The sequence below is a fragment of the Streptomyces sp. NPDC048696 genome (assembly GCF_043198895.1).
Lineage (GTDB): Bacteria > Actinomycetota > Actinomycetes > Streptomycetales > Streptomycetaceae > Streptomyces.
The window spans coordinates 1-114,166 of the sequence record NZ_JBICVJ010000010.1 but is presented as its reverse complement, the minus strand read 5'-3'; the positions used below and the strand labels follow the sequence as shown (position 1 = coordinate 114,166).

Sequence of the window (114,166 nt, the reverse complement as noted above, 5' to 3'; positions counted from 1 at the left end):
ACACCTTCGACGACTATCTCGGTGACTGCGCCACTACGGTGCAGTCAGGGTGCAACGGCGTCGTGCAGAGTACGAACCACATGAGCTCGGTGCCGAACCTGCACACGCTCGCCAAGACCTACTCGCTGCTGGACTCCTACAGCACCGGCACGCAACCCCCGAGCGGACCCAACCACTGGTGGATGTTCTCCGCGCAGTCGTCCTCCAGCTCGCAGCAGCAGTCCTACCCCGCCGCCACCGGCACCCAGTTCGACCGCTTCCTCAAGGGTGCCTCGGGCCCGTCGGGTGAGGGAACCAACCCCTGTGTGGCGCAGACGGGCATCGGGAGCGGAACCGCCCAGCTGTCGATGGTGACCGAAGGCGACTTCTACTGGATGCTCAGCACCGGCAGCGGCTACTGGCGCAACCCCGCCACCAACGCCCTTGAGGTGCTGCCGGTCAACCGGCCGGGCACGACGATCCCCGAGGAGCTCGACTACAACAACTACACCTGCAAGGCGCAGAACGATGACGACCAGGTCATCGGGAACAACTACATGAACTTCGTGACGGCCAACGGCCTGCCCGCGTACTCCTACGTCGAGCTGTTCAACGACCACCCCGGCACCTACCAGGACATCCAGAAGAACGACTCGGTCACCCGGCAGATCGTCGACTCCATCATGAACAACGCGTCCTACAAGGACAACACGGTCATCGTGGTGACCGAGGACGACACCCAGAACGGCAGCAACGGCCCGGACCACGTCAGCAACACCTACCGGGTGCCGACCGTCGTCATCGCCTCGCCCAAGTACATGAAGCAGGCCAATGTCAGCCATGTCGCCTACTCCACGAACAACGTGCTGGCGGCGATGGAGCGGGTGATGGAGAACGTCCACCCGGGCGTCATCGACCCGAACAACAACATCGGGCTGAGCACCTTCCCGATGACCACCAACGACCAGGCAGGCCTGGGCGATCCGCTGGAGGACCTGTGGATCCAGGGCGCCACGCCCTTGTCCGCCTCCGCGGGCGCCTCGCCGACCACGGGCAACGCGCCGCTGGCGGTCGACTTCACCGGCTCGGCCTCGGGCGGGACGGCGCCTTACAGCTACAGCTGGGACTTCGGTGACGGCTCCGCGGCCAGCACCGCGCAGAACCCGAGCCACACCTACAGCACGGCCGGCAGTTACACGGCGACGCTGACGGTCACCGACAGCGCCTCCCCGGCCCACACGGCCACCTCGACGGTCGCGCTGAACGTGAGCGCGGTCGGCAACCCGCTGGCGGCCAGCGCCTCGGCCGCGCCGACCTCCGGGCAGGTGCCGCTGAACGTGTCGTTCACCGCTACGGCCACGGGCGGGACACCCGCGTACTCGTACAGCTGGGACTTCGGTGACGGCTCCGCGGCGAGCACCACGCAGAACCCGAACCACACCTACAGCACGGCCGGGAGCTACACGGCGACGCTGACGGTCACCGACAGCTCCTCTCCCGCCAAGACCGCCACGTCGACCGTGACGATCACGGCCTCACCCATCGCCGGCGCGCCGCCGGGCGCCCCGACAGGCCTCACCGCCGCGCCCGCCAACGGGCAGGTCACGCTGAACTGGAAGGCCCCCGCCAGCAACGGCGGCGTCAACATCACCTCCTACAAGGTCTACCGCGGCACTTCCAGCGGCTCGGAGACCCTGCTCACCTCGGGCGGCTGCGGCAACCTGGCCGTGGTGCTCTCCTGCACGGACACCGGGCTCACCGACGGACAGACCTACTACTACAAGGTCACCGCGGTGAACTCGATCGGCGAGAGCCCCCAGAGCAACGAGGCGAACGCCACGCCCAGTGGCTGCACCGCGCGGCAACTCCTGGGCAACCCAGGCTTCGAGACGGGCACGGCCTCGCCCTGGTCCACGACCACCGGCGTGGTGGCCAACTCCTCCACCGAGCCACCGCACTCCGGCAGTTGGGACGCCTGGCTGGACGGCTACGGCACCACCCACACCGACACCCTGTCGCAGACGTTGACCCTGCCGACCGGCTGCTCCTCAGAGCAGTTGAGTTTCTGGCTGCACGTCGACACGACGGAGACCTCCACGACCAACGCCTACGACACCCTCAAGGTGCAGGTCCTCAACAGCTCGGGCACCGTACTGTCGACCCTGCACACCTACTCCAACCTCGACCACGTCACCGGTTACGCCCAGCACACCTTCGACCTGTCGGCCTACGCCGGTCAGACGGTGACGCTGAAGTTCACCGGGCACGAGGACTACACCAAGCAGACCTCGTTCGTGCTCGACGACACCGCGGTCAACATCAACTGACCCCACAGCGGGGACAGCGACGGTCGGCCGGGTGACGATCCCCGGCTGGCCGTCAGCGTGTTGGACGGACATCTCGTGCCGTGGCGGTGTCAGGCGGCGGCGGTGCGGGATGCCGGTTGTTGTCGAAAGTCGAACTGGACAGCCCCCATGGGGCTACCTGTCGCCTGCTGCGCCAGTCGGACGGGCCCGAACAGTAGGTGCCGCAAGGCCGCCGACCGGCTTCCGGGAAACAGCCGCCGGGCCACCGGTACGCTGGCGGCCGATGCCGGAACCCCGTCAACCCTCACCGCGCTTCACAACGCCTGACACACCATCGGCGGAGACGCCTCGTGGTGCGGCCTGGATCCCGCACGGCTGCCACCTCGACGCCCACTCCCACACCCACGGCCAGCTGGTGTACGCCGCCGCCGGAGCGTTCGCCACCACGACCGAACGCGGGACATGGTTCGCCCCGGCGAACCGGGTGACGTGGACGCCGCCCGGATTCGACCACTCCCATCGCTTCTACGGCCGAACCGACGTCCGCCTGCTCGACATCCCCGTCGACCTGTGCGGCGAACTCACCGCGTACCCCGGTGTGTTCGAGGTGAGCCCGCTGCTACGGGAGGCGCTTCTGGCCTTGACCGACCGGCCGGAGTTCCGCCCCGGGGCCGACCGGCGGCTGCTCACGGTGGTGGTCGACGAGCTCGCCGAGGCCCCCGAGCCGTCCGTTCACCTGCCCGAACCGCGCGACGACAGGCTGAGAGCAGTGACCGCCCTGCTGCACGCCGATCCCGGCCGGACCGCGACCCTGGCGGCGTTGGGGCGGACGGTGGGGGCGAGCGAGCGGACCTTGAGCCGTCTGTTCCACACCGACCTCGGTATGAGCTTCCACCGTTGGCGCACCATCCTGCGCATCCATCACGCCCTGGTGCACCTCACCAACGGCCGGTCGGTCACCGACACCGCGATGGAGTGCGGGTGGTCCAACCCCTCCAGTTTCATCGAGGCGTTCACCACCATCGTCGGTGAGACCCCGGGCCGCTTCCATGCCCAACTGCGTGGCGAGAGGTCGTAGCCGTACGCCGTTCCCACCTTGGCGGCTTTGCCGTATTCGCTGACCGTTTCCCAGTTGGGGGAAATCGCGGCGCGTCTCACAGTGGGGGGTGGGCACGCCGCGCCGCACCGGGCGACGACAGGCGTAGCGAAGGGGAGACGGACAGATGATGGATACAGGTGAGAGCACCGCGGTCGTCATCGTGGGAGCCGGGGTCGCCGGACTCACTCTCGGCAATCTCCTGCTGCGCAGCGGCATCGACTGCATTGTTGTGGAGAAGCACAGCCGGGCATACGTCGAGCAGAGGCAACGGGCCGGAACCGTCGACGCCCGAGGGGTGCGTATGTACCGGGAGTGGGGCCTCGAAGAGATGGTGGAGAGCTTCCTCTCCTCGAAGATGATGGGTTTCCGGCTCGACGGCGAGGAGTTGCCGCTCGTCTTCGGCGGGGATGAGGTCGACGAAATCGCCTTCTGCCCGCAGCAGGTCCTCGTACGCAACCTTACGGACGTCTTCCTGCGCGAGGGCGGCGACCTCCGGTTCGAGGCCGCCGACGTCTTGCTTGACGGCATTGACGGCATTGACGGCATCGACGGCGAGCGCCCGCGCGTCCGTTATCGGGACGCCGCCGGTTCGACGAAGACAGTCGACTGCGACTACATCGCCGCTGCGACGGTCACCACGGCGTCAGCAGGGCCTCCATCCCCGCAGGCGTACTCACACGCCACGCCCATGAGTTCGCGTACGCCTGGCTGAGCGTCCTGGCCGATGTACCGGCCGATCCCGCAGCCATGGCGATACACTCCCGAGGTATGGCCGGGCTGATCCCCCGTGGCACGAACGCCAGTCGGCTATACCTCCAGTGCCCGGCCGACGACACCCTTGCGCAGTGGCCGGACGAACGCATCTGGAGCGAGCTGGAGGCCCGCTTCGGCACTCCCGTTTCGACCGGCGCGATCCTGGACAAGCGGCTCGTGCCGCTTCGTAGTGTGGTGTACAGCCCTTTGAGTTACGGCAGGTTGTACCTGCTCGGAGACGCGGCGCACCTCGTCCCGCCGATGAGCGCGAAGGGGATCAACCTCGCTCTGAACGACACGGAGGTGTTCGCCCGCGCCATCATCGGCCGGGTGAGGGAGAACGATGCGGCCCTTCTCGACGCCTACTCGGAGACCTGCCTGCGCCACATCTGGAACTACCAGGCGTTCGCGGTCTGGATCACCGAGCTGATGCACAACGCCGGAGACGCCTCCTACGAAGGGGAGTTCCGCCGCCGGATCGCCCGAGCGGAGCTGAAGCGCATGTTCACCTCGCCGACGGCGAAGCGCCTGTTCGACGAGTTCACGGCGGGCGTGAACTAGGGACGGTGCGGCGGCGCGTGCGCGGGGACCCCCATGCGATCTAGCCCGGGACTGTTGGCCCGAGGGTGGAGATCCCCTGCGGGAGTGGGGGGACTCAACGCACAGTGCCATGGCCATCCGAATGGTCGTCCGAGTCGAAGCGGCGTCGTGCGGTGTCGATTTCGTCGAGGTAGCGGCGGGTCCAGGCGCACATGCCGTTGACCGTGTCGCGTAGCGCCGCGCCTGCCTCGGTGAGGCGGTAGTCCACGCGGGGTGGCACCGTCGCGTACACGGTCCTGTGCACCGCCCCGTCCCGTTCCAGCCCGCGCAGGGTCTGGGTGAGCATTTTGTGGCTGATGCCCTCGACTTCGGCTCTGAGCTCGGTGAACCGCAGTGTCCGCGTCCCCAGGGCGTTGATGACGAGCAGTGCCCACTTGTTGGCCACCTCCGAAAAGATTTCGCGGGCGAGGGATTCGGTGCGCGTCAAGTCCGCGTCGTCGGGTACGGGCTGGGGCTGCTCGGTTTCCATGAGGTTCCTCTCTCACCGAAAAGTGCGTTCTTCCACGCCCGAGGCTACGCACCTACGGTTCCAGAGAACCCGGAAGAGACGTGAGAGGGCACGGCCATGACCATCCTGAAGACCTACGCACGCCTATGGACCGACGACCTCGACCGCGCACTGCCTCTCCTGGAGCAACTTACCGGCGAGCAACCCCACTTGCGGCTGGCGTTCGAGGCGGTGGGCCTCGCCGCCATCGGCGACTTCCTGGTGATCGCGGGCTCGGCTGAGGAACGCGCGAAGTACGACCATGCCTCCGCCACCGTCGTCGTCGACGACCTCGACGACCTCCAGACGACGCTGGCATCGGCGAAGGCGACCATCACGACCCCCGTAACCGACGGCCCGACGGGGCGGTTCCTCTACGCCCGCCACGCGGACGGAGCGGGCGTGGAGTATGTCGAGTGGAACCCGGAGTTGGTCGGCAGGCTCATCCGCGCGTAGGCCCTGATACGACCAGGGCCGATGGACTGTCCGCACGCACCGGAAGATGCCTTCGGCGGGGTCGGGTCAGGTCAGGGGCGGTCGACGCGGGAGGCGCTTGCGGCCCGGGGGATGGTGCCGCTCGTGCGGGCCGGGACAGGGGCCGTGACTGCGACGGCCCTCGCGTCGCGCCGGATGAGCCGGTGATCCAGCTCGCCGATGAGCAGACCGGTGGCGGTGATCGCGGCTGCGGGTAGGCCGAGGTGGTTCACGGATACCACGTCGTCCAGGAGGAAGCCGCCGACGAGTCGGTGCGGGATCGGGACGAGCCGGGCCCAGCCGCACGCGCCCCAGATCACGACACCGATGCACGCTGATACGAGGTGTCGGCTGCCCCATCGGGTGGTGAGGAAGACGAGGACGGCCGTGACGCCTGCGGTGTTGATGACGATGCGGTTGCGGAGTACGCCGACGGCGGCGACGAACATCATGGTGCCGGGCCAGTCGATCCCGCTGATGGCATTGCCGATGGGGGAGCCGCGGGCGGTGGCGGCGCTGAGCCTCCGAAGAGGATCGACAGGGCGGCGGCCCGCTTCTCGGGACCGGCCAGGGCGACGACGCCACCCCCGCACGCGCGGGCACCACGGTTTGTACGCCACCGACGCTCATGACGGCGCTTGCCCCAGGTCAGCGCGTGAGGATCAGCCCACAGCTGTAGGCACGGGCATGGCCGATGCCTGTGCCGAGCGCCGTGACGAAGGCTGTGGGGTCGACGACGGACAGCGAACCGCGGAGCTCGGCGCGGGCGACCTTGAGGCGTGTATGGGGCGCGGGACTGGAAACGGTGGGCAGGAGGCGGACCGACAGGGAGTTGGGGTCCACGGTGGCGCCGACGGGGCCGGGAGTGTGACTGTCCCCGAAGTGGCGTGCGCACCATTTCCTGACGCCATCCGGTTTGGTGTGGGCTACGCGCCTTCCTCGGACGAGCTCCCCGCTGGGACCGAACTGCCTCTTGCCGTAGGTCGGGTTGATGACCGAACGGAACCCGACCGTGTCACCGGTGCGGAAGGTGCGGTCGACGGTGATGAAGTGCGGGTCGTCCCGGAGCGCGCCGCGGGGCACGTGGCTCCAGTCTGCCGCGACTTTGGATTGTACGACCAGGACGAGGGCGGCTGCTTTGAGATCCACGGCCCATGTCGATAGGACGCCCATCTGGGCGCGGGCGTCGGCACTGCCGTTGTCCACCCACCCTTTGAAACCGCTCATCACCGTGCGGTGCATGTCCTGGGCGTCGATCAATGACTTCGCTACGTACGGGTGTCGTGCGTCAAGGGTCAGAACTGAGTGGGTCGCGATGAAACGGGCCTGAGCCGTCGCTGTGCGGGCCTGCGGGGGGTTGTTCACGGGACGATGCCCTTCCAGTCGTCGGCGTTCGGCGCGATCGTGATCCGGCGGCGGACTTCCCAGCGGGTGGTGTGTTCGGGCCTGAGCGAGTCGAAGTGCACTGGCTGGTCCTGTACGGGTGTCGCGCCCCGTTCGGAAGGCGGGGCTTGGAACCATCCCCAGGGCTTGCGTTGTGGGTCGGCGGTGCCGTCGGGGCCGGGCAGGAGCTGGTGGGTGTCGAATACCGAGGCGAGGTCGCCGGGGGCCGATTTGAGCGTCAGGGTTCCGGACGGGGGGCAGGACTTCCGGCCCAGCCACAGCAAGCGCCGTGGGTGTTCCAGCGCCTTCCCGACGGTTGACAAGAAGCCCTCGTCCTCGTGCTGGAGCCCTACCAGGAACGTCGCGTCGGCGAGGTACCACCGCTCGGTGATGAGCGCCGTGCGGGTCAGCTCGCCGGACACCAATACGCCAGAGACCGGATCAGCGGCGATCTTCTTGGGCGCGCCGTACCAGTGGGGCAGGGTGTGGTGGCCGAACTGGTCTCCGGTGGCGGTGTCGAGGTTGGCGGAGGTGGCGGCGGCGCGTCGGTGGTCGGTGATCAGGTCGCGGGGGCGCAGCGGATATTTCCCTGCACCGACGGTGTGGTAGTCGCGGACGGGAGTGCCGGGATGGTCGGCTCGTACACCGAAGGTCACCTGGGCCAACTCGTCCAGGTCGGCGTCGCGTGGCAGCCCCATGGCTGCTGCGCACATCCCGATCACTGCTGATTTGGTGGGGCGGCTGTGTGAGTCGCGGCGGGCGGGGAACCGGGAGGTCATGCCCCAGGACTGCAGTGGGCCGGCGAGTCGGAGGAGGAGTACATGGGTCATGGGGTGAGCCCTCCGATGGTGGTCACCCGATTGGCGTCTGAGGTGTTGAGTTCGTCGAGGAGGGCGTCGACCTGTGGGTCGTAGGTGAGCAGTCGGGTTGAGCGGATGTCGGGGCGGCGCTGGCTGACGAAGTCATGGTGGCGTAGCAGGCGTCGTACTCCGGCGAGTCCGGCCGGTCCTTCTCCGCCGGTCGCCATCTCCTTTTCGTCAGTGTTGACGGGGTTCTCGTCCACGGGCTTCTGGAAGGCACCGGCGTAGTTGTAGGGGCGTTCGCCCTCGAAAGCCAGTACCAGCCCGGGGAGTGAGCCCGTGGAGGCGGTGGAGTTCTTTTTGGCCTCGGGGAAGGCTTCGACGAATGCGTTGACGAACTCCTGCTCGGCGGCGATTGTCGCTTCGCTGGCTTGCTCTTCCGTCATGCCTGCGACCTGGAGGTTGGTCTTGAGCTGGTGGCGGTCGAGGACGGCGTGTCGGTAGAACGTACCGGAGATAAGAGCCTGGTATCCCGTCATTCCCGCGCCGGCGTCGTCGGCCGCGTCGAGGAAGTCCAGGGCGTTCTTCTTCCGCTCCAGTTTCGCGTCGTCTGCCGCCGCATAGAAATCGTCTACCTGCTCGGCCTCATGAATAGTGAACGCGTGTGCACTTTGTACGGCGCCGTCTACATTGGGCGAGTCGGCGATTTCCGCGAGGAACCTCCCATACAGGGCGATGTCGATGGCGTCGCGTGGGGCCAGCGCGGTGAGTACCGCGGCTCGTGATGCCTTCGGTAGCGGCGGCAGGTCTTTCGTCTTGGCCGCCGCCTCGCCTTCTTCGTCGCCGTTCTCCTCGGAGGGCTTGCGCGTGCCGCGCTTGGGTGTGGCGGTGGCGGATTGCGCGGCCAGGTATGAGTCCCGCCAGGCGCGCAACTCCTCAGCCTGGGCTGCGATGTGTGCTGCGATTCGGTCGCCGGTGTCGGCGGGTGCGAACAGCAGTACCTTGGTGAGGTTGGCGACGGTCTTCTTCGACAGTTCGCCGAACTTGAGCCCGGTTGCTTCCAGTACGGCGCGGGCGGTGGTCACGGCTTCGTCCTTGTCCCAGCCGTGGTGACTTTCCAGCGCCCGAGCGGTGATGAGTGCCCACTCCCGGGTACGGAGGCCGGTGGTGCGCCCGGCGAGCGGACCCTGCCCCGCGTTGGCCCGGTTGCGGGCGTGGACTCGCTCGGCTCGGCGCCGCGCCTGGCTGGTGATCATGTGACGTTCGGCGCCGCCGTAGACGAGCGTTTTGGGCGAGCCGTTTTCGTCTCGTACGGGAAGGACCGCGACCAGGGTCTCCAGTAGGTGGAGGGAGAGGAACTGGCCTCGCGAGGTGGCTGTTTCAGTCACGTGCTGCTGCCCTTCTGGGTGGTCTTCCTGGCGTTGGTGTACGGCGCGTGGAAGTCGACGGCCCAGTTGTAGGCGATGCGGGCCTTGCGGTCGTTCCACTGGGAGAGGTCAACAGCGAGCTGTGTCCAGGACGGTGGTTGCTGCTCGCACGAGCGCAGCCGGGCGATGGAGTGCTGGAGGTGTCGCCAGGGGATGCGTCGACTGGCCACGATGCGGTCGACGAGCCGTGCGGCGCCGGGGTCCCCGGGGCCTCGGTGTTTGGGGTCTGTGCGGCTGCCGATCCTGCGGGCAGCCGTGCCGAGGCTTCCGTAGCCGCGTGTTGGGTGTCCCACGCCGCGGTGGTAGAGGGCGAACAGGAAGGCGACCTGTTCGTAGATGTCCCGGTCCTGCTCGTTGGGGGCGGACCAGCCGGCTCGGATGTGGGCGGTGGTCTTCACGCCGCTGCGCCGAAGCTGGGCGAGGTCGCCGTACTGGTGGTTGCGCACGAGCGCGATGAGGTGGGCGGTCAGCTGGTCGGCGGATTCTTCTGTGGTCCGCTGTCCGGATGCGCTGGTCATGCTCCTCCTTCCGTAAGGCTGGTGAGGTCGCCCGGGGCCCGGGTGCTGGTGAGTTCGGATTCGAAGCGTCTGCGTGCGGCGGCGCGGGCTCGCAGTCCCTGCCCGTTCTTCGGCAGCGAGTCGAGACGCTTGTCCAGGAATTCCCTTGCCATCTCCAGGAGCCACTCCACATATCCGGGTATGCAGTCGGCGACCATTGCTCCGTCGGCGACGTCGACGAGCAGGGTGTGGAAGGGTTCCTCGGTTGCCTTCCATTGCTCGCCGCGGGCGTCGAAGCGGGCCAGTTGAGCCTTCTTGTCGGAGGGCTTGGGGTTGGGGTAGGCGATCTCCCAGGCTGCGTAGGCTGCCCGGTCCAGGCTGCGGGCGATGTGTTCGGCCACTTCAGACCCGCGTCGTGATGCGTTGTAGAGGTGTGGGGCCAGGCCTGGGGCGAAGGGGAAGACACTGGTGACCCAGCCCATGGGGGTGGCCTTGCTGGAGAGGAGACCGACGGCCAGCAGGTCGAAGGGGTGACGGTCCGCGGCCTTCTCCTTGGGAAGTTTCGCGAGGCGTGCGTACAGTCCGCCTGTCCCGTCCTTCACGGCGGCGTAGAGGGCATGCGCCTCGCGCCACAGGTCACGGGTGGCGGATGGCCACAGCGGCTTCTTCTCGCCGGTACGGGTCTCGGAAATGACGGCGTCCTGGAGATGCAACTCTGCTTTGAGATCGAGGAGTTCGCCAGCACCGATCAGGACGCGGTCGACGGCGGCTTGGTCGCGGTCGAGTCCTTGTTTGGGACGCATCAGTACGGAGCGGCCGAGGTAGCTGTGGAGGTCGGCGAATCCTCGTACAGGGCGGGCCGGAGGTTTGGTCGTGAAGCCCCGGCGCTCGATCGGTCCAGTGGTCCAGGTCAGGTTGAGTACGCGCGGGTCGTTGGTGGTCGGGGCCAGGTTCAGGCGCAGGGTGTGTCCGAGGCTTTGGCCGAGCGCGAGGACCCGGATGCGGCCGCCGAGCCGCCCGGTGGCCAGGTTGGTGATGGCCGGGCCCAGGGTGGCCTTGCCCGATATGCGGGCGCGGCCGGAGAGGCCGAAGGAGTGCTGGGTAAGCATGGCCCGGAAGGCTTCGGCGGCAGGCAGCGGGTCGCTGTGCTCCAGGTGGTGGTGGTCGGCGAACTGGCTGTAGTCCCCGGCGCGTTCGATGACCAATTGGGCGGGTCCCGTGCCGTGCTGCTCCAGGAAGGGAGCAAGGAGGCTGTTCTGTCCCAGGGGTTTGGTGGGATGGAAGAGGTTCCAGTCCTCGTCGGACTGGTCGGTCAGCCACGACACGACAGCCCCGAACGGCGTCGGACCGGGCTCCTGCACCCGGTGCAACCATTCCTCATCGGATGTTGGGTACGTGTCGGAGGCGTAGCACAGTGCGAGGAGGAACTCTACGACGGCGGCCTTCTCGCCCGGGGTTGCTCCGTCGATGTCCCGCAACTCTTCTGCCCGAGCGAACAGTTGCACAAGATTCAGGTCGACGACGCCGCCGTCCTGCTTCAGTGCCCGCACGCATGTGTGCTCTCGGGGGTCCCAACGGGGGATCCTGGAACTGCCGTTGGGCGGGGGTAAGTCAGACAGGTGCATGGTGGTTGACCTCGTCGTCATGCGGTTCGTTCACCTGAATGGAGCAGGAAGTTAGTAGGAGTGGAAGGGCGGAGAGAAAGGGTTCCGTTATGTCGCGTGTCCGTGGGGGAGGGGGAGCGGAGGGATCCCCGCCAGCGCGGGGAAAACGGTGACGCGCTTGCGTCAACGGACTGATCTAAGGGGGCACCCCTGCTAAGCAGGGACTCTTCAACGTCCAGGTCAAGGTCTTCCGGTATCGTCCGGAGGGTTCGCCCTGGGGCATGTCGACATCGTCTGTGTGTGGGGGCAAGGGCTGGGCGCGGCTGGAGGTGGTCCCTCCCGGCAATGAGACTGCCGGGAGGGACCTCCTTCAGGCGAGCGTCATCAGATGGGACAGCGCAGCCGACGCACAGGCTTCGAATGCCAGCCGAGCCAGGTCACCCCTGTGGGCCCACAACCACCTCCTTAATTCGATCAGACGTGCCTTTGGCCATGGCGTCGGACGATCTTCCAACATGCGCACTCCTCTCCTCCTGCGCTCCGTGCCCTGCCAGTTGGTCAGGGCACGGAGCAAGGGAGGAAACATCGCGAGTCCGCGTGAATTGAGTCTGGCAGTCGGAGGCTTAGCGGCGGCGGTGCTTGAGCGAATGTGACTTCAACTGATCGGTCTAACTCGTCTGTCCGAGTCATCTCGTCATGCGCGCGACCGCCGCCGAACGAGGATCGCCAGCGTCGCGCGGGCGTCGCGGCGACGGGTCGGGTTGCGGGAGGCAACGGAGACGAGGGCGACGCCGAGCAGGGTCGCCGTGTACAGGAGGCCTGTTGCGGCGGTCAGGGTCGTGGCGTTGGTAACTAGGGCGGGTAGTGCGGACATGGCGGGGCTACCTCTCGGACGGGCCGTCCGGCGAGTGACGGGCGGCGAGTGCGGTAGTTCTCTCGCGTCCGGCGGGTTTCCGGCGATATCGGAAACGTCCTGCGGTGGCATCCGCGCTGGTCGTAGCCTACGAAAAAAGTTGTCCGGGGACTGCGGAGGAAGCCGTTTGAGTACCGGAAGTGCCGTCGCTCGGCTGACCGCCATGCTGAGGAATCTGCACAGGGACGCCGAGCGAGCCCACGGCCCGATCACGTACGCGCAGATGGTCCGCGAGTCGGGTGCCAGCCGCTCGACCATCGGCGGATGGCTCTCCGAACGGGAGGAGGCGCGCACGGCTCCGACGACGGGAAATCTTCCCAAGTACCATTCATTGGTACAGTACTTGGCCGGAAGAGCGGGGGTGCGTGTCGAGTGGAGGGATTGGGATCAGGCCATCGAGGACGCGGTGGCGGAGAGCCGTAGGAACCGTGGCGGCCGACCGCGCAACGATCCCCGGAGGGCCCGGCCTGGCCGATTCCAGTACGCCCCCGCCGCTAAAAGCCTCCTGCCCCCGACCCTCCTCGATCGCGAGGCGGACCTCGATCGGCTTGCCGAGTTGGTCCGTACCCGTTCTGGCTACTTGGTCTTGCGTGGTGATCCCTCGTCCGGGAAGACGGCGCTGCTGGCTACCTTCGCGGCGCGTTACGCGGCTGATATCGACATCGATTTTGTGAGCTACTTCGTCCGACGGGGACAGGATACGGACAACGCGCAGGCATTCCTCTCCACGATGGTCTCTGTACTTGGGCGGCACGTCGGCAGACGGCGACCCACAGTGGACCGGGCCACGCTTGTGGAGCTGTGGGAAGAGGCCGCTCGGACGAGTGGCTTGCGGGGCCGCAAACTGCTCGTGGTCGTGGACGGGCTGGATGAGGACGCCGGGGCGCGGCCGGGTGGGCAGAGTATCGCCGGGCTGCTGCCGAAGCAGACGTACCCGGAACTGGTCGTCCTCGTCAGTTTCCGCCGGCACCCGCCGCTGCCCACCGATCTGGATGCGGACCATCCACTGCGCGATGCCGACGGAGTACCAGGCTTTCGTCCTTCGCCGCATGCCCTTGTGCTGCGCGATATCGCCGCAGTCGAACTCGACGCACTGATCGACGAACCCCAGGGGTGGGGGCAGCAAGTAATCGGGTATTTGCTCGTCGCGAGGGGTGGTCTCACCTATGCCGACCTGATTGAGCTGATCGATCTCGATCCGACTGTCCCGGCCCCGATGCCACGCGTGCTGAAGCGCATGCTGCACAACGTGGCAGGACGGGGCCTTAGCGCCGAGGATCTCGAACCGGAGAGTCTCGTTCTGGCTCACGAGCAGTTGTACGCGGCGGCCGAGGAGGCACTGGGGCCCGGGCTGATTGAAGCCCTGACCATCCGCCTGCATACCTGGGCGGACCGCTACCGAGCTGAAGGCTGGCCCGATACCACTCCGGTGTACCTGCTCCACCATTACCAGAAACTCCTCAGCGGCAGCGAAGACTTCGACCGCTATACCGCCTTCGCCCTCGACCACCGCCGACTCCTGCGCCTTGCTGACATGGGGCGTGCCGACCTCGCACTCTCCTCCCTTGACCGCTTTACTGGGGCCACAGCAGCGTCTGCCGTCTTGGCGCCGGCCGCTGCTTCCCGCTCGCTTCTGAGGGGTGAGAACCGTACGCTGCCGCGCGAGGTGTTGCCGGCCCTGGTTGTCGTCGGCGATGCTGATCGGGCCCGGTCGTTGGCGCTGTCGGCCCTGGATCCGGCATCCAAGGCGGTGCGCCTCATCGAGGTGGTTCGAGCCCTCTTGGCGACCGGGATGCCCGAGGCAGCGGAACGAGCGGCGGACCTTGCGCGCGAGGCAGCGGTGTGGGCGGAGCGGTCCAGGTACCAGGACTCGGTGCTGTCTGCATCGACGGAGATGGACACGCAGGCGATTCTGCCGCGGGCTGCCGTGGCGCTTGCCGCCACGGGATCGGCGGACGAGGCCGTGCGCGTGCTCAAACAGATCGATTTCAGCAGGCCGGAGAATGTCGCTCCGGTGGCCGAGGCCGCATCCCTGCTGGCTGGCGCTCGGCCGGAGTTCGCGGCTTTGCTGCTGGACGAGTTGGAGATCGAGGCGGACTATCAGGCCGAGGCGGATGAAGGGCGTCCCGTCTTAGCGGTGGAGATCTGGGCGGCCGTGGCCGCGGCTGACGCCGGGCGGGTTGAGGCGGTCCATCGCACGTTGATGGAGTTCGTCGAGCAGCTGGGCATGGCATCGACGAGTCTGAGCGTCGTCGACTGTCGAGCCCTCGCCGCGTCCGCGCTCGCAGGAGCTTTACCGGACAAGGCTCGTGAACTGGCCGACGCAGCTCGGCGCGGGGTGCGGGATCTGCTGGAGTACGCCCCGCAGGACGTCCTGGGCGAGACGATATTCCGAGTGGTCCGGGCGCTGCTCGACGTTGGGGAGGCGCCCGGCGAGATACGCACGCTGGTCGCCGACGCACCAGAAGAAGCTGCGTCCCGGGCCCTGGAGCTTCTCGACGGTCCTCCGGACGAGGACGACCTGGGCGAGGCGACAGCCGAGACGACTGGTGTGAAGGAGACTGCGGCGCTGCTCAAGGACATGAGTCGTCTGTCGGACCTCGGGGACGGCCCCCGGCTGCGTCAGAGCCTTGACCGGTTCACTGGGCGGGCCGTCGAACGCAGCGCCCCCGAGTGGCTGCCCTTCCTTGCACAGGCCCTGCCCGGCGCATTCGATGATGCGTGGGAAAGGCTCCTGCCCGTGGTGGACGAGTTGTCGGACACGCCCCTACACGTACGCGTACTCACCTCTGCGACGCTGGCATACGCGGACGCTCGTCGTCATGACGAGGCGAGGCGGTATGCGGAAAAGGCAGCTGGGATCGCCGCGCGTATGAAGCGCGTACAACCGCCGACCGTGCGAGGGCTGATTGCCCAGGCCTTCGCCTGCGTGGGCGACGCTGAACGAGCCAGGGTGTGGGCTGTCCCCGCCGTTGGGCGCAGGCCGTCCGGCCGGGCCGGCGTTCCGTACCGACGGGCTGCTCTGGCAGTGGAGATGGGTCTTGAACCGGCGGCCGTCCTCTCACGGATCGTCGAGAGCGGGCCGCCAGGGCTGGGAGGTGGCGCGTCGGGCATGGGTACATCCGGGACCGAATTGGTCAGAGCCCTCTGCGATCACACCGCCGGCGTGCCGATGCAGGCCCACGTCGCCGCGCTGGAGACAGAGGCCCGCGCGCGCCTCCACACGGAGCCTCTGCTCGCCACTGGGCTGGCTCTGCTGCACGCCGTGCTCGGTGACACTGAGCGTGCGTCCGTCGAAGCCGCCGGGCTTCCGGACCCGGCAGCCCGTGGCAGGGCGCTGGCAGCCGTGGCCACGTATGTGGCGCACGTCCCGGTGCATCTGGACATGGCCGCCGACGGGGACAACTGGACGCTTTCGGTGCTCGGGGTCCTGGCTCATCGCATGTGTCCAGCTGTGCCCCTTCGAGCCACGGCTGCGTGGGACATGGCCCGCCATACCCTGGACACGAGCGGCTGGTACCGGGCGCTTCCTGTCCTGAGCCGTACGGATCCCGAAGTGGTGCGGCAGGTCGCTGCCGTTCTTGCTCGGCACTCGGCCGTGCGGCGCCCTGGGCCTTGAAACGCGCCAGGGTATGGCGGCTCACGTCATGAGACCACCTCCCGCGGACTCGGGGACCACTTGGCGGGTGCCCGGGCCGTGATTCATCTCGGGACCACCCTGCATGCGCGGGGAGCACATCGGGGCTGGGGCCTCGGCGCGCGGCAGCAAAGGGACCGTTCCCGCGGCGCGTACCATGCCGCGAGCCACGGCGTGATGCCCATCGGGAGACTAGCCCCGCATGCGCGGGGGCCACTCCGCCAAGTATCTCGGCGACATGATGGACCAGGGACCACCCCCGCGTCGGCGGGAAGGACTGGTTCTCGGGAACCGTGCCCGGCCGTCTCCGCGGATCACGGAACAACCCCACGCTGGTGGGGAGGACTCCGCACGCTGGCGCGCCAGTACTGCCTAGGGTCTGTCCGGCGGATCATTCCCCGTGGCCGGTGAGCCCGGGCAGTGATCCACCGGACGCGGCTGGGAACGCGGCGTCAGGCCATGGAGAACTTGGCGACATACTCGTCGAAGGGCTCGATGCCGACCTCCGCACGGCGTTCGTCCATGCGCTCGGGCTCTTCGCAAGGCCACGGAACCGGCGCCCCGTCCTTCACGCCGGCGATCTGAGTGCCGTAGACCTGCTTACGGCCCTCATTGACCAGCGTGCGGTCGCGCAGAAAGGCCAGCTCGCGCGGGCTGGCCGAGCCTGCCGCCACCGCCTGCTGCATCAACTGGAGGGCACGACGCTGAACGTCGAGCTGCCGGTCGGCGTGCTGGGCGATCAGCCATGCCGCGCGTGCGGCCTCCTCGCCAACCAGTTCCGCCGTCGGCCAGCCGTACTTGTCCATGATCTCGTCGAGCCGGTCACCGTGCCGGGTCGTCAGCCGCCGCCAGGCCAGCTGCTCGGCGGGGTCGTCGCTGTTCGCGCGGACGGCGGACTGGTGATCGGCCGCAGCCATGTCCGTAAGTTCCACCGCCAGCGCGGCAACGTCGTGCGCCACTCTCAACTCCCAGGTCAGATCCGTGTTTTGGGTCCGCCCGCAAGCCTAGAGGTGCAAATCAGGCTTAAAGATCATTCCGGAGAACGGTGACAGACACCTACCCGCACGGGGATAATGGATCTACCTTCGAAGCCAGAGCCGGATCGCTGCGACGGTGACGGTGCCCTGGAAGACATAGACGCGCTAGTCAAACCTCGTGGCCGCCACCCGGAAGTTCTTGAGGGCGTTGATCGTCCGCTCGATTTCGTTTCCGCGCTTGTAGATCGTCTTGTCGAAGCCGGCGGGTCGTCCGCCCTTGCTGCCGCGGCGTTGGCGGATGGCCCGTTGGTTCCTCGGCTCGGGGATGGTGTGTGTGATCTGCCGTCTGCGCAGGTAGCGGCGGTTACGCCGGGAGGAATATGCCTTGTCGCCCCCGAGGTGGTCCGGTCGGGTGCGGGGGCGTCCGCCGCCGAGTTGGCCGACCCGGATGTGTTCCATGACGGGGATGAGCTGCGGGGTGTCGCCCCACTGGCCCGGTGTGATCAGCAGGGCGAGGGGGCGGCGCCCGCCCTCTCCGGCGAGGTGAATCTTGCAGGTGAAGCCGCCCCGGGAGCGTCCGAGTCCCTTCGTCGGGGCGGTGCTGCCGGGGCGTGCGTCATTTCCCGGCACCCGCGGTGGCCTCTTGAGTGCTACGGCGGCGTGTTGGTGGGCCCGGCAAGTGGTGGAGTCCACGCTCACCATGGACCAGTCGATGCGGCCCTGGGCATCTGCGTCGGCTAGGACGGCCGCGTAGCTCTTGTCCCACTTGCCGTCCGCCGACCAGCGCCTGTGCCTCTCGTAAACGGTCTTCCACTTACCGAACCGCGCAGGCAGATCCCGCCACGGCACGCCGGTGCGCTGCCGGAAGAGGATCCCGTTGATGATTCTGCGGTGGCTGGCCCAACGCCCGCCGCGCTTCCCGGACTTGGGCAGATGCAGCTTCAGCCGGGCCCATTCGTCGTTCGTGAGATCTCCCCGCCCCATGAGCATGCCAACGTGCCGGAGCGCGAGAAGTCACATGATCCGCCGGACAGGCCCTAGCCCCGAGGCCCGGTTCGGCCAGCGTGTACAGGTCGTGGACGTAGTCGATCGCGCCCGCCAGATACGGGGTCGCGGCGCTCATCCCCGCAGTCAGCATCCGCGTGAACTTCTCCATCGCGGGGGCCGTCGCCGTGTACAGAACCTGCCCAGTGTTCTTTGCTTGCGTCCGAAGCTGTGTGACCGCGCCCGACAGGCCCTTGGTCTGGGAGGCGGCGATCTCCTCGGCAGCGCCGGTGCGGGCGATCGCGGTGTGCATCTGGTCGTACGCCGCGACACCTTGATGCGCGAGAGCGGCAGCACCGGCGAGTGCCGGCTTGCCCACGACGCTTGCGAGGGCGCCGAGGAAGTCCTTCTGCGACATCCGGTGCTGGGCCTGCTCGAAGCCCTCGATGACCGTACGCAGGCCCTTGAAGGTGCCCTGGGCGTCCCACGCTTCGATACCGAGATCAGCCAGGCCCTGGCGCATCGCCTTGGTCGGCTTCGCCAGGTTGGTCAGCATCCCCCGCAGGGACGTTCCTGCTTTCGAGCCGAGGATGCCGGAGCGGGCCAACAGCGCCACAGCCGACGCCGTGTCCTCCAGAGACACATTGAGCTGGTTGGCGACCGGCCCGGTGTAGGACATCGCGCAGTAGATGTCCTGCAGCCCGCCCGACGCCGCGTTCGCACCGGCTGCGAGGACGTCGGCGGCCCGGCCCGAGTTGTTCGACGACAGGCCGAACTGGTCCATGACATCGCCCAAAAACCGGGCGGCGTCCGCGGCCGAGAGATTGTCGGCGGCGGCAAGCTGCATCGCCGCCCGCGCGTTCGCGATCGACGACGTGGAGGTCTGGCCCGCCTTGGCGAGCTCCAGCATCGCGTCCGCGGCCTTCGCCGCCGACGTGCCATGGATCTCCAGATCGGCGCCGAGCTCGCGGGCCTTCGCGCCGGCCTGCACCATCTCGACGCCGGAGGCACCGGTGACCGCGCCCCACTTACGGGCTGACCCGCGATTGAGGTTGGGACGTGTTGGCCTGGGGCTCGGCAGGTGGGTGGTTTAGCAGGCTGTTGTGCGGACGGGCACGAGCTCGGTGCTGGGCTTGCGGCGGGTGGGCCTGCGGGCGGCCCGGTCCGAGACGAGGGAGGCGACGGCGCGGTGGGTTTCGCCGTAGTCCTCGCGGCGTCCGGTGTATCGCTGGAGCGGGCGCCATTGCCGGTGCTCGGCGTTGGCGTGCTCGACGCAGATCCTGCGCGAGGACTGGCGGCGTTTGTGCTCGCGCCAGCCGTATCGCTCAGTCAGCGGCGTGTCGTCGTCATCCAGGCCTTTCGGCTTCTTCGGCGGTGCCGAGACCTGTTCGGGGAACTCGTTCGCCAGCCCTCGGTAGCCGTCGTCGACCTCGGCCTTCACCGTGGGATGCTGCCGGAGCTGCTCGGCGATGCCCTCGGTGCGCATCGCGGTCTGGTCATGCATGCGTCCGGGCCGGGTGACACCCGACCACAGAGTGCGGCCCTGTGCGTCGCTGATCGTCGTGGTCTTGATCGTGTTCTGCTTCCGCTTGCCCGAGACGAACGCGCGCCGTCCGGGCCGATGTGCCTGTGGGCGCCGTACTTGCGTCTCCATCCCGTCGATCCGCAGCGTGACGCCTTCCGCGTCGGCGTAGGCGAACACGTCCTCCAGAGTGCGCAGCCGCAGCCCGGGACTCTCCGGGACAGCGAAGCCGCGCTCGGCGAGCAGCGGGCGGATCTCCCTGACCGCCCGGCCGATGGTGGACGAGCCGACCTCGTAAATCACGCCCAGGGCCTTGTGAGTGAGTCCGGTCCGCAGGTGGACCAGCGTGACCAGCAGCCGGTCGACGAACTCGTACTTCGGCCCGGCCCCCGCCTCCCGCTTCCGGGCGCCTTGACGCCGCTCGTGGCGGTCGGACTCGCACCGTGCCTCCCAGCGTGGTGCGAGCTCGGCAACCAACTCGCCCAGGAGTTGGTGTGAGACGCCGCAGAAGGAGGGATGGGACATGGCAGCACGGGCCTGATAGAGCATCACAATCGAGACAACCCGCGCGGCCCTCGCCGTGTCCCCGTTCGTGACGCTTCGTGACCAAGATCACCAATCGTCAGGTCGGGCGGTCAGTGCCGTCAGGCGATTCCCTCATATGGGTGATTCTTTGGGCAGGCCGTTGAAAGAGCCGATAGTCAGCGAGGATTTTTGTAGGCGCGCAACGCTCCTGTTTGCGTTCGCTGATCAGCTGTGCAGCCCCCTCAATTACCGGGTCGGTCTGGGTCCTCCTGGCCCCCAGGGGCTTCGCGGCTTAGGTCCGAGAGGATGACGCACCATGAGTCCTTCACTCAATCCCCGGCCGAAACTTGGCGGTCTGCTCTGCGCGGCACTGCTGGCCGTAGCCGGCACCTGCGCCCTCACCCCGCCCGCCCACGCGGCCCCTACCCTCCTGGACATCACACGGTCGTTGACTCTACGCAACATCCTGAACGGTTCAATCCAACTCAACCTACTTGCGAACAGTCAACCCTCCGACGCCGGTGCCACGGTGAATGTCATCGGCGAGACGCTCGCAGCAGGCGTAGAGGTGGGTGAAGGTACAACCCAGTTCACCGACAACGGCGGTACCCAGAACGTCACCATCAACGAGCACAGCATCGGGCAGCTTGTACCAGGTGAGAAGGTCCAGGCGACCGTCACAGGGGTCGAGACCAAGGGCGGCGTGGTTCTCGGCACGTCGACTGTCACCCAGACGCTGACCTGCGGCCAGCGTGACAGCTCCGGAACACTCACCTGCAGTTGACCAGATATGAAGTCCACTCCTGGGCCGCACCGTGTGCAGCAACGACTTCCAGGGGGACTGACAGCCCGAGCCCCGTTCAGCCACAGCGGCAAGACGGGGCTCAATGCCGCGCTGAGATCCGCCAGGCAGGCCCTGACCAGCGAGCACACTGGTTCACCACGATCTCGAGGTATTGCGGGTCAGCCCGTTATTGATCGCGCGCGGGTACTCGTTGCCCTTCCGGGCGATCTCCGCCAGCCCGGCGACGATGCCGCCGCCGACGACCAGGCCGCGCAGATGGTGCAGTTCCTGGCGTGCGCTGAACAGACCGTGTCGCAGCTGCTGCGTCGAGGCGTGCCCGTCGGAACCCAGACGGCGCAGCCCACCCCGGGCACTGTCCGCGTCGCGGCCCAGCGCGCGCAGCCCAGTGGCGACACCGCGCCCTCCGTCACCGACTTGCGAGAGCCGGCGGTGAAGAGAAGCCGTGTCCCGGCCCAGGCCCCGCAGGGCTTGGGACGTCTGCCGGACCTCGGAGAGCAGCTGGGAGAAGTCCGCCCGCGCCTGAACGCTGAGCGTGTACTGCGACACCGGGCGGTGCCCTTACTCCCCGCACCCCCTTCTGGCAGCGCCCCTCACCACCCCCTAACGGGGACGCGGTACAAGGCCGATGCGCACCCCATACCCGCCAGGCTCCTCCGGGACCTGGTCCTGCTCAACCGCGATCAACTCACAACCCACGCACCGCACCGTGGTCGTCACATATGCATAGCGGTCACCGCCCTGCGCCTCGTCCCACTCCGAAGCCCGGGTCCCGCACTGCTCACACACACTGCGCTGGTACACCGCGTACGCCAGAGCCTTGGCCCGGTCACTCTCGCTCCAGGCACCGTCACCCGCACCGAGGAACCGCGAGTGCGGGATACCCCACCGGTCGCACAGCTCCAGCTCAGCCCGCAACCGTGTGTCGGCGATCAGCCTTTTCCCAGCTCCACCGTCGTGGTGCGGACGATCTGCTGCGCCTGCCAGGCAGCCGCGAACAACGCATTCGACTCGGCCACCGGCCACGAGTCCAAAAGGCCCTGCGCCTCCTCCTCGGTCAGCCCCTCCACCACGGCACCAGAGCCATCACGCTCGATGTGCGCGGCCGCCACCAGCGCCGCCGGGAACGTCTCTGGGTTCCACGCATCGCCGTCCTCCGCCTGGGCTTCGGTCGGCGGGAACCGCTTGATCAGCCCATCCAGCACCGGACGCGGCAGCGCCTTGAACGTCAGCTCCAGCGCGATGGCATCGAAGTCGGCCTGTGCGGAGGCCAGCGCCGCTTCCGCCCGCTCGGTCTCGGGGTTGGCGGTGCGCTGGTCCTCCGTATCCGCCATGCGACAGCGGGCGGCCTCCAGCTTCGCCTGTTCCAGCTGCTTCCGAGCGGACAGGTCGTCACAGATCTGAAGCGTCTGCTCCGGCAGCTGACGGGCGCGCAGACGCGCCAGCTTCGCCTCCCAATGCGCGTCACGGACAACGGCGTTCGCCGGGGGAGCGGGTACGGAACGAGCGACGGCGGACATACAGAAGACTCCGGGAGTAGACGGTGAGGAAGGAGGCTGGGGCCCGGCAGGATTTGCACGGAACAGCGCCGTTAAGGGGTGAGGCGGAGGCGCTGTTGCACGTACCAGAACCGGCCGGGCGGTATCAGGAGGCGGGCTGCGGGCTGGCCTTCGGCGCTGCGGCGGGCGGGATCACCGCGTCCTGCGTTGGCTTCTCCGTGATCGAGAACGACACCGTGAACTTCGCCGCCTCGTTGTCCGTCGAGTAATTCGGCGACCGCGAACCGACCCGCACCGGGAAGACATCCATGCTCCGGGACCCCGGCACGTCGCCCTTCCGAAGGAAGACGACCCAGCCGGTAGCGTCCTTCGACAGCAACTGCTCGATCTCGTCGGACACCTGGTCCTCGTAGAAGCCGAGCGAGGAGTCATCGGCCTGATCTGTGCCGGGGATCTTCGACTCGAACGTGCTGCCCAGATCCGGGGTGTCGATCGCCTGGTTCTTCAGCGACCACCCGTCGATCGCCGCGATCGCACTCGTCAGCTCAGTGCCAGCCGTCAGCTCCGGCCGGGTGGGAACGTGGCCAGGATCGACGACCGCCTTCAGCCACAGGACGCGGGTGACACCGCGCCGCGAATACTTCTTTACCTGCAAGGGTCTGCTGTCCGATTCCGGGACGGCAGCCACACCATGCAGTCAGAGGATGGCCCCGTCCCTCGACGTCCTGTCGGGGAACCGGCCCATCCGGAAGCTGGGTGGGCGTCCGCGCGAGACCTCCACGGTGAGGATGCACGTTGGCACGACCTGCTGAGACAACGGCACGTCAGCCACAATACTGCCGCCACGGTGAGTCCAGGCCGGAACCTCTGGGGGCACCGCCACGTTTCTGGAACAAGGCGTCGACCTGGTCGTGAAGAAAGGAGCCGTTGGGCCACGCCCACATCGGCGTCACCGCCACCGTCTACGCCCACGTCCGACTCCGCCTCCAACGCCAAGCCAGCGACCCTGGGTCACGTACTCGATGCGACCGAACGACGGCACTGACGACCCACCCGCCGCGGTGGCTGTCCGCTGACGTTGCCGGTCACCGTTGCCGTCAAACAGCCCAGAAGCCCCGCCGGAATGTTCGGCGGGGCTGCGATTCACCAGCGAGAATCCATCAACGGGGCCAAGGGTCGAGTCCGGGGTCGGAATGCAGGCATACCAGTGGTCTGTCTGCGCATACAGTCAACTCCAATGCTTCTTCGAAGGTGGAGCCCAGTTCCCATATCCAGCCCATCCCAGTGGCAATTACCCTGCCTTGAGACTCCACGAAAACGCTTGAATAGCTGAGCCATTCACCGAGGGGGAAATATGACCCACCCAGGATACCCTCAACCTCCATGGCCATCTCGCGCTGACCCGATCCAGCCGCAAGAGGATCAAAATTGAATGGCTCGTCATTGGTGAAATTGGGGCCGACTCGGTTGATTGGCTCGATCGAAAGGCCACCCATTGTTGCGAGCACTTCCTCGGCCAGCGGATGCACTCGATACCCTTCGCTCTCCAATGGCTCCACCCATTGGCTGGTGTCGACACTCCTCTGTGCACTCCACCCAGACGCACTAAGTGCTTCCAGCAAATCTTGGCGGAGCAATTCGAATCGAATCATAGAAATCAACCGATACCCAGATCTTCGAGCAGTCGGCCACAGCGAGCACAAGGTCTACCTGGTTCGCCATGTCCAGTTTTATTTGATGTCGGCATAGAGTTGTTGCGCGATTGCACCGTGCGCATTGTGCCTCCAAGGATGGCATCGGGCCCTCGGCATCCTGGGTCTGGACCAGGAAATGCACTTCCGCGCAACCCCCGTGGCGATCTGCCCTCTCCAGTGCATCCGCCAACGGTCCGTCCGCCTGCTGCCCGCGCCTGTTGTGACTGTAGTACTTCTCACCTTGAACCCCAGAAGCCCCGCCGAAGGTCATTCTTTGGCGGGGCTTCCAATGGTTCTTCTACGCAGACCATGCGGGCATTATCCAACCGCTGGCGCAGTCTCGCAACGCTTTGGTGATCAACCGGCTACCGGCCTCACGGCCCGCTGCTTCACTGATCGCTGACTGATGCGGATCGCTCTATCCGGATCGCCACCGAAGCCACCGGATTGACGAGATCAGAGGAAGCGACGCAAACGCACGACCAGTGACCATCGGAGAGTGAGAAGATTACAACCTCCGGGAACTTGCTGAGTGTAATCGCTTGATTGAACCGATCGACTTCATCTGCACTCAGCCCAGCTTCCCGAAGACTTATCGTGCGGGAGGCGTAAAGCCCCTCTGCGTCAGACTTCGCCATTGGAGTCGTGGAGTAGGCGTAATCGCTCAAACCATCCAGAATCTCCAATCCAATTCGGGCAGAGTTCCACCCATCGCCAGCAAGCCTAGCCAGGATATGCCGGGCAGCCCGCTCGTCGATTTCAACCGACATTCGACCGCCTGCCTCTCTTGCATGTGTCAGACTGTCAACGCAGATCGAATACAGTGGCTCCATGGACAGGATTCTCTACCAGCACTTCGCTCTCCCCCCACTTGTCTTCGCCATATAGGGACATCTGTCGAAGCGGATTACCTGGTGTTGGAAGTTCGACCCGCATGATGACGCCTGGCGTTTCTCCAGACCTCACCCCCATAGCGTACCTGTGCGCCACTCCAGGGTTGGTGGTCCAAGATGTGAACGGACTGTCTGTGCTTCCGTCATTGTGCTGAACTGGATTCGACTGGCCACCCCGTGGTACAGCTTGGCCTTCCGTGGCATTCTCGAATCCAGGATGCCCCTCCGGAACGCCACGATAGAGATATTTACCATCAGCATGCTCGGCCTGAAGTGTCTCGTAGGGACCGCAGTTGTGGACCAGGACTGGCGTGTTTCCTGCGAGGACATAGTACGTGTGGAGTTCGGCGATGTTGAGGTTGTAGGTGCGGGCGTGCTGGCTGAAGGGGTGGTTGGTCTGGATGCTGGCGGTGCTGCCGTCGCTGGTGAGCAGGGTGGTGCCGGGGGTGAGTTCGCTGGCTTTGATCCAGCGTTGGGCTGTGGGGCTCCAGAAGGGGTGTTCGTTGGTGGCGGTGAGTTTCTTGGTGCCGTCAAACACCCCAGAAGCCCCGCCGGAGCGAAATCCGGCGGGGCTTCTGGCGAACTCGATTAGCGATCGGACTCTGGCAATCCGAGCCCATCACGATGAGCCCTCGCAAGAGCACCCTCTTCGATGCCGATTTTCCCTTCATCGGCAACACCAAGGAGGGCAAATCTCATCGATGCATAATCGACGTACGGTGGCACATCAATTGCCCACAAGTAGCCCGTTGCGTCAATCTCCCAAGAACACTCAAAACTGCGGAGCATGGCGTCAAGAATGGCCCTTGCATCGTCATCTTTAATGATGATACGGACCGTCGAATGCCCGGCCTCCGACACGAACTCCTCGAACACGAACTCTCTGCGCTCGTGATCAGCTCTTACTCGCACGATGTCCCCGAAGGCGATTCCCTTCACGTAGAAGGGAGTGTTCCGAACCTGGACCTCCATCTGTACGGAGGTCTTCCCAGTCCAGAGCCGCTCCGAAGAGGCGTGGGCCCAATCGGCAGTTTCGTCAGGGAGGTCGAAGGCCACCTTGTACAGCCTCTCAGGCTTACCCGCCGACACCGACTCACTGCCGCTAGGGTTCGAGGAAGTCTCTGAGCTCATCGTCCCAATCTTCCATAGTCTTCGTGGACTTATCCCTGTTGCATCGACGGCAGACGCGTTCCGCGGCCCCACGGGCGGCACCGCGAACCCCGGCGACGGAGACAACCCCCGAATCTGGGATCTTGGTCCACTGGCGTTGCCGCCAACTACTGTCGTCAAGGCATCCGGAAGGCCCCGCAAGAAGTTGCTTGCGGGGCCTTCCGGATTCATCTGTCCGACATTTCAAGTCAGGCACTCTAATGCAAATTGTATCGCATTCACTTGGCAGGCTATTGATTAATCAAGATCCGAGAAGAAAGATCGGACATCATGATTTGCAATCATCCTTGCGAGGCCGACAGGAGTTTGCCCGCTGGAATTTTCCGCATGCGGATCTGCGCCACGGGATCGGAGTAGCCCGATCAGCTCACCCCTCCCTTGTGAATTGAACACAGCGACGAATAGTGGTGTATTTTCGAAGCGGTTCCGTCGATCGGCTGCGGCGCCCCCGTCCAGGAGCAGCCTTGCGGCATCCACCTGGTATTCCTGGGCCGCGAGATGGAGGGGTGTAAACCCGTTGCCGTCACCCAGGTTGGGGTCAATCCCAGACGAAAGCAGTCTCTCAACCTCGGACAGATCACCTGTAAGTGCAGCATAGTGGAGGGGGGAGCGGCCTTGCCGGTCAAGCTCCATGTCACGGTTGCTCATATTGATGACTCAAATTGTTGTAGGGGTCTTCGATTTGATAGTGACTCGGATCGTTCTCATATTCGATGAACTGCTCTCGCGTCCAACCATTGGCTTCAGCCGCATCCCGACTACGCCAATACTCGAAACCAGGCTTGTGCCCATAGTGGAAGGGGCCACTCGCCGGGATGCTTTGGCCTGTATTTGGGTTCAATGAAGTTCCCGGCTGCATCCCTCGGTGCAGCATCCTGGATTTCCTGCTTGGTCGATCCACGAAGTGTCACCCTCGCATACCTGGCGTCCGAGACCAGACTCGGATTCGGCATGAAGCGACCGTCTGGCCCTCTGGCACAGTTGGAATTGTGGACGAGCGCCGGCGTGTTTCCGGCGAGCACATAGTACGTGTGGAATTCGGCGATGTTGAGGTTGTAGGTGCGGGCGTGCTGGGTGAAGGGGGGTGCCGTGGATGCTGGCGATGCTGCCGTCGGATCGGCGTTCTTCGAGGTGAGACTGAGCTGGCGGGCTTCATCTCCGAGACTGGATTTTCCTCGACTTCCCCCGACCCGTCACCCTGACCCTTCAGCCTCCGAGCCAAAGGGCCCTGAAGGCCCGCCGGAACGAATCCGGCGGGCCTTCAGGGAATTTTGGAGAACATCCAATCAGATGGAGGTCAGTTGGCCCACCCCTGAACGTTCGACATCGATTCAATTGAGAAATCGCTATCCACGGTCATCCTGGAACCGGTCTGCCTTTCATACTGCTCCGGCGCAAGGTAGAGAAGACCCTCAGCTTCCTGAGCAAATGGCGCAACGAAGTGATCGAATCCAGCACCAGAACTCAGGACGTCGGCGAAGGCTTTTTCGCCGGCCAAGATGCATGCACACCGCGCGTAAAGGAAGTGATCACTTGTCTGTGGGAGTTTCAAACCGCCCGCAAGGACCACCGGCAATTCCGCCAAATCCCTCCTATCGATCCGATACAGGGATTCCTGAAGTCGCTCAGCAAATCGAGTCAGGGCTGCGGGCGTCATGGTGCTGAGCCGCTCAGAGATCCTCTCCAGGGCGGAATCAATCTCCCTGGCGTCCTCTACGGAGCTTGAGCCGATGACCGTCCAGAAATCTGTCACTTCAGGCCCCCTTACCAGAGTGAGAGTTGTTCGAAATTTTCAGCATCCTGTCTTTGCTCCAAAATTTTCTTACCTGGCGATGCGATGTCATTCGACAATTCGACCCCCTGGCCGCGCAGTTCTTCCATTCGTTGATGCTCGGCAACGAATAGATCATCATTCGTTCCGCAAACGTGCGTGCATGTTGCATCTTCGCGGCTGTTCAAGCGCCCACTGTCGATATGATCTTGCAGACGATTATTGAAGTTCTTCGTCTTGCCTACATATGTCTTACCTGGGTTTCGCTGATCGTCGAACTCGTAAATCCCTTGATTCTTGTTGCAGTTATGTACGAGGACCGGCGTGGTCCCGGCGAGGACATAGTACGTGTGCTACGTGAAGCCTTTGACCTGCCTTTTCGCAGGTCAAGTGCGGTCTGCTGGTCCGGTGAGGTGCGTGGGTGTCCGTGGTTGTGCGGGGTTGTTGCCGTCGCTACTGCCGTCAGATGGTTCAGCCCAGGTACGGCCTTTCGCGCTGTTCTCGGAAGTGTTGGAGCCTGAGTCGTTGGGTGTGGTGCATCGGCAGCTGCTCAATCTCTTCCGGCGGCACGAACCGGAGTTCGGTGGACTCGTCGGAGATTGTCAGTTGGCCGCCGGTGATGCGGGCGGTGAAGCAGACGTTGAACTGTCGCCGGACCTCGCCGTCGGTGTAGGCGATGATGTGTTTCGGGTCGGAGTAGGTGCCGACCAGGCCAGTGATCTCGACGTCGAGGCCGGTCTCCTCTTTGACCTCGCGGACGGCTGTGCCTGGCAGGGAGTCGGTGAGGTCCATTCCGCCTCCGGGCAGGGCCCATAGGTCGTTGTCGCGGCGGCGCTGGAGGAGGATGCGCCCGTGGTCGTCGGTGACGACGGCGGAGGCGGCGACGACCATGCTGTTCGGCTTGGGGGCGTTCGGGTCGTCGTAGTACTCGGTGCGGGCCACGGTCAGCCTTCCTCTTGTACGGGGGTTGCGGTCGCCCACACGGCGTCGAAGCTGTCGGCGTAGGTGTCGAACATGCCGCCTGTCTCGTGTCGGCGAAGGTGCCACACGGGGGCTGCGTAGGCGTTGACGCCCCAGACGTGTGCGTTGACGAGTTGCTGGTCGTCGGCGCGGTAGAGGGAGTTGTAGAGCGTGGTTTCGTGGGTGCGGACTTCGATGCCGGGGGTGCCGGCGAGCGGCTTGTAGTGCATGAGCGCGAGGCGGCAGCGGGATTCAATGCCGTGTCCGAACCGCTCTTCATGGCCGCGGGCTTGGACGGTGTCGCTGTCGGGGTCCCCGATCGCGATGCGGACGGTGCAGCCTTCGGCGGCGCGTTCGGTGAGGAGTTCGTTCAGCCGCGGGTAGGCCTCGTGGAGGAAGACTGCCGCGTAGACGAGGATGTCGATCCGTTCCCGGGCCTGGGTCAAGAGGTCAGTGAACGTCGAGACGGGGAGGTCGGCCCGCTGCTGGTAGAGCGCGACCAGTTCGGGGCTGATGGCGCGGGCGGGGCGGGCCTGGCGGAGCGCCGGCCAGAGTGCGTGCACATCTTCTCCCAGGGCCTTGGCCGCCTGGAGGGCGGTGGCACGACGTGGGATACGCCCGAGGTTCACCCAGCGCTCGACCGACTTGGGGTCGACCTCGACCTGCTGAGCGAGTGCGGCGTACGTCCAGCCTCCCGCCGCCATGACGGCTCGTAGTCTCTCGTTCGGCACGAGTCTCCCCCTTCGTCCCAGGACGGCACTAGGGACGTTCTACACGGTGCGGGACGTCCCGAAGTGGGGTTTGGTGGAGGTTCCTTCGTCCCGGTGACCCGCGTGAGGATCGGTGCCGACCCTGCGGCACCAAGAAGCCCAGGGCACGCATCAACGCCGCCGAGGAGCGTCACCGTGCGAATGAGCGCCACCCCACGTGTTCCCGCCCTGCGACTGGACGCCCGGTCGCGCGCCGCGTCGCCGGGGCGGTCACGATGACGGCCCCCACCCCTGATGCCGACGGGCACACCGTCTCGCCCGGTACCGGCGCCCTGGTGGTCGACCGGCGGAGCGGCAAGGTGGGCGTGGTGATGGGGCATGTGGGGACGTACGTGCAGCTTCGGCCACCGCGCGGTGGCCAGGAGTGGGACGTGCCGCCCGAGGACGTACGTTCGCCGACTCCGACGGAGGAGTTGAGCGCGAAGGTGGCCGTAGCCAACAGGAGGTGGGGACGGTGACCCCACGCTCGATCCTGCGCTACGAGACCTGGACGCTCCAGCCCGACCGCGAGCCGGACGCGGAGCCGGTCCTTTACGTGATGCAGTGCGCCGTGGACGGAGAGACCTCGCCGACAAGCGAGGACTTCGCCGAACCGCAGGACTGGGTCCTGCGGCATTGCGGCCAGAACCCGTCCCACCACACCTACCGGGAGATCATCACCCGCCCCTGGCGGACCTGGCGCCAGACGTGACCCGCGTCGCTCGCCCAGGCGCCGCACCGCGCTCACCCACCCGACTCCCGTCCCTGCCGGGCGCGGCCAATCGAGGCTCCCCGCCCTTGTGAGCCCCGGCAGGGACGGGCCCATATGTGCGTGCTGTGCTTATGACTACGGGGTCGGAGCCTCAGCCACAGAAAGTCAGCCACGACGGCGGGTGCGCCGAACGATCACCCGCCACGTGTGTTTCGCTCAACCCCGCACCGGCATCAGCCCCGTTATCTCCATCGTCACGACCCCCAGCCAGGCAGCAAGCATGGGCGGCCGGGACGGCGCGAGCCCGCCGGGCGGCCTCTCAGGTGCCCGGCCAGTCTGCTGCTGAGCCGTCGGACCGGGGCTTCCGATTGATGGTCCGGCTTACGCTCCCGGGCTCTGCGCGCTGAGTGGTCGGCGACCGTCGCCAGCGGGGCGGCAGACAGGAGCGGGCGGCGGTCACCGACCGCCGGCGCGCGGCGGCCCGCGTCAGCGGGACGCCCTTGACCTCGCCAGCGGAACCGCCAGCATCCGACGCACGCTCCAGCGCACCAACTCCGGCGGCCTGACCGCCCTACCGACCAAGACCAAGAGCTCCGAACGGCGCATCGCCCTGCCGACACCATGCCTGCGCTCCCTCGAACAGCACCGTGACCGACAACTCAAGGAACGCGAGGCAGCAGGGACGGGCTGGAAGGACAACGGCTACGTGTTCGCCCGCCCCGATGGCGCCCCGATCGAAGGGGCAACCCTCACCCGGCACTTCAACAACCTGCTCCGCCAGGCCAGGCTCCGCCGCATCCGGTTCCATGACCTCCGACACTCGGCGGCGACGCTCCTCCTGGAGCAGGGGGTGGAACTCGTGGTGATCAAGGAGCTGTTGGGGCACGCTCACATCGGCGTCACCTCCACCGTCTACGCCCACGTCCGGCTCCGCCTCCAGCGCGACGCCATCGACCTCCTCGGCCACGCCCTCCGCAACCCCGCCGAGATCACCGGCAAGCCCGACGACGGCGACGTACCACCACTCTGCGCGGTCCGCGTCCGCTGACGTTGCCGTCAACTACTGCCGTCAGGCACCTCAAAGGCCCCACCAGAAAAAACCCGGTGGGGCCTCTGCGCTATTCCCAAGGGGGCGCCTCGGAATTTCCTAGCCGTACCAAATTATTCGGAATCCATCGGATTAGAATCTGCCACCGAAGGCCGGACCCCAAGGCATGAAATGACCTTCTTCAAGCTCGGCGCCAGGAAGATCTGGAAGTAATATCCGCCGTCGGGTCGATCGTCGACGTACCCGATCAGAAGTTCCGCCTCTGCGCATGCCTTAAGATCAGCGACCGCCTCAGCTACCCCCATTGAAGGCTGTCCGGTTCGATTCATAGTCCGCATCCGGCGGGAATAGATAGATGCGAGCTCATGCGCAGACGTCGGCTCGATCCAGATTTCGAAAGTGGCGCCACCAGTCAATGCAGACCGGCAAAGGCGGAAGATCTCCCTATCGCCTACAAGGAGTTCGGCGAGTTCCATCCGCTCCAAGACACTTACCTCCAGGTCATAGCCAGGTGGGGCCGAGTTTTCGCACTCGACCCTACCCGGCTGTCTCGCGCAGGAGCCTACCCCCCTGGCAGAGTCCACGGCCCCCTGTTGATGCTGATCTCCGCGCCGCCTACAGGCCCTCGGAGGGCGTGCTCCATTTCCTCGTACGATTCAAGATCCGTATCGTGAATCTGAGTGTCGATTCCCTTTGGAACACTGGACCTTGGAATCCTCAGAACGATTCCACCCGGACCAAGCTCCTCTGCGGCATCGAGCGCCACGCCTTCATAGTCGTGGGTCCACGAGGTGAACTCGCTCTCAGTATTACCTCCCGCGTGACGTCCAGGGTCAGAATGCCCGCCTCTGGGAACTGCACGCCCCTGGAGGGCATCATCGTATGCGGGATGCCCCTTGGGAATTCCACGATAGAGATAGTCGCCCGCTTCATCGCAGTTATGCACCAACACCGGCGTGGTCCCGGCGAGGACATAGTACGTGTGGAGTTCGGCGATGTTGAGGTTGTAGGTGCGGGCGTGCTGGCTGAAGGGGTGGTTGGTCTGGATGCTGGCGGTGCTGCCATTGCTGGTGAGCAGGATGGTGCCGGGGGTGAGTTCGCTGGCTTTGATCCAGCGTTGGGCTGAGGGGCTCCAGAAGGGGTGTTCGTAGGTGGCGGTGAGTTTCTTGGTGCCGTTGTGGGTGGTGATGGTCAGTTCGTTGAAGTGCTTGTCGTTCTCGGTGATGACCAGGCGGTTGACTTGGTGGGGGCCTGTCTTGCCGGTGAGGGGGTCAGTGGCGAGGACGTGGTCGCCGGGTTTGATGTCCTCGATGTTCTTCGCGGCACCGTTGCCCATGAGGACCTTGGTGCCGGCGAGGAAGCACTGGGTGCAGTCTCCGCCGGTTTTTGTCTTCCCAGCCCCGCCGCGTGGGCCCATGCCTGCCGTCATGCCGCGGAAGCCGAGTTCCCCGAGGCTGACTAGGGCGGCGAGGGAGCCTCCCTGTCCTGTGGCCTGCAGGGTCATGTTCTTGGGGCACTTCATGAAGTGGCAGGTCAACCAGACCCAGTGCCGGAGCTGGGCTTGGGCGTTGTCGTTGTCCCGTTCGACGAGGTAGCCGTCCGCGTAGGGGTTTCCGCCCTGGGCGTTGCTGAAGTACCGGTAGAACCGCTTGGTGAATTCGGCTTCGCCCCGCCAGTGGTCCGGCACGGTGACGCCGGGGAAGATCTCGTGCCGACCGCCGCCGGTCTTGAGTTCGCCGGTGTTGCCGTCGGGGACTTCGCAGGAGCCGTGGTGGCAGTAGCCGGCGCTGTTGTTTCCGGGGTCGACGGGGCCGTCCGTGACGAAGGTGTCTTCGGTACCGCCCTTGAGGGTGCCGATGCCGCAGAGGTCGACGGGGCACAGACCGGAGGGGTCACTGGTGTTGACGGGGCTGTTGTTGCTGTAGGCGTAGCCGTTCCACTGCTGGGGCTGGGCAGCGTCCAGGAGGGGGTCGGGGTTGAGGAAGCGGCCGGTCGATGGCTGGTATTCGCGGGCGCCGAGGTTGGTCAGGCCGGTGGCGGGGTCCTGGGTTCCGCCGACGAAGCCGTGGTCGCCCGCCCAGGTGGTGGGCTGGGTGCCGCGGGGGGTGCCGAACGGGTCGCTGGTGCGGCGCGTTTCGGTGAGGGTCGTGGCGTCGAGGGCGAGGGTTGCGGTGCCGTGGTGGTCGCCGACCTGCCAGGTGATGCCGTTTGCGGTGCGCACAGCGGTCAGGCCGTTGGGGAGGGTGTAGGTGCGGGTGGTGTGGACCTGGCCGGTAGCCGTGTCGAGAGTGAGTTCGTCGCTCCCGAGGCTGAGGGTGGTCTTGCCAGGGTCGCGGCGGATGAGCTGGTTGCCGCTGGTGTCGTAGACGTAGCCGGTGTTGCCGCTGGTCCCGGTGGCGGTGGCGGAGGCGAGCTTGTTCTCCGCGTCCCAGGCCAGTGTCGTGGTGCCGGCGGTGGTGGTGATGGCGGTGGTGTTGCCAGCCGCGTCGTACTGGTAGGAGCTGGCACCGGGGTTGTTCGGGCCGCTGCTGGCGGTGGACAGCAGGGCGTGGGCGCCGCCGGTGCCGCCGCCCGAATTCGGGGCGGTGGTGGGCTGGTTGGCCTGCCCGGTGGGGGCGAAGGTCTGTGTGGTGGTGACGTCCTTGGTGGTGTCCCCAGAAGTGTCGTGCTGGGTGAGGCTGGTGCGGTTGCCGGTGCTGTCGTAGCCGTAGGAGGTCCAGTAGGCGGCGGGGCCGCCGACGGTGGTCTTGCCGGTTGCGGCGCCGCTGGTGGGGGTGGTGTTTGTGCAGCTGCCGGTGTTGGGCACGGACGGCTGCGGCTTGACTGTGGTTCCGCTGGTGTCGGTCCATGCCTGGGTGAGGCGGCCGAGGTAGTCGTAGGTGAAGCACTGCAGGTCGCTCTGGGCCGGGGTGTTGTCCGCGACGTTCTGGATGGCGGTGACCTGGCCGGCCGGGTTGCGGCTGTAGGCGGTCTGCTGAACCGCGCCGGTGGCGGCGGTCTGCTTGTCGATCCAGGACGAGAGCAGGGCGCCGGTGGCCTGGTCGTAGTTGTCCGTGGCGACGATCTGCGTGCCCCAGGGGTTGACCGTGGTGCGGATCGCGTGGCCGAACGGGTCGTAGTCGGTGGAAAGGTCGTAGGTGATGGCGGCCGAGCCGAAGGAGTCGAGCGGCCCGTTGGCGTCGTAGGCGTAGTCGAGGGTCTCGACCGGGATATCGCCGCGGGCGTAGGTGATGCTCTCGTTCAGCGCCCCGCTGATCGGGTCGTAGCTGGCCGTCGACTTGTACTGGCCGGCCAGCTGGTTCTCGCTGGCGGGGATGGTGACGGTGGTGGCGGTGGGCCGGTAGCCGGTGTCGTACTGGGTGACCTCGCTGCTGTAAGCGGCGTCCGTCTTGCCGCCGACGAACCGGCTGGACTTGACGGGCTGGCCCTTGGCGCCGGTGACACTGTCGTAGGTCCATGCGCTTAGCGGCACGCGGCTGGTGGCCGGGGGTGTGGTGGAGTACGACGCGGTCTTGCGGCCGATCAGGTCGTATTCGTAGCTGAGAGTCTGCTGGCGGGCGTCGGTGGTCGAAGCCAGTCGCCCGTCCGCATCATAGGTCCGGGTGGTGGTGCCGGTGTCCGGATCGGTCGCGGAGGTCTGGCGGCCGCGCAGGTCGTAGCTGTAGTTCCAGGTGTTTTTGCCGGTGGCATCGGTGCGGGTAGCCGGCTGCCCGCTCGGCGTATAGGTGTAGGCGGTGACGTCCGCGTCGCCGGCGTGCCCGGTGGCGGTGGGGGTCTGGTACTGCCACAGCTGACTGGTGCGGCCGAGCGCGTCGGTGATCGTCGTGGTCGGTGTGCCGCCCTGCGGCGGGGTCACATCCGTCTCGTCCGCACCCGGGTAGGCCGTGGTGGTGCGCCACTGCTCAACTGCGTAGGAGGAGAAGACCGAGGCGGTGGCGCGTCCCTGGCCGTCGTAGAGCGTGGTGGTCTGGCCGGGGATCTGACGGTCGTTGGTGGCGACCAGTGTGGTGGCGGGCGCGGTGGTGTCGTCGTAGTACGGGCTGGTGGCCTCGGTCTTCCACCCATGGGAGTCGTACAGGGTGTCGCTGATGACGCGTCCGTGGAAGGCTGACAGCGCCGGGGTGGCCTGGGTCTGCCGGGTGCGGCCGAAGCCGTCCATCACAGCGATCGACTGGTTGTAGTAGTAGCCGTCGGCGCGGAGGGAGCGCGTCGTGACTGAGGAGGGGCTGGTGCTGCCGCCCACAGCGTAGGTGTAGGTGGTGTTGGCCTTTTGCGTGGTGGTGCGCCCTGGGGACCAGACGGCGGTGAGGCGGCCGAGTGCGTCGTACTGCTTGGTGGTGGTCCGCCCGTTGAGGTCGGTGCTGGTGAAGGGCTGGTTGCGACCGACATCGAAGGTGGTGGTGGATGTCCAGTCGGTGGTGCTGTTTGGGGCGGGCGCGGTGACGGTGACGGTGGCGGGCAGCTCACCCGGCTTGGCTGGTGTGTAGGTGGTGCTGGTGGTGGCGCCGCCGGGGTGCTGGGCGTCGGTGGTGTTGGGGTCACTCACCGAGGTGATCCGCCCGTAGGCGTCGTAGGTCTTGGTCTGGGTGGTGGCGAAGACGGGGTTGGCGGAGTCGTCGTAGTGGTCCAGCGCCTGGGTGCCGGTGATATCGCCTGTCCCGGCCTTGCCGAAGGGCTGCCCGTCGAACAGGGTGCGGGTATCGGAGACGGTGTTGCCGGTGCCCGGGGTAGCAGCGCAGGCGTTGCTGCCGGTCAGTGTCCTGACCTCATCAGCGGGGCCGGTGATGGCGTTGCTGCTGCTCGCGGCGTATGAGGTGAGGGTGCACTGCTCGCTCTGCCCGTCAGCGGCGATGTCCACGCTGGTGGTGCGGTTGGCGTGGGCGGCGTCGGTGCGTGAGGTGGTGATGGTGGTCCGCCATGTGCCGTCCGCCTTGAGGGCCTTGGAGGTGCCGACGGTGGTGGTGGCAAGGTAGCGTGCGACCAGGTCGGGCAGGCCGCTGCCGCGGGAGTGGGTGGCGGTGGTCGACGGGCCGGTGGAATTGGTGACCTGGTACGCGGTGATGCTGCCGCCGGCTTTGTCGTACGTGTCGGATTCCAGGGTGTGGCCGGCCAGCCAGTCGGAGTCGGTGACCTGCTCGCCGAGCGTGTCGGTGACCTTGACGGAGCGGGTGGCGCCGCCGGGCAGGGTGTCGCCGTCCATGCCCTGCAGGTACTTGGTGACACTCTGGGTAAGCGGGCCGTCCTGCCCGCTGCCGGTCGTGGTGGTCACCGTGGCGAAGCCGCGGAACTGGTCCCAAGTACGGGTCTTGGGGTCGATGACCTCGCTGGTGTTGTAGTGCCAGGCAGCCGGGCCGTACTGGTACTTGGTGACCTTGGAGGTGGTGTGCGCGACCGGGTCGTTCTCGGTGACGTCGGCCACGGTGTAGCGGTTGAACCAGTCCGAGGCCGGATCCGCCCCGTACACGGTGCCCGGCGGATACCACTTGTCGTTGTAGCAGGCCCGGATGTCGGTGTCCGCCGAGGCAGGCATGACCTTGTTGACCCGGGAGCAGTCGGCCTGGTTGTAGTCGACCTGGATCTGCTCACCGGTCTCGGTGGTGATCGTCTGGATGCGGGGCCGGTTGAAGGCAAGAGGCGCGGGCACCAGATCGGTGCCGTCCACCCGGTTCGCCAGCTCCACTGGGGTGAACGTCACTGCGGGCAGGGTGATCGCGGGGGTCGTGTTCTTGCCGGTGCGCTGAACGCTCGCCAGCCACAGAGCGGGCTTGTTGCCGTCCTGGGGGTCCGGGTAGGAGTGGGTCAGGGTGTAGGCGTCGACGTTGCTGTACGCACCGTTGGACAGCACCTGCGTGGTGATCGACGCCAGGCGCAGGTTGGACCAGAAGCTCGGACCGTAGTTGGTGCAGGTGCCGCTGCTGGTGCAGTTCTGGTCGAAGGGGACGTCAGGCCAGTGTGCGGCGTTCGTCGTGGAGATCGTCGCCCCGGTGCAGGTGAAGCCGCCCGCGGTCGAGCAGCGGCCCTCAGGGGCAGAGGTGAACGTGACCTTGGCCGCCGCGTTCAGTTTGCCCTTGGCCGCAACCTGGTCCGCGAGCCGCTGCCCATAGGCGATCGAGGCCAGCGCGCCGCCTCGGGTGTATGGGGTCTGAGTGCCCTTGCCCTGGTTCTGGCCGCCGCCGCGCGCGTAGTAGTTGGACTCGGCGGTGTAGGTGTAGGTGGTCAGGTTGCCGTGCGCGTCGACGGCGTAGTCGAGATTCCACCGCCAGCCCATCTGGCACCAGGACGCGGTGCCCTGGGCGGAGTCGTAGCAGGGATCGCCGCTGTTGGGCGAGTACACCGGCTTGATCCAGGCCGAGTTGGCGGCCGGATCGCTCTTGTCGCCGCCCGGCAGGTGGTTCAGGCCGAAGTAGTAGGTGCTCCCCGAGATCGTGGAGACCTTGATGTACTCGCCCGTGGACGTGCCGTTGGCCGCGCCGGTCAGGAACTCGACCTTCGAGCCGTCGTCGTTCTTCAGATGCCACGCACCCGTGGCGTCGTCACGGACCAGCTCACCGCTGTGGCCCTCCAGTGACAGGGTGGCGTTGTAGCCGCCCCAGCAGGAGTCACCGGAATACTGCAAGCCGTCCTTGTCGCAGGACTTGTAGGAGCGTTCGACGAAGCCCGGGGTGTAGTCCCAGCCGTCCCCGATCCACGACGCCTGCGCGTTGGTCGAGGAGGTGCGCCCGTCCACCGACGACGAGTCATACGACAGCGCGACCTGAGGTGCACTTCCGCCGAGCGCCGGCGGGACCTGGATCGGGTAGCTGTACGTGAATCCACCGCTGCTGGAACCGGCCGCCCAGGCCGCGCTCGGCGAGAGGCTGCTGGCCGTGTAGTCGCCGCCCCCGCCACCCGAGGTCGTCGTCGCGGCGAGCACCAGCGGCTGCACATCGACCACACCGGACTTCTCCGCCCGAGCCGGGGCGGCAGCAGCCCCCGGCAGTGTGACGTCGGCGACTAGGCGGCCCGTGGCCGCATCCAGGTGCGAGGCAACGGGAGTCTGCGCGGCACAGCCTGCCGCTTCGGGAGTGGTCAACGCGCACGCGGGCAGCTGCACGAGGCGGGACCGGGATGCGGCACCGGCGCCGAAGGAAGTGTCCAGCTGGCGTGCATCCACGCCGACCTCGATGCGTCCACCCGCACCGGTACCGGTGCGCGAGAGTGTCACCACCGGGCCACGCATCCCCGCGGGGCGAGCCTGGGCCTGGGTGAGGACGCTGACGCTCACCGCCGTTCCCGCAGAGGCGGGAGAGGGAGCCTCACCCGTGTGGCTGGCGGGCGCCTTCTGGCCTGCGGCGGGGGTGATCCAAACCGGCAGTTTGCCTGCCTGCGGTGCCTGGGGCGAGCCCGCCCCGGGCCTGGCCGCCAGGGTGAGATCTGCCGTGCCACTGGCCGCCGGGGAGAGTTCGGCAGGTCCGTTCCAGTCGTCGGGCACCTTGTAGCGCGGCTTCGGCTTTGCGGGTGCCGGAGCCTTGGAGCCGTGCACCGCCTTGGTGTGCGGCAGCGCCGTGTGCGGCGGGGACCACTTCTTGTGCAGATCCACCGGCTTGGCCTCGGCCGACACCGGCCCCAGTAACGTGGCCGCGGTCGCTAACGCGGTGACCGCGCCCAGCCATCCTCGACGGCGCCCGCGTCGCCAGTCACGCGCCGCCTTGCTCCAGCCCCCCACAACGCCCCCTCGCACAGCACCAAAGAGTCGCTATGTCCACGACAAGCGACGCCGGAGAGGTGACCGTACCGAGGAGGTCGAACACAAACCAATCACATGACCCACACTTGAAGAATCCATTAACTGCCGTTTCATAGACCACAGTTCACGGCCACGCCCATAACGCAGCACACCGGACGTCCATGCTTGACCCCCTTCCCGCAAGCCCAGTTACTGTGCCCCCTCAACAGGTGCACACAGGAGCGCCACAGCCGGGAGGGGAACCCGCATGGGGGGCAACAACACGGATCCGCACCACCGCAGCAAACCGCACCGACGACGTATAGCCTCGTTAGCCGCTGCCGCCATCGCGGCCGCAACCGTCGTGCTGCCGATACCGGCATGGGCCGACAATGCGCCGGATCTAGCGAAGGGCGACGCACTCCATCAGGCGCAACTGCCGCCGGAGGAGCAGGCCGCCACCCAGGCGACAGCGCAGGCCAAGGCGTCCGGCAAGCCAGTGGTGGTCGACGCGCTGACCACGTCGTACGCACAGACGGTGGCCAACCCGGACGGCACGCTCACCCAGACCACCACGCCCGCACCCACCCGTGCCAAGGTCAACGGCGCGTGGGCGGACGTGGACTCCACCCTCCAGGCAGGGGCCGACGGATCGCTCTCCCCGAAGGCAGTGGCCAATTCCCTGACCCTGTCCGGCGGCGGCAGCGGGCCGCTGGCAACCCTGACCAGTCCGGGCGGCAAGACGCTGGCCGTCACCATGCCGTTCGCCCTGCCCAAGCCCACGGTCGGCGGGAACACCGCAACGTACGCGAATGTGCTCCCCGACATCGACCTGGCTGTCACCGCGAACGAACTCGGCGGGATCCGCGAGGTGCTGGTCGTCAAGACCGCTGATGCCGCCAAGAACCCGGCCCTGGCCACCCTGCACCTGGGCACCACCGGGGCAGGGCTGACGATGAAGGCGGACAGGTCGGGGGCGCTGCAGGCCGTCGACACGGCCACCGGCACCCCGCAGTTCGCCGCGCCCGCGCCACAGATGTGGGATTCCAGCACCACGTCCACGGCGAGCGGCACATTCCGCACGGCGCAACACGCCACCGCTACAGCGGGGTTGGCGAGTCGATCCCTGGCCGCCGGGCAGGCTGGCGCCAGCACGGTTGACGGTCCTGGCGCCGGGGCGCAGAGCGCCACCATGCCCACCGCGGTCGGCCACGGCAGTGTGGACATCACGCCAGTGGCGGACATCCTGCACGGCTCCCGCACTCACTACCCGGTGTTCATCGACCCGTCCTACCTGCCGTGGAGTCCGGGCGATCCGACCTGGACGTGGATCCAGTCCGCGCACTCGGACACCAGCAACTTCGGTGTCTACGGCTCCTCCCACAGCAGCCAGCCCGGCCTCGGCCTGTGCGGCACCTCATACCCCGGAGGCGGCGGCTGCTCCGCGCAGGACACCGAGCGCACCTACTACCAGTTCAACACAGGCGTCCTCGCCACCCACCACGACATCCTGGGCAGCGCGGTCCTCACGGTGAACCAGACCTACTCCGCGGACTGGGACTGCAACTCCACCTACGAAGTGAGCCTGTCGTACACGCATGACCCCATCGGCCCCGGCACCACCTGGAACAACTCTCCCTCCGACACCGACACTGGCCTCACCGACCGGGTCGGCGGCACCGGCTCCACCGGCTGCATGGACAACGTGCCCTTCTCCTACAACGTGAAGAACGTGGTCCAGAACAACGCAAACCAGGGCTGGCCGTCGATCACATTCGTCCTGTACGGCGACGAGAAGGACATCAACGGCTTCAAACGCCTGTCCAACAAGGCCACGCTGGCGATCACCTACGACCAGGTACCCAACGTGCCCACCGGAATGACCAGTTCCCCCGTGCCGGGCTCCGTCTCGGCCGGCACCAGCCAGCCGTGCGAGGCCCAGGCCGGGCCCACCGACCGGGCCTTCGTCGGCGCCCCCGGACTCGCGCAGGGACTGCAGCTGAAGGCGACCGTCTCCAGCCCCACCGCCCCCGCCCAGCCGGTACGCGGCTACTTCGCCCTGTGGGACGACTCGGTCAGCGGCCTGCCGAACACGGCGCACGGCACCGGTTACAGCAATGGCGGCGGCTACGCCTCCTCCGGTAGTCAGGTCTTCTTCACCGTCCCCCAAAGCGACCTCACCGACGGACACGCCTACGCCTGGAACGCCTCCACCAGCGACGGCATCCTCGCCTCCAATGGGAGCAGCGTCTGCCACTTCCGCCTCGACCTGGCCCCGCCCACCGTGACCACACCCACCGCATCGGACCAGGTGGCCGATCCGTCCACCACCTTCCCCCCGGCCGGTAACGGACAGACCACCGCCTTGCACATCGGGCAGAGCGGCAACGTCCCCTTCACCGCCACCGATCCCACCCCCGCCACAGGCGTCGCCTCCGGCCTGGCCTGCCTGCGCTGGGGCTTCGATCCGGCCATGGCGGACGCCACCTGGCAGTGCGGCAGCAAACTCCCCACCGGCACCCTGTCGGTGACGCCGGGCCACTGGGGCACCAACCTGCTCTACATCCAGGCCCAGGACAACGCCGGCAACTACTCCCAGATCGCCTCCTACGCCTTCTACGTCCCGTGGAACCCCAACGGCCCCGCCCCTGTCTTCGGCGACACCACCGGCGATGGCTCCCCCGACCTCGTCACCCCGCACAGCGACGGCAACCTCTACGCTCACACCGTCCCCGGCAACACCCAGGCCACCAGCCCCGCCACCAGCCTCGCCGCCCTCACCAAGGACACCCCCGACGGCGACTCCTGGAAGAACTACCGCACCACGCATCGCGGCAGCATGCGCGGCGGCACCAACGTCGACGGCCTGTTCGTTCATAAGGACGGCTCGCCGCTTCTCTTCTACTACAACAACCCTGGCAACACCGCCGTGGACGGTCGCTTCGACAAGAGCATCCTTCTCTCCAAGCCCGCCTGCACGGATGACGGGTCCGGCAGCTACTGCACCGGCTACGCCACCGACTGGTCGACCACCACACAGACCGCCGCCCTCGGCGACGTGTCCACCACCACCCTGAACGCAGGCAAATTCCAGAACCGCACCGGCCTGCTCACCGAGGAAGCCAACCCCTCCGGTGACGCCGCACTGTGGTTCTACCCCACCGTCACCGAAACCCGCCTCGGCACACCGGTACGCCTGGCCGCCACCGGCTGGAAGAACTGGGACCTGATCTCCCCCGGCGACTGGAACCACACCAGCCACCCCGGCCTGTGGGCCCGCAACCGCACCAGCGGCGACGTCAACGCCTACGCCCTCACTCCCGGAACCACCACGACCCCCGACGGCACCCAGAGCGTGCCCACCCTCACCGCCATCTCCACCGGCACCACCATCGGGAACCTCTCCGCCACCGACTACCCGGTCATCGGCTCCGACGGCGACCTCACCGGCGACAGCATCCCCGACCTGTGGGCCGTCACCAGCAGCGGCCAGCTCAACACCTGGCCCGGCCACACCAGCGACGGCACCGCAAGCACCCCGCTCGCTAGCTTCAACCGCCCGTTCGTCGCCGGAACCACGCTGATCGCCGCCAACAAGTGGAGCCTGGCCGGCAACCTCAGCGACACTGCCACCACCAACCCCGCCACCGCCAGCGGCACCACCACGTGGGCCCCCAACCACACCGGCACCAACCCGGGCGCCGCCACCTTCGACGGCAGCACCGCCTACCTGCACACCAGCGGCCCGGCCCTCGACACCACCCAGAGCTACACCGTCTCGGCCTGGGTGAAACTCGACTCGCTCGCCACCACACAGACCGCCGTCAGCCAGGGCACCGTCAACCACCAAGCCTTCTACCTGGGCTACGACGCCACCCTCAAAACCTGGGCGTTCATGACCACCACCAGCGACGCGGCCTCCACCACCTACAAAGTCGCCGGTGGAGGAACCGCGACCCCAGGAACCTGGACGCATCTCACCGCCGTCTACGACTCCGTCAGCAACATCCAGTCGCTGTACGTCAACGGCGCCCTGACGAAGACCGCCGTCGCCAACGCCACACCGGTCTACACCCCCACCGCACCCCTGGCCATCGGCGCCTGCGCCACGGCGGGCAGCAACACCCTGTACAACCAAACCACCGGAGCCGTCTCGGACGTCCGCACCTACCCGGCAGCACTCACCGCCGGCCAGATCCAGGACCTCTACACCCACTCCTGACCGCAAACCGCGCTGGTGCCCTGCCGGAACAACCGGCAGGGCACCAGCGGCGGCACGGGAGTGTCCATCTCCTCAAGGCACTCCCTCGCCACGGTGTGGCGAACTACCCCTGAAATCAAGGCGTTTCATGGAGCACTTCGAGCCGTGGCAGTGACGCGGCCGACGCTGCCGTTCGCCCCGCCAGCCGTGCCAACGATCTTGATGCTTTGATCCACATCGACCAAAGCATTCCGCCAGGACTCAAGCAGTCTTCGCCTGGATGGGCAACGTTGCCGTGGGTGACGGCTTCTCGCCCACCCCGCTGGTTGTGCGCAGGCGGTATCGCTGCGAGCGCACACCTCGGCAGGCTGCTCGTCCCGGTGGTGTGTCCCGACGCAGCGGAGCGCCGGCCCCGGCAGGAGCCGAGGTTCCAGGCGATCGGCATCGCCAGCCGGTTTTCCGCGGAAACGCCCCTCGCCTCCTGTGTCAGACCCGTGCCCTGCCCTCCCGTCGGCGCGGCGATTCGCGCCGCGACCTCTTTGCCAGCGCCAAGATGCGCTGCGCATCAATCACTTCGCTCCCTCATCCAGCGAAGCTGATCCCCCCTCAGCTCCGCGCCACGCGCAGCCCGCCTTGCTGCGGGTCGCTCCGGCACGCCCGGTTTCATCGGCTTGCTTTGCCGCGGGTCCGGTTTCCGGAGCGCGCTGAGGTCAGTGGCCCATGCCAACGCCACCGTCGACCGGCAGGACGGCGCCCGTGATGTACGAGGCGTCGTCGCTGGCGAGGAAGCGGACGGCGGCCGCGATGGCCTCGGGCCGCGCAGCCGAGCGCAGGGGGATTTGCGCGAGCAGGGCTTCGATGCGCTCCTCGGGCAGCACGGCCGTCATGTCCGTCTGTGTCAGGCCCGGGGCCACGACGTTGGACGTGATGCCCCGAGGGCCGAGCTCCCTCGCCACAGAGCGGGAAAACCCGATCAGCCCCGCTTTGGAGGCGGCGTAGTTCGCCTGTCCGGCCTCGCCCAGCATGGCTACCGCCGAGGAGATGAAGATCATCCGGCCCTTCCGGGCCCTCAGCATGCTGCGGCTGGCGCGCTTGGCCACGCGGAAGGCGGCCGTCAAATTGGTGTCGATGACCGCTGCGAAGTCCTCTTCGGACATGCGCATCAGCAGCCCGTCGCGGGTGATCCCGGCGTTCGCGACGAGCACTTCCACGGGGCCGTGCTCGGCCTCGACCCGCTTGAAGGCGAGTTCGACCTCATCGGGCACTGTGACGTCGCACCGCACGCCAAGCACACCTTCCGGCGGTTCCCCTGAGCGGTAGGTGACGGCGACCCGGTCCCCGTCGGCCGCCATGGCCTGGGCTATGGCGAGGCCGATGCCTCGGTTGCCACCGGTGATGAAGACGCTGCGGCCCATGCAGGGACCACCTCTCAGGTCGTCGTGGTTGCTGGCGGCCGACGACCTGTGCATCGCACGCGGATGGCCGTGGATGAAGCACGGCGTCAACATCAAGCTGTGGGCCCTCACTTACCCCGAGGCCCGACTCCAGCTGATCAACTGGGATGAAGAGTGGGCCAAGCCGATGGCCTCCCAGCTGCGACTGAGGGCTCTCGAAGACCCGGGCAACAAGCGCCTGGCCGAGGTGATCACCGAGATCAAGGAACGCGACCGAGTCGCCGCCCGCATCCTCAGCGAAGACCTCACCACCGTGAACCACCCCGACGGCTACGTCCGTTCGCTCTACCTGCCGCACCACGGCGACGAAGAGCACAAAGTGGTCTTTCGCGCGTACGCGCCCCTCAGCGACCGTAGTCAGCGACTCATGGTCGTCGTGCCCGCCGACGCCGAACAAGTGACGGAAGCCGCCGCGAGCTCAGCCATTCCCTCGACGCACGCCATCGTCCCCGAGCCGATGCCGTCGACATCAGCCTCGCGGTAGGCGGCGGCAACGGCTGTGAACAGCCGCTCCGGATGCTCCCAGCCGCCTGTCTGGTCCTCGAACACCAGGCGGGCGGCGTCCGAGAGTTCCACCCCCGCCGCAGCATGGGCACTCGCCTGGAGCCACACACGCTCCAGGTAATCCCGGAAACCAGTCATCCCGGCCCGCCCGGTCACAGGCCCGTGCCCCGGCACGAACGTGTCGGCGCCGGTCGCCAAGAGCTGGTCGCAGGCGCGGATGCACGGGCTCAAGTGCTGCGACCACACGATCATGTGAGAGCCGTTGAAGACAGCGTCACCGGTGAACACCACGCCATCGGCCGGCACGTGCACGGCCACGTCCCCGGCGCTGTGACCGGGGCCGAGGTCCATCAACTCGACGTGCACACCGCCAACATCCATGCTCTCGCTGCCGCTGAAAGTCCGCGTGGGCCCCATCACCTGAACCCCCGTGAAGTCGAAGGCTCCGAAATGCTCCGCGATGTAGGCGTGCGCCGCCGTGGTGGGTTCCGCCCGGCTCAGCGCGGCCAGTTGACCGGGTCCCATCTCCTGGCACAGATGCGCTGCCGAAGTGGCGGATGTGACGATCTCCGCCCCGTCGACCAACTGGTTGCCCCAGGTGTGATCGCCGTTCCCATGAGTGTTCACGACGGTCGTGATGCGGGCCTTCGGCACTGCTGCTGCTATCTCACGGAGCAACTGGCGGGTGTAGGCCAGAGTGAACTGCGTGTCCACCAGCAGAGCTTGATCCCCCGAGGCGATGAGGCCGGCGTTGCTGTAGCCCCACCCTGTCCGCTCGTGGACCCACGCCCAGGTCGTCGTGGTCAAGGGGCGCAGGAGCGGCGCGGTCAAAGCAAGATCCAGTTGTGTGGTGAGCGCGCCGCAGGCCGCGGCGCAGGTGATGCGGGCAAGACGACGAGCCCCGCCATCGCGGGGCTCGGACAATGATTATGCGGCGGGCAGGCGCCAGTCGATTCGGACCCGCTCCATCGGATCGAGGTGGCGGCCGCCACCGGAAGGCAGGACGTGAACGCGCCTGACGACCAGGCCGATCAACGCACGCAGCACATCGCGAGAGGCTTCCTGCCACCACTGGACCCAGTTGACGACGTCCGCTACCGGCAGCTCGGCCATGGGACGCAGTGAGCGCAGCCGCGCACGCGCATCCCGAAGGTCCCGGCGGGTCTCCTTGTCCGCGGCGATGTATGCCGGCTCGACCAGCGTCCCGTTGCTGCGAAGAGCCTTCAGGCTCTTCAGCCGCTCATCACCGCTACCGACATGGGCATCAAGGCGCGCTACCTCTCCCTGTACGTCCTGCTGGAGGCGAAGCAGCCGCGCGGCAGAGCCCGGACGCATCAGGTCCGCCAGTACTTCCTCGGCCACACCTGTCTCCAGTCGATCCGCATTCATGCGCACGGAGCCGCACGAGGCGACCCCCGGCTCAGGGGTCGGACAGCGGTAGGAGGGGGCAGCGTCCCCGTCGACACGGGCCCCGATCATGGACCAGCCACAGCCTCCGCAAGTGGAGGCGCCACTCGTCAGCAGGTACTCGTACGCCTCGCGTCGCTCGCCCTGCCGATTCCGCTGCTCTGCCCAGTGCGCCATAAGTCGCTGGTACAGCTCAGGCTCCAGCACCGTCTCCTCGTAGCCGAGGGAGTTGCCCTCGGAATCGAGCCCGGCAATGCGCGGGTTTGACAAGACGCGATCCAGAGTCTCGGGCCGCCATGTACCGCCGCGAGTGGTGCGGTGGCCGGTGCCGTTGAGCCAACGGCACGTGGCCGCCTTGCTCTCGTCGAACAGCCGGGTAGCCGCTTCGCGAAGCCCCGGCGCCTCCGAACGGTTCAGCACGCCGGCACTCGCGTAGCCCGACAGCCGTGCCATGACTCTCCATCCCTTGGGAGCGCCACTGCCTCGCCCAGTAGCAGTCGCTTAGCTCCTTAATAGGTCAATGTACTTGGGATGGCGTCCTCGGACCTCCGCCTCCGCTGTCTGGTCGAGGCCTATCAAGACGTTTCACCTGGTTAGCGGGATATCGGGGCCTGTGGTCTGATTTTCATGTGGTGCAGCTCATAGGTGCCACCTTGCGGCTGGGCGTGCCTCACCGGCGGTCCCGCCAGACGCGAGCTTGATGTCGTTGCTGTTGAGCTGGATCTGGAGGTAAATGGGCCCCTGCCGATTTTGTTTCCTCGGCATCAGCGCGGCGCATTTGTCCGAACCCTCCTCTCGTCGGCGGGAGTGACTCACCGCCATCGGCTGCATGTCGCACGGAGCGCCTCCCGCCGGTGGGGAGGACAAGGGCTGGCGCTGCGGACGGTTCGGCTTCGCGTCCTGGATCACCCCCGGCGTCGGCGGGAAACACTCGACGAGGCCGGGGCCGAGTGCCAGCGGATCGCCCCCGCGTTGGCGGGAAGGACCGCTGCTGCTGCCCGGCCAACGTGTTGGCCTCCGGAACCCACCCCCACGCAGGTGGGGAAGACCGGACGAGATGCGCACCGCGCTGGTTGAGGGCCGGAACACCCCCACGCAGGTGGGGAAGACGTGATCATGTGAACGGGCGGGCCGGGCGGGGGCGGAACACCCCCACGCAGGTGGGGAAGACTCGTTCCCGGTCGTGACGCTCTCACCGTCGTACGGAACACCCCCACGCAGGTGGGGAAGACGCGCTTCGGGCGGGGCCCGGCATCGTCAACGCCGGAACACCCCCACGCAGGTGGGGAAGACCTGCTCCAGCTGTCCAACGACCCCAAGGGGGCCGGAACACCCCCACGCAGGTGGGGAAGACGTGATGATGCTGAACCAGCCGTCGCCGCGTCCGGAACACCCCCACGCAGGTGGGGAAGACGCCTGTACCCGCACGTGGTACAGGGTGTTCGGCGGAACACCCCCACGCAGGTGGGGAAGACATGGCGAGCCGGTCGACCGTGTCGCCGGTGACCGGAACACCCCCACGCAGGTGGGGAAGACCGCAGGACCGGGATCCGCTCCCGGATGCCGTCCGGAACACCCCCACGCAGGTGGGGAAGACGAGGTCTACCCGGGCAACGGCCGTCTCGCCACCGGAACACCCCCACGCAGGTGGGGAAGACGGGCCTTGAGGGGCTGTACGGGCCTCCAGCGGCGGAACACCCCCACGCAGGTGGGGAAGACCGTTCTCTGTGATGACTACATCAGCGAGGGCACGGAACACCCCCACGCAGGTGGGGAAGACCGGCGCATCCGGCCGCCGCTGTTGGCGAGGAGCGGAACACCCCCACGCAGGTGGGGAAGACGCCGAGCAGGAGCCCGCTACCACCCTGAAGGACGGAACACCCCCACGCAGGTGGGGAAGACGCTGTACTCAGCCTGGTGTCGGTCATCTGCGCCGGAACACCCCCACGCAGGTGGGGAAGACTCCAGATCCTGAACGAGTCCACGTCCCAGGATCGGAACACCCCCACGCAGGTGGGGAAGACGTCTGCTGAGCCGGGGGAAGGTTCGCCAACGCCGGAACACCCCCACGCAGGTGGGGAAGACTCTTCCTGACCTGCACCTTAAGAGGGGCTTTGCGCTTTCTTTGCTTTGGCTGGGGCGTGTTGGCTACATGGCATGAGGGCACTTTATCGGAACCCATGACTTTCGCCCGGCTAAAGACCAAGATCGCCACGCCGACTACCCGCCGCCTTTGCCAGTTGCCTCTCTGTTCGTTACGGGCTCTTTGATGGAAAAGTCAGTAACAGGGTAGTTAGGGCCTGTCCGGTGGATCTTGCCTCGGACGCGGGGGTGTGGCACGCCCACCTGCCGCGTTGTCGTCGGTTGCCGACGCTCCGCGTCGCCGCCCTCCTCCGCCTTGCAGCTGCACGCACCACACCCCCGCTCACCAGCACCGAAACGGCGGCCCGGACCGAAAGCGGCCAGATCCACCGGATAGGCCCTAGTAACAGAGTGGTGATGGTGGCTTCGCACCGTGCGAAACGCCGATCGGCGTTCCCGCCGCCCGCCCCCGACCACTCGATCCGGGGTCCGGGAGCAGGTGACCCACGGAACGCGACCCACGACCTGTGTCTTCTGGCCGACATCCCCGCGCCTCAAGCCACCGGTTCCGCCTCAACCTCGATCACCTGCGCCGCACCCGCCCTGAACGCGGGGCTCGTAGCATCAGCAGCGACCATGTGCGCCGTCACATCATGCGCGGCCAACGCCTCCCGCGACGACCACAGTTCGACCAGAACGAACCGGTCCGGATCGTCGACCACCCGGTGCAAGTCGTACTGCAGGCACCCCTCCTCGGCCCGCACGATCGGCGTCAGGCGCTCAAACGCGTCGACCTGCTCCTGGCCCGCGGCCCGGAAGCGTGGTGATCGGGTCCGTACGGTACCGGGAGAGGTGCCAGCTGTAGGTGTGAGGCTTGCCCGACAATCCAGGATCGTCGCCCGAACTGGCCGACCCCCTTGCGGCGCTGAGGAGTTGTCATCTACTTCGTCCAGAGTTCGCGTCTTCGGCGACGACGCCGACGGGCAGCGGCGAGAGATGGGCGCAAGAACGGATATTGAGCGTTACACCTAGATATGCGAGGCGTGGCGGTGCGTGTGAGGCTGGCCAGGCCGAGGGTGTCGAACTGAGGCTGGACGCCACCGAGGTGCAGGTCCGACGGCCCGTTGCGGGCCGGGGCGGCAGGCGGGCTTTCGTGTCGGGCAAGAAGAAGCAGAACACGATGAAGGCGACCGTCGTCGCCGACTGGCGGGGGCGCACGCTGTGGAGCGACACCCTGCGGCCAGGACGGATGCACGATGTGACCGCCGCCCGCACCGCGGGCATCACCGGCTGCTTCGAGCACTTCGAATGGGTCGAAGTACTCCTGGTCGACGGCTACCTGGGCCTCGGCCGCGACCATCCCGGCCTGGCCGTCACACCACCGAGAAAACCCCGCCCCGGGGCACTGCCCGGCAGGTTCGAACAGTGGGAACGGGACCGCCACGACCACTCAGCCGACCGCATCACCGTGGAACACGCCCTGGCCGACCACAAACGCTGGAAACAACTCATCCGCTGGACCCACCGCCGCGACCGCCTGCCCGACACCTACCGCGCCATCGCCGGCCTGGTCTCCGACCGCACAGCGATGACCTGAAACCGGCCATGAACAGCCCAAACACGACCCGCCCGCTATCACGCACCAACTCGTAACTGATTGTTTCAAAATGAGGTGCGCAGGCGGCCCGTCACGCCTCCGGCGGCGGAAGCCCCCGGGCGGGGGTGGCGTTGCGGATGCGGCTCGCGCTGCTCTGCGGCCGGCCGGAAGGGGGGACTGCCGGGACGCGACGCCGGCCGTTGACAGGTGCGGTGGCCACCCGCGTGCCCGCAGGGGCCGAGCGGTCTGTGGCCGGCGTCACGCGACCGCAGGGAGCGCCCTTCACGCGCCACCGGAGACTGCGATCCTCAGAAAGAGGGCGGCCCACCAGAGACTCGCTGGACACCCCCGCCTCCTGAGCCTCCGGGACCCGAACCCGCGTTGCCCGATCGCCCATCGGAAGCTGCCCTGGCGTCCGTTGTGCCCCGTCGGCCCCGCCCACTAGACAGGGAGGCACGTACCCGTACCGCGCCCTTCAGGGGGATTCCCATGCACGCCAAGGACGCACCGAAGCCGTCGACCGCGACGGCGGCCGCGGCGGGCGCCCGCCGTGACGTTTCGCGCGGCACCACGAGCACCCCTGTGACCGGTGCCGGCGGTGGCCTGTCCCCGCAGACCGTCCTCGCCCTGCAGCGCACGATCGGCAACGCCGCCGTCTCCCGGATGATCGAGGAGTCCTGGCACCAGCACGGCGCCGGGTGCGGCCATGAGCAGAGAGCCGAGCCCGCCCCCGTACAGCGTTCCGCCGTCCACAGCGTCCTGCGCAGCTCCGGGAGCCCCCTCGACGACGGCACCCGCGCCGACATGGAGTCCCGGCTCGGCGCCGACTTCTCCGACGTGCGCGTGCACAACGACAGCGCCGCCCGCGCCTCCGCCGCCGAGGTCGGCGCCCGCGCGTACACTTCCGGCAACCACATCGTCATCGGCGACCGCGGCGGCGACCGCCACACCCTCGCGCATGAGCTGACGCACGTCATCCAACAGCGTCAGGGCCCGGTCTCCGGCACGGACAACGGCTCCGGTCTGCGCGTCTCCGACCCCTCGGACCGCTTCGAGCGGGAGGCCGAGGCGAACGCCCGGCGCGCCTTGTCGGGTGCGGCTCCGGCGGCGCAGGCTGCCGCGCAGCCCGTCCAGCGCGCGACCGGGAGCACGCAGCCCTCCGTTCAGCGGGTGCTGACGGAGCAGGAGGAGACGACGTCCTCGTCCTCTTCCTCCGCACCGGTCGCGCAGGAGGCGGTGGTCACGACCGCACCGGCGTACGGCACCGAGATCAGGACCGCGCAGGAAGCCAACGACAACGGACTGACGGCCGACAACACCCTCGTCGTGAACGCGGGGCACTCCGGCGACATGTACCACGTCCGGGCCGCCATGCTCCTCGACCCGAACCTCAAGCTCCTCATGTACGGCCTGCTGGACGACTTCGACGAGGTGGCCGACGTCAATCGGATCTCCGGTTCCGTGCGCACCACGAGGATGGCGGAGCAGGTCACGGGCAGGCAAGACCGCGAAGATCGGTTCAAGGCCAGGAAGATGGAGCTTCAGCGGGGAAGCGGCGACCTGAATCCCCCACAGGACGAGGTTGTCCCGAACCTGAAGAAATGGCGCAAGCAGCAGACGGACATCCTGATCGCCGCGGCGAAGGCAGAGATGCTGGACGCCTACGACGCCGGCGTCGCGCAGAGCATCACCACCGAAACCGCCAACAGGGTGAACGCGGAGAGAGCCGACCGCCCCCGCGCCAAGCGCGCCATCGCCCGCAAAGCCCTGCACATGTACCAGCTCCACGAGGATCTGGGGCCCAACCGGGTCTTCTTCACCAAGAGGTCCGGGGAGAGCCTCGGGCTCGCGCACGGCGGCGGGGAGAACCTCTCCACCAACAAGTTCAGGAGCGGCATGCCGGGGCTGAACGTCGCGGGCCGCGAGGAGCGGATGCAAGGGTTCTACCGCGACTACGCGGCTCCTGATCAGGCCACCGAGCAGGCTTTCAACGACGCTCGCGCGACGGCCGGTCACCCGCTGGGCAGGTTCCAGACAGGCGTCCGGTACGTCATCGTGAACTACCGGGACAGCGGCCACACCGGGGAGGGGAACGCCCCCGCGCTCGACACCGGGCGGAGCGGTCTGGCCCAGCTCCAGGAGATGATCAGCACGCACCCCGATCTCGGGGGCGCGCAGCCCGTGCTCATCGGCGGGTATCCGGATCCGGCCACCGTCGACGGGCCGCACCTGCTCAAGTACTGGGAGTGGCCCGGGATGACGGGCCGCCGCTCCGAGCTGGCGCTGCTGCACTACCTCAAGGAGAACTTCACCATCATCGGCGCGGTCGGCATGCGCAGCGGCGTCACCGACCAGTTCGCCTTCGCCGGGATCAAGACCCTGTCGATCGACATCTCCCCGAACCAGGCCAGGCCCAAGAGCGGCCAGACGGTGGACGACGAGACGGACGTGGAGAAGTACGCCTCCAAGGGCTGGGAGCGCGGTGGGAAGCTGGAAGCGATCCTCGGCCCGCAGTACGGACGGGCTTTCCTCCGCGAGATCAGGGAGGACGACCAGACGGTCCCCAACAAGGTGTGGGAGGGCCCCTTCGGAGAGCGGGACCGGGCGATGCTCCGCGACGCGATCGCGTATTTCTTCGCCGAGGCACGCAGCGACGGCGGCGCCCTCGCGACGGCCGAAGACTTCCGGCACTCCTCGCATCCGCTGCACCAGGCCAGCCTTGACGAGCTCGAACAGAGCACCACGCTGGGCGAGGCGAAGAAGGCGGTGATCCGCGCGAGGATCGCGGCACAACAGGCGCAGGCGTAGGGCGCCAACATCGTCGTCCAAACCCATACTTGGGCTCCGTACAGAGTTGAAAGACGCCCAGCTGCTGTGTGGCCCACGTAGGGGGAACTGGAAGACAACTCGGGCCCGTTCACGCTCGACGACAGTGGGGCCACGCCGCTGGAGGAGGGGGATCCCCGGCAGATCGGAGCTTTCCGGCTGCTGGGGGTGCTCGGGTCCGGTGGCATGGGGCGGGTCTATCTCGGCGCCGTGCCGGGGAAGTTCGCGGCGGAACTCGATCAGTTCCTGTTCACCCAAGCTCCGTCTCCACCGGGACCGCTCGGCCAACAGCGTGCTGCCCACGCCGATCAACGCACCCATGGCCGACCGTCCCCACTGCCTTGCCCGCTTGCCCATTTCCTCCTCTGCCCGTTACGCGGCCGGTTGCCGTTGTGCCATAGCCCATACCCAGTCTCCGGCGCCGCACAGAACACCTCTGCGCCAGCTCGCTCGCTGATCCGCATCCGTACCACCTCGTACGACGACGCCACGACTTGAACCTGACACCGGTGTCAACTCCTACGATCCCGTCCCGGCATCGCAACCACGTCGTACAAGGAGGAAACAGCGATGAGTGACCTGACCGGCAAGGTGGCCCTCATCACCGGCGGCAGCCGAGGCATCGGCGCTGCCACAGCAAAGCGCCTGGCCGCCGCAGGGGCCGCCGTCGCCCTCACCTACGTACAGGCAGAGGACCAAGCCCGCGCCGTCGCCAAGGACATCGAGGCGGACGGGGGGCGGGCTCTCGTCATACAGGCCGACCTCACCCAGCCGACCGCCGCCGCGGAAGCCGTGGAACAGACCGTGCGCGAGCTCGGACGCATCGACATCCTCGTCAACAACGCGGGCTTCCTCACCTACGGCCCACTCGACGAGGTGTCCGTCGACGAACTCGACCGGGTGCTCGCCGTCGACGTCCGGTCCGTGTTCCTCGCCGCGCAGGCCGCCGCCCGGCACATGGGCGACGGCGGACGGATCATCAGTATCGGATCGTGCTTCAACGGGCGCGTTCCCGGGCCGAACTTCGTCCTCCAGGCGATGGCCAAGACCGCGCTCGTCGGGCTGACCAAGGGACTCGCCCGGGAGCTGGGGCCGCGCGAGATCACCGCCACCATCGTGGACCCGGGCCCGATCGACACCGACATGAACCCCGCCGCCGGGGAGACCGCCGACTTCCAGCGTTCCCTCACCGCCCTGGGACAGTACGGCGCCGCCGACGACATCGCCGCCGCCGTCGCCTACCTGGCCGGCCCCGGCGGCCGGTACGTCACCGGCACCGCCCTCGCCGTCGACGGCGGATACACCGCCTGACGGCGAGCCTCTACGCGGCGGCCGTGAGCGGGAGGCCGTGAGCAGGGAGGCCATGAGCGGGGAGGCCGAGATCGCCCGCCTGCCCCCGGCGGCCGTGGCGAGGCGTCGAGCCCTCCCCGCCCGTCGGCGCCTCCGCATCGGCCTCAGTTCCGCCGTCCATGGCTCACGGCGGCCGAGGCCAGCCCAGCGGGCACACGGTCGAGGCCAGCCCAGAAGACACACAGCCGAAGCCACCCACTTCCACCCGCTCCGCCAGCGGCCCCCAGCGCCCCCACCGCCCCCCACCACGCCTCAATCGGCCCACCCCTCCGCGCGCCACCCCCACCCCCGCGTTCCAATGAACAAGTGACCGCCGGACAGCTCACCGCGCCCCTCGCCGCGACGCTGCCGCCGCCCCACGTCGCCGTGGTGCCCCACGTCGCCGCAGCGCCCCACGACTGTCTCGCGCGCAACGAATGGATCTGCGGGCAGTACCTCTCCACCCGCCGTCACATCCTCTGGGACGCCGTCGTCCAGCACCTCCAGCTGACCGTCGTCTCCGTCGTGATCGGGCTGGCCGTGGCTCTCCCGCTCGCCATCGCCGCTCGGCGGTGGCGGTGGGCCGCCGGGCCCGTGCTCGGGGTCACCACCGTCCTCTACACCATCCCCTCCCTCGCCATGTTCTCGCTGCTCCTGCCCGTGTACGGGCTCTCCGCCACCCTCGTCGTCGCCGGGCTCGTCCTGTACTCGCTCACCCTCCTCGTACGAAACATCCTCGCCGGGCTGCGCGCCGTGCCCGAGGACACGCGGCAGGCCGCGCGCGGCATGGGATACGGGCCCGTACGGCTGCTCCTCGCCGTCGAGCTGCCGCTCGCCCTGCCCGCCGCCATGGCGGGGCTGCGTATCGCGACCGTCTCCGCCGTCTCCCTCGTCACCGTCGGCGCGATCGTCGGATACGGCGGACTCGGCAACCTCATCTACTCCGGCATGAACACCTACTTCAAAGCCCAGGTCCTCACCGCCTCCGTGCTCTGCGTAGTCATCGCCATCGCCGCCGACCTCGTCCTCCTCCTCGCCCAGCGGTTGCTCACCCCCTGGACCCGGGCGGTACGCGCATGACCCGCCAGCGGCCCCGCCACCGTCGGCGCCCCGTGCCCTGGACCCGGGCGGGTACGCGCATGAACCCGCCCTCTGACACCCCGGTGGTGCGTGCACGAACCCCGCGCCCCAAGACCCCGCCGGTACAGCCATGACCACCCTCACCGACGCCTGGTCCTGGCTCACCGGCTCCGCCCACTGGCACGGCGAGAACGGCATCTGGCACCGGCTCGGCGAACACCTCTGGCTCACCGCCCTCTGCCTCGTCCTGAGCTGCGCCATCGCGCTGCCCGTCGCCCTCGTCCTTGGACACCTCGGCAAGGGCGGCGCCCTCGCCGTCAACCTCTCCAACATCGGCCGGGCCGTGCCCACCTTCGCCGTACTCGTTCTGCTGCTCCTCACCCCGCTCGGGCGGCACGGCGAAGCACCCACCATCGTCGCCCTCATCCTCTTCGCCGTACCGCCGCTCCTGACCAACGCGTACGTCGGTATGCGCGAAGTCGACCGTGACGTGGTCCGGGCCGCCCGGGGCATGGGGATGACCGGCGGGCAGCTGCTGTGGCGCGTCGAGTTGCCGCTCGCGCTGCCCCTCGTACTCACCGGCGTACGGATCGCGGCCGTCCAGCTCGTCGCCACCGCCACCCTCGCCGCGCTCGCGGGCGGCGGCGGACTCGGCCGGATCATCACCGCCGGATTCAACCTCGCCTCCACACCGCAGGTCGTCGCGGGCGCCATCCTGGTTGCTGTCTTCGCGCTCGTCGTGGAGGCGATCTTCGAGGTCGTGCAGCGCCTCGGGCCCCGGTGGGCGAGGGGCGGTGGCGCGGGATGAGACGGTCATGGCCGCTTCCGGTCCCACGCGGTACGCGCCTCGCCAGCCCACGGCGCACCCCTCGCCCCCACCGCGCACTCCTCGCCGCCACCCTCCTCACCGTGGCCACCACCGCCACCGCCTGCACCACCGGCCCCACCCTGGAGAACCAAGGAGCCGTCACCGCCCCACCCGGTGACAGCAAGCACCTCACCATCGGCACCGCGGGTTTCACCGAAAGCGATCTGCTGGCCCAGATGTACGCCCTGCTCCTCGGCCGCGCGGGCTACAGCACCAAGATCCTCTCCGCCACCAACCGCGAGCTGTACGAACCCGCCCTGGAGGCCGGACAGATCGACGTCGTGCCCGAGTACGCCGCCACCCTCGCGGACTGGCTCAACGCCAAGGCGCACGGCCCCGACGCGCCACCCGTCGGCTCACCCGACCTCGCGAAGACGATGATCGCGCTACGCAGGCTCGCCACCCCGCGCGGGCTCACCGTCCTCGACCCGGGCCGGGCCGTCGACCAGAACGCGTTCGCCGTCACCGCCGACTACGCCCGCCAGCACAAGCTGAAGACGCTCAGCGACCTCGGGGCCGCCAAGCTCCCGGTGCGGCTCGCAGCGGGTGATGAGTGTGTCCAACGTCCGTACTGCGAACCCGGGTTGAAGAGGATGTACGGGATCGACATCACGGCCGTCGACCCCAAAGGTGTCGGCACCACCCAGTCCAAGCAGGCCGTGCAGAACGGGCAGGATCAGATGGTCCTCACCACGACCACCGACGCCACCCTCGACAGCTTCGGCCTCGTCCTGCTCGCCGATGACAAGCATCTGCAGAACGCCGACTACATCGTGCCCGTCGTCAACCGCTCCCGGGCGGGCAGCAAGGGCGTGACGGACGCGCTCGGCGCGCTCAACACCGTGTTGACGACGGGCGACTTGGCGGATCTCAACCGGCAGGTGGACAGCTGGCGGCGGCTGCCGCAGGACGTGGCGAGGGCCTACTTGGAGTCGAAGGGCCTGCTGCGGCCGCGGCCTTGAATCCGGTCCCGCAGCCGGTCCCGGTGGCGGCGGTGCAGACGGTGCTGCACCTGGCCCAGGGCAGGGTCGGGCGCCGGCTCGTCCGGCAGGTCGTCGAGGCCCTGCTGTACGCGCGCGTGGACGTGCATGTCGTGCCAGCCGTCGGCGTGCAACTGGGCGCTGCGCCGGGTGCTCTCGGTGGGGAAACCCGACTTCATGGCGACGCGGCAGGCCGCCACGTTCGCCATCGGGTGGGCGATCTCGATCCGGTGGAGCCCGACCGTGTCCAGCGCCCAGTACGCGAGCGCGCTGACGCCCGCCGGAGCCACGCCCTGGCCGCGCACCGAGGGCAGCGTCCAGTAGCGGCACTCGGCGCGGCCGACCGCCAGCTCCAGATGGCACAGCGCCGCCCACCCGATCACCGCACCGTCGGACGCCCGGGCCATCGCCCAGTGCGCGTCCGTCTCCGCCCGCCAGCCCTGGCGCCAGCGCGCGATCCACTCCCTCGTCTCGATCTCGCAGTCCGCCCGCCGACGCGTCCAGTGCTGGATCGACGGATCCTGGTACGCCTCGTAAACGAACGGCGCGTCGTCGAGTTCCCAGGGGCGCAGGAACAGACCGGCGGAGACCGGGAGCGAGGGCTGCTCGGACCGGCCTAGGCGGCCCGCCGGAACAACGGCAGGGACCAGCTGGGGCATACGCACATCATGTCAGCCGAGCACCCTCGGAGGGGCGCGCTCCGGTCGGTCCGCACACAATCCGGCAGGAATCCGCGCCTCCCCTGTCCGCCCGCCCCCGCGCCCGCCCTCAGTACGCGCTCCCGCGCCGCTCATCCGCAGCGCGCACCCCCGCCATTCACCACCGTACAAACCGAGTTGACCCCGACAATGGGGCAGGACGACGAAGATCGCGAGAGGGGTACGAGGGTATGGATCACAAGGAGCTCCGGGACCGGTTCGCCGCGCTGACCACCGCGCACGTCGCGGACGCCTGCCTGCGCGCCGGTGTCCCCGTGCGGTGCGCGCCCGCCGAGGTGCAGGCCGTCGTGGAGGGCGGGCGCGTCGCCGGGCGCGTCGCACCCGCCCGGCACGTCGGCAGTGTCGACATCTTCCTGGAGGCGTACGAGGAGGCCGCGCCCGGCGACGTACTGGTCGTCGACAACGGCGGCCGGCGCGACGAGGCGTGCGTCGGCGACCTCGCCGTACTGGAGGCCAAGGGCGCGGGGCTCATGGGCGTGGTCATCTGGGGGCTCCACCGCGACACGGCCGACATCCGGGCGATCGGACTGCCCGTCTTCAGCATGGGCTCCACACCGACCGGCCCGCAGCGCCTGGACGGCCGCCCCGAGGACGCGGTGGAGTCCGCCGTGGTGGGGCAGTGGACGGTGGGCCGCGCGGACGTCGTCCTCGGTGACGACGACGGCGTCCTGTTCGTCCCGGCCGACCGCGTCGACGAACTCCTCGGCCTCGCCGAGACCATCCGCGACACCGAGCGCCGCCAGGCGGAACGCATCCGCGCGGGCAACTCCCTGCGCGGCCAGGTCCAGTTCGAACGCTACCTCGCCGAACGCCGCCGGAACCCGTCCTTCACCTTCCGCGAGCATCTGCGGGCGGTGGGCGGCGCGATCGAGGAGTAGCCCGGCCGCACCCTCTCGGATCGCACGTATGTGCGCTACGTGCGTGCGCTACCCACGTGCCATGCGTGCCGGGCGAGGATGATCGTGATACGACCATGGTCATACGTAACAACGCCGCCCACGTGACAACGCCTACGTAACGGCGCCTGCGTACCCGGGAACGGAAGGGTGTCCACGATGCTGATCGGTGCGCACGAGCCGCTGGCCGTCGAGGTGGCGGCGGTGATCCGCGCCGGGGACGTCCGGCGGCTCAGGGCGCTGCTCGCCGCGCACCCCGGTCTCGCCGGGGCGCGGCTGGGCGACGAACTGGTCAACCGCACCCTGCTGCACGTGGCCACCGACTGGCCGGGCCACTACCCCAACGGCCCGGCCGTCGTGTCCGCGCTCGTCGAGGCGGGCGCGGACGTGGCCGCGCGGTTCACCGGACCGCACGCCGAGACCCCGCTGCACTGGGCGGCCAGCTGCGACGACGTCGCCGTCCTGGACACGCTGCTCGACCTGGGCGCGGACATCGAGGTCGACGGCTCGGTCATCGCGGGCGGCACCGCGCTCGCCGACGCGGTCGCGTTCGGCCAGTGGCACGCCGCCCGCCGCCTGCTCGAACGCGGTGCCCGCACCACGTTGTGGCAGGCGGCCGGGCTCGGCGAACTCGACCTCGTGGCCGCCTGCTTCACCCCGCCCGCCACCGCCCCGCCCGCGATCGAGGTCACCGAGGCGCTGTGGTGCGCCTGCCACGGAGGCCACCGCCCGACGGCCGCGTACCTCCTGGAGAGGGGCGGCGACATCAACTGGGTGGGGTACGACGAAATGACCCCGCTCGACATCGCGGCCCGCGCCGGACACACGGAACTGGTGGCGTGGCTGCGGGGGAGAGGCGCGAAGTCGGCGCAGGACCGGGCGTAAGCGGACCGGGCGTAAGCGGGCCGGGCGTAAGGGGTCCCAACTTTCGTGCGCGTGCGCGCCTTTGAGGCATAGCTGTACGAATCAGGTCGAGCCGCCGTCGAGTAACGGGCCAGGCCACGCATCGGTTACCAGGTATTCACCGCAAGGGTCTACCCGCATAGATGGCCGAGATGTTGTCATGCCTCTATCACCCTGATGGTCCTACCCAGGTCGTCGGGGACCGCCTCGACCAACGGGAGCCCCCACATGCCTCGTCTGCGTAAAATCGCCGTCGCCGCATCCTCATTGATGCTCGCGACCGGCGGCCTGATCATCTCCACCGGCACCGCGCACGCCGCCCCCACCTGCTCGCAGAGCTACCTGCCGCTGCCCGACCCCACCTGCCAGCCCGGGGCGCTCAACTCCGCCGTCACGCAGGACACGATCCAGGACACGATCTGTGTCGGCGGCTACAGCACCTCCATCCGTCCGCCCACCAGCTACACCAACGCGCTCAAGGTGCAGCAGATCGCGCAGTACGGGTACAGCGACACCAACACCGCCGACTACGAGGAGGACCACCTCATACCGCTCTCGCTCGGCGGCAACCCCCGCAGCCCGCAGAACCTGTGGCCGGAGCCGAGGTACCAGGCGGGCGGCAGCACCTCGACCGACAAGGACACCGTGGAGTACAAGCTGTACCGCGCGGTCTGTGCCGGAACGGTTCAGCTCGCGCCCGCTCAGCAGGCCATCGCCACCGACTGGACCACCGCGCTGGCCACGGTCGGCCTGGAGTAGTCGGCCACCGCTCGCACTCGCCGTGCGCCGAGGCCGTCACAACTGGCCCCGGCGCACGGCGGATTGCGGACAGCCGACCCGGAACGGCAAATTCCCCGCCATGTTTCCGCCAGGCCCTGTCCGGGGTGTCGCGAGCACGCCAAGATCTCCCTCGCGTCGGGCCCCCCGTGCCCGGCGCGGGGAGGAGAGCGCAATGATGCCCGCACGGCGTCGACGACGGTTCATGACCTGCACCGTCGTGGCCGCCGCGTTCGGACTGGTCAGCACCCAGTCGTTCGCGGCAGCCGGTGACACCAGACCAAGACCCTGGAACGCGCGCCACCAGGCCGACATCGGCCGCAAGCACACCAAGGCGGTACTCGCCGGACACGGCCGGTCCGCTCTCGTCGCCGGGCAGGGCGGGGACGGCGGCTCCGACGAGGCCGAGAACTCCGCCGAAGGCACCGCCCAGTACACCGAGGCCCGCACCGCCCCCGGCGTGGTCGCGCCCGGCGCGTACGGGGCGGCCTGGGCGCAGCTCCAGTCCATGCCGCACACGCGCGGCGACTGGGACCATGTGACCAAGAAGCCGTACAACTCGGACGACCCCCGCTACCGCGACATCAACTCCAACTCCAGCGGCGGCTCCGGCGACGTGACCGGCCGGATCACCGGCATCGCCGCCGACGACCAGGGATATGTGTACGCGGGCGGCGCCAACGGCGGGGTGTTCCGCTCGAAGACCGGCGGCGGGCACTGGCAGCCCATCGCCGACAAGCTGCCCTCCCTGTCGACCGGAACCCTCGCCCTGGACGGCTCCAAGCGGCTCTGGTACGCCACCGGCGAGTCCAACACCGGCGCGACGTCGTTCGTGGGCACGGGAGTCTACGTACTCGCCGACCCGCAGCACGGGCAGTTCCAGCCCGGCGGCCGGGTCGGCGGGGCCGAGCTGGAGAGCACCGTCATCCACGCGCTGCGCTTCGGCGGAACCACGGTGTGGGCGGCGACCAGCCGAGGCGTGTGGTCGCACTCGACGACCACCCTGTCGGGACCGTGGAAGCTGGAGTTCGCCCCCAACCCCGACTATCTGCCCGGCGGTTCCAAGACCGCCGACCCGTCCGCCCCGTACAAGAACATCGCCAATGACATCGCCATCGACCCGAAGGACCCGAGCAAGGTCCTGCTCGCCGTCGGCTGGCGCGGTGGCGACACCTACAACGGGATCTACGGCAAGCAGAGCGACGGCAGTTGGAAGCCCGTCAGCGGGCTCGGCGACCTGCCGACCAGCAGCGACGACGTCGGCAACATGACGTTCGGGGCGGCGGCCGACGGCTCGCGCCTGTACGCCGTCGACGAGTCCCCGGCCCAGATGGCGGCCAACCCGGACAGCGGACTGAAGGGCGTGTACGTCTCCAAGAACGGCTCGCCGTTCGGGCCGTGGACGCAGATCGCCGACTACAACAAGCTCAAGGCGTCCGGCTCCGCGCTCCAGGGCGCGGGCTACATGCCCGGCATCCAGTCCTGGTACAACCAGTTCCTCCAGGTCGACCCGGCCAATGCCGACCATGTCTACCTCGGTCTTGAGGAGGTCTTCGAGACGAAGAACGGCGGCACGAGCTGGCTCACCCCCGGCCCGTACTGGAACTTCGCGTTCCCCTGCTGGAGCATCGACCCCACCAAGCAGACCGGCGACTGCTTCCCGACCACCCACTCCGACCAGCACGCCGTCGCGATCGGCTCGTACCAGGGCAAGAGCTGGGCGTACGTCGGCAACGACGGTGGTATCTACCGGCGTCCGCTCAACGGAGCGGTCGACTCCGGCGGCCACGCCAAGGACTGGCAGCCGCTCAACGACGGCACCATCGACACCCTCCAGTACTACTCGGTCGGGATCGGCAAGGACCTCGACCACGGCGGGGTCTCGGTCACCGGCGGGCTCCAGGACAACGGCCAGTCGATCCTGCGCGGCCACGACAAGGTGATGGGCTCCAACTTCGGCGGCGACGGCGGCGACACCATCGCCGACCCCGCCAACGGCTGCGACATCGCCGAGGAGTACGTCTACCTCGACATGTGGGTCACCCAGGACTGCGGCGTGAACAACGGCGCCTGGGCCACCGACCCCACCAAGGCCACCGAGTACGAGGTCGCCCCGCCCGACAAGGACCTCGGCGGCGCGGGCGCCCGCTTCATCGCCCCGATGGCCGCGGACGCCAAGGACGGCAACACCTGGGTGGCCGGCGGCCGGCACGTCTGGACGCAGTCCAAGGGCTATGCGATCCGCTCCGGCGCGGAGTGGAAGAACGCCTACGACCTCGGTGCCGGCCATGTCGCCACCGCCGTCGCCTCCTCGGGCGGCACGGTCTACGTCGGCTGGTGCGGCCCCTGCAACAACCAGGGCTTCAGCCGGGGCATCGCCGTCGGCAACGCGGACGGCACCGGCTGGCACCAGCTGAACCTGCCGGCCGACGGCACCATCCCGAACCGCTACATCTCCGGCTTCGACGTCGACCCGGCCAACGCCCAGCACGTGTACGTCGCCGTCAACGGCTTCTCGCGCAAGTGGACGGAGGGCCCCGGCGCGGGCTACGGCCACGTCTTCGAGTCCCGTGACGGCGGAGCCAGTTGGACGGACATCTCCGCCGACCTGCCCGACGTCCCCGCCAACACGGTGAAACTCCTGCCGAACGGCGGCCTCGCGCTCGGCACCGACCTCGCCGTCTTCTACCGGCCCGCCGGTGCGAGCCAGTGGCAGGTCCTCGGCAAGGCCCTGCCCACCACCGCCGTCCTCCAGCTGAAGCTCGGCCCGGACGGCAACCTGTACGCGGCCACCCATGGACGCGGCATGTGGTCCTTCGACCCGCGACGCCTGAAGGGACGTACGAGCTGACCCTTCTTCGTATGCCGATCCCCGTACGGTCTCTGCCGTACGGGGATCGGCGTATCGCGGCAGGTACGGCGGTCCACCGGATGCCCGTTGTCAGTGGCTCGTGCGAAGGTGGGATGCATGAGGACGACACTTGCCGGACGCCCGATCCCTCCGCTGCACGCGGACGAACGGGCCACGCTGGAGAGCTGGCTGGACTTCCAGCGAGCCACACTCGCGCTGAAGTGCGAGGGCCTCGACGACCGGCAGATACGGCTGGCCGCCGTCGAGCCCTCCCGGATGACCCTGCTCGGCCTGGTCCAGCACATGGCGGAGGTTGAACGGAACTGGTTCCAGCGGCTGTTCGCCGGCACGGACATACCGTGGTTGTACGGGGAGGGCGGCGACGGCGGATTCGTGCTCGACCCGGACCAGGGCATCGAAGAGGCACTGGCGCAGTGGCGGGCCGAGGTGGCACGGGGCCGTGAGCTGACGGCGGACGCCACGCTTGAGGACTGCGGCACCTTGCCGGACGACTATGCCGCCGTGCTCGGCGACAAGCATGTCTCGCTGCGCTGGATCCTCGTCCATCTCATTGAGGAGTACGCGCGCCACAACGGCCACGCGGACCTGATCAGGGAGCGCATCGACGGCACGACGGGGGTGTAGCGCCGGTCAAGGGCGGGCCCGGGCGACGCTGTCGGCGGCGAGCGGCAGCCGGGCCTCGAACGCGGCGCCGCCCGAGGACGCGTCGACGACGGTCAGCGTACCGCCGTGCCGTTCGACGACATCCCGGGCGATGGCCAGGCCGAGACCGGCGCCGCCGTCGTCGCGGCTGCGGGCGTCGTCGAGCCGGACGAACCGCTCGAAGACGCGCTCACGGTCGGCGCGGGGCACACCGGCGCCGTCGTCGGCCACCGTCAGAACGGCCTGCCTGCCTTCGGTCCGCAGGCCGAGCGTGACGGCCTGGGCGGCGTGACGCTGGGCGTTGTCCAGCAAGTTGCCCAGAACACGGCCGAGTTGGCCCCGGTTGCCATCGACATCGACGGCGTCCTCGGTGAGCTGGACGGTGGGGGTGATCCGTTCGGTCGGAGCACGTTTGGCGAGTTCTTCACGCACGAGCGAGGTGAGCGGGACACGGGTCGTCGGGGGATGGTCACCCGCGTCCAGCCGGGCCAGCAGCAGCAGATCGGAGGCGAGATCCTGCAGCCGTACGGTGTCCTCCAGGGCGCCGCCGACCAGTTCGCCCCACAAGTCGGGGTCGGGGTGGGCCTGGGCGACCTCCAACTGGGTGCGCAGCACCGTGATCGGGCTGCGCAGCTCGTGCGAGGCGTCCGCGATGAACTGGCGCTGGCGGATCCCGGACGCCTCCAGCCGGTCCAGGGTGGCGTTCATGGTGACGGCGAGCCGCGCGATCTCGTCCTGGCTGCGCGGCACGGGCACCCGCCGGTGCAGCTCGCGGTCGCCGATCGCGGCCACCTCGGCGCGGATCGCCTCGACCGGCCGCAGCGCCCAGCCCGTCACCCGCCAGGTGACCAGGGCGACGGTCAGGACGAGCAGCGGTACGACGACGACCAGCGCGACCCCGATGGTCTCGTCCGCCGTGTCGGCCTGCCGCAGCGAGGTGCCCGCGTACACCGTGACCAGCCCGTTCGCGGTGGCCGTGGTGACCTGGACGACCCGCTGGCGGTGCTCTTCGCGCATCCGCCCGCCGTTCCAGGTGCCACGGACGGTGCCGGGCGAGCGGGGCTGGTCGGTGGACAGCGCGGGGCGCCCCGCCAGGTTGGGGCTCGCCGCGAGGACCCGGCCCCGGGCGTCGACGACCTGGAGGAAGTCGGTGCCGCGCTCCGGCGCCAGTACGGTGTCCAGGCGGCCCTCGGCGGCCAGCCCGGCGGTGCGCAGGGCCTGGCGCTCGGCGCCCGTCTGGGCGTTGCGGATCAGGTTGCGGTCGAGCAGCCCGAGCAGCCCGAACGACGCGACCCCGAGCGCCAGCGCCACCACCAGGGACGCGCCCAGGGTGGCCCGGGCGCGCACGGACCGGGGGCGCAGCCGACGGACGAGCTCGCGCAGCGTCGCGCTCCGGCGCGTGCCGTCCTGCTCAGCCACCGTCGGCCGCCAGCCGGTAGCCCGCGCCCCGGACGGTCTCCACCGAGGCCCGGCCGAAGGGCGCGTCGATCTTCCGGCGCAGCGCGCTGACATGGACCTCGACGACGTTCAGATCACCCTCGTACGCCGTGTCCCAGACGTGGTGCAGAATCTCCCGCTTCGGCACCACCTCACCGGCATGCCGGGCCAGATGCACCAGGACGGCGAACTCGCGCGAGGTGAGCCGGGCCTCGGTCCCGGCCCGCGTGCACCGCTGCGCCGCCGGATCGATCACGAGATCGCCGAACTCCATGATCTGCGGACTGCGCCGCCCGGTGCGCCGGACGAGCGCGCGCAGCCGGGCGACGAGGACGACATACGAGAACGGCTTGGAGAGGAAGTCGTCCGCGCCGGTGTCGAGCGCCTCCGCCTCGTCGTACTCGCCGTCCTTCGCGGTGAGCATCAAGATCCCCGACTCGCAGCCGGCCGCCCGCAGCCGGGCACAGATCCGGTAGCCGTTCAGGCCCGGAAGCATGATGTCGAGCACGATGGCGTCGTAGTCGTGCTCACCGGCCAGCCACAGTCCGTGCGGACCGTCGTGGGCGACGTCCACCGAAAAACCCTCGGCGCGCAGCCCGCGCTGCAATGCCGCGGCCAGTCGCCGCTCGTCCTCGACCACCAGTACGCGCATGGGACAAGGTTCTCAGGTCCGCGTCGCCGGGATCCTGAAGAGTTCCTGAAGATGTCTTCAGGCGGCTTCAGCAAAGCTTCAGCATGCGTCTCGCAGCATCTGACGCAGCCGGGCGGAGCGCCCGGCCGCGTCAGATCACGAGGAGCAGTCCGATGACTCAGTCCCATCCCCAGCCCTCCGAGGGCCCGGCGGGCCCCGGTGAGGCGGCGGCCGACACGACCGGCAAGGCGGCCGTCCGCCGTGGCCGCCTCGTCCGGCTGACCCGGCAGGGGCGCACCCGGTGGGTGGTGCTCGGCGTGGTCGTCCTGCTCGGCGCGGGCGGGCTGGCCGCGGCGGTGGCGGAGCACCACCACCACGAGGGCCACCGGGGCGGGTACGCCGCCGAGGCCCGGGGCCACCACGGCGAGCGGGGCGCGGACGGCTGGGCCGGGGAGAAGCAGCGGCTGCGCGGCGAGCGGCCCGGCGGCGCGGGCGGCCAGGGCTGGGGCCGGATGGGCCAGGGCCTGCCCGGCGGCGGATTCGGCCAGGCCCCCGCGCCGCTGCCCGCCCTCCCGGCCGCGCAGGCCGTGGACAAGGCGGCGGCCGCCGTCTCCGGCGGCAAGGTCGAGGCGCTGCGGGTGGTGGCCCAGCAGGGCGGCGGCAGCGCGTGGCAGGCCGTTGTCCTCGGCCCCGACGGCGTGCGCCACGCGGTGACCCTGGCGGGCAACGACGGCACGGTCACGAGCAACACGGTCCTCGGGGGAGCCCCGGCGACCAAGGGCTGATCAGAGCAAGGGCCGATCAGACGGCGGCGCGGTGCGGAGCGGCGAGTAAGCCGCCCTCCACCGCGCCGTCGCCGTGCCCCCGGCTACCCGTCCAGTTGATCCGCGCGATCCGCGTGATCCGCCGCCAGCCCCGAGCCGAACCACTCGGGGTGGTCCGCGCGGAGGTCCCGCAGCGCGGGCAGGGTGCGCTCCAAGGCGTTCTGGAGCGGATACGAATTGCACTCCTCGATCTTCACTTCACAGCTGCCGAGGCGAACGGTCAGCGTGAACACCTCATTCGCTCCCACCGCATCCCCCGAACCCCAGCTTTCCCAGACGGAGGTGGTGGACAGGCGTGCCTCCTCCACACGGGAGTAAGGGATGCTGAGGGGAAGGAAGTTGGTGCGCACGATGATGCGCGTGTCGGTGAAGGCGACCACGCCCGGCGTGCGGGCGAACCAGCCCACGGCGACGAAACCAATCAGCTGCTGGTCCTGATAGATCGCGCACTTGCTCTTGATCTTGCTGACCTGTCGGGTGAACTTCCGTGTCTGGGCTTCGGCCTCCGGCACCAAGGGGATGCCGACGTCGGCCAGCAGCATGCGCAGGGCGTCGACGAAGGAAGCCGGCTCGCAGCGGTGCTGCTCGATATGGGCGTCCACCTGGGCTTTGTCGTAGCCGTGGCGGTTCTTGCCGGACACCTGGCGGAAGTAGGGCGCTCTCGCTCTCGTCCGGCGACGGGGGTCGGCGACGAGGGCGATCACGTCGAGTCGGTGTGCATCGACCTCGTCGATGTCGTATCCGGCGCCCTTGACCGGGTCGAAGTGGGGATTCCCGGACGGCGTCGTCGGCGCGGTGGTCAACGCCTGTGCCGACGCGTTCACGGGACGTCGTTCCGTACCGGTCCGGGCGCTGTTGCGTACGAAGGGGAAGTGGGCCGCGCTGTCGGTGGTCAGCCGGTTCGGCTGTGGCAGGCCCGCCTGCCGTAGCCGTGCCTTGAGGTGCGGGTAGATCGAGTCGAGCGTGAGCCACGGCGACGCTCCGGGCAGTCCGGTCTGTACGAGTTCCAGGAGCTGGCCGGTGAACGAGGTGGGAAGCGTGCTCTGCTGCGCCAGCGGTGGGACACGGGCCACTTCCAGGTCGGCGGCGGTGAGGGTGTACACACCTCTGGCCGCCGTCACGCTGCTCACCGCGTCGGAGCCCAGGGCGTCGATGGCACGCCCGGAATAACAGCAGTCGAGGATCACGATCTTGACGGCGGCGGGACTGTCGAGAAGCGCGCTTTTGACCCGGCTGTACTCGATGCCGGTCAGATCGGCGTCTTCGGGATCGGTGTCGTGGACGGTGAGGATCAGTTCCCCGGAGGCACTGATCTCGCCGTGGCCGACGTAGTACAGCAGCAGTGTCCCGGTCGTCTGCTGGGCGACGCGGCGGATCCGGCGGACCGCCTCGACCGCGTTGGGCGGGTCGAGCACGGACGTGACCTGCGTGGACGACCACCCGCCGAGCGCGGCATCGGTCAGCATGCGCTCCATGGCGCGCAGGCTGTTCGCGGCGGCGGGAACCGGGAGGATGTCGGGGTGCTTGAAGGCGGAGGCCCCGAGCAGCAGGGCGTGGGACCCGTCGCGGTCCGTACGATGTTCACTCACCGGCACCGCCGACGCCGCCCTGGCCGTTGCGGGTCTGCCGCAGCATCTCCTCGATGATGGGCGCGGCCGCGGAGAGCTGCGCCGCCGCCCCGTCCGCCACGTTCAGCCGGTGCGTGGTCCCGTCCGGCAAGGTGATGGTGAACTCCACAGCCGGGCGACGGCTTTTCAGCCAGGCGGTGAGCGACTGCGCCAGGGCGACGGCGACGCCGCCCGACCCGACGGCGATGCCCACCACGTCCAGTACGCCCGAGGAAAGCTCCTCCGGCCCGGCGGGCCGGTACTCCGCATGCACCCGGCCCGCCAACTGCCGTTCGGACCGCAGCCACTGGAACAGCGCCACGAGCTCCAGTACGCTCCCGTCGCCGACGGCACCGATCTTGACTTCCATCGATCCCCCCACTACCGCATGCCTCCCCCCGCCTACGCCTCCGGTCGACGGGATGCAGGCCAGTGTCCCAGCGGGCGACGCGCGCGTCCCGGATTCGTGGAAGCCGGGCATGACGTTTGTCATGCGGGGTTGGTGTCGGCAGACACTGACAGGCCGTCAGGGCGGGCCCGTACTGTCAGGGGCATGGAGATCACGAAGAACACCGCGTCCACCCCGTCCACCACCCGCCGCACCGAATGGAGCCTGTCCCTGCTGGGCGGGATCAAGCGACGCGGCGCGTTCGAGGCGCGGGAGCGCACGGTGCACGTGGCCGCGGTGGGCGGGGCCAAGCTCGACCACACCGAGGCTCAGCTGCCCGCCGGGCCGACCCACCTGGTGAAGGCGGCCGTGGTCGGCGGTGCCGAACTGGCCTACCCCGAGGGCGCGTCCGCCGAGGTCGACGCCTTCTCGGCCTTCGGTGGGGTCGATGTGTCGGTGCCCGCCGGGACGACGGTAGAGGTGAGCGGCTTCTCGCTGCTCGGCGCGCGCAGCAGCGGTGTGGCGGGGGAGCCGGGCGGTCCGGTGGTGAAGGTGCGCTCGTACTCGCTGGTGGGTGGTGTGAAGGTCCGTCAGGGCGAGTAGCGATGGGCTGACCGGCACGGCAACGGGCCCCCGGAAACGCATTCCGAAGGCCCGCCACCTACCTACCTACCTACCTGCCTGCGTGTGCCGCTACGGCAGTGTCCACCGCTGGTTGGCGCCGCCGTTGCAGTCCCAGATCTCCAGCTGATTGCCGTTGGTTGGGTCGGCCCTCGGGACATCGAGGCAACGTCCCGACTGCACGCTCACCAGTGAGCCGTCGGACTGCGGTACCCACTGCTGGTTCTGTCCGCCGTTGCAGTCCCACAGCTCGACGAGTGTGCCGTTGAGCGTGCCCTGCCCGGTGACGTCGAGGCATTTGCCGTTCGGGCCGCCGAGCCGCAGCATGCCGTTGCCCCACGACCACACCTGGGCGCCGGTGCCGTTGCAGTCCCACAGCTGGACGCGGGTGCCGTTGACGGTGGAGCCGGTGTTGTCGTCGACGCACTTGCCGGTGAGGCCGGACGCGATCGGGCCGAGGTGCGGCGGCGACGGTGTGCCCGGTGTGAGCGCGAAGTCGTCGAACTGGTCGGTCTGGTAGCCGGTCACGCCGAGACCCGCCTGGCCGCTGGTGAACGAGTAGTCCTTCGCGCTGCCGAGGGACGAGCCGTCGACGTATGCCGTCAGCGTCGCGTCCTGCATTGTGAACGACAGATTGTGCCAGGTGCGCAGGTTGAGCGCGCTCGTGGTCCCGCTCGCCAACGTGGTGAAGTGCCACGATGTGTCGCTCTTGACGATCGACCAGGCGCCGGTGTCGCTGATGCGGAAGTGGTACGCGTTGAGGCCGTTGTTGTTGCGCCCCTGCTGGCCGACCCGGCCGAGAAGTTCCACACTGCCGGACTGCTCCAGCATCGCGTCCGCCGAGACGGTGTAGTTGTCCCACGAGCTGTCGCCCATAAACGTATAGGGCGCGTTGTACGGCTCGTCGGTCCAGCGGATCGGACTGGTCGGGGCCATCTGCCGCAGACAGGTGCCGGTGCGGCCGCCGCCGCAGGCCACGGTCTGGAAGGCGCCGTTCATATCGGTGAAGTACTTGGGGCTGGTGGTGGCCGCCGGTGTCTCGAAGGCATCGGAGTAGGGCAGTTTCATCGCGGCGGCGGCCGGGGGAGTGGCAGTGCCCTTGCCCTGGCCGGTGGTCGTGGTGAGGGTGTAGACGTGCCCCGGCTGGAGGGTTACGGAGTACGTGCCGGACGCCGACGGCGCGATGTCCTGACCACGGACGAAGTAGTCGGAGTTGCTGGATGAGTTGAGGTCGGTTGACCAGACGTGGACGGTGCCGCCCGACAGGCCGCCGGTGACGGTGAACGTCGCGGTCTGGGCGGCCGTGGCGTCCATCGTCTCGATGACGGTGGAGTAGTCGGAGTTGTTGGTCGACTTGAGCGACACATAACTTCCGTTGGCCCGGTCGCCGCCGAGGAAACCGCTGGCCGAGTCGATGTAGTGCCAGCCGGGTTGGGCGAACTGGGTGGTGTGCGCGGTGACCCACGTGGTCTTGCCGATGCTGTAGTTGCCGGACCAGGGCTGGGCGGCGATCGACATACCGTCGGTGGAGAAGTAGAGGTTCGGGTAGAGCGCGGCGATGACCGGCCAGTTGATGTACGAGGTCATCCTGCCGTCGATGTAGTCACGGTTGATCGCGCGGGCGACGGCCTGGGCGCCGCCGTCGGCGTCCTCGGAGCCGTTCTCGCTGGCCCACAGCGGTTTGCCGAGGGCCCGTGCGGCGGGTGTGCTCGGGCAGGACTTGAAGTCACCGAGGTAGCCGCAGGGGTAGTGGACGCCGACGATGTCGACGGCGTTCTTGAACGCGCTGTCGGTCGCCATCGCGTCGGCGACCTCCCAGCCGCTGTCCGCCGCGACGACCTTGGTGGCGTAGCCCTTGGAGAGGAGCGCGGACTTGAGGTTCTTGTACCACCCGGCGTTCCAATTGCGCTCGTTCCAGCCGCCGAGGTAGTCGATGGTGAGGTTGTGCTGCTTGGCGCACCCGAACCAGGACATCAGATAGTCGACCATGTCCTGGGACCAGATGTTCCCACCCCCGATCCACCCGGGCGCGCCCCAGGCCAACCCGTAGAGCTTGATGTGGGGATTGCGCGCCTTGGCCTGCGCGGCGAGCCACCACTCGTAACCCTGGTCGCAGTCAACGGAGTTGGCCGTGTGCATATGGCTGGCCTCGGCGCCGTCCGTGGAGTTGGTGTCGCCGCCGATCTCTATCTTCAGTACCTGGAGGGAGGCGCCGTATCCGGGTTTGAAGAGGTAGTCGAGTAACTGGCTGCGCTGCGGCTCGGGGTAGTCGACGAGCAGCCGGGTGTTGCCCCCGCCGCCGCTGATCGCTCCGACACCGTCGAAGGCGAGGCCGGGTTTCGTGCCGTCGATGGCGATGGCCGTGCTCGTCGCGCCGGCCCCGCCCGTGGTGGCGTGCGCGAGGGGTGGGCCCCAGCCCATGAGGGCGCCGATCAGAAGGGCGAGGATGGCGAGGAGAGTTGGTGGCCGCCGTCTGGCCATGGAGGTGGTGGAGATCATGTCGACTCCAAGGAGGGTTGGATTGACCGTGATCGAGCTACGCCCCTGGGTGGCTGGTTCCCATGGATGCCCATGATCGAGCAACTTTCAACACAGGCAAACAGATTCACTCATGCGTGGGAGATGGTGGGGGAATCTGAGGGCGGTGTCAACGGGTGGGGACGAATGGGGGTACGACGGCGGCCCGCTGGACCGGGGGCTGATCAGCTGTGCCTGAGCGTGACGACGACTGAGCCGGGCCCGGAACCGAGGTCGCCGTTGGCGACGGTCACGGAGCTCGGGACGGTGCCGGTCGGGAGCTGATAAGCGGCCCAATCGGGCCCGCTCTCATGGGGGTTCAGCCCGTTCTCGGGGCCCTTGCCGTGGTTGCTGTTCTCGTAGGCCTGCCCGATGGTGAAGCCGTCGCTGGTGGTATCCGCCTTGTACGAGTCCTGGCCCGCCCCGAGGACGGCACTGCTGCCGACGAACCAAGCGTCGTTCACATGCCCGGTGTTGAGGGCGTGGACCTGCAGGACGCACCACTGATGCCCCGGCTGCGGGGGCGGAGGCGTCGGCGGTTCACCGATCGAGTCGAAGAACGCGGTCATGATGCGCGCGTCGAGGGCGCCGCACGTCACGCTGTCCACGGTGACGGAGAACGTGGTCTTGCTGGTGGCGATGGTGAACGGTTCACCGACACCGGGATCGCCTCTACCGACGCCGCTCACCGACACGGCTGGCGAGGCCGGGGTGAGGGCGAAAGCCGGGTGGTAGCCGGTGCCGCCGCACAATGCCACCCCTACGACGAATGCTCCGGCGGCGAGCGCGGTCCGGTGTGTGGACGTCATGGGGATCACCCCTTCGCCGCCGAGGACTCAGCCGCCGGGGCCGCCAGGTCGACCCCATCCGGGTCTGGATGGAGTCTGGACCTGACGGAAGTCGAATCCGCAGTCAGGACACTGCGCGACATCCCGGCGCATCTGATTGCCGCAGGCGGGACAGTAACGCCGGTGGGGTCTAGTGATCAGCCACAGTGTGCCGAGGATGATGTCACCGAGGGCCCACAGCAGGATGATCAGGCCGACCCCGATCCCCGTCCCGACCTGCCCGGCCTGGCACTGGGTGAGCGGGTCGCCCACCAGGCCCTTGCAGCTCTTGCCTGTGGAGGCTCCGGTGATCGCCCAGATCAGCATGACCAGGTTGAAGGCGAGGATCACCCAGGTGAAGGCGCGCCAGCGGGGGAACCGGGCGCGATGCGGCTTCACCGGCGGGCTGGCGTCGTTGGCAGATCTTGGCGAGCCCATGACTGGACCTCGTTCTGTGCCGTCGCCGCGGCCATGGCCGTCACTGCTTGAACATTTCTCACAATGGTCCCATGTGGGAGAAATGACAAGCATGTGACGTTGCAGGTACCGGTCCGGCGTGAGCCCCGCGCAGGAGCGGGGCAGGCGCTTGGCTCAGGTGGTGGTCTTGACGTGGATCGCGCCGCTGCTCGTGGAGACGTCGAGGTGGTGCGGGCCCGTCGGGTCGTCGTCTATGGCGATTTCCATGCCGCCGCTCTGGCTCTTCGCGGTCACCCGGTACCGGTCGGCCGGGACGGCGACCGTGACCGCGCCGCTGCTCGCCTGCGCCTTCACGTCCTCGGGCGAGGACGCGCCGAGGTCGATGGCTCCGCTGGACGTCTTGGCCTTGATGGGGCCGCCGTTGAGTCGTTTGCCGGTGATCGCGCCGCTGGACGCGCGTACGTCGACCGCGCCCTTGATGTCGTCCAACTCGATGGCCCCGGAGGAGGTCGACACGGATACCGGGCCCGTGTGGGCCAGTTCGACCGCCCCGCTCGATGTCTGACCGGTCACGGGGATACCCGCCGGCAGGTCGACCGTGTACGCCACCGAGCAGTCGTCGCCGCAGCCGCTCAGCACCAGGACGCCGTTCTCGACGTGGTGCGTCTGGCTGGGGCGGTCGCCGTCGTACTCGACGTAACGGTGCAGGTCCACCTTGGTGGCGCCCTCCTTGCCGTGCAGGGTGATCGCGCCGGATCCGCTGTCCAGGCGCACCGATGTGATCTTCTCGGTCACCGTGGTGTCGTCGTCGAAGTGGTCACGCAGCATGCCGCACGCACTGAGCCCACCGAGGGCGATTCCGGTCGTCGCGACGGCAGTGAGCAGTCGGAGGCGCGCACGCATGAAGTATTCACCGTTCCTGGGAGTGTCGGGCGTCCCCCGCTGGGGACGCCCCCACGCTATGCGCGTAGTCGGCCGCGGACCATGGGGTAAACCCCCGTATTCGAGGTGGCATTGGCTATACCCCGAGTCCCGGTGGGTGTGATGCGGAGGTGGTGGGCGGCCCGGACCGATGGTGCACTTACGCATCCGCCACCGAGTCGAACTCCACCTCCCCCCTCCCCACCCCCCGCGCATCCGCGTCCACCGACCGGCGCAGGGCCTCGTGGAGTTTGGCGGGGGTCAGGACGCCTACGAAGTGGGCGCCGTCCAGGACCGCCACCCAGCCCGCGTCGTACTGGAGCATCTCGCTGAACGCCTGCTTGAGAGGGGCGCCGACCGGGACCCAGGCCTCCATGCGGCGGGCGAGGTCGGCGACCTTGCCCGGGGTGCCGGCCAGGGAGAGTTCGTCCGTGGAGACCCAGCCGTGGAGTTCGCCGGACGCGTTGAGGACGACCGCCCAGCGCGCCTCGGCCTCGCGCAGCCGGGTGGCAGCCGCCTCGGCGGGCTCGTCCAGACGGGCGATCGGGGGCTGTTCCAGATCGGCTTCCTCGACCGTCGTGACGGACAGGCGCTTCAGCCCTCGGTCGGCGCCCACGAACTGGGCCACGTACGGGGTCGCCGGGGCGCCCAGTACCGCCGCCGGGGTGTCGAACTGTTCGATGCGGCCCTGCCCGTACACCGCCATCCGGTCACCCATCCGCACCGCCTCCTCGATGTCGTGCGTCACCAGGAGGACCGTCTTGCGGACCGTCGCCTGAAGGCTCAGGAACTCGTTCTGCAGCCGCTCGCGCACCACCGGGTCCACCGCGCCGAACGGTTCGTCCATCAGGAGGACCGGCGGGTCGGCGGCGAGCGCGCGTGCGACCCCGACCCGCTGGCGCTGGCCGCCCGACAGCTGGGCCGGATAGCGCGCGCCGAACGTCTTCGGGTCCAGGCCCACCAGGTCGAGCAGCTCCGCCGCCCGGGCCCGCGCCTTCGTCCGCTTCCAGCCGACGAGGGCCGGGACGGTGGCGGTGTTGTCCAGGACGGTGCGGTGGGGGAACAGGCCGACCTGCTGGATGACGTAGCCGATCCTGCGGCGCAGTCGCACCGGGTCGAGCGAGGCGATGTCCTTACCGTCCACCAGGATGCGGCCGGACGTGGGCTCGATCAGGCGGTTCACCATCATCATGGTGGTCGTCTTGCCGCACCCCGAAGGGCCGACGAGGGTGACCAGCTCCCCCTCGGCCACCTCGAAGGACAGGCCGTCGACGGCGCTCGTACCGTCCGGGTACACCTTGCTGACCTGCTCGAACCGGATCATGGAACCACGCTAAGCGCTCGGCTGGAATCGCGCGGCCCTTCGGCTGCGGACTTCCGGCGGTCCGCCCGGCAGGCATGGGATCCGTCGGAGCGCGGCGAAGATCGTCCGGCCTCGTAAGCTGCCCTCATGACAGACCAGTTGGAGCAGTTGGATCAGTTGGAAGAGATGCCCGACGACTGGCAGCGCGCGCTGGCGGTCGTCGCCCACCCGGACGACCTGGAGTACGGCTGCGCCGCAGCGATCGCCGGCTGGACCGACGGCGGACGCGAGGTCACCTATCTGCTCGCCACCCGTGGCGAGGCGGGCATCGACGGTGTCGCGCCCGCCGAGTGCGGGCCGCTGCGCGAGCGGGAGCAGCGGGCCAGTGCGGCCGTGGTCGGCGTCTCGGCGGTCGAGTTCCTGGACCATCAGGACGGCGTGATCGAGTACGGGATCGGGCTGCGCCGGGACATCGCGGCCGCCATCCGCAGGTACCGGCCGGAGCTGGTCATCACCCTCAACCACCGGGACACCTGGGGCGGTGTCACCTGGAACTCGCCCGACCACCGCGCCGTCGGCCGGGCAACCCTCGACGCGGCGGGGGACGCCGGTAACCGCTGGATCTTCCCCGAGCTCGCCGAGCAGGGCCTTGAGCCGTGGAACGGTGTGCGGTGGGTGGCGGTGGCCGGTTCCGTCTCGCCCACGCACGCCGTCGACGCCACCCCCGGACTCGAACGCTCGGTGGACTCCCTCTTGGAGCACCGCAGCTACATCGAGGGACTGACGGCCGAGGACCCCGAGACGTACTGCCGCACCTTCCTGACCGGCAACGCCGAGCGCGCGTCGGCCCGCTTCGGCGGTCGTCCGGCGGTCGCCTTCGAGCTCTTCCCGCGCTGAGCGATGCCGGGTTGACAACCGGCCTTGCTGATTCTGCAATGGACCGTATGGATGAGGAGCGGGAACTCGACGACGTACTGAACGAGGTGGGGCCGCGGCTGCGGCGGATCCGCAAGGACCGGGGGGCCACGCTCGGGGATCTGTCGGCGGCCACCGGGATCTCCGTGTCCACGCTGTCCCGGCTGGAGTCGGGGCACCGGCGGCCCAGCCTGGAGCTGCTGCTGCCCATCGCCCGGGCCCATCAGGTGCCGCTCGACGATCTGGTGGGCGCGCCGCCGGTGGGGGATCCCCGGGTGCGGGCCAAGCCGATCGTGCGGGGCGGCAAGAGCATGGTGCCGCTCACCCGCCAGCCGGGCGGGCTCCAGGCGTACAAGGTGGTGGACCGGGGCTCCGGCGCGCAGCCCGAGCCGAGGATCCACGAGGGGTACGAGTGGCTGTATGTGTTGGCGGGACGGCTGCGGCTGGTGCTGGCCGAGCACGATGTGGTGCTGGCGGCGGGCGAGGCGGCCGAGTTCGACACGCGGCTGCCGCACTGGTTCGGGCCGGCCGGGGAGGCGCCGGTGGAGTATCTGAGCCTGTTCGGTCCGCAGGGCGAGCGGATGCACGTGCGGGCGCGGCCCAAACAGTCCTAGGTTGCCTGTTCCATCAGCGACAAGCGACCGCTTAGTATGCCCTTGAGCAAGGGTACGCAGCGGTACCGCCTACAGCGCGTGGAGGCTCCGAATGCAGGCATGGCGAGTGCACGAGAACGGCGAGCCGGGCGAGGTGATGCGCCTCGAAGACGTCGAGCCGCCGACGCCGGGACCGGGGCAGGTCCTGCTCAAGGTGCGCGCCGCGAACATCAACTTCCCGGACGCGCTGCTCTGCCGGGGGCAGTACCAGATCAAGCCCCCGCTGCCCTTCACACCCGGCGTGGAGATCTGCGGCGAGACCGAGGACGGGCGGCGGGTGATCGCCAACCCCGTGCTGCCGTTCGGCGGGCTCGCCGACTATGTGGTCGCCGACGCGGCGGCGCTGCTGCCCGCGCCCGAGGCGCTGGACGACGCCGAGGCCGCCGCCCTGCACGTCGGCTACCAGACCGGCATGTTCGGGCTGCACCGCAGGGCCCACCTCCAGGAGGGCGAGACGCTGCTTGTGCACGCCGCCGCCGGAGGCGTCGGCAGCGCGGCCGTCCAGCTCGGCAAGGCCGCCGGGGCCAAGGTCATCGGGGTGGTCGGCGGCGCCGACAAGGCCGCGATCGCCCGGGAGCTGGGCTGCGACCTGGTCATCGACCGGCGCACCGACGACATCGTGGCCGCCGTGAAGGAGGCCACCGGCGGGCGCGGCGCCGATGTCGTCTACGACCCGGTCGGCGGCGACGCGTACGCCAAGTCCGCCAAGTGCGTGGCCTTCGAGGGCCGGATCCTCGTCATCGGCTTCGCCAGCGGCAACATCCCGGCGCCCGCCCTCAACCACGCGCTGGTGAAGAACTACTCGATCGTCGGTCTGCACTGGGGTCTGTACGCGCAGAAGGACCCGGCGTCGATCCTGCGCTGCCACGAGCAGCTGACCGAGCTCGCCGCCAAGGGAGCCGTCAAGCCGCTCATCAGCGAGCGTGTACCGATGCAGGACGCCGCGGCCGCCGTGCAGCGGGTCGCCGACGGCACCACCACCGGCCGGGTGGTCGTGGTCCCGGACGGAGTCGGCCGATGAGCGGGCAGCAGCCGGACGAGGCCGAACTCCGCTCCCGTACGCGGGAGTTGCTGGCCGCGCACCCGCCTGCCACCACTGAGGCGATCGACTTCCTCAAGGCCCGTTTCGACGCCGGGCTCGCCTGGGTGCACTACCCGGTCGGCCTCGGCGGGCTCGGCGCGCCGCGCTCGCTCCAGAGCGTCGTCGACGCCGAGCTGGCGGCGGCCGGAGCGCCCGACAACGACCCGCGCCGGATCGGGATCGGCCTCGGTATGGCCGCGCCCACCATCCTCAAGTACGGGACGGACGAGCAGAAGCGGCGGTTTCTGCGGCCGCTGTGGGTCGGCGAGGAGGTGTGGTGCCAGCTGTTCAGCGAGCCGGGCGCCGGGTCCGACCTCGCGGCGCTCGGCACCCGGGCCGTTCGTGCGGACGACCACTGGATCGTCAACGGGCAGAAGGTGTGGACCTCCAGCGCCCATCTCGCCCGCTGGGCCATCCTGATCGCCCGTACCGACCCCGATCTGCCCAAGCACCAGGGCATCAGCTACTTCGTCTGCGACATGAGCGATCCCGGCGTCGAGGTGCGGCCGCTGCGCCAGATCACCGGCGAGGCCGAGTTCAACGAGGTCTTCCTCACCGATGTCCGCATCCCCGACGCCCACCGCCTCGGCGGCATCGGCGAGGGCTGGAAGGTCGCCCAGACCACGCTGATGAACGAGCGGGTCTCCATCGGCGGGATGCGGCTGCCCCGCGAGGGCGGGATGATCGGGCCGGTCGCGCGGACCTGGCGCGAGCGCCCCGAGCTGCGCACCCACGATCTCCACCAGCGGCTGCTCACCCTCTGGGTCGAGGCCGAGGTGGCCCGGCTCACCGGTGAGCGGCTGCGCCAGCAGTTGGTGGCGGGCCAGCCCGGACCCGAGGGCTCGGGCATGAAGCTCGCCTTCGCCCGGCTCAACCAGGAGATCAGCGGTCTGGAGGTCGAACTGCTCGGCAACGAGGGCCTGTTGTACTCCGACTGGACCATGCGCCGACCCGAGCTCGTCGACTTCACCGGCCGGGACGCCGGTTACCGCTATCTGCGCTCGAAGGGCAACTCCATCGAGGGCGGCACCAGCGAGGTGCTGCTGAACATCGTCGCCGAGCGCGTCCTCGGGCTGCCCGCCGAGCCGCGCAACGACAAGGACATCGCCTGGAAGGACCTGGCCCGATGAGCGAGCCCGACCTGCTGTACTCCGAGGCCGAGGACGACCTCCGGGCCGCCGTGCGCTCGCTGCTCGCCGACCGCACGGACACGCCGTCCGCGCTGGCCCGCGCCGAGTCCGACACCCCGTACGACCAGGGGCTTTGGCGCTCGCTCGGCGCCGACATGGGGCTCGCGGGGCTTCTCGTGCCGGAGAAGCTGGGCGGCCAGGGCGCCGGTCATCGCGAGGCGGCCGTGGTCCTGGAGGAGATCGGCCGGTCCGTCGCGCCCGTGCCGTACCTCACCAGCTCCGTCATCGCCACCGAGACCCTGCTCGGCCTCGACACCACGTCCACCGAAGTCACCTCGCTGCTGGCCGAATTGGCGGCGGGGCGCCGGACCGCCGCGCTCGCGGTGCCGTTCGCGTACGGGCCCGACTCGCTGCGGCTGGGCGGCGGGCTCGACGGTGTGGTGTCCGGCGTCGCCGACGCGGCCACCGCCGATGTGCTGCTCGTCCCGACCGGCCAGGGCCTGTACGCGGTGGAGGCGTCGGACGCGGTCGTCGCGCCGCTCGTCCCGCTCGACCTCACCCGGCCGCTGGCCGCGGTGACGTTGGACGGTGCACGCGGCACGCTGCTCGCCGACGCGGAGACGGGGCGGACGGCCGTCCGGCGCGGGTTGCTGGCCGGGGCCGGGCTGCTCGCCTGCGAGCAGTTGGGGGTCGCGGAGTGGTGCCTTGCGGAAGCCGTCGCGTACACCCGGGACCGTAAGCAGTTCAACCGGCCGGTTGGGTCCTTCCAGGCGCTGAAGCACCGGATGGCGCAGCTGTGGCTGGAGGTCGTCTCGGCGCGGGCCGCGGCCCGCAGTGCCGCCGACGCGCTGGCGACCGGCAGCCCGGACGCGCCGCTCGCCGTCGCGGTGGCGCAGGCGTACTGCTCGGGCGTCGCGGTGCGGGCGGCCGAGGAGTGCGTGCAGCTGCACGGCGGAATCGGGATGACGTGGGAGCACCCCGCGCATCTGTATCTCAAGCGCGCCAAGTCGGCCCAGCTCGCGCTGGGTTCGGCCGGTGAGCACCGGGCGGCCGTCGCCGGGATCGTGGGGCTGCCCGGACCGGTGTAGCTCGCGGCGAGTGTGCCGTTTTTGACCACCCCTTTGCGGACTGTTTAAAGTGCGAGCTATTGCGATCAGTTCGCAATAACAGTCGATCTTCAACAAGGGGTGTGGGGCATGGTCGCCCGTTCGATCCGTGGAGCGAGGCGAGGGGCGGGTGCCGCGGCGCTGGCCACCGTGCTGGCCGTCGCCGTGGCCGCCTGCTCGAATCCCGGCGGCGGCCGGTCGAGCGGTGCCAAGGACTCGGCGGTCGTGGGCATCGCGTACGAGCCCGAGACCCTGAGCCCGCTCCTCGGCTACGGCAAGGACGGCAACTCCAAGATCTTCGACGGGCTGCTCACGCAGGACGCCGAGATGCGGCTGAAGCCCGCGCTCGCCGTCGCGCTGCCCGAGGTGAGCGCCGACCGGCTGACCTATACGTACAAGCTCCGCAAGGGCGTGAAGTTCAGCGACGGGCAGCCGTTCACCGCCAAGGACGTCGTCTTCACCTACACGACCATCCTTGACCCGAAGACCAACAACCCCTCCAAGGGCGAGCTCGACGCCGTCAAGGAGGTCCGTGCGAGCGGTGACGACACGGTGGTCTTCACCCTGAAGTACCCCTACGCGCCGTTCGCGCAGCGCACCGTGCTGCCCATCGTGCCCGAGCACGTCGCAGGCCGGCAGGACGTCAACAGCGGCGCCTTCTCCACCGCGCCGGTCGGCACCGGCCCGTACACGCTGGTGAAGTGGTCCCGGAACGAGAAGATCACGTTCCGGGCCAACCCGTCGTACTGGGGCGGCGCGCCCAAGGTGAAGAAGTTCACCATGGCGATCGTCAAGGACGACGACGTGCGCGCCACCCGGCTGCGCTCCGGCGACCTCGACGGCGCGATCCTGCCGCCCAACCTGGCCCGGGGCTTCGCGAAGGACAAGCACAAGAAGACCCACACCGCGAAGACGTACGACTACCGCAATGTGACGCTGCCGACCGGCAACAAGGTCACCGGCGACACCGCCGTGCGCCGCGCCCTCGACCTCGCCGTCGACCGCGAGGCCATGGTCGACAAGATCCTGGACGGCGCCGGCAAGCCCGCCTACGGGCCGGTCCCGACCGGCAGCCCCTGGTTCGCCCGGGGCACCGAGCGGCCGCACGACCTGGCGCGGGCCGAGAAGATCCTCGACGAGGCGGGGTGGAAGCCCGGCGCCGACGGCATCCGCGAGAAGGACGGCACCCGCGCCGCCTTCCCGCTCTGGTACCTCTCCGGCGACAAGCTCCGCCAGGACCACGCCCTCGCCTACGCCTCGGACGCCAAGAAGGCGGGCATCGACATCACCACCCAGGCCGGTACCTGGGAGGTCATCGAGCCGAGGATGAAGCAGGACGCGGTCCTCGCGGGCGGCGGCTCGCCGGGCGACCCCGACTTCGACCAGTACGCGCTGCTCAACTCCGCGCTCGCGGGCGACGGCTTCAACAACATGGCGTCCTACGCGAACCCGGCCGTCGACAAGGCGCTCGACGACGGCCGCAGGAGCGGGGAGACGGCCGCGCGCAAGAACGCGTACGACAACATCCAGCGCGAGCTCGTGAAGAACCCCGGCTACACCTTCCTCACCCACATCGACCACCTCTACGTCGTCGACGACCGCTGGGACGGGCTCTCCACCCAGACCGAGCCGCACGACCACGGACTCGCCTCCGGCCCCTGGTGGAACGTCGAGACCTGGGCGCCGAAGAAGTGAGCCGCCGCCTCCCCTGGGGGCCGATGGCACGGATGGCGGGGCGGCGGACCCTGTTCGCCGCCCCCGTCCTGCTCGTGGTCACCTTCGGCGTCTTCGCCGTCGCCGCGGCCTCGCCCTTCGACCCGGTCAAGGCCTACGCGGGCACCGCCGGGCTCACGGCCTCGCAGCACGACCTCGACCAGCTGCGCGCCAACCTCGGCGTCGACGAGCCGCTCGTCACCCGCTGGTGGGACTGGCTGACCGCCGCCCTGCGCGGCGACCTCGGCGAATCCGGCGTGCTGCGCCAGCCCGTCGCCGACGTGATCGGCGAACGGCTCGGCTGGTCCGTGCTGCTCGCCGCCACCGCCTTCCTTCTCGCGATCGTCCTCGGCACCGGCCTCGGCGTGCTAGCCGCCCGCCGCCCGGGCGGCCTGCTCGACCGGTGCGCGGGCTCGCTCGCGTACACGCTGGAAGCCGCGCCCCCGTTCTGGCTCGGGCTGCTGGCCATCTGGTGCTTCGCGCTCAGGCTGGACGTGCTGCCGGCCGGAGGACTGACCGACACGGCGAGCGACACGATCACCTTCGGCCAGGTGGCGAGCCACCTCGTGCTGCCCGCCGCCGTCCTCGGCATCTCCCAACTGCCGTGGTTCTTCCTGTACGTACGCCAGGGCGTCGCCGACGCGCTGGAGGAAGACCCCGTGCGCGGGGCACGCGCGCGTGGCCTGAGTGAGCGGACCGTGCTGCTCGGCCACGCCCTGCGCTCCGGCATGCTGCCGATGCTCACCCTCGTCGGTTCGCGGGTGCCCGAACTCATCACCGGAGCCCTGCTCGTCGAGACGGTCTTCAGCTGGCCCGGCATCGCCGCCGCCACCGTCCAGGCCGCCACCTCGGTGGACTTCCCGCTGCTCGCCGCGCTGACCGTGCTCGCCACGGCGGCCGTGCTGCTGGGCAACCTCCTCTCCGACCTCCTGTACGGCCTCGCCGATCCAAGGGTGGGTTTCGATGGCTGACGCCGCCCGCTGCACGCAACCCGTCTGGCGTTCGCACGGACGGACGCGCCGCTCAACCCGGACCCTGCGGGTGCGCTCCTCGGCCGTGATCGCGGTCGCGGCGGTGCTCGCCGTGCTGGTCGTGCCGCCGCTCGTCCACCTCGACCAGCAGGCCGTCGACCTCTCGCACAAGCTGCTCGCGCCGTCCTGGGAGCACCCGTTCGGGACCGACGACGTCGGCCGCGACCTGCTCCTCCGCTGTGTCTACGGGCTGCGGATCTCGCTCCTCGTCGGAGTGGTCGCCGCGCTGGTCGCCACCGTCGTCGGCACCCTCGTGGGCGCGGTCGCGGCGGCACTCGGCGGCTGGACCGACCGCCTGGTGATGCGGCTCGTCGACGTCTTCTCGTCGGTGCCGCATCTGCTGCTCGGCATCTTCGTGGTGGCGATGTTCCGGCCCGGCGTGTGGCCGGTGATCGCCTCGGTGGCGGTGACGCACTGGCTCTCCACCGCCCGAATCGTCCGCGCCGAAATCCTCTCGCTGCGCTCGCGCCCCTACATCGACGCGGCGATCTCCGGCGGCGCCTCCCGGCCGCGGGTGGCGGTCCGCCACCTCCTGCCGGGCGTGCTGCCGCAGGCCGGGCTCGCGGCGGTGCTGATGGTGCCGCACGCGATGTGGCACGAGTCGGCGCTGTCCTTCCTCGGCCTCGGCCTGCCCAGCCACCAGGCCAGCCTCGGCAACCTCGTCCAGTCGGCGCGCGGCTCGCTGCTCGCGGGCGACTGGTGGCCGACGCTCTTCCCCGGTCTGCTGCTCATCGTGCCCACCCTGGCTGTCGCGGGCCTGGCCGGCGCCTGGCGGGAACGGCTCAATCCGCGCCGCCGATCGGAGCTGACGCTGTGACCACGGATGCCGTGACCACGGACGCTGTGACCAAGGACACGGTGACCACCGTCCTTTCCGTACGCGGTCTGTCCGTGCGCTTCAGGATGCGCGGCGCAGGCCATGTCGCCGCCGTCACCGACGCCTCGTTCGACCTGGCGGCGGGGGAGTGTCTGGCCCTGGTCGGCGAGAGCGGCTGCGGCAAGTCCGTCCTCGCCTCGGCCCTGCTGGGACTGCTGCCGGGCAACGCCGAGACGGCGGGCAGCGCGGTCCTGCACGGCACCGGCGCGGACGAGGACATCGACCTGCTCACCGCCGACGAGCGCACCCTCGCGCGCACGGTACGCGGCCGCCGCGTCGCCCTCGTGCCGCAGAGCCCGGCCGCCCATCTCACCCCCGTACGGACGATACGGGCCCAACTGGCCGAAACCCTGCGGGAGTTGCGGGGCACGCCCCGGGGGGAGCTGCGGGCTGCCACGGAAGCGGCCGCCGAGCGGGCCGCGTTCCCGCTCGGGCACCTCGACCGCCATCCGCACCAGCTCTCCGGCGGACTCGCCCAGCGCGCCGCCACGGCCATGGCGCTGATCGGGGACGCGCCGCTGCTGCTCGCCGACGAGCCGACGACCGGGCTCGACCGCGACCTGGTGGAGCGCACGGCCGACGAGCTGCGCCGCTGCGCCGACGACGGCCGGGCGCTGCTGATGATCACCCACGATCTGGTGGCGGCCGAGCGGATCGCCGACCGGGTCGCCGTGATGTACGCGGGGCGCGTCGTCGAACTCGCCGACGCGGCCTCGTATTTCGGCGGTACCGGACCCCGCCACCCGTATGCTCGAAGCCTGCTCGACGCGCTGCCGGAACGGGCATTCACTCCCATCCCGGGAATGCCGCCCGAGCTGGGTGACCTGCCGGCGGGCTGTGCGTTCGCGCCCCGCTGCGAACGGGCCACCGGTCGGTGCGGCACGCCGCCGCCGTTCGACGGCCGGATCGCCTGTCACCACCCGGAGGAGCCCGGCCGTGCTTGACCTGAAGAACATCACCGCCGGGTACGAGCGCGGCGAGCCGGTCGTACGGTCGGTCAGCCTCGGCATCGCCCCGGGCGAGGCGGTCGGGCTGCTCGGCCCCAGCGGCTGCGGCAAGTCCACGCTGGCCCGGGTCGCGGCGCTGCTGCACCGCCCCGACGGGGGCACGGTGACACTCGACGGCGTGCTCGTCACCGGCTGGCGCCATCGCGCGCCGCGCGAGCTGCGCACGGCCGTCGGGGTCGTCTTCCAGTCGCCCCGCCTGGCCGCCGACCCCCGGCTTCGGCTGCGCGACATCGTCGCCGAGCCGCTGCGGGCGACCGGCCGACAGATCGAGGTCCGCGAGCGGGTCGACGAGCTGGCGGAGCTGGTCGGCCTCGGCGGCGACCTGCTCAACCGCCGCCCCCACGAGGTGAGCGACGGCCAGCTCCAGCGGGCCTGCCTGGCCCGCGCCCTGGTGCTGCGGCCCCGGCTGCTGGTCTGCGACGAGATGACGGCGATGCTGGACGCGTCGACGACGGCGGCGCTGGTCGCGGTGGTCGAGCGCTACCGCACCACGTCGGGCGCGTCCCTGCTGGCGGTCGGCCATGACCGCACACTGCTGGACCGCTGGTGCGACCGCACGACGGGGTGGGCGGAGCTGTAACGTCACTGCGTGAGGGCCCCGCCGACGTGCGGTGTTTTCGGCTGGGGACCGTCTGTGGCCGGTCGCTCCCACAGAACGTCCGCGCCGGTGGTCGTGCCCCGACCCGGCCGAGTCCTCCCCGGTGACGCCCCGGCGAAGTACCGGCCAACTCTGCGAACGGCCCTGCCGGTCCGCCCTGTCGGGCCCCCATACTCGGTCGAGTCCCGCCGTCCGTCGTCCCACCACCCCCGGGAGAGACCTCATGGCTCGACTGACCCGCCGCAGCGCCGTCGCCGCCCTGGCCGCGGCCGCCGCCGGAGCCGCCATCGCGCCCGCGGCCGCGGCCGAACGCACCGGTCGCCCCAGCGGGCCGAGACCGCTGCGCAGGACCCACGCCCACAACGACTACGAGCACCCGCACCCCCTCTTCGACGCCCTCGCACACGGGTTCACCAGCGTCGAGGCCGACATCTTCCTGGTCGACGGCGAGCTCCTGGTGGCCCACGACCCGACCCAGCTCGACCCCGCCCGTACGCTCGAAAGGCTCTACCTCGACCCGTTGCTCGACCGCGTCCGGGCCAACCACGGCACGGTGTACCGCGGTTACCACCACTCCGTACAGCTGCTCGTCGACATCAAGGCCGACGGCGCGGCCTGCTACGAGGAGCTGGACCGGCGGCTGCGCCCGTATCGCCGGATGCTCAGCAGTTACGCGCACGGCCGCACCCACCTGGGGGCCGTCACCCCGGTCATCTCCGGCGACCGGGCCGCCCGCGTCCCCATGGAGGCGCAGAAGGCGCGCCTCGCCTTCTACGACGGACGGCTCGACGACCTCGGCACGGCCGCGACCGCCGACTTCATCCCGCTGATCAGCAGCAACTGGACGCAGAGCTTCAGCTGGACCGGCGCGGGCCCGTTCCCCGCCGCCGAGCGCCAGAAGCTGCGCGCCATCGTGGCGCAGGCCCATGCGCACCGCCAGCGCGTACGGTTCTGGGCGACCCCGGACCTGGCCGGGCCCGAGCGGGACGCCCTGTGGAGCGAACTGCTCGCCGCCGACGTCGACTACATCAACACCGACGACCTCGCGGGCCTGGAAACGTTCCTGCGCGCACACGGCGAGTAGCGCGGCCACCCTGCCGCGGCCGCCTCCCGTACTTCACGTCACCCGCAGTCAACACCCGTACGGCGGACACGCCACCGGCCCGGTTCGTCCGCCTCCTCCGCCACACTGGCCGCCGAATGCCGCAATTCCGGCGCGGTGGAGGAGGTTGGCGATGGCCATTTCGATCTCGGTGGTGCTGTTGCTCGTGGTGCTGGCGGTGATCTTCCTGCGCAGCGGCGGCCTCAAGGCGTCGCACGCCACGGTCTGTGTGCTGCTCGGCTTCTTCCTCGCCGGTACGAGCATGGCGCCGACCATTCAGGACGGGCTGAACGCCACCGCGAGCGTGGTCGGTAGCCTCAGACCGTGACAGCGGCCCGACACAAGATCACCGCCGAGGCGCGGCGCGCCCGCCTCGGCCCCCGCCATCTGCTCGCCCCCGGGACCCGGGCGGACACCCCGGAGGCGGTCGCGGACGCGCTGGTGGCGCTGCACGCCACCGACCCCGCCACGGTGTATCTGTCGGTGGCCGCCCGGCTGAGGAACGCGTCCGTGGCGGAGTTGGAGCGCGCCCTGTACGAGGGCCACTCGCTGGTACGGATGCTGTGCATGCGCCGCACGATGTTCGTGCTGCCGACGGCGCTCGCCCCGGTGGCGGACGCGGCGGCCGCGAGGTCCGTCGCGGCCCGGGAGCGCAAGAACCTGGCGAAGGTGATCGAGGAGCAACTGGGCCTCGACGGCGAGTGGTTCGCCGCCACCCAGGAGAGCGTGCTCGCCGCGCTCGCGGCCCGGGGCGAGGCGACGGCGTCCCAACTGGCCGACGACGTACCCGACTTGCAGCGGAAGATCGTCATGTCCGAGGGCAAGCCCTACGAGGCGAGGCCGCGCATCACCAGCCGTTTCCTCGGCGTCCTCGCCGCCGAGAGCCGTATCCGGCGCGGCCGTCCGCTCGGCAGCTGGGCCTCCAGCCAGTTCCGCTGGACGGTCGCCGAACCGCACCCCGACCTGCCCGTCGAGGCGGCCAGGACCGAGCTCGTCGCCCGCTACCTCGACGCGTTCGGCCCCGCCACCACCGAGGACGTGAAGTGGTGGACGGGCTGGACGCTGACCGAGACCCGCAAGGCCCTGGCCGGCACCGACGCCGTGCCTGTCGCCCTGGACGAGGGCGATGGGTACGCCCTGCCCCGCCAGCTGGAGGCGCCGCCCGCGCCCGAGCCCTGGGCCGCGCTGCTCCCCGCCCTGGACCCCACCCCGATGGGCTGGCGCCACCGCGACTGGTACCTCGACACCGATCACAAGGCCGAACTCTTCGACAAGACCGGCAACATCGGCCCCTCGGTGTGGTGGAACGGCCGTATCGTCGGCGGCTGGGCACAGCGCCCGGACGGCGAGATCGTCACGCACGTGTTCGCGGACGAGGGCGCCGCCGCCCGCCGGGCCGTCGACGCCGAGGCCGCCCGGATGGCCGCGTTCTTCGGGGACGTACGCATCCGTCCGAGCTTTCGCACCCCGCTGGAGCGGTGGCTCTCGGCGTAGGGCCTCGGCGCCGCGCCGGGCGGGACGCCCGCGGTGGGGCGGCGTCAGATCAGCCGGGACCGGATCAGGAACCGTACGCCTTCCGGCGCCTCCAGGGAGAACCCGCCGCCTCGGCCCTCCACCACGTCGACGATCAGCCGGGTGTGCTGCCACACCTCCTGCTGGCTCGCCGAGATCCAGAAGGAGACGGGCTCCTCCACCCCGTCGACGCGCAGCGACGCGAGCAGCACATCCGAGCCGCCCGTACGGAACTCGCCCTCCGGGTAGCACATGGGCGCGCTGCCGTCGCAGCAGCCGCCGGACTGATGGAACATCAGCGGGCCGTGGACCGCCCGCAGCCGCCGCACCAGCTCGGCGGCCGCGGGCGTCAGCTCCACGCGCGCGTGAGTGTCGGACATGGGCACCACGCCATTTCTCGATAGCGGACGGTGAGTCACGGATCGAACGTGTCGGCCCAAGTCAGGTAAGCAGGCGGGGGGTTGCGGGGACGTTGCGGTGAGGCTCGGGGGCGGGATCAGGACGTCGCCGCGCGACGGGCCAGGATGCCCACCGCCGCGCGGTTGAGGGTGCGGCCGCGTACGTCGAGGGTGACGTCCGCGAAGCCCGCCTCGACCAGTTCGTCGTGGAGCTGTTCGGGGCTGGTGTTCATGGTGTGGCGGTGGTGGACGATCACCAGGACGCCGCCGGGGCGCAGTACGCGCTGGAGTTCCTTGTACGCGGCCTGGCGGTCCCAGAGAGTCACGTTGTTGACCGAGATCGCCGAGTCGACCGACGCGTCGGGCAGACCGGTGTTGTCCGCGGTTCCCTCGCGCAGGGTGGCATGGCCGGTGGCCAGATGCAGGGCGCAGCGCTCGCGGGCCAGGGCGCGCATGGTGTCGGACGGGTCGACGCCGATCGCCCGGCCACCGGGAGCGACCGCCTCGGCGGCGAGCGCGAGCCCGACTCCCGGACCGGGGCCGATCTCCAGCACCTGCTTCCCGGGGGCGAGCTCGGCGTGCTCGACCGCCCACGCCTCCTGTTCCGCGTTGCCGCGCGACATGATGGCGCCGCCGATCAGACCGGGTATGCCCCGCGGGCGGCCGAAGATCGGGTCGAGGATCTGCAGGAGCAGCGAGTTCATCTGGGCGGCGTCCAATCCATGGAGAACAGACGGGGGGACAGACGGGGAAGAGCTGCGTCGGATGGTCTTTTCGGGTCCTAGAGGATCGCTGGAGAGCCGTGCCGCCTCGGTCAAGAGGCCCGCCCGCCGCCCCTTCCGGCCGCCCCGCGCCTCAGCCGTACGTCCAGCAGAGCTCGACCGGTGGTCGAGGTCGCGCGCTGACGGTGACGGGCACATCGGACGGGCCCATCGACAGAAGGTGCGTTATGAGCGGGTTCACTCTCACCGAATTCCGGAAGATCGTGGAGCTCTGCTTCGACGGGGCGGACGCCGCCGCGCTGGACGAGTCGGTCCTGGAGACGGAGTTCGGCGACCTCGGCTACGACTCCCTCGTCGTGTACGAGATCGCCATGCGGGTGCAGGACGACTACCACGTCACCATCCCCGACGAGGCGCTCGACGAACTGCGGACCCCGGGTTCCCTCATCGCCTACGTCGCCACCCGGATCCCGGCGGACCGGTGATCCCCACGCCTTGCGAGGAGTTGCTCCAGTGAGCCGAAGTGTCGCCATCACCGGCATCGGGGTCGTGGCCCCCGGAGGGATCGGGCGGAAGGCGTTCTGGGATCTGCTGATCTCCGGGCGGTCGGCCAGCCGCACCATCTCGTTCTTCGATCCGTCCCGCTTCCGCTCCCAGATGGCGGCGGAAGTGGACTTCGTCCCCGACCGGTACGGGCTTTCGCCGCGCGAGATCCGGCGGCTCGACCGCGCCGCCCAGTTCGCCGTGGTGAGCGCCCGTGAGTGCCTTGCCGACAGCGGCCTGGAGTTCGCCGCGCTCGATCCCGAGCGCATCGGTGTGAGCGTCGGCAGCGCCGTCGGGGGCACCACCAGCCTGGAGCGCGAGTATCTGGTGCTCAGCGACAGCGGGCGGCAGTGGGAGGTGGACGGCTCGTATCTCTCGCCGCACCTCTTCGACGCCTTCGTGCCCAGTTCGCTGGCGGCCGAGGTCGCGGCCCTGGTGGGCGCCGAGGGTCCGGCCGCCGTCGTCTCCACCGGCTGCACCTCGGGGCTCGACTCCGTGGGGTACGCGCGCGACCTCATCGCGGAGGGCCGCGCCGACGTGATGCTCGCGGGCGGTACGGACACGCCGATCTCGCCCATCGCCGCCGCCTGCTTCGACGCCATCAAGGCGACCTCGCCCCGCAACTCGGACCCGGAGCACGCCTCCCGGCCCTTCGACCGCACCCGGGACGGCTTCGTGCTGGCCGAGGGCGCCGCCATGCTCGTACTGGAGGAGCTGGAACACGCCCGGGCCCGGGGCGCGCACATCTACGGCCTGGTCTCCGGCTATGCCTCGCGCTGCAACGCGTACCACATGACCGGGCTCAAGCCGGACGGGCGCGAGATGAGCGAGGCGATCACGGCGGCGCTCACCGAGGCGCGGCTCCCGGCCGACGCCGTGGACTACATCAACGCCCATGGCTCGGGCACCAAGCAGAACGACCGCCATGAGACGGCGGCGTTCAAGCGGGCCCTGGGCGAGCACGCCCACCGGACGCCGGTCAGCTCCATCAAGTCGATGGTCGGGCACTCGCTGGGCGCGATCGGCTCGATCGAGATCGCCGCCTGCGCGCTCGCCATGGAGTTCGCGGTGGTGCCGCCGACCGCGAATCTGCACGAGGCCGACCCGGAGTGCGACCTCGACTACGTACCGAACGAGGCGCGTGAGCGGGCGCTCGACACCGTACTCAGCGTCGGCAGCGGCTTCGGTGGATTCCAGAGCGCGATGATCCTCTCCCGGGGACCCCAGGGACCGCAGGGACCGTCGAGGAGCGCGGCATGACCACGGCACCCGTGTCGGCGCCGCCGAAGCTCGCCGAGGCCGTCGTCACCGGCATCGGCATCGTCGCCCCCAACGGCCTGGGCGCCGAGGCGTGGTGGAGCGCCACGCTGCGCGGCGAGAGCGGGATACAGGCGGTCCGCGACTACGACGCCTCCCGCTACCCCTCGCCGCTGGCCGGACTCATCACCGGCTTCGACGCGGCCGAGTATCTGCCGGGGCGGCTGCTGCCGCAGACGGACCGGGTCACCCGGCTCGCCCTCGCGGCCGCGGACTGGGCCCTGGAGGACTCGGGCGCGGACCCGTCGGCGCTGCCCGAGTACGCGACGGGCGTGGTGACGTCCAACGCGACCGGCGGATTCGCCTTCACCCACCGGGAGATCCGCAAGCTGTGGACCCGGGGCCCGCAGCACGTCAGCGTCTATGAGTCGTTCGCCTGGTTCTACGCGGCCAACACCGGCCAGATCTCGATACGTCACGGGCTGCGCGGAGCCAGCAGCGTCCTCGTCGCCGAGCAGGCCGGCGGGCTCGACGCCCTCGGCCACGCCCGGCGCACCCTGCGCAAGGGCTCGGCCCTCGTGGTCGGTGGAGGTGTCGAGTCGGCGCTCGACCCCTGGGGGTTCGTGGCGCACCACTCCAGCGGGCGCCTGACGCGCTCGCACGATCCGCGCCGCGCCTATCTGCCCTTCGACGCGGCGGCCACCGGCCACGTACCCGGCGAGGGCGGCGCGATCCTCGTCGTCGAGGACGCCGCACAGGCGCGCGCCAGAGGGGCCCACCAGGTGTACGGGAGCCTCGCGGGCCACGCCGCCACCTTCGACCCGCGCCCCGGCTCGGGCCGCCCTCCGGGCCTCGCCCGGGCGGCCCGCCTCGCGCTCGACGACGCCGGACTCGGACCCGGCGACATCGACGTGGTGTTCGCCGACGCGGCCGGTGTCCCCGCGCTCGACGACGCGGAGGCCGCCGCCATCGAGTCGCTCTTCGGCCCGTACGGCGTCCCGGTCACCGCGCCCAAGACCCTCACCGGGCGGCTGGCGGGCGGCGGCCCCCCGCTGGACGTGGCGGCGGCACTGCTCTCCGTACGGGACGGGGTGATCCCGCCGACGGCGCATGTCGAGCGGCCCGTCCCCGGCCACCGCCTCGACCTGGTACGGGGCGGACCCCGGGAAGCCCGCGTCCGCGCGGCGCTCGTCCTGGCCCGGGGACACGGCGGATTCAACTCGGCCCTGGTGGTCACCGCGCCCCAGGACCGGCCCGAGCACCCGGACAACGACCGGCGATCACGAGAGGCGGCCCCCGCATGAGCGAGCCCGGCACATCGAGCGAACCGACCGACGCGAGCGAGCTGACCTTCACCGAACTCAAGCGCATCCTCGTCGAATGCGCCGGTGCGGAGGAGCAGTCCGACCTCACCGAGGAAGCGCTCGACGCCCTGTTCACCGACCTCGGATACGACTCGCTCGCCGTCCTGGAGACCGCGGCGGAGGTCGGCCGCCGCTACGGGGCCGACCTCAGCGACGAGGAGGTGGCCGGCGCGGACACCCCGCGCGCCTTCCTCCGGCTGGTCAACCGGACCCTGTCCACCGCGGCCTGAGAGGACGACGACGATGACCACCGCAACCCACCTGTACGGACCGGCACTTGTCACCGGAGCGACGCGCGGGATCGGCCGCTCCGTGGCCCGCACCCTGGCGGAACGCGGCCACCCGGTCTTCCTGTGCGCCCGCGACGAGTCGGCCGTCGCCGCCGAGGTCGACCACCTCACCGAGCGCGGTCTCACGGCGGCGGGCGCGGCCTGCGACGTGACCTCGCCCGCCCAGGTACGGGCCTGGGTGAAGCGGGCCGTCGAACGGTTCGGCCCCGTCCAGGTACTCGTGAACAACGCGGGCCGCAGCGGCGGGGGCACCACCGCGGAGCTCTCCGACGAGCTGTGGCACGACGTGATCAACACCAATCTGAACAGCGTCTTCCTGGTGACCCGCGAGGCCTTGACGACCGGAGGACTGAGCGGCCGCGCGGGCGGGCGGGTCATCAACATCGCCTCCACCGGCGGCAAGCAGGGCGTCGTGCTCGGCGCCCCCTACTCCGCCTCCAAGCACGGCGTGGTGGGCTTCACCAAGGCGCTCGGCCTGGAACTCGCCAGGACCGGCGTCACCGTCAACGCGGTGTGCCCCGGATACGTGGAGACCGAGATGGCGGGCGACGTGCGCCGCCACTACGCCGACCTGTGGAACGTCAGCGAGGACGACGTACTCGCGCGCTTCGAGGCGAAGATCCCGCTCGGCCGCTACACCGAGCCCGACGAGGTGGCCGCCTTCGTCGGATTCCTGGTCAGTGAGCAGGCGGCGGCCATCACCGCGCAGGCCCTCAACGTCTGCGGCGGCCTTGGCAACTACTGAGGCACAGGAGGAGTCGAGCATGTCCATCGAGTCAGCCACCGAACCGGCCGTCGCGCCGGGCGCCGAGTCCGCCGGACAGCGCCGCACCGCCGCACCCCTGCGCAGCGCCGAGCACCGCGCGGAGCTCGCCGCGCCCGCGCGACGCGCCTTCCAGCTGGTCGCCGACGTCACCCGCTGGCCGGTGCTGTTCCCGCGCTGCCTCGCGGCCCGGGTCCTGGAGAGCGACCGGGACTCCGAACGCATCCGGCTGTGGGCCATCGTCGGTACGGACGTACGGAGTTGGACCTCGTTGCGATTGCTCGACGAGGAGCGGCTGCGCGTCGACTTCCGCCAGGAGACGCCGAGCCCGCCCGTAGAGTGGATGAGCGGCCACTGGCACTTCGAGGAGACGGCCCCGCACCGCTCCCGCCTGGTGCTGGGCCACGAGTGGTCGGTGTCGGGGTCCCCGGGGGAGGAGCGGCGTATCGCCGAGGCCCTGGACCGCAACAGCCGGGCGGAGATCGCGGCGATATCCGAATGGGCCGAACTCAAGGACCCGTTCGGCGAGTTGGTGTTCTCCGTCAGCGACGAGACCGTCATCCGCAGCTCGCCCGGGCAGGTGTACGACTTCCTGTACCGGGCCGACCTGTGGCCCGAGCGGGTCGCGCATGTCGCGGGGCTCGATCTGGAGGAGACCGCGGACGTGGAAGCCGACGGGGCGCTCGTACAGACCCTCGACATGAGGACCAGGACCGCCGACGGCTCGCTGCACGCCACCCAGTCGGTGCGGCTCTGCTTCCCCGACGAGCGCATCGCGTACAAGCAGACGACCGTGCCGCGCGGACTGCGCGGGCACAGCGGGGAGTGGGTCATCACCCCGGTGGCCGACGGCACCCGGGTCACCGCGCACCACCGGGTGGCGCTCGACCCAGCGGCGGTGGAGGAGGTGTTCGGGCCCGGCACCACGTTGGCCGAGGCGCGGCGGCGGGCCGGGGCGCTCCTGAGCGGCAACAGCATGCGCACCCTCGAAAGCTGCCGCCGCCATACGGAGAGCGGGTCGGCCGTGGCGGGAGGCGGGGCGCGATGACGCAGGCCCTGCCGGTGCGGAGCACCCTGCCCGGTCCCGCCCGGATGCTGGAGGTCGCGGACGGCGTCCACGCGTACATCCAGGAGCCGGGCGGCTGGTGCCTGAACAACGCGGGGGTGCTGCTCGACGGGGACCGGGGGCCGGTGGTCGTCGACACGGCGGCGACCGAGGCCCGCGCGCTCGCGCTGCGCGCCGCGATCGCGGAACTCACCCCACGCTCACCCCGGTTGCTGGTCAACACCCACTTCCACGGCGACCACTGCTTCGGCAACGCGCTGGTCGCGGGCCCGGACACGACGATCCTCGCGCACGAGCTGGCCCGCACCGAGATGGCCGGCGCCGGGCTCGGGCTCATGGGGCTGTGGCCGGACGTCGAGTGGGGCGGCATCGAACTGCGGCTGCCGGACCAGACGTATGACGGCGGCCAGGTGGTCCTTCACCTGGGGGAGCGCAGGGTCGAGCTGTTGTATGTGGGGCCCGCGCACACCACCAACGACACCGTGGTGTGGCTGCCCGAGGAGCGGGTGCTGTTCGCGGGTGATGTGCTGATGCCGGGCTGCACTCCGTTCCTGCTCATGGGGTCGTTGCACGGGTATCTGCGGACCATCGAGCGGCTGCGGGCGCTCGGACCGCGTGTCGTCGTCGGTGGCCACGGGCCGGTCTGCGGCCCCGAGGTGCTGGACGAGACCGCCGGGTATCTGCGCTGGCTGCGCCGGACCGCCGAGGCGACGCTCGCCGCCGGACTCGACCCGATCGAGGCGGCGCGCGGGCTCGGATCCCACCCCTACCTTCAGTGGCAGGACCCCGAGCGCCTGGTGGGCAATCTGCACCGGGCGTACGCGGAGCTGCGCGGCGGAGCCGAGGGCGAAACCCTGGACGCGGTCGGGATCTTCGGCGAGATGGTGGAGTTCAACGGCGGTCGGCTGCCCGCCTGTTACGCGTGATCGCGGAGCTGGTACCGGGGTGGGCGCGGGCGGCCGAGGCGTTCACCGACCTGCCCGGCGCCGCGCCACATCCGGCCGAGCTGCGGTTTCTGCCGCCCGGCGCGGTGGAGCGGCGACGCCGGGAGTTCGCCACGGGACGCGCCTGCGCCCGGCGCGCCCTCGCCGCCCTCGGCGCCCCGGCGCACGGCCCGCTGCCGCGCGACGAGCGGGGCGCGCCGGTGTGGCCGCCCGGCACGCTCGGCAGCATCACGCACTGCACCGGCTACCGGGCCGCCGTGGCGGCTCGCGCGGGGGAGGCGACGGCGCTCGGCATCGATGCCGAGCGGCGGCCCCGACCGCTCTCGGAGCGGGCGTCCGCCGCGATCGCGACCGACTGGGAGAGCGATCAACTAGCGGGTCTACAACGGGAGTTCGTATCACTTCTGCCCTGGTCGACGCTGCTTTTCAGTGCCAAGGAGGCCGTCTACAAGGCCTGGCATCCGCATGCCCGGCGCCCGTTGTCCTTCCGGGACGCCGAGGTGCGCATCCATCCCGTCGATAAGGGCGGTGGCCTGCTCGCCGTCCGCCCCACTCGCCTCGCACTCCCGGAGCTGAGCGGTGGCTACCGCTTCGACGGCGGGCTGCTGGTGACGGTCGTACACCGGGGGCTCACCCTTCCAGTACGGCCAGCGCCTCCTCGAACGCCGTCAGATCCGCGTGGCCACCGGTCTGCCGGGCCGGAGCGAGCAGCGGCACGATGAGGCTGGAGCCGTTGCGTACGGCGGGATGGTGGCGGGCGGGGGCGCTCAGGCTGCGGTCGGCGCCGGCGTCCAGGAGCAGCAGCCCGGGCTCGGTTCCCTCGGCGTCGAGGATCCCTTTGAGCGCGGGCCAATACCGTACGGGCAGGGCCAGTTGGTCGGCCCAGAACGCCGCGTCGCGGGCCTGCGAGGCGGTGACGGGCGCCGCGGTACGGGACGAGATCACCGTGGTGTGCGCCGCGCCCGGGCGCAGCCGGGCGAGCTCCCGGCCGAACCGCGCCGCCGCCTGTGCCATCGACGGGCTGTGGAACGCGTGCCCGGAGCGCAGCGCCCGTACCGTGCGGCCCATCGCGTGAAGGCGCTTGTGCGCCGCCTCCAGCGGTGCGAGCGGACCGGAGAGGACCGTCTGGCGCGGTCCGTTGAGGGCGGCGACGCTCACGGGCCCCAGGTCGTGGGGGAGTTCGTGCGGCGCCGCCGCGACCGCCAGCATTCCGCCGTGGCCGCTGCCGTGCAGCGCCCGGGAGCGTGCCGCCGTCAACGCCCCCAGGTCGGTGGCCCGGTAGACCCCGGCGAGGCACGCCGCCGCGAGCTCCCCGACGCTGTGGCCCAGGAGGATGTGCGCGGGACGGGCGGCCGCGCCCACGGCCCGGCCGAGCGCGTGGCCCACGGCGAGCAGCAGCGGCTGGGCGACCTCGGCGGTGTCCATGTCCGGGTTGGGAGCGGGGCGCAGCCACTGCTCGGCGAGGCGGCTCCCCGCACTCCCCGACGCGGCGAAGAACTCGTCCATCCGGGCGGTGAACTCGGGCTGCGCCCCGTACAGCCCAGCGGCCATACGCTCCCGCTGGGCCCCCTGCCCGGGCAGCAGCAGCACGGTCCTTCGGCTCTCCACGACGCCTCCTCCCGGCCGGGCGGCGACGCCCGCCCGCTGGTCTCGTGGCGCAGACGGTGTCGGCGCGGTCTCGATACGAGGTGGACCGATGCTCAAGCGGAACTCGTCGCGGGCGCCCGACAGTCGGCGCACCCACGACCACCCCACCACCACCCAGGAGGACCGGATGACGCGTGACAGGGCACTCTTCGAGGACGACTTCCGGCAGGGCTTCGACACGGCCGCCCGCTGGCAGGTGCCGCCGCTGGAGAAGGCGCTCGTGACCTGCTCGGACGAGGGCCTGACGGTGGCGCCCGCAGGCGTCGACCACGTCACCGGGCAGCCGGTGTTCACGCACTCCGCGGACCAGGACGGGGTCGCGTCGGGGATCGGTGACCACATCAAGTGGGTTGCGCTGATGGGTGGTCCGGACTCCGGGCGCAGGGCCTTCGAGGTGCCCGCCACCGGTCGGCTCGACTGCTCGATGTCCATGTCGGCGGTGAGCCTGGGCGGCGAGCGGCACCCCTTCGGTACCGCCGTCCCGGACCCCGACAGCGATGTGCGACTCGCCACCGCCGTCATGATCACCATGGACCCGGTGAGCCATGTCGTCTGCGATTTCGTGCTCACCAACACCCGGATCTACGCGCTGTACGAGCGGGTCCCGTCGCCCGGTTCCTCGTACGCCGCGTTCTCGTACGCCGTACCGGTCGCCGCCCGTACCCCAGAGCAGTGGCACGGCCTGACCGTGCGGGTCGAGGACGGCGGACGGCGGGTGGTGTGGCGGGTGGACGGCGGGGAGGTGCTGCGGGTCGGGCGGCTCGGGCACCGGCTGCCCGACCGGCGGCACATGCTGCTCGACCACGGCGGCGAGGAGGGCGAGCCGGTGCGTCTGGGGCGGCTCGTCTGCGGGATCGGGATGCTCACGATGCTGGACGGCGCGGGCCCGGACGGCCGGGGCCTGGTCCGGCTGAACCCGGCCCCCGGTCACTACTTCTCACCGCGTCAGGGAGCCCCGCGCGCCCAGGAGTTCGTCGACGCCGAGAGCCTGCCGCGGAGCAGGTCGTGGGGCGCGGGCGCGGTGCTCAACGTGCGTGATGTGGCGGTCCGGACGGCGGTTGACAGCGCGGTCGGGGCTGCATAGATTTAAGTGGCTTTGCTTTGAAAGCAAATAGACTGGTGGCGGAGGCCCCCCATGAGTGAACAGCAAGCGGACAGCGGCCTGAGCTGGAACGAGCGGGTCATCAAGGAATTCCGGGCGAACAACGGCCGGGTGGGCGGCATGTTCGAGGGCGCGCCGATGGTGCTGCTGACGACCATGGGCAGGAAGACCGGCAAGCCCCACACCAATCCGGCCATCTACTACAAGGACGGCGACCGCTACCTGGTCTTCGCCTCCAACGCCGGCCGGGACAAGAACCCGGACTGGTACCACAACCTCCTGGAGAGCCCCCAGGTCACCCTGGAGATCGGCACCGAGGAAGGCGCCGCCAAGCCGTTCGCCACCCGCGCCGAGGAGCTCAAGGGCGAGGAGCGCGACCGGTACTGGGAGCTCCAGTGCACCCTCGACCCGGGCTTTCGCGACTATGAGTCCAAGACCGACCGGAAGATCCCGGTGGTCGCCCTGCGGCCGCTGGACCTCGATGGGGACAACGAGCGCAGCCGTATGATCGGCCAGCAGCTGATCAAGCACCACAGCGATCTGCGCGGCGAACTGGCCCGTCTGCGCACCGCGATGGAGCAGGCGCTCGACGGCGGCGGCGTGGACGGGACTCCCGCGGCCGAGCTCACCGAGCAACTGCGCTCCCGCTGTCTGACGTACTGCTACGGACTGCAGATGCACCACATCCGCGAGGACGGCTCCTTCTCCGCCTTCGAGGTCAGGTATCCGCATCTCGTCCCGGCCATCACCAAGCTCCGCGAGCAGCACCACGTGGTGGAGACGGCCCTGGCCGAGTTCGAGGAGGTGCTGGACAAGGGGCTGTCCGGCGACGGCGGCGACCTGGAGCGGCTGCGCGGCGAACTCGACCGTGTCGTGGCGGGTCTGGAGGCCCACTTCGCGTACGAGGAAGAGACCCTGCTGCCCGCCCTGGAGGGCTGATCCGTGCCGGACATGCGCTACACGGTCCTCGGCAAGACAGGCGTGCGCGTCTCGGAACTCGCCCTGGGCACCATGACGTTCGGCGACGACTGGGACCTGCCGAAGGAGCTGCCCGGCAGACTCCTGGAGCAGTTCGCCGAGGCGGGCGGCAACGTGATCGACACGTCCAACGAGTACGGGCACGGCTCGGCGGAGTCCGTACTCGGCGAGCTGCTGCGCGGCCGCCGGGACTCCTTCCTGCTCACCACGAAGTACACGCTCCAGATCCGCCCCGGTGATGTGAACGCGGCAGGCAACCACCGCAAGAACCTGGTGGTCTCGCTGGAGGACAGCCTGCGCCGCCTCGGCACCGACCACCTCGACATCCTGTGGGTGCACGCCCGCGACACCCTCACCCCGGTGCCGGAGGTGATGCGGGCCCTGGACGACCAGGTGCGGGCGGGGAAGGTCCTCTATGTGGGCGTGTCCAACTGGCCCGCGTGGGAGATCGCCCAGGCCAACACCCTCGCGGAGCTGCGCGGGTGGACCCCCTTCGCGGCGATGCAGGTCCACTACAACCTCCTCGATCGCACCGTCGAGCGGGAGTTCCTGCCGATGGCGCACGCCTTCGACCTGCCCGCCTTCGCCTGGGGCCCGCTCGCGGACGGCCGGCTCACCGGGAAGTACCTCAAGGGGGAGGGGGGTCGCCTCGACAAGGTGCCGTGGGGCAAGCCGCGTGGCGAGGGCGACGACGTGGTGCGCGAGGTCGTCAGGATCGCCGAGGAGGCCGGGCGCACCCCCGCCCAGATCGCCCTCGCCTGGCTCCGCTCGCGTCCCGGCACGGTGATCCCCGTCGTCGGCGCCACCTCCGAGCACCAGATGCGGCAGAACCTCGAAAGCGTCGAAGTCACCCTGGGTCACGATCAGTTGGCGGCGCTGGACAAGGTGAGCGCGGTGCAGGCCGGGTATCCGACGACCATGCTCCAGTTCCCGGCCATGACCCGCATGGTCTACGGAGAGCACTGGCAGCGCGTCGACGACCGGCGCACCACCACCGGCCGCGCGGTCGCGGACGACCTGTTCTCCGTACGACGCTGAGATCCATGGCAGGACACAGGTGCCACGGCGCGAACCGCACCGGTACGACAGCGCGGGCCCCGTCCTCCCGGACGGGGCCCGCACGGTTCGGCCGGGTCGGGACCGGCTCAGCCAGTAGTGCTGATCTTGAAGTCGCGCACCTTCAGGGTGACGCCCTGACCCCAGAGCCGGTTGGACTCCAGGCTCTTGTCGTCGTGGAACTTCTGCGGGGAAGGCGCCCCCTTGGCGGGGTCGAGGTAGAAGCCGGGGGTGTCCTCCAGGCGGACCAGACCGGCCTTGTCGCGGTCGTTCGCGCCGCCACCGCCGTCGAGGAGGTTGCCGGTGCCCAGGGCGCACTGCACCGACGACATCGTGACCTGCTCCGGCTTGCCGCCGTGGTCGATCCGCAGGTACTTGCGGTCGAACGCCAGCGTGCCGATGCGGTCGGTGGACAGCACCTTCTTCCCGTTGACCAGCCAGGTCACCCGCTTGCCACCCTCGTCGTAGCGGACCTGGAGGCGGACCGGCTGGCCGGGGGTGCGCTTGGCGACCGGCACCGAGTAGTGGAAGGAGGCGTACGTGCTGTTCTCCACGGGCAGCCGCTCGTAGATCGCGTGGACCTCGGTGTTGGTGACCGAGAAGTTGGCCACGGTGTGCGAGGCGTGGTCCACCGTGATCACGGTGGCGCTGGCCAGCCGCGGGTCCGACTGCGGGTCGGTCACCGCCTTGCCGAAGGGGTGGTTCTCGGTGCCGTCCGTCTTCACGGAGAGGTCGGTGGTGCAGCTCCAGGACCCGGTGGCGGGGATCGCGAAACCGTTCTTCGCGGACTCGCGCGGCTGCGCCACCCACTTGAGGTGGTCGCCGGTGCCGCCGCCGAAGCCGGTGGCGTCCTGGCCGGTCGTCGCCGCGAACGCGGGGCGGCCCGTCCTGGCGTTGCGGCCCGTCGGCACCACGGTGATGCCGTTGGCGTTGGACGTCACGATGCCGTCGCCCTGGGCGAGTTCACCGGCCGGGGTGTGGGCCTTGCCGAGCAGCCACGTCTGCTGGGCGTCGAAACCCGCCGCGAAGTCGTCCTGGAACAGCACCTTCTCGGACCGGGCGGTGGCGCCCCGGTCGGCGGCCTGGGCACCACCGGTCAGAGTGAGGGCCGTGCACGCGGTGGCGGCCGCCACCACGCCGACCGCGATCCGCCGCGACCGGGCAAAGGGCCGTCGGCCCGCTCCAGCCTCTACGGGCATGAGATCTCCTCCATATATCGAGTCCATACGTCGAGTACGTATGTCGAGTACGCATGTCGGTGCGTACGTCCGAGTCCGTACGCCGAGTGCGCGGTTGGAACGCTGCGCGCCGGGTCACCGTCGCGGCGGGACCTCGATTACCGCTCGAACCGCCGGGGCCCCGTGTCGACAGCGGATCCAGCGCTCTTCGAGGTGCGCTGCGAAGCATCCCGCGAGTACCGACCGGTTCTTCGGACGTCCACGGAAAGGGCGGGACACGCATGGACGGCATGGATCCATACCTGGAGATCTCCGACGAGGTGGCCACGGCGCTTGAGGAGAAGCGGCCCGTGGTCGCCCTGGAGTCCTCCCTGATCACCGCGAGCCCCACGCTCGAACTGGCCCTGGACATCGAGAAGTCGGTGCGCGACGCCGGCGCCGTGCCCGCGACGATCGGCATCGCCGACGGCCGGGTCCTGGTGGGCATGGACGCGGTGCGGATCGAGCAGGTCAGGAGCGCCGAGCGGGTGCAGAAGGTCAGCGCCCGCGACCTCGGACTCGCCCTCGCCGGCGGGGGCCTCGGCGCCACCACGGTCGCCGGCACGATCGTGATCGCCGAGCGGGCGGGCATCGAGGTGTTCGCGACCGCGGGCATCGGCGGTGTCCACCGCCGGGCGCAGCAGACCTTCGACATCTCGCCCGACCTGCTCCAGTTCACCCGCACCCGGATGACCGTCGTCTCGGCGGGCGCCAAGAGCATCCTCGACGCGCGGCTGACCGCCGAGTACCTGGAGACGGCGGGCGTGCCGGTGTTCGGCTACGGCACGGACCGGCTGCCGCTCTTCTATGTGCGCGGCGGCGACATCCCGGTCCAGCGCGTCGACGATCTGCGCCTGGCCGCGCGGGCCGTGCGCACCCACTGGTCGGTCAACGGCGGCGGCACCGTACTGCTGACCGTTCCGGTCGAGGAGGCCGACGCGGTCGACGGGGCGCTCGTCGAGGAGGCCATCGCGCAGGCGCTCCAGGAGGCGGACCGCACCGGTGTCACGGGCAACCGGGTCAGCCCCTTCCTGATGCGCGCGGTCTCCAAGGCGACCCGGGGCCGCACGGCGGCGGCGGGCCGCTCGGTGCTGCTGGGGACCGCCAGGGTGGCGGGGGAGTTCGCGGTCGGGCTGAGCGCCGAGCGCGCGGCGGCGAAGGCTCGGCGATGACGGGCGCGCCGATGCCGGGCGTACGGGGCCTCGTCCTCGACCTCGACGGCACCCTGGCCGACACACCGCAGGCCATCGCGACGATCACCCTCAAGGTGCTGGCGGCCCGGGGCGTCGACGCGGACGAGAGCGCCGTACGCCCGCTGATCGGCAGGCCGCTGGACCAGAACTTCGCGCGGTTGCTCGGGTGCGCGCCCGAGGACGCGGAGGTGGCGGCGGCCGTGGCCGAGTACCAGAGCCAGTTCCGCGCGCATCTCCAGGGGATCGCCCCCGAGGAACTGGCCTATCCGGATGTCCCGGACGCCCTCCAGCACCTGCGCACGCGCGGGGTGCTGCTCGGCCTCGCCACCTCCAAGCCGCGCGGCGCGGCCGAGCGGATGCTGCGCCTGATGGGCGTGTACGAGCTGTTCCACGTCGTGGCCGGGCACGACAGCGTACGGCGCGGCAAGCCCGACCCCGAGATGGCGCTGCTCGTCGCCGACGGCCTCGGCCTCACCCCCGGCCAGTGCGTCGTCGTGGGCGACGGCGTCGCCGACGCCGCCATGGGCCGCGCCGCCGGCATGCGGGTCGTCGGTGTGTCGTACGGGGTGGCCGACGCGGCCGAACTGATCACGGCGGGCGCGGAGCGCGTCGTGGACTCCTTCGGTGCGGTCGCCGCGCTCGTGACCGACCTGGCCTGAACCCAACAACCGTATGCATACGAGGAGTTGAGAGATGACCCAGCCGACCACGACGGACTCCACCGTCCTGTGGCGCGACGACTTCGCGGACGGTCTGCGCGCGTCCGGCGCGGCCGCCCCCTGGCGGTTCGTGCAGGCGAGCGCCGAGCATGTCGCCGACGACGCGGTGCTCACCACGGACCGCGACGGCCTGCACCTGGTGTCCCCGGGGCGCAACGCCCGTACCGGCGAGCCCGCCTTCACCCGGACCGTCCCGTGCGAGAACGGCGAGCCCGGCTCGATCCCGGGCTTCGCCGACCACGCGAAGTGGATCGCCTATGTCAACCGCCAGTCCGCCGCGGGCTTCCAGGGCTTCGACGCCGAGCCCGGACGGATCCTCTCCGTCGAGGCCACCGTGTCCGGACGTACCTACGGCACCTCGGGCCACCCCTTCGGGGACGCCGTCAGCGACCCGGACGACGATCTGCGGCTCGCCGGGGCGATGCTCAACACCATCGACCCGGAGACCTCGGTCGCCTTCGACTTCATCCTCACCAACAAGGGCGTCCACGCCTTCTACGGGCGCACCAACTTCGCCCGGCGCCACCTCGGCGGCTACGGCTCGTTCGCCAACACCGTCCCGCTGGCCGTGCGTTCACCCGGCGACCGGCACCGGGTCAAGATCTCCTACGACCGGGCCGCCGGTACCGTGCGCTGGTTCCTGGAGGGCGAGACCGTCCTGACCGTCGACCGGATCGGGCACCCCCTGGGCCGGGACACCCTCACCCTCGACGAGGGAGGCACCCCGACCCTGGTCGAGCCCCGCCAGCTCAGCTTCGGCATGGGGATGCTGAGCCTGCTCGACGGCTCCTGGCCGACCGGCAAGGGCCTGGTCCGGCTCTCCCGGGCCACCACGTACTACCGCCCCGACCGGGGCGCGCCCGTCGAGCAGTCCTTCGTCGACGAGGACAGCCGGGACGCCACCCGGCTCTTCGGCCAGGGCGCCGAGCTCACCATCAGCGGCTTCACGGTGAGCAGCGCTCCGACGTCGTAACGCGTCGTCGGTTCATCGACCTCGTACGAGAGCGGGGCCGCCGGTGTCGCACCGGCGGCCCCGCTCACCCGTGCGCTCTCACGCGTCCACGGCGGCCGTTTGGGCGAGAGCGGCGGCGGCGAACCGGCGTGCGGCGGGCTCCCATTGGAGGACCGCGTGCCCGGCGCCGGCGTTGGCGTCGCGCCAGAACCGCTGGAGCTCCCCGTGCACGGACTGGGCACCGGTGCCGCCGGTGCGCTGGAGCCGGTTCACGGCGTCCAGCAGCAGCTCCACCGCGGCGACATGGTCGCGCTGGGCGCGCGCGCCCGCCCATTCGCCGGCGAGCAGCCCGCGGTCCGCGTCCGCCGCCGCGCGGGCGAGCAGCAGCTCGGCCGCGTCGGTGAGGGCGGCGCTGCGGGCGAGGTCGAGCTCGACCGTGCCGCCCTGGCCCGTCCCGGGGCGGGCGGCCCGCTTGCGGACGACCGCCTGGGACCACGCCTCGGCCGCCCCCCGCACCGCACCCAGGATCGGCGCCGCGAAGGTGAGACCGCTGACGTTCTGGAGCGGGACGCACAGGCTGTCCGGTGCGGTGCCCGGCGCGCGTCCCGACGCCAGTTCGCCGCGCAGGAAGGAGTGGGTCCGAGGGACGAACACCCTGTCCAGGACAACGGTGTCACTGCCCGTGCCGCGCATCCCGACCGTGTCCCAGGTCCGCTCGATGTCGTACGCGGCCCGGGGCACGAGCAGGAACCGCACCTCCGGATCGCCGCCGGGCACCGGTACCTGGACCGCGAGCAGGGCGAAATCGGAGGCGTGGACCCCGCTGACATAGGGCCAGCGGCCGCTCAGGACCCAGCCGCCGGGCGCGGCCTCGGCGCTGCCGCCGGGGACGAGGGCGCCCACGACGAGGGCGTCGGGCCCGTCCGCCCAGACGGTCCGCTGCCCCTCCTCGGGCAGGAAGCCCGCCATCCGCGACAGCGTCGCCGTGACGGACGCGCACCAGCCCGCCGAGGGATCCTCCCGCGCGATGTGGACGACGGCTTCGAAGCAGTGAAGGAAACCGCCTTGGTCACCGCCCCAGCGGGCGGGCACGAAGTGGCGGGCGAAACCCGCGCCGCGCAGCGCCTCGTGCACCTTGGGGTGCAGACGCCGGTCCCGGTCGCCCTCGCGGGCGTGTTCGGCGGCCAGCGGCGCCGCCTCGTGCGGTCGGAGTGACGTGGTCTGTGCCGAACTCGACGTTGCTGCAACCGAGTTGGACATTGTTTCGGACAACGGGGGCTCCCCTCGGGAGTGTCGCGGCACTGCCTGCGACGGACGAAGGCCCGAGCGTCGGCCGCACGGGTCGAACGTGCCTTGACGAGCGCTCGACAGGCAGCGAGCGGGCCTCCAGGGCGCACGCGAAAACGGTCTCCCCGGTCGACGGAGGCGACCGGGGAGACCGGACGGACCGCGTCGGGGGATGCCGCGGACCGTGTCTGAGGGGGTGGTGTCAGTCCGACGCGGGCCGTGCGGACGTAACGGGTTCCGAACCGGCGGGCGCGGGCTCTTCCCGCTGCGGGGGTTTGGGGGCGGACGCGGGTGCGAACACCAGGCGCCCGGGCGGCAGGATGAGCGCGGCCGGTGCGGCGAGCACCCACAGGATCACCACGGTCACAAGGCCGGCGACGGCTGCGTCCACGGGGTTGCCCTTGTCGTCGAGGTGCCCGAAGAACACCGTGCCGACGATGGCGATGCCGGTCGCCACGCCGATCTGGATAGCCGTGTTCACGAGTGCGGCGGCGGCTCCCGCGTGCCGGCCCGGGGTCTTGGCCAGGACCGTGGTGATGAGCACGCCCGAGGTCATCGAGACCCCGAGGCCCGCGATCAGCAGACCGGGCACGATCTGCCAGGAGTGCAGGCCCATCTCGTACCGCTTGAACGCCGCGAGGACCAGGCCCATGCCGCCCGCCGCGATCAGCGAGCCGACGACGGCGACCGGCCTGCCGAACTGGCGGATCTTCGGCGCGAACGGCGTGAACAGCCCCACGCCGACGGCGAACGGCACCATGCTCAAGGCGGTGTGCAGCGGCGAGAAGCCGAGGCCGGTCTGCAGATGCACGGTGATCACCAGGGTGTAGCCGGTACCGGCGAAGAACAGCACGGCCACCAGCAGTCCGCCCAACGGGGCCCGTTCACGCAGGAGTTGGGGATCGATCAGGGGTGCCTGGCCGCGCCGGGTGACACCGCGCTCGTACCACGCGAACACCCACAGAAGCGCCGGGCACGCCGCCATCAGCGCGAAGCTCCACCAGGGCCAGCCCAGCGTGCGCCCCTCGACCAGCGGGTAGAGCAACGCGACGACGGCGGCGGTGGCGATGGCCAGGCCGGGGATGTCCGTGGTGGCGGCGTGTTCGGCGCGGGAATCGCGGCACAGGTAGTGCGTGGCGATCAACGCGGCGATGCCGATGGGGATGTTGACGAAGAAGATCGGCCGCCAGCCGAGCCCGAAGAGGTCGGCGTTGAGCAGCAGTCCGCCGATCAGCGGGCCGCCGACACCGCCGATGGAGAAGTTGAGGCCGAAGATCGCCGCCGCCTTCGACTGCTCACCGGCCGGGAACTCGACGCGCAGCATGGCGAGCACCTGCGGCACCATCAGGGCGGCCGAAGCGCCCTGGGCGATCCGGGCGGCCACCAGCATCTCGGGGTTGACCGCGAGGCCGGTGAGCGCGGAGGTGACGGTGAAGGCGGCCAGGCCGAGTTGGAAGATCTTCAGCCGGCCGAACCGGTCGCCGAGGCGGGCCGCGGTGATCATTCCGGAGGCGAAGGCGAGCACGTAGCCGGCGATGGACCATTCGAGCTGGGTGCTCGACGCGTGCAGTTCCCGCCTCAACGAGGGCAGCGCGACATTGATCACGGTGGTGTCCACCAGATCCATGAAGACCGCCGACAGCGTGACGACGAACGCCGCCCATCGCCGGGGGTTGAACTCGGCTGTGGCGGTGGCGGGAGATGAGGCTAAGGACATGGGCCATCCCTTTCCTGAGCAGGCCCGGAGCGCACGTGTCCGGTAGGGTGGACGAGCAAAGAGAGAGTTTGCTTTGAAAGCAAAGCTATAAGGGGGTCGGCAGGATGTCAACGGAGCGCGAGGCGGAGCAGAAGCGGCGTGCCGCGCGGGAGTCCGGGATGAGCCGGGACGACGCGATCCGGGCCATGCTCGTGCTGATGCCGCGTGTCGCACAGCGGCTGAAGCGGACCACCGTCCCCGAGCAGCTCCGCTCGATGAACCTCGCCCCGCGCCATCTCTCCCTGCTGTCCCACCTCGTCTTCGACGGCCCGGCCCTCGTCAATGAACTCGCCGCCCGCCTGGAGGTCGCGCCCACCACGGTGAGCCTGATGGTCGCCGACCTCAGCCGCCAGGGCGTCGTCGAGCGCAAGGCCGACCCCTCCGACCGGCGGCGCACGATCGTCTCCCTCACCGAGGACCCGGAGACCCGCGAGGCCATCAACAGCTGGCTGGCGCGCGGCGCCGACGCCTGGGAGAAGGCCCTCGATCCGCTCACCCCGCAGGAGCGGGCGATGTTCGTACGCACCATGGAGGCGTACGAGAGCGGGGCCTCCGGAGCGGCCGAGTGACCCGCGATCGGGTGTGACCTTCCCGGCCCCGCCCCGGCGTGACGGACCGAGCCGTGGCCGGGCGAGTCGCGCTCCGGCGGTCCCGGCCCGCCGAACGAGCCGTGCTGGAGCGGGATTCGAGCCCCGGCCCCTGAGCTGTGCGCGGGAACGGGCACCCCGCCCGCTCCCCGGACGCCGGGAGGGCGCATGGGGCACGCAGTACTGGTCACCGGGGCCACCGGGACGGTCGGCCGGCATCTCGTCGGGCGGCTGCTCGCGCACGGCAGCAGAGTCCGCGCCCTGTGCCGCAGCCCCGAACGCGCGGCGGCGCTGCTGCCCCCGGGCGTGGAGATCGCCCGTGGGGACCTCACCGACAGCGCCTCGCTGAAGTCCGCGCTGGACGGGGTGGACGCCGCCTTCGTCCTGCTCGCCGAGGACGCGGGCGAGGCGTTCGCGCACGCCGCGTACCACGCCACAGGCGTGCGGCAGCTGGTGGCCGTCTCCGCCGACGCCCCCCGGGGGCCGGGCTTCGACAACCCCCTCTTCGTCAAGCACGTACAGGGAGAGGCGCGACTGCGGGCCACCGGCCTGCCGCTCACCGTGCTGCGCCCCGGCCCCTTCGCCTCGCTGGCCCTCCAGTGGGCTCCCGCCCTCGCGGCCGGCGACGTGGTGGGCGCGGTCCACCCCGACCTCGCCGTGCCGGTGATCGACCCGCGCGACATCGCCGAGGTCGCGGCCACCGTGCTCCTCGGACCCGGACCGGCCGGCGTAAGGATCCTGCCGCTCTCCGGGCCGCAGGCGCTCGACGTCCACGCGCGCGTACGCGTCCTCGGCGAGGTGCTGGGCCGTGATCTGAGGGTGGCGCGGATCGCGCCGGAGCAGTGGGTGCGCCTGGTCGCGGGGCGGCTGCCCGAGGCGTATGCCCGTCAACTCATCGAAGTGGAGCGCTACTTGATCGAACGCCGACTGCCCGTCGTGGCGAGCGTGCGGGAGATCACCGGATCGACGCCCCGGTCCTTCCGGGCCTGGGCCCGGGACCACGCCGCAGCATTCAGCGCCCCCGAGCGGGCGCAGTCCATCGTGGAGGCATCGTGAACACCGCAGTACGCAGCACCGACACCGCAGCGCAGGCACCGGCGCCCGGCCCGGCAGGATCCGGACTCTACGCCGAGGTCCAGCTGTTCTACGCCCGCCAGGCGCACCTCCTCGACGCGGTCCGGGCGGAGCCGTTCGCCCGGACCTTCACCCAGGACGGTGTGTTCGCGCACTCCCCGGGCGTTCCCCCGGCGCGCGGACACGCGGGCATCGCACAGGAGGTGCGCGAGTACAACGAGCAGCGCTTCAAGTCGTCCCCGGTCCAGCGCCGCCACTGGTTCAACATGCTCGACGTACGGGAGAAGGCGGACGGCACCGTGCACACCGAGTTCTACGCACTCGTCGTGACCACCAGGCCGGGCCAGGCCCAGCCGGTCATCTCGCCGAGCTGCGTGGTACGGGACGTACTGGTCCGCGAGGACGGTGAACTGCGCACCCGCAGCCGTAAGGTGACGCAGGATCAGGAACTCTTCGACTGAGTCGGACGGATATACCTATGGGGGTGGCCGGGGGCTTTCGCCCCCGGCCACCCCCGAGTCGTCCGCTCCGGATCAGTCGGCGGCCCGCGGCGGGCCCACCGCCTCGACCGCCGCGATCACCGCGTTCTGCGCCCGGTCCCGCCAGGCCGCCAGCGGCTCGTACGGGTAGGGGCCGAACGCCTCGTCCGCCTGGGTGAGCATCGTCTCCACGGTGAGCTCGTCCACCGGTGGATTCCCGAGCCCGGCCCAACTGCGTTCCAGGCCCTCGCCCAGATGCTCCATCAGATGGCGCAGGCCGCCGGGGCCGCCGCCGAGATGGAAGGCGCGGAACGGTCCCGCGACCGCCCAGCGGGAGCCGATGGACGCGGTGACGATCTCGTCCAGCTCGCCCACCGTGACCACGCCCTCGCGCACCAGGTGGATGCTCTCGCGCAGCAGCGCCGACTGCAGCCGGTTGGCGACGAACCCGGGAACCGCGCGGCGCAGCACCACCGGCGTCTTGCCCAGGAACCGGTAGAAGTCCACGGCCGCCTCGACGTCCGCCGGCTTGGCGTCCTCGGCGGCGACGACCTCCACCAGCGGCACGATGTGCGGGGGGTTGAACGGATGCCCCACGATCACCCGCCCCGGCTCGTCGAGCGCGGCGCCGAGATCGGCGGGCAGCAGGGTCGACGTGGAGGACAGCAGCAGCGCGCCGGGGGCCGCCTCGGCCGCCTGCCGGAAGATGTCCCGCTTGAGCGCCAGGTCCTCCCGTACGTTCTCCTGCACGACCTGCGCCCCTGTCGCCGCCTCCGCCACGTCCCGGCAGAACGTGAGCCGCGCCGCCAGGCGTTCCGGATCGGCCGCGCCCCCGGGCAAGGAGCGCGCGTACAGGCCGAGCGCGGCCGTCACATGCTCGCGCGCGTCGGGTCTGGTGCTGCTGATACGGACCTGGAGTCCTCTGGCGGCGAACAGGGCGATCCAGCCGAGGGCGATGGTGCCGGTGCCGAGGACGGCGGCCGTGCGGGGCGTGGACGTGGCCGCGGGGTGCGGCGCGGGCGCGCTCATCACGCGGCCTGCCGTCGCGGCGTCGGGCCCGAGCCGAGCACCTGTTGGTGGAGCCGTTGTACGCGTGGTGACGGCTCCACTCCCAACTCGCTGACCAGCGTGGTGCGCAGCCGCTGGAACGCCTCCAGGGCCCGCCAGGTATGGCCCGCCCGGTACAGCGCCGTGATCAGATGGCCGCAGATGATCTCGTTGAGCGGATGCTGGGCGGTCAACATCAGGAGTTCGCCGAGGAGTTCACCGTGCCGGCCGAGCCGCAGATCAGCCTCGATGCGGAGTTCATGGGCGCGTGTCCTGGCCTCGTTCATCCCGATGATCTCGGTCTCCAGGACGCTGCCCGCGGGCACGTCGGCCAGCGCCGGACCCTGCCACAGGTCCAGCGCCTCGGCCAGGAGCGCGGACGCCTTCGCGTCCTCCCCGGCCGCCAGCGCCTCTCTTCCGGCCGCCGACCGTTCCTGGAACGTACCGAAGTCGAAGTGCATGACCGGCCCGTTCAGCTGATAGCTGCCGAAACGGGTGGCGAGCACGTCCTTCGCGGACAGTTCCGCCCTGCCCGCAATGGCTTTGGTGACCAGGCGGCGCAGCTGGAGCACGTAAGTCTGCAAGGTGGTCTGGGCGCTGCGCGGAATATGCTCGCCCCAAATCTCTTCCATCAAGGTGGGTACCGGGACGATCCGCCCCGCGCGCAGCGCGAGAAGCGCGAGCAGCTGGCGGGGTTTGCCGGCGCTCGGCACGATGGAAACGCCATCGATTTGGACCTTCAGCGGACCCAATACTTCGATTTCCACGCGAGGACCTCCATATGGGAATTGCTGACGCCCTTGAGTGTGGCACGAGGGTTCATGGAGATCCCAGTGAGATGTTCATGGACTCACAGGAGTTATTCATGGTTTGAATGGTCAACCATGTGAATCGCCTGGGGAATCGCGGGAATCGGGGGAGCCGAGGGAATCACAGGAGTCCGAACTCCCGGGCCGTCCTGATGGCGTCGATGCGATTGCGCGCGTTGAGCTTGCTCACGATCGTGGTGAGGTAATTGCGCACGGTCCCCACCGACAGATGCAACTGCCGGGCGATGTGACCGGCGTCGTGGCCGTCGGCGGTCAGCCGCAGCACCTCGGTCTCGCGCGGGGTGAGAAGCCGGGCCCCCGAGTCCAGGGCGCTGAGCGCCAGCCCAGAGTCGAAAACCCGCTGACCTGCCATGACTTTCCGTACCGCGTCGGCAAGCTCATCCGGCGGAGAGTCCTTCAGGAGCAGCCCGTCCACCCGGCCGTCCAGGGCCCGGCGCAGCATCGCGGGTCTGCCGATCCCGGTGAGGACGAGAATCCGGCATTCTGGAAGGCTCTTGCGTAATTGCTCGGCGGCGGTCAGACCGTCGGTGCCGGGAAGATCGACATCGAGAATGACCACGGTCGGACGGCTGCGCAGCGCGGTGGGCACGATCTCATCACCTCTGCCCACCTCGGCGACCACGGTGAAGTCCGCTTCCAGCTCCAACAGAGCCACCAGCGCTCCTCGGACCATGTGCACGTCTTCGGCCACGAGCAGGCGTATCACGAGTGCTCTCCCCCCAGTCTCATCGTCCGCGCCCGCCCCCCGTACCGCCAGCCCACACTACTCCGCGCCAGTGGATCACCAGGGTCGACTATCGGCCAAAACAATGCAGCGGAGTAAGAGTCCGGCCGGTGCCGTCGCCGAGTACGGCTCAAGGACTCCTCGACCGGGCGCTCCGACGCTGAGGCCGCTTCCCATTCCCACGGATACCGAACGCTGAAGTGGAGAGGGTTTGATGCGAACCGTCAGGACTGCCCGGCATGCGGATACCGGCGGCGCCGGGGGGCACAGCAGAATTCTCGGAATCGGCGGATATCGACCCCGGCAGGCGGTCGCCAACGCCGAGCTGTGCGAGGCGATCGACTCCACCGAGGAGTGGATCGAGACCCGCTCCGGTATCCGCGAACGCCGCTTCGCGGCGCCGGACGAGACACTGCACTCGATGGCCCTCGCGGCCGCCGGGAAAGCCCTCGCGGCCGCCGGTGCCGACCCCATGGAAATCGACCTCGTCCTACTCGCCAGCATGTCCCAACTCGACCAGACACCACCGCTGTCGGTACGGGTCGCCCACGCGCTCGGCGCCCGGGCGGCCGCGGCGATCGACCTGTCGGCCGCGTGCGCGGGCTTCTGCCACGCCCTCGCCCTCGCCTCCGACGCGGTACGCGCGGGCAGCGCCCGCACCGTCCTGGTCGTCGGCGCCGAGCGGATGACCGACATCGTGGAACGGACCGACCGGGGCAGCGCCTTCCTCTTCGCCGACGGCGCCGGAGCCGTGGTCGTCGGGAGCGCCGACGCACCCGGCATCGGACCGGTGGTGCGGCGTGCGGACGGCGCCTACAGCGAAGCCCTGCGGATGACCGCCGCCTGGGGTGACAGTACGGGCGTACGGCCGTGGATGCGGATGGACGGCCGCAGGATCTTCCGCTGGGCCATGGACGAAGTGGCGCCGGCTGCGGCCGAGGCGCTGAGCGCGGCGGATGTGCCGCCCGCCGAACTCGGAGCCTTCGTTCCGCACCAGGCGAACCTGCGGATCATCGACCTCATGGCGGAACGCCTGGGTCTCGGTCCCCGTACCGCGGTGGCCCGCGACGTCGTCCGCATGGGCAACACCTCCGCCGCCTCCATCCCCCTCGCCCTGGAGACCCTGCTCGCCGAAGGCCAGGCGGGAAGCGGCGACACGGCCCTCCTCGTCGGCTTCGGCGCCGGGCTCAACTACGCGGCCCAGGTGGTGGTTCTGCCGTGACCGAGAGGAACGCGACCGTACGTCCGACGGCCTCCGACACCTTCCGCTCCGCCATGGCGCGCTGCGCCGCCGGCGTGGTGGTGGCGACCACCCGGGACGCGGCCGGCAGACCCTGGGGCTTCACCGCCACCTCGTTCTGCTCGGTCTCCCTGGAACCGCCGCTGATCCTGGTGTGTGTGGCGCACAGCGCCAGCGGTTACGGGGCGTTCACGGAGTGCGGTGAGTTCGCGGTGAGCGTCCTGCGCGAGGACCAGCAGGACATCGCCACCCGCTTCGCCCGCAGCGGCGCCGACAAGTTCCTGCCCGAGGAGATGACGACAACTCGGGCCCTGCAACCGGCGGTTGCCGACGCGCTGTGCGCACTGGACTGCCGGGTCCACGCCCGGTACGAGGCGGGTGACCACCTGATCCTGGTGGGCAGGGTCACGGACGTACGCGTACGGAACGGCGCGCCGCTCGTCCACCACGATCGCGCGTTCCGTACGCTGCGGCCCTAGGGCCTGTCCGGTGGATCTGGCCGCTTTCGGTGCGGGCCGCCGTTTCGGTGCTGGTGAGTGGGGGTGTGGTGCTTCCCCAAGCTCTCAACTTCGTTCGAGCAGGGGAGACCCCAATGCTGCAAGGCGG

98 protein-coding genes, 6 pseudogenes and 1 CRISPR repeat array (1 of these 105 cut by a window edge) are annotated in these 114,166 nt (G+C 69.5%); of the genes and pseudogenes, 56 read left to right on the top strand and 48 right to left on the bottom strand.

Features of this window, described 5'->3' with window-relative positions; translation table 11 throughout:
• From ACGFRG_RS22125 to ACGFRG_RS22115, 3 genes and pseudogenes are all read left to right on the top strand, one after another.
• Positions 1-2,306 carry the 3' portion of a PKD domain-containing protein gene (locus ACGFRG_RS22125; protein WP_393266310.1) on the top strand. 406 nt of this gene lie to the left of the window's left edge, so only the last 2,306 of its 2,712 coding nucleotides appear in the window; the start codon falls outside the window, past its left edge; its stop codon occupies positions 2,304-2,306.
• Positions 2,307-2,568: 262 nt separating this feature from the next.
• On the top strand, positions 2,569-3,363 hold the full coding sequence (locus ACGFRG_RS22120; RefSeq protein WP_393266307.1) for a helix-turn-helix domain-containing protein: 795 nt from the start codon (positions 2,569-2,571) through the stop codon (positions 3,361-3,363).
• A gap of 145 nt (positions 3,364-3,508) precedes the next feature.
• Positions 3,509-4,698, top strand: a pseudogene (locus ACGFRG_RS22115) (4-hydroxybenzoate 3-monooxygenase).
• Between the two features lie 94 nt (positions 4,699-4,792).
• Here ACGFRG_RS22115 and ACGFRG_RS22110 read toward each other — a convergent pair.
• The gene (locus ACGFRG_RS22110; protein ID WP_393266304.1) at positions 4,793-5,206 is read right to left on the bottom strand and encodes a winged helix-turn-helix transcriptional regulator; all 414 of its coding nucleotides are present in this window, start codon (positions 5,204-5,206) and stop codon (positions 4,793-4,795) included.
• A 96-nt stretch (positions 5,207-5,302) separates the two neighbouring features.
• On the opposite strand from ACGFRG_RS22110, the gene ACGFRG_RS22105 reads away from it, so the two are divergent.
• Complete coding sequence (locus ACGFRG_RS22105; RefSeq protein WP_393266301.1) at positions 5,303-5,680, top strand: VOC family protein; 378 nt, start codon at positions 5,303-5,305, stop codon at positions 5,678-5,680.
• Between the two features lie 71 nt (positions 5,681-5,751).
• Here ACGFRG_RS22105 and ACGFRG_RS22100 read toward each other — a convergent pair whose 3' ends face one another.
• From ACGFRG_RS22100 to ACGFRG_RS22075, 6 genes are all read right to left on the bottom strand, one after another.
• The gene (locus tag ACGFRG_RS22100) at positions 5,752-6,150 is read right to left on the bottom strand and encodes a hypothetical protein (RefSeq protein WP_393266298.1); all 399 of its coding nucleotides are present in this window, start codon (positions 6,148-6,150) and stop codon (positions 5,752-5,754) included.
• Between the two features lie 196 nt (positions 6,151-6,346).
• The gene (locus tag ACGFRG_RS22095; protein ID WP_393266295.1) at positions 6,347-7,063 is read right to left on the bottom strand and encodes a type I-E CRISPR-associated protein Cas6/Cse3/CasE; all 717 of its coding nucleotides are present in this window, start codon (positions 7,061-7,063) and stop codon (positions 6,347-6,349) included.
• A complete protein-coding gene (gene cas5e, locus ACGFRG_RS22090; RefSeq protein WP_393266292.1) occupies positions 7,060-7,911 on the bottom strand; it encodes a type I-E CRISPR-associated protein Cas5/CasD in 852 nt (283 codons plus the stop codon). Before cas5e ends, ACGFRG_RS22095 begins: the two co-directional genes overlap by 4 nt.
• A complete protein-coding gene (locus tag ACGFRG_RS22085) occupies positions 7,908-9,269 on the bottom strand; it encodes a type I-E CRISPR-associated protein Cas7/Cse4/CasC (protein ID WP_393266289.1) in 1,362 nt (453 codons plus the stop codon). The genes cas5e and ACGFRG_RS22085 overlap by 4 nt, the downstream gene beginning before the upstream one ends.
• On the bottom strand, positions 9,266-9,826 hold the full coding sequence (gene casB / locus ACGFRG_RS22080; RefSeq protein WP_393266286.1) for a type I-E CRISPR-associated protein Cse2/CasB: 561 nt from the start codon (positions 9,824-9,826) through the stop codon (positions 9,266-9,268). Before casB ends, ACGFRG_RS22085 begins: the two co-directional genes overlap by 4 nt.
• Positions 9,823-11,355, bottom strand: coding sequence for a type I-E CRISPR-associated protein Cse1/CasA (locus tag ACGFRG_RS22075; RefSeq protein ID WP_393266283.1), 1,533 nt, complete (start codon positions 11,353-11,355; stop codon positions 9,823-9,825). Before ACGFRG_RS22075 ends, casB begins: the two co-directional genes overlap by 4 nt.
• Before the next feature lie 1,130 nt (positions 11,356-12,485).
• Here ACGFRG_RS22075 and ACGFRG_RS22070 point away from each other — a divergent pair.
• Complete coding sequence (locus ACGFRG_RS22070) at positions 12,486-15,941, top strand: hypothetical protein (RefSeq protein WP_393266281.1); 3,456 nt, start codon at positions 12,486-12,488, stop codon at positions 15,939-15,941.
• 470 nt (positions 15,942-16,411) lie between these two features.
• Here the strand turns inward: ACGFRG_RS22070 and ACGFRG_RS22065 are convergent, their stop codons facing one another.
• The 4 genes and pseudogenes from ACGFRG_RS22065 to ACGFRG_RS22050 all read right to left on the bottom strand — a co-directional run bounded on the left by ACGFRG_RS22065 (position 16,412) and on the right by ACGFRG_RS22050 (position 19,967).
• A complete protein-coding gene (locus ACGFRG_RS22065) occupies positions 16,412-16,918 on the bottom strand; it encodes a DUF6624 domain-containing protein (protein ID WP_393266278.1) in 507 nt (168 codons plus the stop codon).
• 186 nt (positions 16,919-17,104) lie between these two features.
• Positions 17,105-17,869: pseudogene (locus ACGFRG_RS22060) on the bottom strand (IS5 family transposase); the annotation flags it as partial.
• Positions 17,751-19,001, bottom strand: coding sequence for a phage tail tape measure protein (locus tag ACGFRG_RS22055; protein ID WP_393266661.1), 1,251 nt, complete (start codon positions 18,999-19,001; stop codon positions 17,751-17,753). The pseudogene ACGFRG_RS22060 and the gene ACGFRG_RS22055, both read right to left, overlap by 119 nt.
• Before the next feature lie 9 nt (positions 19,002-19,010).
• Entirely contained in the window at positions 19,011-19,967 is a 957-nt protein-coding gene (locus ACGFRG_RS22050; RefSeq protein WP_393266276.1) for a transposase family protein, read from the bottom strand.
• A 316-nt stretch (positions 19,968-20,283) separates the two neighbouring features.
• Between ACGFRG_RS22050 and ACGFRG_RS22045 the strand changes: the two genes are divergently transcribed.
• Positions 20,284-20,751, top strand: a complete 468-nt coding sequence (locus tag ACGFRG_RS22045) for a hypothetical protein (RefSeq protein WP_393266273.1) — start codon at positions 20,284-20,286, stop codon at positions 20,749-20,751.
• Positions 20,752-20,904: 153 nt separating this feature from the next.
• Here ACGFRG_RS22045 and ACGFRG_RS22040 read toward each other — a convergent pair whose 3' ends face one another.
• From ACGFRG_RS22040 to ACGFRG_RS21980, 13 genes are all read right to left on the bottom strand, one after another.
• A complete protein-coding gene (locus tag ACGFRG_RS22040) occupies positions 20,905-21,318 on the bottom strand; it encodes a hypothetical protein (protein ID WP_393266270.1) in 414 nt (137 codons plus the stop codon).
• A 383-nt stretch (positions 21,319-21,701) separates the two neighbouring features.
• A complete protein-coding gene (locus ACGFRG_RS22035; RefSeq protein WP_393266267.1) occupies positions 21,702-22,289 on the bottom strand; it encodes a hypothetical protein in 588 nt (195 codons plus the stop codon).
• Positions 22,290-22,413: 124 nt separating this feature from the next.
• Positions 22,414-22,923: a hypothetical protein gene (locus ACGFRG_RS22030; RefSeq protein WP_393266264.1), complete on the bottom strand. Its 510-nt coding sequence runs from the start codon at positions 22,921-22,923 to the stop codon at positions 22,414-22,416.
• 505 nt (positions 22,924-23,428) lie between these two features.
• On the bottom strand, positions 23,429-23,920 hold the full coding sequence (locus tag ACGFRG_RS22025) for an SUKH-3 domain-containing protein (RefSeq protein ID WP_393266261.1): 492 nt from the start codon (positions 23,918-23,920) through the stop codon (positions 23,429-23,431).
• Between the two features lie 431 nt (positions 23,921-24,351).
• Positions 24,352-24,732 carry a hypothetical protein gene (locus ACGFRG_RS22020; RefSeq protein ID WP_393266258.1) on the bottom strand — a complete coding sequence of 127 codons (381 nt, stop codon included), beginning with the start codon at positions 24,730-24,732 and terminating at the stop codon, positions 24,352-24,354.
• A gap of 34 nt (positions 24,733-24,766) precedes the next feature.
• Complete coding sequence (locus ACGFRG_RS22015) at positions 24,767-25,393, bottom strand: polymorphic toxin-type HINT domain-containing protein (RefSeq protein WP_393266254.1); 627 nt, start codon at positions 25,391-25,393, stop codon at positions 24,767-24,769.
• Positions 25,394-25,443: 50 nt separating this feature from the next.
• On the bottom strand, positions 25,444-25,986 hold the full coding sequence (locus ACGFRG_RS22010; protein WP_393266251.1) for a DUF4265 domain-containing protein: 543 nt from the start codon (positions 25,984-25,986) through the stop codon (positions 25,444-25,446).
• 276 nt (positions 25,987-26,262) lie between these two features.
• The gene (locus ACGFRG_RS22005; RefSeq protein ID WP_393266659.1) at positions 26,263-26,658 is read right to left on the bottom strand and encodes an ankyrin repeat domain-containing protein; all 396 of its coding nucleotides are present in this window, start codon (positions 26,656-26,658) and stop codon (positions 26,263-26,265) included.
• 1 nt (position 26,659) lies between these two features.
• Positions 26,660-26,884 (bottom strand): HNH/ENDO VII family nuclease, encoded by a 225-nt coding sequence (locus tag ACGFRG_RS22000; RefSeq protein ID WP_393266656.1) that lies wholly within the window; start codon positions 26,882-26,884, stop codon positions 26,660-26,662.
• A gap of 438 nt (positions 26,885-27,322) precedes the next feature.
• Positions 27,323-27,778, bottom strand: a complete 456-nt coding sequence (locus ACGFRG_RS21995) for a DUF4240 domain-containing protein (protein ID WP_393266249.1) — start codon at positions 27,776-27,778, stop codon at positions 27,323-27,325.
• Between the two features lie 11 nt (positions 27,779-27,789).
• Positions 27,790-28,083, bottom strand: a complete 294-nt coding sequence (locus ACGFRG_RS21990; protein ID WP_393266653.1) for a GIY-YIG nuclease family protein — start codon at positions 28,081-28,083, stop codon at positions 27,790-27,792.
• Positions 28,084-28,267: 184 nt separating this feature from the next.
• Positions 28,268-28,738 carry an NUDIX domain-containing protein gene (locus ACGFRG_RS21985; RefSeq protein ID WP_393266246.1) on the bottom strand — a complete coding sequence of 157 codons (471 nt, stop codon included), beginning with the start codon at positions 28,736-28,738 and terminating at the stop codon, positions 28,268-28,270.
• Between the two features lie 2 nt (positions 28,739-28,740).
• Positions 28,741-29,460, bottom strand: coding sequence for an XRE family transcriptional regulator (locus ACGFRG_RS21980; protein WP_393266651.1), 720 nt, complete (start codon positions 29,458-29,460; stop codon positions 28,741-28,743).
• 281 nt (positions 29,461-29,741) lie between these two features.
• Here ACGFRG_RS21980 and ACGFRG_RS21975 point away from each other — a divergent pair, with 281 nt between their 5' ends.
• The 3 genes and pseudogenes from ACGFRG_RS21975 to ACGFRG_RS21965 all read left to right on the top strand — a co-directional run.
• Positions 29,742-29,984 (top strand): hypothetical protein, encoded by a 243-nt coding sequence (locus ACGFRG_RS21975; RefSeq protein WP_393266243.1) that lies wholly within the window; start codon positions 29,742-29,744, stop codon positions 29,982-29,984.
• Positions 29,972-30,217, top strand: a complete 246-nt coding sequence (locus ACGFRG_RS21970; RefSeq protein ID WP_393266240.1) for a hypothetical protein — start codon at positions 29,972-29,974, stop codon at positions 30,215-30,217. Before ACGFRG_RS21975 ends, ACGFRG_RS21970 begins: the two co-directional genes overlap by 13 nt.
• 499 nt (positions 30,218-30,716) lie before the next feature.
• Positions 30,717-31,265, top strand: a pseudogene (locus ACGFRG_RS21965) (site-specific integrase); the annotation flags it as partial.
• A 562-nt stretch (positions 31,266-31,827) separates the two neighbouring features.
• On the opposite strand, the gene ACGFRG_RS21960 reads toward ACGFRG_RS21965, so the two are convergent.
• Positions 31,828-38,865: a polymorphic toxin-type HINT domain-containing protein gene (locus ACGFRG_RS21960; protein WP_393266238.1), complete on the bottom strand. Its 7,038-nt coding sequence runs from the start codon at positions 38,863-38,865 to the stop codon at positions 31,828-31,830.
• 373 nt (positions 38,866-39,238) lie between these two features.
• Between ACGFRG_RS21960 and ACGFRG_RS21955 the strand changes: the two genes are divergently transcribed.
• The gene (locus ACGFRG_RS21955) at positions 39,239-43,192 is read left to right on the top strand and encodes a LamG-like jellyroll fold domain-containing protein (protein WP_393266235.1); all 3,954 of its coding nucleotides are present in this window, start codon (positions 39,239-39,241) and stop codon (positions 43,190-43,192) included.
• Positions 43,193-43,881: 689 nt separating this feature from the next.
• Here the strand turns inward: ACGFRG_RS21955 and fabG (ACGFRG_RS21950) are convergent.
• On the bottom strand, positions 43,882-44,586 hold the full coding sequence (gene fabG / locus ACGFRG_RS21950) for a 3-oxoacyl-ACP reductase FabG (protein ID WP_393266232.1): 705 nt from the start codon (positions 44,584-44,586) through the stop codon (positions 43,882-43,884).
• Between fabG (ACGFRG_RS21950) and ACGFRG_RS21945 the strand changes: the two are divergent.
• Positions 44,522-44,974: pseudogene (locus tag ACGFRG_RS21945) on the top strand (hypothetical protein); the annotation flags it as partial. The gene fabG (ACGFRG_RS21950) and the pseudogene ACGFRG_RS21945 overlap by 65 nt on opposite strands.
• A gap of 8 nt (positions 44,975-44,982) precedes the next feature.
• Here the strand turns inward: ACGFRG_RS21945 and ACGFRG_RS21940 are convergent.
• From ACGFRG_RS21940 to ACGFRG_RS21930, 3 genes are all read right to left on the bottom strand, one after another.
• The gene (locus ACGFRG_RS21940; RefSeq protein ID WP_393266229.1) at positions 44,983-45,936 is read right to left on the bottom strand and encodes an MBL fold metallo-hydrolase; all 954 of its coding nucleotides are present in this window, start codon (positions 45,934-45,936) and stop codon (positions 44,983-44,985) included.
• 120 nt (positions 45,937-46,056) lie between these two features.
• Positions 46,057-46,989 (bottom strand): recombinase zinc beta ribbon domain-containing protein, encoded by a 933-nt coding sequence (locus tag ACGFRG_RS21935; RefSeq protein WP_393266226.1) that lies wholly within the window; start codon positions 46,987-46,989, stop codon positions 46,057-46,059.
• A 567-nt stretch (positions 46,990-47,556) separates the two neighbouring features.
• Positions 47,557-48,621: a CRISPR direct-repeat array (repeat unit 29 nt; unit sequence CGGAACACCCCCACGCAGGTGGGGAAGAC).
• Between the two features lie 551 nt (positions 48,622-49,172).
• Positions 49,173-49,382 carry a putative quinol monooxygenase gene (locus ACGFRG_RS21930; protein ID WP_393266223.1) on the bottom strand — a complete coding sequence of 70 codons (210 nt, stop codon included), beginning with the start codon at positions 49,380-49,382 and terminating at the stop codon, positions 49,173-49,175.
• 302 nt (positions 49,383-49,684) lie between these two features.
• On the opposite strand from ACGFRG_RS21930, the pseudogene ACGFRG_RS21925 reads away from it, so the two are divergent.
• From ACGFRG_RS21925 to ACGFRG_RS21900, 6 genes and pseudogenes are all read left to right on the top strand, one after another.
• Positions 49,685-50,215: pseudogene (locus tag ACGFRG_RS21925) on the top strand (transposase family protein); the annotation flags it as partial.
• A 489-nt stretch (positions 50,216-50,704) separates the two neighbouring features.
• Positions 50,705-51,302, top strand: a pseudogene (locus ACGFRG_RS21920) (DUF4157 domain-containing protein); the annotation flags it as partial.
• 2,309 nt (positions 51,303-53,611) lie between these two features.
• Positions 53,612-54,352 (top strand): SDR family NAD(P)-dependent oxidoreductase, encoded by a 741-nt coding sequence (locus ACGFRG_RS21915; RefSeq protein WP_393266220.1) that lies wholly within the window; start codon positions 53,612-53,614, stop codon positions 54,350-54,352.
• A 408-nt stretch (positions 54,353-54,760) separates the two neighbouring features.
• A complete protein-coding gene (locus ACGFRG_RS21910; protein ID WP_393266647.1) occupies positions 54,761-55,450 on the top strand; it encodes an ABC transporter permease in 690 nt (229 codons plus the stop codon).
• Between the two features lie 130 nt (positions 55,451-55,580).
• Complete coding sequence (locus ACGFRG_RS21905; protein WP_393266217.1) at positions 55,581-56,258, top strand: ABC transporter permease; 678 nt, start codon at positions 55,581-55,583, stop codon at positions 56,256-56,258.
• Positions 56,255-57,280 (top strand): ABC transporter substrate-binding protein, encoded by a 1,026-nt coding sequence (locus ACGFRG_RS21900; RefSeq protein WP_393266214.1) that lies wholly within the window; start codon positions 56,255-56,257, stop codon positions 57,278-57,280. Before ACGFRG_RS21905 ends, ACGFRG_RS21900 begins: the two co-directional genes overlap by 4 nt.
• Here the strand turns inward: ACGFRG_RS21900 and ACGFRG_RS21895 are convergent.
• A complete protein-coding gene (locus ACGFRG_RS21895; protein ID WP_361418526.1) occupies positions 57,241-57,957 on the bottom strand; it encodes a GNAT family N-acetyltransferase in 717 nt (238 codons plus the stop codon). The two genes, ACGFRG_RS21900 and ACGFRG_RS21895, sit on opposite strands and share 40 nt — an antisense overlap.
• Before the next feature lie 230 nt (positions 57,958-58,187).
• Between ACGFRG_RS21895 and ACGFRG_RS21890 the strand changes: the two genes are divergently transcribed.
• The 5 genes from ACGFRG_RS21890 (at position 58,188) to ACGFRG_RS21870 (ending at position 64,089) form a co-directional block, all read left to right on the top strand.
• Complete coding sequence (locus ACGFRG_RS21890) at positions 58,188-58,895, top strand: RraA family protein (protein WP_361418523.1); 708 nt, start codon at positions 58,188-58,190, stop codon at positions 58,893-58,895.
• A gap of 177 nt (positions 58,896-59,072) precedes the next feature.
• On the top strand, positions 59,073-59,798 hold the full coding sequence (locus ACGFRG_RS21885; protein WP_393266644.1) for an ankyrin repeat domain-containing protein: 726 nt from the start codon (positions 59,073-59,075) through the stop codon (positions 59,796-59,798).
• Positions 59,799-60,044: 246 nt separating this feature from the next.
• Positions 60,045-60,575: a hypothetical protein gene (locus ACGFRG_RS21880; RefSeq protein ID WP_393266210.1), complete on the top strand. Its 531-nt coding sequence runs from the start codon at positions 60,045-60,047 to the stop codon at positions 60,573-60,575.
• 223 nt (positions 60,576-60,798) lie between these two features.
• Positions 60,799-63,444: a glycosyl hydrolase gene (locus ACGFRG_RS21875; protein ID WP_393266207.1), complete on the top strand. Its 2,646-nt coding sequence runs from the start codon at positions 60,799-60,801 to the stop codon at positions 63,442-63,444.
• 117 nt (positions 63,445-63,561) lie between these two features.
• Positions 63,562-64,089, top strand: coding sequence for a DinB family protein (locus ACGFRG_RS21870; RefSeq protein WP_361418514.1), 528 nt, complete (start codon positions 63,562-63,564; stop codon positions 64,087-64,089).
• A gap of 6 nt (positions 64,090-64,095) precedes the next feature.
• Here ACGFRG_RS21870 and ACGFRG_RS21865 read toward each other — a convergent pair whose 3' ends face one another.
• Both ACGFRG_RS21865 and ACGFRG_RS21860 read right to left on the bottom strand, forming a co-directional pair.
• Entirely contained in the window at positions 64,096-65,469 is a 1,374-nt protein-coding gene (locus ACGFRG_RS21865) for an ATP-binding protein (protein ID WP_393266641.1), read from the bottom strand.
• 49 nt (positions 65,470-65,518) lie between these two features.
• A complete protein-coding gene (locus ACGFRG_RS21860) occupies positions 65,519-66,196 on the bottom strand; it encodes a response regulator transcription factor (protein ID WP_361418511.1) in 678 nt (225 codons plus the stop codon).
• A gap of 152 nt (positions 66,197-66,348) precedes the next feature.
• Between ACGFRG_RS21860 and ACGFRG_RS21855 the strand changes: the two genes are divergently transcribed.
• Positions 66,349-66,960 (top strand): hypothetical protein, encoded by a 612-nt coding sequence (locus tag ACGFRG_RS21855; protein ID WP_393266203.1) that lies wholly within the window; start codon positions 66,349-66,351, stop codon positions 66,958-66,960.
• An 83-nt stretch (positions 66,961-67,043) separates the two neighbouring features.
• Here the strand turns inward: ACGFRG_RS21855 and ACGFRG_RS21850 are convergent, their stop codons facing one another.
• Positions 67,044-68,588 (bottom strand): caspase domain-containing protein, encoded by a 1,545-nt coding sequence (locus tag ACGFRG_RS21850; RefSeq protein ID WP_393266201.1) that lies wholly within the window; start codon positions 68,586-68,588, stop codon positions 67,044-67,046.
• Positions 68,581-68,976, bottom strand: a complete 396-nt coding sequence (locus ACGFRG_RS21845; protein WP_393266199.1) for a hypothetical protein — start codon at positions 68,974-68,976, stop codon at positions 68,581-68,583. The genes ACGFRG_RS21850 and ACGFRG_RS21845 overlap by 8 nt, the downstream gene beginning before the upstream one ends.
• 183 nt (positions 68,977-69,159) lie before the next feature.
• On the opposite strand from ACGFRG_RS21845, the gene ACGFRG_RS21840 reads away from it, so the two are divergent.
• Complete coding sequence (locus ACGFRG_RS21840; RefSeq protein WP_361418499.1) at positions 69,160-69,597, top strand: hypothetical protein; 438 nt, start codon at positions 69,160-69,162, stop codon at positions 69,595-69,597.
• A gap of 90 nt (positions 69,598-69,687) precedes the next feature.
• Here the strand turns inward: ACGFRG_RS21840 and ACGFRG_RS21835 are convergent, their stop codons facing one another.
• The 5 genes from ACGFRG_RS21835 to ACGFRG_RS21815 all read right to left on the bottom strand — a co-directional run bounded on the left by ACGFRG_RS21835 (position 69,688) and on the right by ACGFRG_RS21815 (position 75,621).
• Positions 69,688-72,114 (bottom strand): ricin-type beta-trefoil lectin domain protein, encoded by a 2,427-nt coding sequence (locus ACGFRG_RS21835; protein ID WP_393266196.1) that lies wholly within the window; start codon positions 72,112-72,114, stop codon positions 69,688-69,690.
• Between the two features lie 203 nt (positions 72,115-72,317).
• Positions 72,318-72,941, bottom strand: a complete 624-nt coding sequence (locus ACGFRG_RS21830; RefSeq protein ID WP_393266193.1) for a hypothetical protein — start codon at positions 72,939-72,941, stop codon at positions 72,318-72,320.
• A 27-nt stretch (positions 72,942-72,968) separates the two neighbouring features.
• On the bottom strand, positions 72,969-73,397 hold the full coding sequence (locus ACGFRG_RS21825) for a hypothetical protein (RefSeq protein WP_393266190.1): 429 nt from the start codon (positions 73,395-73,397) through the stop codon (positions 72,969-72,971).
• A 153-nt stretch (positions 73,398-73,550) separates the two neighbouring features.
• Complete coding sequence (locus ACGFRG_RS21820) at positions 73,551-74,279, bottom strand: DUF4097 family beta strand repeat-containing protein (protein WP_361418493.1); 729 nt, start codon at positions 74,277-74,279, stop codon at positions 73,551-73,553.
• 178 nt (positions 74,280-74,457) lie between these two features.
• Positions 74,458-75,621 carry a betaine/proline/choline family ABC transporter ATP-binding protein gene (locus ACGFRG_RS21815; protein WP_361418490.1) on the bottom strand — a complete coding sequence of 388 codons (1,164 nt, stop codon included), beginning with the start codon at positions 75,619-75,621 and terminating at the stop codon, positions 74,458-74,460.
• Positions 75,622-75,747: 126 nt separating this feature from the next.
• On the opposite strand from ACGFRG_RS21815, the gene ACGFRG_RS21810 reads away from it, so the two are divergent.
• The 13 genes from ACGFRG_RS21810 (at position 75,748) to ACGFRG_RS21750 (ending at position 88,307) form a co-directional block, all read left to right on the top strand.
• Complete coding sequence (locus ACGFRG_RS21810; protein ID WP_361418487.1) at positions 75,748-76,497, top strand: PIG-L deacetylase family protein; 750 nt, start codon at positions 75,748-75,750, stop codon at positions 76,495-76,497.
• A gap of 38 nt (positions 76,498-76,535) precedes the next feature.
• Positions 76,536-77,129, top strand: coding sequence for a helix-turn-helix domain-containing protein (locus tag ACGFRG_RS21805; protein ID WP_393266186.1), 594 nt, complete (start codon positions 76,536-76,538; stop codon positions 77,127-77,129).
• Positions 77,130-77,220: 91 nt separating this feature from the next.
• Complete coding sequence (locus ACGFRG_RS21800; RefSeq protein ID WP_393266183.1) at positions 77,221-78,189, top strand: NADPH:quinone oxidoreductase family protein; 969 nt, start codon at positions 77,221-77,223, stop codon at positions 78,187-78,189.
• Positions 78,186-79,379 carry an acyl-CoA dehydrogenase family protein gene (locus ACGFRG_RS21795; protein ID WP_393266181.1) on the top strand — a complete coding sequence of 398 codons (1,194 nt, stop codon included), beginning with the start codon at positions 78,186-78,188 and terminating at the stop codon, positions 79,377-79,379. The genes ACGFRG_RS21800 and ACGFRG_RS21795 overlap by 4 nt, the downstream gene beginning before the upstream one ends.
• Positions 79,376-80,467, top strand: coding sequence for an acyl-CoA dehydrogenase family protein (locus tag ACGFRG_RS21790; RefSeq protein WP_393266178.1), 1,092 nt, complete (start codon positions 79,376-79,378; stop codon positions 80,465-80,467). Before ACGFRG_RS21795 ends, ACGFRG_RS21790 begins: the two co-directional genes overlap by 4 nt.
• Positions 80,468-80,575: 108 nt before the next feature.
• On the top strand, positions 80,576-82,180 hold the full coding sequence (locus ACGFRG_RS21785) for an ABC transporter substrate-binding protein (protein WP_393266175.1): 1,605 nt from the start codon (positions 80,576-80,578) through the stop codon (positions 82,178-82,180).
• 23 nt (positions 82,181-82,203) lie between these two features.
• On the top strand, positions 82,204-83,169 hold the full coding sequence (locus ACGFRG_RS21780; RefSeq protein ID WP_361418470.1) for an ABC transporter permease: 966 nt from the start codon (positions 82,204-82,206) through the stop codon (positions 83,167-83,169).
• Positions 83,162-84,046: an ABC transporter permease gene (locus ACGFRG_RS21775; RefSeq protein WP_393266172.1), complete on the top strand. Its 885-nt coding sequence runs from the start codon at positions 83,162-83,164 to the stop codon at positions 84,044-84,046. The genes ACGFRG_RS21780 and ACGFRG_RS21775 overlap by 8 nt, the downstream gene beginning before the upstream one ends.
• 86 nt (positions 84,047-84,132) lie before the next feature.
• Entirely contained in the window at positions 84,133-85,050 is a 918-nt protein-coding gene (locus tag ACGFRG_RS21770) for an ABC transporter ATP-binding protein (RefSeq protein WP_393266638.1), read from the top strand.
• Positions 85,043-85,693, top strand: a complete 651-nt coding sequence (locus tag ACGFRG_RS21765) for an ABC transporter ATP-binding protein (RefSeq protein ID WP_393266169.1) — start codon at positions 85,043-85,045, stop codon at positions 85,691-85,693. The genes ACGFRG_RS21770 and ACGFRG_RS21765 overlap by 8 nt, the downstream gene beginning before the upstream one ends.
• A gap of 241 nt (positions 85,694-85,934) precedes the next feature.
• Positions 85,935-86,795 (top strand): phosphatidylinositol-specific phospholipase C/glycerophosphodiester phosphodiesterase family protein, encoded by an 861-nt coding sequence (locus tag ACGFRG_RS21760; protein ID WP_361418461.1) that lies wholly within the window; start codon positions 85,935-85,937, stop codon positions 86,793-86,795.
• 151 nt (positions 86,796-86,946) lie between these two features.
• Complete coding sequence (locus tag ACGFRG_RS21755) at positions 86,947-87,141, top strand: hypothetical protein (RefSeq protein ID WP_361418458.1); 195 nt, start codon at positions 86,947-86,949, stop codon at positions 87,139-87,141.
• A complete protein-coding gene (locus ACGFRG_RS21750; RefSeq protein WP_393266164.1) occupies positions 87,138-88,307 on the top strand; it encodes a winged helix DNA-binding domain-containing protein in 1,170 nt (389 codons plus the stop codon). The genes ACGFRG_RS21755 and ACGFRG_RS21750 overlap by 4 nt, the downstream gene beginning before the upstream one ends.
• A gap of 44 nt (positions 88,308-88,351) precedes the next feature.
• Here ACGFRG_RS21750 and ACGFRG_RS21745 read toward each other — a convergent pair whose 3' ends face one another.
• Entirely contained in the window at positions 88,352-88,705 is a 354-nt protein-coding gene (locus ACGFRG_RS21745) for a DUF779 domain-containing protein (protein ID WP_393266161.1), read from the bottom strand.
• Between the two features lie 116 nt (positions 88,706-88,821).
• Entirely contained in the window at positions 88,822-89,427 is a 606-nt protein-coding gene (locus tag ACGFRG_RS21740; protein ID WP_361418449.1) for a methyltransferase domain-containing protein, read from the bottom strand.
• 245 nt (positions 89,428-89,672) lie between these two features.
• On the opposite strand from ACGFRG_RS21740, the gene ACGFRG_RS21735 reads away from it, so the two are divergent.
• Genes ACGFRG_RS21735 through ACGFRG_RS21700 form a run of 8 tightly spaced genes read left to right on the top strand, consistent with a single transcriptional unit; the run spans position 89,673 to position 96,394 of the window.
• Positions 89,673-89,930, top strand: a complete 258-nt coding sequence (locus tag ACGFRG_RS21735) for an acyl carrier protein (RefSeq protein WP_188272776.1) — start codon at positions 89,673-89,675, stop codon at positions 89,928-89,930.
• A gap of 28 nt (positions 89,931-89,958) precedes the next feature.
• Positions 89,959-91,248, top strand: coding sequence for a beta-ketoacyl-[acyl-carrier-protein] synthase family protein (locus ACGFRG_RS21730; protein WP_393266157.1), 1,290 nt, complete (start codon positions 89,959-89,961; stop codon positions 91,246-91,248).
• The gene (locus ACGFRG_RS21725; protein ID WP_361418440.1) at positions 91,245-92,549 is read left to right on the top strand and encodes a ketosynthase chain-length factor; all 1,305 of its coding nucleotides are present in this window, start codon (positions 91,245-91,247) and stop codon (positions 92,547-92,549) included. The genes ACGFRG_RS21730 and ACGFRG_RS21725 overlap by 4 nt, the downstream gene beginning before the upstream one ends.
• Positions 92,546-92,839 (top strand): acyl carrier protein, encoded by a 294-nt coding sequence (locus ACGFRG_RS21720; protein ID WP_393266154.1) that lies wholly within the window; start codon positions 92,546-92,548, stop codon positions 92,837-92,839. Before ACGFRG_RS21725 ends, ACGFRG_RS21720 begins: the two co-directional genes overlap by 4 nt.
• Before the next feature lie 13 nt (positions 92,840-92,852).
• Positions 92,853-93,644 (top strand): 3-oxoacyl-ACP reductase FabG, encoded by a 792-nt coding sequence (fabG, locus tag ACGFRG_RS21715; protein ID WP_361418434.1) that lies wholly within the window; start codon positions 92,853-92,855, stop codon positions 93,642-93,644.
• Positions 93,645-93,663: 19 nt separating this feature from the next.
• Entirely contained in the window at positions 93,664-94,710 is a 1,047-nt protein-coding gene (locus ACGFRG_RS21710; protein WP_393266151.1) for an aromatase/cyclase, read from the top strand.
• On the top strand, positions 94,707-95,654 hold the full coding sequence (locus ACGFRG_RS21705; RefSeq protein ID WP_361418428.1) for an MBL fold metallo-hydrolase: 948 nt from the start codon (positions 94,707-94,709) through the stop codon (positions 95,652-95,654). Before ACGFRG_RS21710 ends, ACGFRG_RS21705 begins: the two co-directional genes overlap by 4 nt.
• Complete coding sequence (locus tag ACGFRG_RS21700) at positions 95,651-96,394, top strand: 4'-phosphopantetheinyl transferase (protein WP_393266148.1); 744 nt, start codon at positions 95,651-95,653, stop codon at positions 96,392-96,394. Before ACGFRG_RS21705 ends, ACGFRG_RS21700 begins: the two co-directional genes overlap by 4 nt.
• On the opposite strand, the gene ACGFRG_RS21695 is transcribed toward ACGFRG_RS21700, so the two are convergent.
• Positions 96,303-97,280, bottom strand: coding sequence for an acyltransferase domain-containing protein (locus ACGFRG_RS21695; protein ID WP_393266145.1), 978 nt, complete (start codon positions 97,278-97,280; stop codon positions 96,303-96,305). The two genes, ACGFRG_RS21700 and ACGFRG_RS21695, sit on opposite strands and share 92 nt — an antisense overlap.
• A gap of 88 nt (positions 97,281-97,368) precedes the next feature.
• Here ACGFRG_RS21695 and ACGFRG_RS21690 point away from each other — a divergent pair, with 88 nt between their 5' ends.
• From ACGFRG_RS21690 to ACGFRG_RS21680, 3 genes are read left to right on the top strand one after another with little or no spacing between them, the layout of a single operon-like run.
• Complete coding sequence (locus tag ACGFRG_RS21690; protein WP_393266142.1) at positions 97,369-98,403, top strand: DUF6081 family protein; 1,035 nt, start codon at positions 97,369-97,371, stop codon at positions 98,401-98,403.
• A gap of 51 nt (positions 98,404-98,454) precedes the next feature.
• Positions 98,455-99,360: a nitroreductase/quinone reductase family protein gene (locus ACGFRG_RS21685; RefSeq protein ID WP_393266139.1), complete on the top strand. Its 906-nt coding sequence runs from the start codon at positions 98,455-98,457 to the stop codon at positions 99,358-99,360.
• Positions 99,361-99,372: 12 nt separating this feature from the next.
• Positions 99,373-100,437: an aldo/keto reductase gene (locus ACGFRG_RS21680; RefSeq protein ID WP_393266636.1), complete on the top strand. Its 1,065-nt coding sequence runs from the start codon at positions 99,373-99,375 to the stop codon at positions 100,435-100,437.
• A gap of 107 nt (positions 100,438-100,544) precedes the next feature.
• Here ACGFRG_RS21680 and ACGFRG_RS21675 read toward each other — a convergent pair whose 3' ends face one another.
• Positions 100,545-101,654: a DUF6081 family protein gene (locus tag ACGFRG_RS21675; protein ID WP_361418413.1), complete on the bottom strand. Its 1,110-nt coding sequence runs from the start codon at positions 101,652-101,654 to the stop codon at positions 100,545-100,547.
• Positions 101,655-101,923: 269 nt separating this feature from the next.
• Between ACGFRG_RS21675 and ACGFRG_RS21670 the strand changes: the two genes are divergently transcribed.
• Genes ACGFRG_RS21670 through ACGFRG_RS21660 form a run of 3 tightly spaced genes read left to right on the top strand, consistent with a single transcriptional unit; the run spans position 101,924 to position 104,557 of the window.
• A complete protein-coding gene (locus ACGFRG_RS21670; protein ID WP_393266137.1) occupies positions 101,924-102,844 on the top strand; it encodes a pseudouridine-5'-phosphate glycosidase in 921 nt (306 codons plus the stop codon).
• The gene (locus ACGFRG_RS21665) at positions 102,841-103,524 is read left to right on the top strand and encodes an HAD family hydrolase (RefSeq protein ID WP_361418407.1); all 684 of its coding nucleotides are present in this window, start codon (positions 102,841-102,843) and stop codon (positions 103,522-103,524) included. Before ACGFRG_RS21670 ends, ACGFRG_RS21665 begins: the two co-directional genes overlap by 4 nt.
• 34 nt (positions 103,525-103,558) lie before the next feature.
• On the top strand, positions 103,559-104,557 hold the full coding sequence (locus ACGFRG_RS21660) for a DUF6081 family protein (protein WP_393266134.1): 999 nt from the start codon (positions 103,559-103,561) through the stop codon (positions 104,555-104,557).
• Positions 104,558-104,635: 78 nt separating this feature from the next.
• On the opposite strand, the gene ACGFRG_RS21655 is transcribed toward ACGFRG_RS21660, so the two are convergent.
• Complete coding sequence (locus ACGFRG_RS21655; protein WP_393266132.1) at positions 104,636-105,808, bottom strand: hydrolase; 1,173 nt, start codon at positions 105,806-105,808, stop codon at positions 104,636-104,638.
• A 217-nt stretch (positions 105,809-106,025) separates the two neighbouring features.
• On the bottom strand, positions 106,026-107,540 hold the full coding sequence (locus ACGFRG_RS21650) for an MFS transporter (RefSeq protein WP_393266129.1): 1,515 nt from the start codon (positions 107,538-107,540) through the stop codon (positions 106,026-106,028).
• A 104-nt stretch (positions 107,541-107,644) separates the two neighbouring features.
• Here ACGFRG_RS21650 and ACGFRG_RS21645 point away from each other — a divergent pair, with 104 nt between their 5' ends.
• The 3 genes from ACGFRG_RS21645 (at position 107,645) to ACGFRG_RS21635 (ending at position 109,701) form a co-directional block, all read left to right on the top strand.
• The gene (locus ACGFRG_RS21645) at positions 107,645-108,148 is read left to right on the top strand and encodes a MarR family winged helix-turn-helix transcriptional regulator (protein ID WP_361418395.1); all 504 of its coding nucleotides are present in this window, start codon (positions 107,645-107,647) and stop codon (positions 108,146-108,148) included.
• A 186-nt stretch (positions 108,149-108,334) separates the two neighbouring features.
• Positions 108,335-109,222 carry an SDR family oxidoreductase gene (locus ACGFRG_RS21640; protein WP_393266126.1) on the top strand — a complete coding sequence of 296 codons (888 nt, stop codon included), beginning with the start codon at positions 108,335-108,337 and terminating at the stop codon, positions 109,220-109,222.
• Complete coding sequence (locus ACGFRG_RS21635; protein ID WP_393266123.1) at positions 109,219-109,701, top strand: nuclear transport factor 2 family protein; 483 nt, start codon at positions 109,219-109,221, stop codon at positions 109,699-109,701. The genes ACGFRG_RS21640 and ACGFRG_RS21635 overlap by 4 nt, the downstream gene beginning before the upstream one ends.
• Before the next feature lie 72 nt (positions 109,702-109,773).
• On the opposite strand, the gene ACGFRG_RS21630 is transcribed toward ACGFRG_RS21635, so the two are convergent.
• The 3 genes from ACGFRG_RS21630 to ACGFRG_RS21620 form a co-directional block, all read right to left on the bottom strand.
• A complete protein-coding gene (locus ACGFRG_RS21630; RefSeq protein WP_393266120.1) occupies positions 109,774-110,748 on the bottom strand; it encodes a 3-hydroxyacyl-CoA dehydrogenase NAD-binding domain-containing protein in 975 nt (324 codons plus the stop codon).
• The gene (locus ACGFRG_RS21625) at positions 110,748-111,533 is read right to left on the bottom strand and encodes an AfsR/SARP family transcriptional regulator (RefSeq protein ID WP_361434187.1); all 786 of its coding nucleotides are present in this window, start codon (positions 111,531-111,533) and stop codon (positions 110,748-110,750) included. The genes ACGFRG_RS21630 and ACGFRG_RS21625 overlap by 1 nt, the downstream gene beginning before the upstream one ends.
• A gap of 163 nt (positions 111,534-111,696) precedes the next feature.
• Positions 111,697-112,302 carry a response regulator transcription factor gene (locus ACGFRG_RS21620; RefSeq protein WP_361434185.1) on the bottom strand — a complete coding sequence of 202 codons (606 nt, stop codon included), beginning with the start codon at positions 112,300-112,302 and terminating at the stop codon, positions 111,697-111,699.
• A 232-nt stretch (positions 112,303-112,534) separates the two neighbouring features.
• Here ACGFRG_RS21620 and ACGFRG_RS21615 point away from each other — a divergent pair, with 232 nt between their 5' ends.
• On the top strand, positions 112,535-113,542 hold the full coding sequence (locus ACGFRG_RS21615; RefSeq protein ID WP_393266116.1) for a beta-ketoacyl-ACP synthase 3: 1,008 nt from the start codon (positions 112,535-112,537) through the stop codon (positions 113,540-113,542).
• A complete protein-coding gene (locus ACGFRG_RS21610; protein WP_393266113.1) occupies positions 113,539-114,039 on the top strand; it encodes a flavin reductase family protein in 501 nt (166 codons plus the stop codon). The genes ACGFRG_RS21615 and ACGFRG_RS21610 overlap by 4 nt, the downstream gene beginning before the upstream one ends.
• Positions 114,040-114,166: the final 127 nt, after the last annotated feature.

What these genes read in the sequence shown, in the direction of transcription:
- ACGFRG_RS22120 (WP_393266307.1), top strand. Translation starts at nt 2,569, where the DNA reads ATGCCGGAACCCCGTCAACCCTCACCGCGCTTCACAACGCCTGACACA.
- ACGFRG_RS22110 (WP_393266304.1), bottom strand. Translation starts at nt 5,206, where the DNA reads ATGGAAACCGAGCAGCCCCAGCCCGTACCCGACGACGCGGACTTGACG.
- ACGFRG_RS22105 (WP_393266301.1), top strand. Translation starts at nt 5,303, where the DNA reads ATGACCATCCTGAAGACCTACGCACGCCTATGGACCGACGACCTCGAC.
- ACGFRG_RS22100 (WP_393266298.1), bottom strand. Translation starts at nt 6,150, where the DNA reads ATGATGTTCGTCGCCGCCGTCGGCGTACTCCGCAACCGCATCGTCATC.
- cas5e (WP_393266292.1), bottom strand. Translation starts at nt 7,911, where the DNA reads ATGACCCATGTACTCCTCCTCCGACTCGCCGGCCCACTGCAGTCCTGG.
- casB (WP_393266286.1), bottom strand. Translation starts at nt 9,826, where the DNA reads ATGACCAGCGCATCCGGACAGCGGACCACAGAAGAATCCGCCGACCAG.
- ACGFRG_RS22070 (WP_393266281.1), top strand. Translation starts at nt 12,486, where the DNA reads ATGCTGAGGAATCTGCACAGGGACGCCGAGCGAGCCCACGGCCCGATC.
- ACGFRG_RS22050 (WP_393266276.1), bottom strand. Translation starts at nt 19,967, where the DNA reads ATGTCCCATCCCTCCTTCTGCGGCGTCTCACACCAACTCCTGGGCGAG.
- ACGFRG_RS22045 (WP_393266273.1), top strand. Translation starts at nt 20,284, where the DNA reads ATGAGTCCTTCACTCAATCCCCGGCCGAAACTTGGCGGTCTGCTCTGC.
- ACGFRG_RS22035 (WP_393266267.1), bottom strand. Translation starts at nt 22,289, where the DNA reads ATGTCCGCCGTCGCTCGTTCCGTACCCGCTCCCCCGGCGAACGCCGTT.
- ACGFRG_RS22025 (WP_393266261.1), bottom strand. Translation starts at nt 23,920, where the DNA reads ATGATTCGATTCGAATTGCTCCGCCAAGATTTGCTGGAAGCACTTAGT.
- ACGFRG_RS22020 (WP_393266258.1), bottom strand. Translation starts at nt 24,732, where the DNA reads ATGTCGGTTGAAATCGACGAGCGGGCTGCCCGGCATATCCTGGCTAGG.
- ACGFRG_RS22010 (WP_393266251.1), bottom strand. Translation starts at nt 25,986, where the DNA reads ATGAGCTCAGAGACTTCCTCGAACCCTAGCGGCAGTGAGTCGGTGTCG.
- ACGFRG_RS22005 (WP_393266659.1), bottom strand. Translation starts at nt 26,658, where the DNA reads ATGGAGCTTGACCGGCAAGGCCGCTCCCCCCTCCACTATGCTGCACTT.
- ACGFRG_RS22000 (WP_393266656.1), bottom strand. Translation starts at nt 26,884, where the DNA reads ATGCAGCCGGGAACTTCATTGAACCCAAATACAGGCCAAAGCATCCCG.
- ACGFRG_RS21980 (WP_393266651.1), bottom strand. Translation starts at nt 29,460, where the DNA reads ATGGCGGCGGGAGGCTGGACGTACGCCGCACTCGCTCAGCAGGTCGAG.
- ACGFRG_RS21975 (WP_393266243.1), top strand. Translation starts at nt 29,742, where the DNA reads ATGACGGCCCCCACCCCTGATGCCGACGGGCACACCGTCTCGCCCGGT.
- ACGFRG_RS21955 (WP_393266235.1), top strand. Translation starts at nt 39,239, where the DNA reads ATGGGGGGCAACAACACGGATCCGCACCACCGCAGCAAACCGCACCGA.
- fabG (WP_393266232.1), bottom strand. Translation starts at nt 44,586, where the DNA reads ATGGGCCGCAGCGTCTTCATCACCGGTGGCAACCGAGGCATCGGCCTC.
- ACGFRG_RS21935 (WP_393266226.1), bottom strand. Translation starts at nt 46,989, where the DNA reads ATGGCACGGCTGTCGGGCTACGCGAGTGCCGGCGTGCTGAACCGTTCG.
- ACGFRG_RS21915 (WP_393266220.1), top strand. Translation starts at nt 53,612, where the DNA reads ATGAGTGACCTGACCGGCAAGGTGGCCCTCATCACCGGCGGCAGCCGA.
- ACGFRG_RS21905 (WP_393266217.1), top strand. Translation starts at nt 55,581, where the DNA reads ATGACCACCCTCACCGACGCCTGGTCCTGGCTCACCGGCTCCGCCCAC.
- ACGFRG_RS21900 (WP_393266214.1), top strand. Translation starts at nt 56,255, where the DNA reads ATGAGACGGTCATGGCCGCTTCCGGTCCCACGCGGTACGCGCCTCGCC.
- ACGFRG_RS21895 (WP_361418526.1), bottom strand. Translation starts at nt 57,957, where the DNA reads ATGCCCCAGCTGGTCCCTGCCGTTGTTCCGGCGGGCCGCCTAGGCCGG.
- ACGFRG_RS21890 (WP_361418523.1), top strand. Translation starts at nt 58,188, where the DNA reads ATGGATCACAAGGAGCTCCGGGACCGGTTCGCCGCGCTGACCACCGCG.
- ACGFRG_RS21885 (WP_393266644.1), top strand. Translation starts at nt 59,073, where the DNA reads ATGCTGATCGGTGCGCACGAGCCGCTGGCCGTCGAGGTGGCGGCGGTG.
- ACGFRG_RS21880 (WP_393266210.1), top strand. Translation starts at nt 60,045, where the DNA reads ATGCCTCGTCTGCGTAAAATCGCCGTCGCCGCATCCTCATTGATGCTC.
- ACGFRG_RS21875 (WP_393266207.1), top strand. Translation starts at nt 60,799, where the DNA reads ATGACCTGCACCGTCGTGGCCGCCGCGTTCGGACTGGTCAGCACCCAG.
- ACGFRG_RS21870 (WP_361418514.1), top strand. Translation starts at nt 63,562, where the DNA reads ATGAGGACGACACTTGCCGGACGCCCGATCCCTCCGCTGCACGCGGAC.
- ACGFRG_RS21860 (WP_361418511.1), bottom strand. Translation starts at nt 66,196, where the DNA reads ATGCGCGTACTGGTGGTCGAGGACGAGCGGCGACTGGCCGCGGCATTG.
- ACGFRG_RS21855 (WP_393266203.1), top strand. Translation starts at nt 66,349, where the DNA reads ATGACTCAGTCCCATCCCCAGCCCTCCGAGGGCCCGGCGGGCCCCGGT.
- ACGFRG_RS21845 (WP_393266199.1), bottom strand. Translation starts at nt 68,976, where the DNA reads ATGGAAGTCAAGATCGGTGCCGTCGGCGACGGGAGCGTACTGGAGCTC.
- ACGFRG_RS21840 (WP_361418499.1), top strand. Translation starts at nt 69,160, where the DNA reads ATGGAGATCACGAAGAACACCGCGTCCACCCCGTCCACCACCCGCCGC.
- ACGFRG_RS21835 (WP_393266196.1), bottom strand. Translation starts at nt 72,114, where the DNA reads ATGATCTCCACCACCTCCATGGCCAGACGGCGGCCACCAACTCTCCTC.
- ACGFRG_RS21830 (WP_393266193.1), bottom strand. Translation starts at nt 72,941, where the DNA reads ATGACGTCCACACACCGGACCGCGCTCGCCGCCGGAGCATTCGTCGTA.
- ACGFRG_RS21825 (WP_393266190.1), bottom strand. Translation starts at nt 73,397, where the DNA reads ATGGGCTCGCCAAGATCTGCCAACGACGCCAGCCCGCCGGTGAAGCCG.
- ACGFRG_RS21820 (WP_361418493.1), bottom strand. Translation starts at nt 74,279, where the DNA reads ATGCGTGCGCGCCTCCGACTGCTCACTGCCGTCGCGACGACCGGAATC.
- ACGFRG_RS21815 (WP_361418490.1), bottom strand. Translation starts at nt 75,621, where the DNA reads ATGATCCGGTTCGAGCAGGTCAGCAAGGTGTACCCGGACGGTACGAGC.
- ACGFRG_RS21810 (WP_361418487.1), top strand. Translation starts at nt 75,748, where the DNA reads ATGACAGACCAGTTGGAGCAGTTGGATCAGTTGGAAGAGATGCCCGAC.
- ACGFRG_RS21805 (WP_393266186.1), top strand. Translation starts at nt 76,536, where the DNA reads ATGGACCGTATGGATGAGGAGCGGGAACTCGACGACGTACTGAACGAG.
- ACGFRG_RS21800 (WP_393266183.1), top strand. Translation starts at nt 77,221, where the DNA reads ATGCAGGCATGGCGAGTGCACGAGAACGGCGAGCCGGGCGAGGTGATG.
- ACGFRG_RS21795 (WP_393266181.1), top strand. Translation starts at nt 78,186, where the DNA reads ATGAGCGGGCAGCAGCCGGACGAGGCCGAACTCCGCTCCCGTACGCGG.
- ACGFRG_RS21790 (WP_393266178.1), top strand. Translation starts at nt 79,376, where the DNA reads ATGAGCGAGCCCGACCTGCTGTACTCCGAGGCCGAGGACGACCTCCGG.
- ACGFRG_RS21785 (WP_393266175.1), top strand. Translation starts at nt 80,576, where the DNA reads ATGGTCGCCCGTTCGATCCGTGGAGCGAGGCGAGGGGCGGGTGCCGCG.
- ACGFRG_RS21780 (WP_361418470.1), top strand. Translation starts at nt 82,204, where the DNA reads ATGGCACGGATGGCGGGGCGGCGGACCCTGTTCGCCGCCCCCGTCCTG.
- ACGFRG_RS21775 (WP_393266172.1), top strand. Translation starts at nt 83,162, where the DNA reads ATGGCTGACGCCGCCCGCTGCACGCAACCCGTCTGGCGTTCGCACGGA.
- ACGFRG_RS21770 (WP_393266638.1), top strand. Translation starts at nt 84,133, where the DNA reads ATGCGCGGCGCAGGCCATGTCGCCGCCGTCACCGACGCCTCGTTCGAC.
- ACGFRG_RS21760 (WP_361418461.1), top strand. Translation starts at nt 85,935, where the DNA reads ATGGCTCGACTGACCCGCCGCAGCGCCGTCGCCGCCCTGGCCGCGGCC.
- ACGFRG_RS21755 (WP_361418458.1), top strand. Translation starts at nt 86,947, where the DNA reads ATGGCCATTTCGATCTCGGTGGTGCTGTTGCTCGTGGTGCTGGCGGTG.
- ACGFRG_RS21745 (WP_393266161.1), bottom strand. Translation starts at nt 88,705, where the DNA reads ATGTCCGACACTCACGCGCGCGTGGAGCTGACGCCCGCGGCCGCCGAG.
- ACGFRG_RS21740 (WP_361418449.1), bottom strand. Translation starts at nt 89,427, where the DNA reads ATGAACTCGCTGCTCCTGCAGATCCTCGACCCGATCTTCGGCCGCCCG.
- ACGFRG_RS21735 (WP_188272776.1), top strand. Translation starts at nt 89,673, where the DNA reads ATGAGCGGGTTCACTCTCACCGAATTCCGGAAGATCGTGGAGCTCTGC.
- ACGFRG_RS21725 (WP_361418440.1), top strand. Translation starts at nt 91,245, where the DNA reads ATGACCACGGCACCCGTGTCGGCGCCGCCGAAGCTCGCCGAGGCCGTC.
- ACGFRG_RS21720 (WP_393266154.1), top strand. Translation starts at nt 92,546, where the DNA reads ATGAGCGAGCCCGGCACATCGAGCGAACCGACCGACGCGAGCGAGCTG.
- fabG (WP_361418434.1), top strand. Translation starts at nt 92,853, where the DNA reads ATGACCACCGCAACCCACCTGTACGGACCGGCACTTGTCACCGGAGCG.
- ACGFRG_RS21710 (WP_393266151.1), top strand. Translation starts at nt 93,664, where the DNA reads ATGTCCATCGAGTCAGCCACCGAACCGGCCGTCGCGCCGGGCGCCGAG.
- ACGFRG_RS21705 (WP_361418428.1), top strand. Translation starts at nt 94,707, where the DNA reads ATGACGCAGGCCCTGCCGGTGCGGAGCACCCTGCCCGGTCCCGCCCGG.
- ACGFRG_RS21690 (WP_393266142.1), top strand. Translation starts at nt 97,369, where the DNA reads ATGCTCAAGCGGAACTCGTCGCGGGCGCCCGACAGTCGGCGCACCCAC.
- ACGFRG_RS21685 (WP_393266139.1), top strand. Translation starts at nt 98,455, where the DNA reads ATGAGTGAACAGCAAGCGGACAGCGGCCTGAGCTGGAACGAGCGGGTC.
- ACGFRG_RS21680 (WP_393266636.1), top strand. Translation starts at nt 99,373, where the DNA reads ATGCGCTACACGGTCCTCGGCAAGACAGGCGTGCGCGTCTCGGAACTC.
- ACGFRG_RS21675 (WP_361418413.1), bottom strand. Translation starts at nt 101,654, where the DNA reads ATGCCCGTAGAGGCTGGAGCGGGCCGACGGCCCTTTGCCCGGTCGCGG.
- ACGFRG_RS21670 (WP_393266137.1), top strand. Translation starts at nt 101,924, where the DNA reads ATGGATCCATACCTGGAGATCTCCGACGAGGTGGCCACGGCGCTTGAG.
- ACGFRG_RS21665 (WP_361418407.1), top strand. Translation starts at nt 102,841, where the DNA reads ATGACGGGCGCGCCGATGCCGGGCGTACGGGGCCTCGTCCTCGACCTC.
- ACGFRG_RS21660 (WP_393266134.1), top strand. Translation starts at nt 103,559, where the DNA reads ATGACCCAGCCGACCACGACGGACTCCACCGTCCTGTGGCGCGACGAC.
- ACGFRG_RS21650 (WP_393266129.1), bottom strand. Translation starts at nt 107,540, where the DNA reads ATGTCCTTAGCCTCATCTCCCGCCACCGCCACAGCCGAGTTCAACCCC.
- ACGFRG_RS21645 (WP_361418395.1), top strand. Translation starts at nt 107,645, where the DNA reads ATGTCAACGGAGCGCGAGGCGGAGCAGAAGCGGCGTGCCGCGCGGGAG.
- ACGFRG_RS21640 (WP_393266126.1), top strand. Translation starts at nt 108,335, where the DNA reads ATGGGGCACGCAGTACTGGTCACCGGGGCCACCGGGACGGTCGGCCGG.
- ACGFRG_RS21630 (WP_393266120.1), bottom strand. Translation starts at nt 110,748, where the DNA reads ATGAGCGCGCCCGCGCCGCACCCCGCGGCCACGTCCACGCCCCGCACG.
- ACGFRG_RS21615 (WP_393266116.1), top strand. Translation starts at nt 112,535, where the DNA reads ATGCGAACCGTCAGGACTGCCCGGCATGCGGATACCGGCGGCGCCGGG.